The organism is Abyssisolibacter sp. ZYX002, from assembly GCF_056892235.1.
On sequence record NZ_JARMXH010000002.1, the window covers coordinates 1 to 115,343 of the forward strand.

Genomic DNA, 115,343 nt, shown 5'->3' on the forward strand with positions numbered 1-115,343 from the left:
ATTACCAATCTTTTTCTGTCATGTCCACTTTTTTTAGCCTGTCCCTCAAACTTAAAACCTTCTTGATGAATTTCCCAATGGACGTGAGCACCTTTTAATGTCCTGTATTTCCAGTATGAGCGACTATATTGCCCTGCTTAACGACTTGTCCCTTGGATAGCTTAGGTATCCTACTAAGTGAGCGAACATAACCCTTGTAGTGCTGTTTACCTCTTCTAAAACCAAATAATTACCTACACCCTTATGACTGCCACCTTGGTTTGCTTTGCAATATTTAACCTTAGCATGACTATTAAAGGTGTTCCCTCGGGGTAAGCAATATCTATACCCCTGTGTTTCTTGTTCCTGCCTGTAAGTGGATGAACTCGCATTCCAAATCGGGATATGTAAATCTGCATTTGGAAAAATCTTCTTCTCTAAATGGAAACAACATCTATTCTACCCCCTTGTTCTTTGGTTGATCTAATGCTGTACTCTTGCCATAATAATAGCCAACTATGGTCGACAGAGCAATGAAGCTTCGAGGAACTTTCTTGTCTGCGTACAAGCAATAAGCTGTAAACAGTATAAAGGCTATTCCCATACTTAAAGCTAACATCTTCCTAACGCTTATATTATTCATAATCTCCCTCCTACTTAAAAACCCCCGAGACTGCTAGAGTCACAAGGGCTGTTATTATTGTTGCTATAAGTAAATCCCACCACTTAGCAGGTTTTTCTTCTATAGCGTTCACACTTTTTTCAATACTGTTCATTTTATCATTCTGATTTTTATTTTGCTCCGTCAAGACTCGTATATTAGCGTTCATTTCTAATAATATCTCTTGATTCTTTTCCACCTTGTCCAGCCTGTGATGTGCTGATTCCGCGGATTGTTCAACTATCGTTACACGTTCGTTTAATTCCATTAAATACACCCCTTTGAATAAAAAAATAACACCTATTGAGGTTAAATATATCTCTTAAATATATTTCATATCAAAAATCCTAGTTGTCTCAAGACGAATGAAGTAAAATGCATTGAAATCTTTTAGGTAGCTCCTACTTGCATTCGCTCCTAGGAATAAGTGATTCACAAGAAATCGTAGATTTCTGTTCTCTACTCATGACTGACAATAAAATTTCAATAACGCAGTAGTTCACCATTTTAAGATCACCCTTAATTAGTTAAAACATAAACTTTTATATTCAAAAAGAGACACCTTATAAAGATGTCTCTTATCATATTTCATATCAAAATTCTTAGTTGTTTCAAAATGAGTAAAGTACAAGGCATTGGAATTTTCGCAGAAAGGAGCGTACTTTTGTACGTGACTGACTAAGAAATTTCAATAACGCAGTAATTTGCCATTTTGAATCAACACTATAATTATATAAACAATGGTGCAAACACTACTGCAACTATAGTCATAAGTTTGATTAAGATATTGATTGATGGTCCTGATGTATCTTTAAATGGATCACCTACTGTATCTCCAACTACTGCTGCTTTATGAGCATCGCTTCCTTTTCCACCGTGATTTCCTTCTTCGATGTATTTCTTAGCGTTATCCCATGCTCCACCTGCATTTGCCATGAATATAGCCATAAGTACACCTGTTACTAATGCACCTGCTAAAAGTCCACCTAATGCTGCTTTTCCTAATAATAATCCTGTAGCTATTGGAGCTATAACTGCTAGTAATCCAGGAATTATCATTTCTTTTAATGCTGCTGATGTACTAATATCAACACACTTCTTGTATTCTGGTTTAGCTTTTCCTTCCATGATTCCAGGTATTTCTCTAAACTGTCTTCTAACCTCTGCTATCATTGAGAATGCAGCTCTACCAACTGCCTTCATAGTTATTGCTGAGAATAGGAATGGTAACATACCACCTATCAATAAACCAGCTATAACTGTTGGCTCTGTTAAGTTTATATTAGTTAACTCTACTGTCTTTGTATATGTTGCAAATAATGCTAGTGCTGTTAATGCTGCTGAACCTATTGCGAAACCTTTACCTATCGCTGCTGTTGTGTTTCCAACTGCATCAAGCTTGTCAGTTATTTTTCTAACTCCGCTTGGTAATTCACACATCTCAGCTATACCACCTGCATTGTCTGCGATAGGACCGTAAGCATCAACTGCTACTGTCATACCTGCTGTTGAAAGCATACCTACTGCTGCAAGAGCTATACCGTATAATCCTGCTACTTGATAAGCTCCAATTATACCACCTGCTATTACTAATATAGGTAATGCTGTTGATTTCATACCTACTGACAATCCAGCTATTATAGTCGTAGATGAACCCATCTCAGAATCTTTAGCTATCTCTTTTACTGGACTATACTCTGTTGCAGTATAGTACTCTGTAATTTTTGCTACTATTATACCTACTGCTAAACCTATTACTATAGCATAAAATGGCTCGTTTTCCCCAAGTAGCTTTTGACTTAAGAAGTAAGCTGCTATTATCGTAATAACCGCACTCACTGCTGTTCCCATGTTTAGCGATTTTTGTGGATTAGAGTTTTCATTTGCTCTAACAAAGAATGTACCAATTATAGATGCTATAATACCTGTTGCCGCTAAAAGTAATGGGAATAATGCACCATTTATGTTTGCTTTATATGTTAATATACCTAATGTTATTGCTGATATTATTGAACCAACATATGATTCAAATAAGTCAGCACCCATACCTGCAACGTCACCAACATTATCGCCAACGTTATCTGCAATAACTGCTGGGTTTCTTGGATCGTCTTCTGGTATACCTGCTTCAACTTTACCAACTAAGTCAGCTCCAACGTCAGCTGCTTTTGTATAGATTCCTCCACCAACACGTCCAAATAACGCTATTGATGATGCTCCTAATCCAAATCCAGTGATTATTGATGGCTCTTTAAATATTAAAAATAATGAACCTACACCAATAAGTCCTAAACCAACAACACACATACCCATAACTGCTCCACCTGAAAAAGCTACAGATAATGCTTTATTCATACCTGATTCTTTAGCTGCGTTTGCTGTTCTAACATTTGCCTTAGTAGCAACTCTCATTCCGATAAATCCTGCTAATGCAGAGAAAATTGCACCCACTAAGAATGATATTGCTGTTTGCCAGCTATTGTCACCCAATGAAACTCCTAGTATAACAAATAATGCAGCTACAAATATTACAAGAGTTTTATACTCTCTAGATAAGAAAGCCATCGCTCCTTCTTGTATATATGACGATATTTCTTTCATTCTATCTGTTCCTACACTAACTTTATTTATACTAGATGCCTTAAATACAGCAAATAATAATGCTATCACACCCACACATGGTGCAATGTACTTTAATGTTTCGTAATTCAACGCTACTCCTCCTTTTGCATTTTAGAATACTTTGACCAAAGCCAAAGTTATCCTTGTTAAATTTTAACCCTATAGGTTTATTAAATTAAAAGACTTTATAATGCCTTTATATAATACTAGATAAAAAGTATTATCTATGTATCATTTAAAAAAGTCTTCATGTTGTAATTCAAGGAAGACTTTTTAAAAGCTATATTAAAAATTAAACATAACACTGCGTTACAAAATAGCTTTTGATATCTATTTTTGGAATACAATCCTTAATTAAAAACCAATCTATTAACATCCAAAACTATTTTATAGCAGTTAACGCTAATGCAGAGATTATAAATATAACTGCGCTAATAGTAGTCATTTTTCCTAATAATGATTCGTAGCTTCTTCCTTTATTTTTACCCCAAATCTTCTCTGCTCCACCAGATATACTACCTGATAAACCAGCACTCTTACCTGATTGTAATAGTACGCTCGCAATTAAAACTAAACTTGATGCAATTATTAAAATATAAAACAAGATTTCCATACTAACTAACACCTCCTAAATTGCAATTAACATACCTATTTTAACATACACATAGTACAAAATCAATTGAAATTACAATAATTTTATATCAAGTTTCTAATAAAGTTACGTAAAGTCTTGTTTGTGGCTTATTTATATAGATTGCCATTTTTCCATTTTTTATTCATTTTATCATTTAATTTCTTCTACAGCAAAATAAGAGAAGCTTACTCCCCTTATCTTGTGTGAATTTAATATAAAGAATAATGAAGGCTGTAAAATAAAACCCCACCTTGATTTCATTTAACAACCACTGAGGAACCATAGTCATTTTTACTGATGATTCCTCTAGAGACTGTTTCAAAATTATTATGAAGCAGTCTCCCAAACTTTTTATATGTTATACTAAATTAATCACAGGAAAAATAATATTTGAATCCTTCTAATTACAATATATCTATCCCTTTTTCACCGTACAACCCAGTACGCTTTCAAAGTCGATAAAATACTGTAATTTAGAAAACTCCATCATATTTATCAATGTTCCATGAATAATTCAGGTTAAATTATTTAATATTATAGAATACATCCATTCCTTTGTATTCGCTAATATCTCCTAACATATCTTCTAATCTTAATAATTGATTATATTTTGCAACTCTATCTGATCTTGAAGGTGCTCCAGTTTTTATTTGACCTGCATTTGTTGCTACTACTAGGTCTGCAATAGTTGTATCTGAAGTTTCTCCTGATCTATGAGATATAACAGCTGTAAATCCAGCTCTTTTTGCCATTTCTATAGCGTCTAGAGTCTCTGTGATAGTTCCTATTTGGTTTAACTTGATTAAGATTGAATTAGCGCTTCCAAGCTTGATACCTTTTGATAATCTCTCTGTATTTGTAACAAATAAATCATCACCAACTATTTGAATCTTGTCACCAAGCTTATCAGTCATCAATTTCCAACCATCCCAGTCATCTTCACTTAGACCATCTTCTATTGAAATTATAGGGTATTTAGCCACTAAATCAGCATAGAACTCAACCATTTCTTCTGCTGATAACTTTCTACCTTCAGCTTCTAAATTATATGTCTTTGTTTCTTCATCATATATCTCTGTAGCTGCTACGTCAAGTGCTAACTTTACTTCTTCTCCTGGCTTGTATCCAGCTTTCTTGATAGCTTCTACTATTGTAGCTAATGCTTCTTCATTTGATGTCAAGTTTGGAGCAAATCCTCCCTCATCACCTACTGCTGTATTTAAACCTTTTGATTTTAATACTGTTTTTAGATTATGGAATATTTCAGCGCCCATTCTAAGTGCTGTAGCCCAGCTATCAGCTCCAACAGGCATTACCATAAACTCTTGGATATCTACATTGTTATCAGCGTGCTTTCCACCATTTAATATGTTCATCATAGGTACAGGAAGTGTTTTAGCATTTACTCCACCTAGATATTGATATAACTCTAAACCTACAAATTCAGCAGCAGCTTTTGCAGCAGCCATTGATACTCCTAATATTGCATTTGCACCAAGTTTACCTTTATTGTGTGTTCCATCAAGCTCGATCATCAATTTGTCTATACCTACTTGATCTCTAACATCCATTCCTATAACTTCTGGTGCTATTATATCATTAACGTTGTCTACTGCATTTAAAACGCCTTTTCCTAAATATCTTTCTTTATCACCATCTCTTAACTCAACTGCTTCAAATGCTCCTGTAGAAGCACCTGATGGTACAGCAGCTCTTCCAAATGATCCGCTTTCTGTCATTACCTCTACTTCAACTGTTGGATTTCCTCTTGAATCTAGTATCTCTCTTGCATAAACGTCTGTTATTATACTCATTTTGTTTGCCTCCCTCTGTTATTTAATAATTATACTTTTACCTGTCATTTCTTCAGGTTTATCTTCATCCATCATATCTAATAATGTAGGTGCTATGTCTGCTAGTATTCCATCTTCTCTAAGCTTAACATCACCTTCACCAATTACTATACACGGTACTGGGTTTGTAGTATGTGCTGTTACTTTACTACCGTCATCATTCAACATCTTCTCTGCATTACCGTGATCTGCTGTTATTATTGTTTTACCATGTTTTGAAATAATCGTTTTAACTATTTCTCCCAAACATGTATCTACTGCCTCCACTGCTTTAACTACAGCTTCTATGTCACCTGTATGACCTACCATATCTGTATTTGCAAAATTGAGTATGATTAAATCATATTTATCTTTATTTATTTGCTCTATAAGTTTATCTTTAACTTCATATGCACTCATCTCTGGCTTTAAATCATAAGTAGCAACTTTTGGTGATGGTATCAATATTCTGTCTTCACCTTCATTAGGTTTTTCTACTCCACCATTGAAAAAGAATGTAACATGTGCATATTTTTCTGTCTCTGCAATCCTTAGTTGCTTGTAGCCTTGCTTGCTCACATACTCGCCAAGTGTGTTAATATGCTTTTGAGGTTTATAAGCAACCTCTACTCCCTTAATTGTCTTATCATACTCCGTCATGCAAACAAAGAATACATCTACTGTTTTGCTTCTCGTAAATCCTTCAAAGTCTTTATCAACAAATGCTCTTGTTATTTCTCTAGCTCTATCTGGTCTAAAATTAAAGAATATTATTGAATCTTTATCATCTACTAAACCAACTGGTTTATTATTATTGTATATAGTAGTTGGGACTACGAACTCATCAATAACACTTTCTTCATATGATTTATTGATAACTTCATCTGATGAATAGCCCACGTTACCTGTACCTATCACCATGGCTTCATAAGCCTTCTGCACTCTATCCCATCTATTATCTCTATCCATTGCATAATATCTACCTGAAATACTAGCTATAGTTCCTACTCCAATTTCCTTCATCTTTTCTTCTAAATCTTTAAGATACTCTTTAGCGCTAGATGGAGCAACATCTCTACCATCTAAGAAGCAATGTACATACACATCGTTCAGTCCCTGTTTTTTAGCTAATCTAAGAAGTGCATATAAATGTTCGCTATGACTATGGACACCTCCTGGTGATACAAGACCCATTAAATGAAGCTTACTATTGTTTTTCTTAGCGTTTTCAATAGCATCTAAGAACTCTTTTTTTGAAAAGAACTCTCCATTTTGTATTGATTTTGTGATTCTAGTTAACGCTTGGTATACAATTCTACCTGAGCCAATATTAATATGTCCAACTTCTGAGTTACCCATCTGTCCTTCTGGTAATCCTACAGAAAGTCCACTTGCACCAAGTTTTGTATGTGGATATTTCTCTAATAATTCATGATAATTTGGAGTTTTTGCTTTTTCTATTGCATTTCCGGGATAATCAGCACCTAATCCCCATCCATCAAGTATTATCAATGCTGTTAAACTTTTAGGCACTATAAACTCCTCCTTCTATCTAAAACACTGAATATTTTAGGTATATTTAAAAATTAATTAACTCTATAAAATCTTGTGATTTTAAACTTGCTCCACCAACTAATGCACCATCTATATCTAATTTGTTCATTATTTCTGTTACATTTGCAGGCTTTACACTTCCACCATATTGTATTCTAACATTTTCTGAAACATCCTCTGAATACATCTCTTTTATAGTTTCTCTTATAAATTCAGCCATTTCATTGGCATCATCACTTGAAGCTGTCTTACCAGTTCCTATAGCCCATATTGGTTCATAAGCTATTACTAATTTTTGAGCATCCTCAGCTTTTATATCTTTTAAGTCTTCTTTTATTTGCGCTTTAACTATATCCTTTTCCTTGCCAGATTCTCTCTCGTCTAATGTCTCTCCTACACAAAGTATAGGGTTAATATTATGCTTTATTGCTGATTTTATTTTATTATTTACTGTTTGATCAGTCTCATTAAAATACTGTCTTCTCTCTGAATGCCCTATAATTACGTAATCTACTCCTATTTCATTTAGCATCAGTGGTGAAATCTCTCCTGTAAATGCTCCACTTTCTTCCCAGTGCATATTTTGTGCACCTAGCTTTAGCTTTGATCCATCTATAGCTTTTTTTACTTCACTAAGACATGTTGCAGGTACACATACAACTGCTTCAACATCTGTTTTGTTAGCTTCTTCTTTTAATATGTTAACAAGCTCTAAAGCTTCTTTTATCGTTTTATTCATTTTCCAGTTTCCTGCGATAATTGGCAATCTCATAGCTTCTTTCTCCCCCTATTTATCATCTATAGCTACTATAGCAGGTAGCTCTTTACCCTCAAAGAATTCTAATGATGCTCCACCACCTGTTGATATATGAGTCATCTTATCTGCTAATCCACTATTTTCTACTGCTGCTGCACTATCTCCACCGCCTATTATTGTAACAGCGTCAGCTTCTGCTAGAGCCTTTGCTACTGCATTTGTACCATCTGCAAAGTTCTCCATCTCAAATACTCCCATAGGGCCGTTCCATATAACTGTTTTAGCATCTTTTATGATTTCACTAAACATTTTTATTGTCTTAGGTCCTATATCTAGTCCCATCATATCATCTGGTATATCATCTGACATTACAACTTTTATCTCAGTATCATTTTTGAATTCTTTAGCTGCAACAGTATCTACTGGTAATACTAAATTTACATTCTTAGCTTTTGCTTTTTCTATTAACTCTTTGGCAAACTCAACTTTATCTTGCTCTAATAGTGACGTACCAATCGAATATCCTTTCGCCACTAAGAAAGTATAAGTCATACCTCCACCTATCAATATAGAATCTGCTTTATTTAATAAGTTCTCTATTACTGATATCTTGTCTGAAACTTTTGCTCCTCCAAGTATTGCAACAAACGGTCTCTCAGGGTTTGCCATTGCTTTACCCATTATGTCAACTTCTTTTTTAACTAGAAATCCTAATGCTGACTCTAATATATTGCTTACTCCTACATTTGATGCATGAGCTCTATGTGCTGTACCAAAAGCATCGTTTACGAATAAATCTGCAAGTGATGCAAGTTCTTTTGCAAACTCTTCACCGTTTTTAGTTTCTTCTTTTCTAAATCTTGTATTTTCTAATAATACTATATCTCTTTCATGCATAGCCTCAACTGCATTTTTTGCATTTTCCCCAACTACATTATCGTCAGCTGCAAATTTAACTTCTTTTCCTAATAATTCAGATAATCTCTTTGCTACAGGCTCAAGGCTGTATTTTTTATTTGGTTCTCCTTTAGGTCTTCCTAAATGAGACATAAGTATAAGCTTTCCACCTTGCTCTATAATATATTTAATAGTTGGAAGTGCACCAAGTAGTCTAGCATCGTTAGTTATTTTTCTCTCATCATCCATTGGAACGTTGAAATCGCACCTTATAAGGACTTTTTTGCCTTTTAAATCCAAATCTTCTACTGATTTTTTATTTAACACATTACCACTCCTTTTCTGTGATCTCTGTATTTATAATATGAAATACTTAGAAGCGGGGCTGTTATATTACAGCCCCAACCTTTGTTATATTTATAATCCTTTTTTATTTATAAAGCATACTAAATCAACAACTCTGCAAGAGTAACCCCACTCATTGTCATACCAAGAAACTATTTTAGCCATATTATCTATAACCATTGTTGATAATCCATCAACGATTGAAGAACGACCATCTTTTCTGTAGTCTATAGATACTAAAGGCTCATCTGAATAACCTAATATACCCTTCATTTCGCCTTCTGCTGCTTCTCTAAATGCATTGTTTATTTCCTGTGCTGTAGCAGGCTTTTCTAATTCAAATACAACGTCTACTACTGAAACTGTAGGAGTTGGAACTCTCATAGCCATACCGTTTAATTTTCCTTTTAATTCTGGTATAACTAATGCTACTGCTTTAGCTGCACCTGTAGTCGTTGGTATAATTGATTCTGCTGCTGCTCTTGCTCTTCTTAAATCTTTTTTGTGGTTTGCATCTAGTATATTTTGATCATTTGTGTATGAATGAACTGTTGTCATAAGACCTTTTTTAACTCCAAACTTCTCAACTACTACTTTAGCAAATGGAGCTAAACAGTTTGTTGTACATGATGCATTTGAAATAATGTTGTGTTTTGCTGGATCATAGTCATTTTCGTTAACACCCATAACTATTGTAACATCTTCTTCTTTTGCAGGAGCACTTATTACAACTTTCTTAGCTCCAGCTTTTAAATGCTTGCTTGCATCTTCTCTTTTTGTAAATAATCCTGTACACTCTACTACTACGTCTATTCCTATTTCTCCCCAAGGTAAGTTTGCTGGATCGTATTCTCCATAAATTTTTATTTCTTTACCGTTGATTACTAATTTGTCTTCATCAACTTTAACTTCACCATCAAATTTACCAAAACATGAATCATATCTAAATAAATGTGCTAAATTATCAATCTTTCCAGGGTTGTTTATTGCTACTACGTTAAAATCCTCTACATTATTCTCTAATGCTGCTCTAAGCACGTTTCTACCTATTCTTCCAAAACCATTAATTGCTACCTTCATTGTAACTCCTCCTCATTTTAAATATATTATATTAAAAGCACTTTGGCTTTACTATCACTCTAAATCTCTAATATTTTTCTTGCTGTTCCCTCGTCTGTTACTATAGTCATATCTTCTCTTAGCGTTGATATAGCAATGATGGACTCAGCTTTCTTTGTTCCACATGCAACACCTATTATTGAGGGTATCTTCTTAAAATCTTCTAATCCTAATCCAAATGTATTTGACTCCATTTTTATTTCGCCATTTATATCGAAATAATATCCAAATGCTTCGGCTACTGCTTCATTTTCTTCTAAATAATTAAGTGTATCTTTATTTAGTTTTCTTCTTCTAGCCATATCATCTGCTCTACCTATTCCGAAAACTAATATGTCAATCTTTTTTGTTAGGTTGTTAAGTTCTTTTATTTCATCTATCTGTAATAATGTTTCCAGTGCTTCTTTGCCTATATTATCAGGTACATGTAATAATTTATATGCACCATTTAGCTTACCTGCCAGTTTAGCTGCTATATTGTTTGACTGTGTCTCTAAGTTTTTCCCTATGCCACCTCTGACTGGAATAACTAATAAATCTTTATCTTTTTTTGACTCTTTCATTTCTTCTGCTAGTTCTGCCATAGTCGTACCACCTGTTACACCTATGATACATTCATTGTCATGATTTCTCTCTATCAGCTTACTTAAATGATTTGCACCTGTTCTGCAGACATCTTTAAATATAAGCTCTTCTGTGTCAATATCACCAGGTGCTACTATAACATTTCTAACTCTTAGTTTTACTTTTAAAGCTTCTTCTAGTCCAGCTATATCTTTAAGATTATGTATAAAATCCTTTAACTGGTCTATAATTTTTTTTCCTTCTTCTGTTACATTCATACCCATTGATTTTATATCTATTAATCCTTGCTTTTTTAAGAGGTTGACCTCAGTTCTTACAATCCTCTCTCCCATTTCAAGATTATTTGCAAGACCTCTTCTACCTATTGGTTGATTATAGTAAATATTTCGAAGTATTTTATATCTTTTCTCAAGTAAATCTATCATTTCAGGTAATACCTTTTTTTGAAGCTTTAATATATTATCCATAAAACCGCCCCTTAATTAGCAAACTTATAAATCCATGGGTCAAAATACTTATCTACAATCCAACATATATTATTTGTATTTCTCATATAATTCATACATATGTTGTATGGTTGGTATGTTTTTTGTCCATAGGGATAAATTATGTCCCGATAGATTCAAAAAAATATTTCCTCACACCCATATTATAAGTTATAAGTTTATAAATATCAATAGTTTTTGGAATCTTTTTTGTACAAGCTGAATGTTTAAATATTATATTGTATTATAAAGCAATCAAAACTATAGTATAACTTTTTAAAAAGCTATACTACACTTCTTCATATATTATCATAGCATAATGGTAATACATCCATTTCCATTTTATCTCTTTTACTTTGATTTTATCTTTATTCTCTGTTAAAAAGTTATTTACTTTATCTTCAAATATTTTTTCACTCGCACAAATTAATTTGATTTTCATAGTTAACCCACCTTTATAGCGCAATAATCTTATATACAAAAATATGCTATATTTATATTTATATTAAAATACAATACAATTATATCATAAGTAATAAATTATACAACGTTAATTAGGTAGTAGTATTTTTTTGTACATCTTTTTATATATTGTAAAGGGTACTTATCCACTACGATAAAGTTAGTTAATAATAGTATCTTTTATTTTTATACACTCCAATTATAAGAAAAAACACTGATACAGTTATAATCACTATATATTTTGAAAGTACGTTTGAAAAAGCTTCTCCAAATCCATATTCAAATATGCTAATGTATTCTGCAAATTTTGAATCAATATACATTACAACTAATTCATATAACAGTAAAAACATAAAACTTATAGTAGTAGATTTTATAGTATATATTAGCATATAAGTTGCTGATACAAAGAAAAAGCATTGAATAAAAGTTTTCAAAAATTCTACCCAAATACTATCCCATAAGAAACTATACCCGATAAACAATATACCAACATGGATAATATACCATAGAAATAATATAAATATATCAAATATCTTTATTTTAATTTTCTTATCAAAACAGTATAATAACTCATTGCCTTGTCCTTCTATGTATTCTCTAAAAACAAATATAATCCACCATATTGAAAATAAAGGTATGAATTTCTCATTTTCTCTAAATACCATAATATAAGAATTCTCTATACCTTTATTCATGCATATAATGCCAAAATCTAGTATAGGTAAAAAAACATACAATATAGTTACAGGCACAAAATAATAGTATCTAAGATTTTTTAATGATAAGTATATTAATTTAAAATTCATAGTTTATATTCCCTTTACTAAGCACATATATCCATCTTCTACATTAGGATTTACTTTACGATATCCTTCATGCTGCACTTTCGAAAGCACTCTAGCATACCTTTGTCCATCTATTAAAAATGTTTTTTCTATATAACTGCCATTTGCTATGTTTTCTTGCTTTGCTTCGTATACTTTATCTCTTGCTACGTCTGTAATTTCTTTACTAGTTCCTGTTTTCAGTATCTTCCCATTATACATAATAGCTATTTTGTCACAACAAGCTTCTACATCTTCTACTATATGAGTTGATATTATGATACTCTTATTTTGCTTTAAGTTTATCAACATTTTTTTAAATCTTATTCGTTCTTCAGGATCAAGTCCAACAGTTGGCTCATCAAGTATTATAATTTCAGGATTACCTAGTACTGCTTGTGCAATACCAAGTCTTCTAATCATACCTCCTGATAATGTAGATACTTTTTTATTGATTTCTTCAACTAAATTGACCTTTTGTAAACTTTCTTTAATGCTAATATCCATTTTTTCTTTTTGTATTTTTTTTAAAGCACAAAAATACCTAAGATTATCATATACAGTCAATTCTTTAAACAATCCAAATTTTTGTGGTAGATATCCAATATTGTTTAAATATCTTGAATCATTGTTAATATCTATTCCATTGTATTTTATATACCCTTTTTTTATAGGATACAAATTAACCATACTTCTCATCAATGTTGTTTTCCCTGAACCGTTCGCTCCTAACAATCCATATAATTGCTTATCAAAATTTACTGAAATATTGTCTAATGCTTTCTTCTTTTTAAAAGTTTTAGTTAATCCAAGTATTTCTATCATTCTATTTGCCTCCTGCTTTTAAGTTCTCAATAAACATCAAAGAAGTACTGTTATCATTTTTATCTATTAAAAAATCATAAGTGCTTTTTAGTACAAATTCTTCTCCAAATTGTTCAATTTTCTCTAAGAATAAATTTAATACTTTTAAATCCTCATTGTTTTCCAGTTGTTTTTTTGGTGTCTTTAAAATGCTATTTTTATATAAAATATAATCAAATAGTACTGTTCTAAGCTTTACTTTCTTTATGTGCAAAGGGATATCAGCTTGCAAAAAACTATATGTTAATATTTCTTTATCCAAACCGAATACAAAAACATGATCTTTAAAGCTTACAAGTCCATTATTGAGTATTCTATAATGCATAGGATCAGGAATTTGGAAAACTTTTTTATCTGAAATATTAAGATCATTATTGTTAGTATTTTCTTTTATGTATGTACTCAATATCTCTTTTATATTTGATAAATTTGCAGTATCTAGTTTTTCTAAGATTAAACTATAATAAGTAATATCTTCTATTTTTTCTTCGTTAACAAATCCTCCTACTAAACTAATAGCTTGAGATTTTCCTTCAAATATGTTGTTTTCTTCTCTTTTTAAGTTAGAGTATATCTCCAAATCAGATTCTATTGACACTTTAAACTGAGCATCTTTATTTCTTATTATCGGTATAAATGAACCTTCACTTTTTAAATAAACTCTTTTATAGCCTTCTATTGGATAGTATGGAAAACACCCAGGAAGCAATACCCCTTGAGTATTACTATAAAAAACAGGACTATATCCACTATAACTAAACTCAACTTTTTCTAGTTTTCTACCAGTATTATTATGTATCTCTATATAATCTCCTTCACGTTTATAGCTTAATTCATTATTATCTTTATCTAATATCTTATTGATTTTATAATTTCTGTATAGTGTAAATTTATAACTTTTTAGAGGTCTTTCTTCTTCTAGTAAAATTGTTACTTTACTTGTTAATTGTTTTTTTATAATCAACTCCATCTCATAGGACGATATGTTAAAATGTGCCTTTTCACTCTTTTGAACATCTTTCAAATAATATATTTCATCAAAAGCAGTAAAATTTTTAGGATTATAATCTTTATTTACAATACAACTTGGCTCTGTAAAAGATTTTAAGTTTAATAACGAAAATAGTATCAATGCTATAGATACATACTTTATTATTTTGATTTTGCTGTTATTTAGTCTTAATAAAGCAAATGCGCTTAATACTCCTATCCAAAAAAAAGTAATATTCCATCGATGAGCTTCTAAAGCTAATCCATATAACTTATCTGCAGACCAATCCAAATTTGGAGGTAGAATATCAAATAACTCTCTAAATGGATAAATATTAAACTCAAAACCCATAAACAAAATATATGGAATAGAGTCAAATATAGGACTAATCAAAACAGTTAATAAAATCATGGTAAGATATGCACTAAATTTATTTAAATATAGTGATATAAATGTTGAAAGGCAAATCGCTAAAATGGACACTAAAAAAATATTCAAAAATATATTTGAAAATATGTGATATATATAAGGTTTATAATGCATATTATTTGTAATGCATGCTATGATGTTATATAAAACCGGAATAATCGTCATGAATACTACAAACGCTACTAATACTGTTATTTTAGATAAGTACACTTTTAATTTTCCGTTATGAAGTGCTGAAAAGCATTCGACTATATTGTTTCTTCTACTTTTTATTAGAAACTCATATGTAATGAACACAAAAAAAATAAAATAGAATATACTTAAACTTTGACTTTGTTTTAAATAATATATTACATCTTTATGTATGTCTAATTTTTCTAAAGCTTCTAACAATCGGAAGTTTACTAAAGCGAAAAAAAATAAAACTCCTATAGCTAAATACTTAATCTTTAAAAAAAGTTTCAAATTATATTTTATTAATGTAATCATTTATAGTCTCCTTTTTATTTATGGTAGTAGTTATGAGAAGAAATCTTGCAATTTCTTCTCATACTTGTTCTAATTTAGATTTTAATCATATTCTATTAACCCATAAGCTTTGCAACCTATAAATCCCCATCCCTTAGGGTTTAATTCCATTTTCCAATTAGCTTCTTCTGTTTCTCTAATTGTGCCTTTACATGTACCAGGTCTATCCATTAGTGTTTGCTTCTTCTTTTCCCATTTTTTGCCCGGCAAAGCTTTGTGGATTACTGCATATACCTTGAATAAAGATTTTGGTTCATTAATTGCAGAATAATCAACATGTGAACTAAGCCCTATAGATTTAGAAGTTTTTGATGATTGATGCTCTAAAAGAAGAACCCTTGCAGACTCTGCATAGATATTCAATGAAAAGCTGAATAAGAATACAATACACAAGCTAAAACTAATTAATAATTTGTTCTTTCTCATATACTTATTTCCTCCTAAATATAATTTTCTAAACGATGCATCAATTAGATATTATTATATTATCTTTTTTTTACATTTTTGTCAATAATATTATTTTAGTATTGATTATTCTTTCTTAAACTCATATATATAAACTGACTAAAGATGTTGATATTAGAAGAAAAATAAGCTATTTTAGTGACTATACATATAATTAACTTATACAAAAAAATTTGAGTAATATACTGTAGATTAATTTAGACAAAGAATTTAAAATATCAATGATAAAACGTACGCTAAGTACTGACTAATCTTGATTTTTTTAATGACGCAATAGTTTACCATTTTAGAGTAATCTAGCAGATTGTTATAAAATTAGTAAATTACAAGGAATAAAAAATACTGAGGATAGGAGCGTACTTCAGTACGTGACTAGTCTCAGTATTTTTTATGACGCAGTAATATGCAATATTTTTAATAACCTCCAAGTTATTCAAAAAGTTTGTAAATTACAAAAAGTAACGTCGATTTCTAAATTATCATAAAATGAGTAAAATACAAGGAATAAAAAAATCAAGGATAGGAGCGTACTTCAGTACGTGACTAGTCTCAGTATTTTTTATGACGCAGTAGTTTGCCATTTTAGGATAATTTAGGACAATCTAGTAACGACGACGTCCTGATGATGACGGTATATTAAGCTCATCCCTATACTTTGCAACCGTTCTCCTAGAGATGTTAATACCCTTTTCTTTTAATTTATTAGATATAACTTGATCGCTTAATGGTTTTTTTTGATTCTCTGTACTTATCATTTCTTTTATTATGGTTTTAATACTAGTGGATGCTATGCCACCTTCTGTATTTGTCACTCCACTTGAAAAGAAATACTTTAGCTCAAATAGTCCTTTAGGCGTTTGTATATACTTACCATTTGTAGCCCGACTTACTGTTGATTCGTGTACCCCTATATCACTTGCCACTTCTTTTAATGTCAACGGTTTTAAAGCTTTATCTCCTTTTTTAAAGAAATCTATTTGATATTTTAATATAGATTTGACAACGTTGTATATTGTCTGTCTTCTTTGCTCTATACTTTTTATAAGCCACATCGCTGAATTAAATTTGTTATTCAGATATTTAGATGTGTTTTCATCACTTGATGATAATAAGTTCTTGTAGTAATTACTAATCACCAATCTTGGAGCTGTGTTATCATTGACTATTATAACAAGTTCTCCATCTATTTCTTTTAGCGTCACATCTGGTTTTACGAATTTTACGTCATCATGTTTACTACTAAAACCTCTACCTGGCTTTGGTTCTAACGATTTAATTGTATCTAATATTTTCTGGACTTTCTTTGATGTTATAGATAATTCTTTTGATATCTTGGTAATTCTATTGTACGCTACATCTTCTAAATGATTCTCTACTACTTTATATATATATGGATCATCTATAAATTTGTACTCTAACTGTATCTTAAGGCATTCTTTAAGGCTAGAGCTTCCTACTCCTACTGGATCAAATGTCTGTATTAGCTTTACAATTTCTTTTACTTTGTCTACGTCAATGTTCAGTTGCTCGGATATTGATTCTATAGATATATTTAAATAACCATTATCATCAATACATTCTATTATAAACTCACCAATTTTTCTTTGCTCATTATTTATTTCTGATATGTCAAGTTGCGTTGTTAGATGCTCTTTTAAAGTCTCTTCTACTTTGTAAAACTTTTCAAATGTAAAATCGTTATCATCTTTTTCTCTACTTGATCCACCATCATATCTTGTGTAGCTTTGTTTTTGAGCGTATTCTTTCCAGTTAATTGAGTTATCCTGTTCATCTGAGTTTGTTTTTATATTAAAATCTAACATAGGATTTGATTCTATCTGATTTTTAACGTGTTCTACTATCTCTAGACTAGAATATTGGAGTATTTTAATAGCTTGTCTTAACTCTGGTGTCATTATTAGTTTTTGTGTTTGCTGTAATGTTAAGTCAAAGCCCAATCTCATATCTTTCACCTCTACTCCCTAATTCATGATTTATTACTAACTCAAAATCAAAGATAAGATTAATATAATAATAGTATATTATATTAACCTTATTACTTGTATTATACCAAAAAGTTATATGTGTAACAAATCAAATCCTTAATATTCGACATTTTTCACATATATTATTTATTTTTCACCTTTATCATAACTCTTTCCACTTGCTGCTGGAGCTATTGATTTTCCAACAAATCCTGCTAGCGCTAGTATAGTAGCTATATACGGAATAGCTGCTAAAAATTCATTAGATAAGAAACCTAATCCTAAAGAAGATGATTGTATTTTAAGAGCTTCTGTAAATCCAAAGAATAAACATGCAAGCATTGCTCCTACTGGATGCCACTTACCAAATATAACTGCTGCTAACGCAATAAATCCCCTACCAGCTGTCATTCCTTCTCTAAATGACCTTACTCCACCTAGTGAAATTGTAGCACCTGCAAGACCTGCTAACGCACCACTAATCAGTACACATTTATATCTAATTTTATATACATTTATACCAACTGTATCCGCTGCTCTTGGATGCTCTCCTACTGAACGTAATCTAAGTCCAAACGGTGTCTTGTACATTACATAATAAGAAACTGCAACTGCAATAAATGCTAAATAAACAAATAATGTTAATTGAGATGTTAAATCTCCTAGGAATGGTATCTTTTCAATGATAGGTATTGGTTTAGCACTTATAGCATTAGCAACTGCATCTGTTTGACCAGGTCTTCCCCATACTAACTCAATGAGATATGCTGTGAAGCTAGCTGACAGTAAGTTTATGGCTGTTCCAACTACCACTTGATTTGATTTTAAATTTATAGCAAAATATGCTAATAATAAGGCTACTATAATACCTGAAATAATTGCACCTAGAATACCTATGAAAGGCATACCTGTATATTTTGTAGCTAGTATCGAAAAAAATGCTCCATTTATCATTATACCTTCTAATGCTATATTAACAACTCCTGCTCTCTCTGAAAACATACCACCTAATGATGCAAATATTAACGGTGTGGCTAATCTTAATGTTGCAGCTATAATTCCTATGATGATTACTGTCATTTAAGCCACCTCCTTTTTTCTTTTCATGAAGAATTTTACTATTTTATCGCCAGCAATAAATAATATAATAACTGCTTGTATTATTCCTACTACTTCTTTTGGAATACCTGCAATTTGCATATGTCTTTCTCCATTTGCCAATATACCAAATAATATACCACTTGCTATTACTCCAATCGGATGTTCTTTACCTACAAGTGCAACTGCAATACCTGCTAGCCCATATCCCGGAGATTCAGCAACATTGTCTACTTTAAATGAAAGTCCTGCTACTTGTGAATATCCTGCAAGTCCTGCAAAAGCACCTGATATTGCCATTGATAATATCATGTTTTTTGATACATTTATTCCACCGTATTGAGCTGCTAAATCATTGTAGCCAACTGCACGTATCTCATATCCCATTGTTGTTTTATATAATATAAAATAAGCTATTATTCCGCATGCAATCGCAATAAATATACTTGTATTTAAGCTTGAATACCCAAATATAGGCAATATTGATTTTAATTTTGTAAGCCTTGCTGCCTCTGGTATAAGAATCGAATGAAATTTAACTTCTGTTCCTTCGATAACTGATGGGTTTAGTACTACTCTAACTAAATAATTACTCATAAAAAGTGCTATATAATTAAGCATTATGGAAGTTATAACTTCATGTACACCAAGCTTAGCCTTCAATACACCAGCTATTGATGCCCATATAGCTCCTCCTAACATTCCTCCTAACAGCGTTAAAGGTATTAGTAAAAATGGGCTTTCTATACCTCTAAATATATAACTTGCTACAACTGTAGATATTGCCCCTGCTATATACTGCCCCTCAGCGCCAATATTAAATAGATTAGTCTTAAATGCAAATGCAACAGATAAACCTGTCAATATTATTGGGGTAGATTTTAATAAAGTCTCTCCTATTTTAGGTATACTTCCTAAACTACCATTTAGTAATGCTATATAAGCGACTATAGGATTATTTCCTGTTATAATTATAAATACAGACCCTATTAAAAAACTCAATATAATCGCTATTAACGGCACTTTAAATGCCTCTAAAATATTACTTTTTTTAGTCATGATATAATCACCTCGTTCTATTTATTTCTTTCCGCCTGCCATCATAACGCCCAGTTCTTTTTCTGTTGCATCTTTAGCATTTACAATTCCTACGATATTACCATCATAAATAACTCCAATTCTATCAGCTAATGCTAATACTTCATCAAGTTCTAATGAAACTAAAAGTACTGCTTTACCTTTGTTTCTCTGCTCCACTATTCTCTTATGAACAAATTCTATAGCTCCAACATCTAGGCCTCTAGTTGGCTGTGCTGCTATCAATAAATCTGGATCTCTATATAATTCTCTTGCTATAATAACCTTTTGCTGATTACCTCCAGATAGTGATTTAGCTTTTACGTGTTGATTTGGCGTTCTAACATCAAATTCGCCAATTAATTCTACTGCATGTTTATTTATTTCATTATAATTCAATAGTCCATTTTTACTAAATGGAGCCTCATAGTGATTACCTAATATCATATTTTCAGATAGGGAAAAATCAAGCACTAAACCTCTTTTATGTCTATCTTCTGGAATATGACCAACTCCTGCTTCTATTATCTTCTTAGTTTTAGTATTGGTTATGTCTTTGTTGTTTAAGGATACATTTCCCCCTTTTGCTTTTCTAAGCCCTGTCAATACTTCCACTAACTCTGTCTGACCATTGCCGTCAACTCCAGCTATAGCAAATATTTCTCCAGCTTTAACTTCAAAACTAATACCCTTAACCTTTACTACTCCTCTTTGGTCTACTGCTGATAATTTATTAATTTCTAGAACTGTATCTCCAGTCTTCATTTCTTTTTTATCTACTACTAAATTGACCTTTCTACCTACCATTAACTCAGCAAGTTCATCACTAGTAGTTTTGTCTGTATCTACTGTATCTATAAGTTTACCTCTTCTTATGATAGTTACTTTATCACTCATTCCCATTATTTCTTTTAATTTATGAGTAATCAATATAACAGATTTGCCTTTTTGTGTTAATTTTTTTAGTATAATTGCTAACTCATCTATTTCTTGAGGTGTCAATACTGCTGTTGGCTCATCTAATATAAGTATATCCGCTCCTTTATAAAGCGCTTTTAATATCTCCACTCTCTGTTGCATACCTACTGATATGTCTTGAATCTTTGCATTTGGATCTACCGCTAGACCATATTTGTTAGATATTTCTTTAACATCTTCTATGGCTTTTTTCATATCCAGTTTGATTCCGTTTTTTCTTGTTGGCTCTGAACCTAGTATGATATTTTCTGCAATTGTAAATGGCGGAACTAACATAAAATGTTGATGAACCATCCCTATTCCATGGCTTATCGCAACTGTTGGATTCTTTATCTCAACTTTTTCACCATTAATATAGATTTCACCACTTGTCGGCTCATATAACCCATATAGTATATTCATCAATGTTGTTTTACCTGCTCCGTTTTCGCCCAGCAAAACACGAATTTCACCTTTGTTTAAAGTAAAGTTAACGTTGTCATTTGCTTTAACTCCAGGAAATTCCTTAGTTATATTTTTCATTTCTACTACTGTCTTCAGTGGAAATCCCTCCTTATCTTAATACACACAATAAGATTATACATCATATCCCTGTCATAAAGAAATTATAATTTAAACTAAATTTTTTCCTTTTTTGCAATGTCTTTGACAATTGAACTGTAATAAATATTAAGATTCCATTTTATTTCTATGAACATTGCATATATTTAAATATAATTTATAATTTCTTTATGGCAAATAATAAGGCCAGTTTATAGCTGACCTTATTATTTGATAAATTAAGTACTTTTATTATTATTTTAATAAATTTGGTATCTCTATTGAATTGAATTCCTCTTCTGTTTGAGGAACAACTTTTATAGATCCATCAAGTATAGCTTTTTTGTACTTTTCAGCTGCTTCTTTAAGGTCATCAGTTAAGTTACCAGCTTTATCACTATATCCAACACCTTCGTTCTTTAAGTTGAATATATAATCTCTACCTTCAAATTTATCATCTACAACAGCTTTTGTTATAGTTTTAGTAGCTAATCCAACTTCTTTAAGCATTGAACATAATACATTCTTTGGAGCTAAGTATGATTGATCTTGGTCAACACCTATAGCCCAGAAACCTTTTTCTTCTGCTGCTTGTATCATACCTGTACCAACTCCACCAGCTGCATGGTATACTATATCTGCTCCTCTTTGGTTTAGAGCTAATCCTAACTCTTTACCAATTGCAGTATCTGTAAATGAGTTAGCATAATCAACAAATACTTCTGCTTTAGGATTAACAGCCTTTACACCAGCTCTAAATCCATATTCAAATTTTTGTATACTAGGTATCTTAAGTCCACCTATAAAACCAATCTTGTTAGATTCAGTTTTTAGACCTGCTATAACTCCTACTAAAAATGATCCTTCATTTTCTGCAAATCTAGCAGCTGCCACATTTGTAGCTCCTTCTGGAACATGACCATCTATTATAGCGTACTTTTGATTTGGAAACTGCTTTGATGCTTGTTCCATAGCAGGATCAAGTAAACATCCTATAGCAAATATTAGATCTTGCTCCTTTTGTGCAAACGTTGTTAAATTGGGGATATAATCATCTTGAGTAGCTGACTCTATTACTGTTAATTTAATTCCATAATCCTTTTCAGCTTCTTTCAATCCTTTGTTAGCTGAATCATTGAAAGATTGATCTCCTAGTCCACCTGTATCAGTTATCATACCAACCGTTACTCCTGAACCTTTCTTGCTTGTACATCCTACTACCATTGATAAAGCTAGGATTACTACTAGCCCTAAAATTGAAAATCTTTTTAACATTAAATACCCTCCTAAACACATATCCAAGTTTTGTTAAACACTACACAACTATTATATATTTTTCTTTGTTATGGTGCAAGCTATACTTAACATGTTTATTTAAAATATTGTATTTTTTGCATCTCAATCTTAAATTTTATCTTTATTTTATATTTAAACATGTAAATTATTACTTTTTTATACTATATTATATTGTCAAAATGCTTTGTTCTTATATATTCGCACTAAAACAAAATAACTCATAGCATTAATGTTCTGTTCATACACCATGCTATGAGCTAATATATATACTATATTTTTATCTTACTGAGTAACATATCCCTCTTTTATAAGCACACTCGTAGCTTCACTTAGTTTTGACTCGTTTACCATTACAATAGGTCCTGTACAACCCATTCCACTTTCTGCATATATATTGTTTTTCCATAGCGCTGTTACTGCATCTTCTAATTCTAATATATCTATCCCAGAAATTTGACCTGTTACTACTTCTTTTGATGGCATAGCTACTTCTTCTTCATCTTTTGAAGATGCTTTCTTTTCTTTTGCAGCATTTAATATATCTTCTAGTTTTGCTTTTTTAGCCTTATTAAACTCATCTTTAGATACTTCTATAATATTACCACTGGCTACTTGAGCTGCATATGCTAGTGCATTTGCTATTACGGGTGCTCCTGAAGCTCTAGAGATAATTAATACATTTCTACTATAACCAGCTCCTACTCCTGGACCATATCCGTATCCAAACGCTTCATAACTTCCTCCAGTTGTATATGAAGAAAATATTTTCATTAATAAATTTCCAGTTAATGAATCTGTAATCATAACATCTGGTACTCCACCTAATAAGTCATTTCCTCTCATTACAAAGCCACCATCTGCTCTTATTGATTCAGTAAAATCTATATCATATCCATTGTCTCTTAATTTTAAAAGGGCTCTTTCTACTTGCCTAGCGCCGTCAACGTTCAAAATGCCCACTTTAGGATTATTGATACCTGCAGACTTAGCAGCGATTATACCATGAATACCATTTTTAACCATAGCTTCTACTCTGTGTGGAGATGATGTTCCTGTAGTTGTTGCTATAAACATCTCTTTTCCTGTAGCTGGTGTTACTACTCTACCAACTGTTGATACTCCAACTGGGAAGTTATAGTGTAATGTAACGCACCCTTTTATTTCTCCTGAGTCCAAAAGTTCTTCCATTACTTTATATTGTTCATCTTCAGTGTTTGCTTCATATATCTTTAAGCTAGTATCTGCTTTTGGTCCTATTAGAACTACTTCTATTGATGAATCTCTGTTTTGAGCTATTTCTGCTCCCTTGATTATATTTTCTACTCCGTGCTCACTGCCAAGCATCGTTACAGCTACTCTTATTTTTTGACCAAAATTTCCAGTTTCTAATGCATCTGCTATATCATTAAAAACCTTTCCTATCATATTTTTAACATTATTATTCTCCATTTGTATCACCTCTACTCTACTGTTAAATGTGATGCAAATTCTCTCATTGCCTCAGCTACCATTTTTTTAATTGTTTCTTCTGATGCTCCTTTTTCCTCACTAATCTTTCCACTATTTCTTTCTATAACTATTGATACTCCATCAAAAAGATTAGTCATTCTTCCTAAGAATAGACTTCCTTTACCTACTATCATTGCTTTGTTTACATTACCTTCTGTCATTGCATCTTTTGCAAATCCTATATAAGGAACTCCTGAAGGAATATGACCTTGTGTTGGTGCCCAACCTGGCATACCATGCTTAGTTACAAAGTTCATTAAATCTTTTCTTTCTATATCTTTTCTCTTAACTCCTAATGCACCTATCATCTTATAGTTTGATGTTGGAACATCTCCAGCTCCTGCTGGCTTTGTTATATCTGGATTTTGCATTTCTACTGAGTACTTATCTATATCTGTTATTTTCATATTTCCTTTATCTAGTGGTGCTGTTATCAGAGATGTTATTACAGCTTGTGGTGATGATCCTGTACCTACTGTATGTCTTCCAACTAAATCAGTTCTAAGCACTGGATTAACTCCATCATTTTTGCTAACAAGTACTGCAAAACCACCTAATGTATCCTCTAATATTGGCATATCCTTTTTAACATGGTCTTTACCGTTCATTCCAAGCTTAGCTGTAGCTCCTCCTGCAACTATCACTACATTTTCATATACTCCAGCTTGTACTAACGCAGCTGCTTCTATTAATGCATGAGTTGGAGCTGCACAAAAACCTCTTGTATCTGAACCTGTTGCATTCATACATCCAGCTAATTCTGCTATTGATTTAGCGAAGTTACCGCCACCTCTTTGGTTCATATCTCCACATGCTTCTTCTGAACACTCTATTACATACTGCACGTCATTTGCATCTATGTTGTTTTTCTCTAATAGATTTACCATTGCAAGATAACCTGATGCTTTAACTACTAGATTTTCATACATTACATGTGATGTTAAATTTACGTCTATATCATGTGCTCTTTTTACACATCCAACTAATTTGCCGTCATTGTATATAGCTTCTGCATGATGCTTTTCTATATGCTCTTTTATTTCTTCTAATGTTGTTTCTGTAGGTATCTTAGCTACTAATTCTTTATTTATAACTTCATGTTTTTCTATTTTTTCAGTTACATTTTTTGAAAATTCTGCTTCTAGTTCAACTAATCCAAATGCATCTGATATTTTTAATAGCCCTATAAATTCGTCTTGTGGCATTATTTCGCCAAATTTACCGTATCTAGATGCTGACTCTGCTTTTTTATCAAACCAAGGCATTTCAAAGCCTGCTAGTTCTTCTGGAGTCATGTTTCCAATATAAGTTTGGTTTGGCAAGTAGCTAACTACATCCTCAAAGCTTCTAATGTGGTTTGGTAATTGTTTTAAATAATCTGACTCTGGATTTACTATTTTTTCTGTTGTTTGTGTTGTACCATTATGAATAATCATATCTGGTGTATGAACTAGTATATAACTAGCTCCTTTTACTACTGGAAAAGTCATATTTAACACCTCCGCATATTTAAATGGGACTAGCTCAAATTTAGTACCTGAGTTAGTCCCATGAAATTAATCTTCAAATACAGTTTGCCCGTCTACTTCTGTCTCTAAAGCTTTTAGAGCTTTTTCAACTATATGTCTTCTTAGCTCTTTTTCTTCCTCTTTATCCATACTAGGGTTTCCTAATGGATGAGGAATAGCAATCGCAGGAACTATTCTGTTAGCTCCAACAGTAAGTGAAATTGGAACTACTGTACAAATGTGAACTACTGGAATTCCAGCTCTTTCTATTTCTTTTACCATCGTTGCACCGCAACGTGTACACGTACCTCACGTAGAAGTTAATATAACTGCTTCTACACCATCTGCAACTAACTCTTTTGCAAACTCAGCTGCAAATTTCTTAGAACTAGCAACTGCAGTACCGTTTCCTGTTGTTGTATAGAAATATCTATGAAGTTCACCAATTTTTCCTTCTTTTTCTAAATCTCTTAATACATCTACTGGTAATACTCTGTCTGCATCTTCATTAGCGTATGTTGGATCATATCCACCATGTGCAGTTTCATGAGTTTCACTTGTTAAATCATCAAATGAAGCTATATCATATTTACCATATTTTGATGCACTTGAAGACTCTATATGATCAGGGTTACCTTTTGGAACTATACCTCCAGATGTAACTAAAGCAACTTTAACTTTAGATATGTCTTTAACAGCTGGATTTGGATCCACTCTATCAAAATCAGGCATTGGATACTCTGTCTCGTATTTTTCACCTTTTAATTTTTTAACTAACATATCTACAGCTCTTTTTGAGCCTCTCTCTGCTGCGAAATAGTTCTTTCTGATACCTCTTGGAATATAGCCTTCTTCACTAGCAGACCCTATCTCTTCACCTTTAGCTAATTTAATTGCTAATGGAGCCATTACTTTTACTGCTTTTCTCATACCTGCTGCACTGTTTTTAGTTGATACGATATATACGCTTTTCTTAAACATATCTGCACCAGGGTTTTCAATGTACATACCTGTTAATACAGGGATATTTAATTCACTTTGAACAGCATCTGCAATTGTACCACATGCAACACCATATCTTCCTGCGTTGAATGCTGGACCTGCTATAAATAGATCTGGATTGTATTTTTTCACCATACCTATTACTTCTGCTTTCGCTTCTTCTACATTTTCGTTAAAATATGAGTCTCCACAGATTATTGTTGCAACTATTTCAGCTTCGTCTGAAAAGTTTTTATTGAATTCTAGTCCTGGGCCTACTACACCTTCTCTTACTTCTGGCTTTATGTTTGCCTTTTCCTCTCCACCTATACCGGCAAAGAACTGATTTATATAATGAACCACTCTGATTTTACTCATTTTTTACCCCCTCTCTCGGATTTTTTAGGGTATATTAACATTAGTTAATATCGTTTATTAAAATTTACAAAATTCGTCTCTTATCTCTTTCATTTCTTCGATGATTTCATCTACATCTAGAACCATTTCCATCATACCTATTTGCTCATCGTAAACATCTGCATCTACTTCGCCTTTGAATTCAGGTTCTACTGCATGATAAACTCTAAGTCCTAACTGGACTCCTGCTAATGGACCAGCAAATGTAGGGTCTCCAGCTGTAACTGTTTCAGCTGCTAATCCAGCTGCCTCAGCTTCTGCTGCACCTAGTAACACGATAACATTCTCAGCTCCGTGTTTCTCTGTAAGGTCTTTAACCCTCTTTTGATTTTCTAAATCCATTGCACCTGCAGCCGTTCAGACAAAACACTCTGTAGAAGAAAATACTACTTCTGCTTCTGTAGCTTTTAAGCATTCTTCGATTGCAGGACCTGGTATACCGTCTCTATCGCCTATGATAATAACTTTTTTACCATCATATAATCCCATAGTCAACATCCTTTCTATTTTATATTTTTTCTGTTATCTATCCTCTTGCACTAAGCTTGTTGAAACCTAATTCGTTTGTTGCTCCTGTTATAGCTTGAAGCTCTATTACAATGCTTCCATCTTCTTTTAAGCTTCCATCTGTACCTCCAGCTATAGTATCAACATACTGAGTATCTCCTATAACTACATCCATTGGTGGTAATTCTATTACTTCATTTGCATTTCCGCCTGTTACAACTGCATCAGCCTTAACATCTGCGTCTGCTAATGATTGTGAAGCTCCATCTTGACCAGCATACTCATCTGTTACTATAACAGTCTTAATACCTTTATTTTCTACCTTCTTGCAGTTCATGATTAAGTCTGTATCTGGGTTACCAAATCCCTCTTGTGAGATTACAACTCCATCTACTCCAATATACTCTGCTAATTGAGCTGTCCAGTTTGATGAACGCTCTTTATCTGCCAAATAAACATTCTCATTAGTAATAATCATACCAACAAAGTTGATATCTTTACCATGTGCATCAAATAAATCGTGTACTATTGGATTGTTTAAATGATGATATGTTGTATTCTTATCACACGCAGACACGCAGTTTCCGCTAATTATAGCTCCATCCATTATTTCTGTTGGAGATATTAATGTTGATAGTGTTTGCTTTGCATCAACTCCATATACATAAGTATCATGAAGTAAACCTTGGCTTTGTAACATTTGAACATATGCTACCTTTGGTAACTCTGGATATTTCTCTACACTTTTTAATAATGGAAGTGTTTCGTAAACTTTTACTTCGTCTGGAGTAACATTTCTTCCGGCTTCTCCTAAATATCTAGCAGCTTTTAATCCTACAAATCTTATAGCCTTTTCATGCTCATGTGCTTTTACTCCTTCTTTTGGCTCGCAAACTATTACTAAGTTGTTAAGCTTTGAGAATGGAGTATAGTCTGCTCCTGGTCCAGTCATATCAATAATTCCCTCTTGGAATCCGACAATCTTACCAGTTGTAACTACAGCCGCACCCTTTAAAACATTTGTTTTTCCAGAACCAACAGTATCAACCTTAGATAAAACTCCAGGGAAAATACCACCTTTTCCTTCAACTTTCACTCTTGGCTCAATAACATCTTTTACAGGCGTTATTCTTACACTTTCACCCGGTTTTGCTATTTGAACCTCTACTGATTTAAGGTTTTGATCTTCACTTACTTCTGCAATCAATTCCTCTTTATTAACATATAATGTTCCATTTTCAACCTTAGTGATATCACCAAATTGGATATCCTTTATAAAAATATTCCCTAACTCTAGGCGCACTATAGTTCACCTCCTCATAAATTATAAATGAATTTATTTAAACAACTTCTGGTTGTCTAAAGCTTATAAATATTTTTTAATCATTTCTTCAATGTTTGTTGCTGTTGCATCGTCTTTTGTTACTTCATCTATTTTCTCTCCATCTTTATATATTGCTATTGTTGGAAGTCCTAAAACTCTTTGTTTTATAGCTAATCTTCTAGCTTTAGTTGTATCTAATTTTGTAAATTTCATGTTGCCATCATATTTTTCTGATAATTCAACCACACTCGGCATTAATGCTTTACATGGCTCACATCCCTCGCTCCAAAAGTCTACTAGTACATAACCTTCAGCGTTTAATACTTCTTGTTCAAAATTAGTTTTATCAAGTGCTAACATTTTAATTCCCCCTATTCAAATTTATCTTCTATATATTTTTCTGCTTGTGTAGCAGCTATTGCTCCATCTGCACATGCAGTTACTACTTGTCTTAATGACTTAACTCTACAGTCTCCTGCTGCAAATACACCTTCGATGTTTGTTTTCATGTTGTCATCAGTAATAATATAACCTCTTTGGTCCATATCTACTTTATCTTTAAACAAGTTTGTTTGTGGCATAAATCCTATGAATACAAATACACCAAAAGTACCATCTTCTTCGTCAGCGTCAATTTGCTTTAACTCTCCACTTTCTCTATTCTTTACAACTATTGACTCTACTATTCCTTCTCCTTTTACTTCTACTATTTCGCTATTCCACATGAAATCAATTTTTTCGTTTTTAAATGCTTTTTCTTGTATTGATTTAGCAGCTCTTAGCGTATCTCTTCTATGAATGATTGTTACTTTTCTAGCAAACTTAGTCAAGAACATTGCCTCTTCAACTGCTGAATCTCCACCACCTACTACGAAAACTTCAAAGTCTTCAAAGAAAGCACCATCACATGTTGCACAATATGATACACCTTTTCCTGTTAACTCTTTTTCTCCTGGGCATCCTATTAATCTTGGCTTTGCTCCAGATGCTATAATTACTGCTTTTGCTCTGTATTCTTCTTTTTCACCTTTTAGTACTTTTATATCTCCATCTAACTGTATATCTGTTATTGTATCTTTAGCTTTTTTAGCTCCAAACCCTTCTGCTTGTTTAACCATTCTAGCTATTAATGATGGTCCTGATTCTTCTCCTATTGAACCTGGGTAGTTCTCAACTTCTTCTGTAGTTACTATCTGTCCACCTGCTTTTTCTTTCTCGATTATAATAGTATTCATTCTAGCTCTACCTGAGTATAATCCAGCAGCTAATCCAGCAGGTCCACTACCGATTATGGCAACATCATAAACGTTTTCCATGTGAGATCACTCCTTAAATAAATTTATTTTATGTATCATCTTAAAGCTTTTTCAATTAATCCTTTATCTATTAATTGAAAATCTTCTAGTATACTTTTTGTGTATGTTGGTCGTTTTGGATTCTTAAAAAACTTTATGGTAGTCTCTATACTCTTTTCAATAATCATTAGCGACTCCATATCAAGTTTATGTTTTTGCTTTGAAACAGCAATAGATTTGTACGGGGTTTCATTAGGCTTAACGCTACCCGAAAGAGGATGTGTTAATAGTTTGTGACCTTTATGTATCATGTCTCTAACTATTTTAAGTATCTCTAAATACTCAAGTTCTTTGTATACAACTTCAAATTGTATTAACTCTTTTTTAACTAATGGGTTATTTGTAATAACAATCATTTTACACACTTCCTATTTTGAGTATTTGTATGATAGTATTACTTTCTGCGTACAAAAAAAGCATACGACACCATACAATGCCTTATGCTCTGTTTTAAACCTGAGAGATTCTTCTTTTTTTCAAAAGAATTGCTCCTACGGTGCTTACGCTCTTCAGAGTCCTGTCAAAATACGGTCCTTTTGCCTGAGAGCTTCACATTTGAACGGCAAGCTCAATGCTTACTCCTTCGGCGACAATCTGTTCTCTCCCGTATTCGTCATCCAGATTTCATTTAATTTTTAACTTTTACAGCTTTATTATAATACACGCTCATCCTTAATTCAACATTTATTTTAAATATTTTTTTATTTTAATAATTCTAACCTTTAATTATGCTATCAAAGCTTCTATTTTGCTCATTTAGTTCTACTATTATAGTATATTAAAAATTTTAACTTTTGACACTATTTTGATATAATTGTTTTGGAGGTGCTATATATGAGTGAAACTAAGACTACTAATTATAAATTTTATAATCACAGAAAATGTGAATATTTTCCCTGTCATAAAGTAAAAGATGATAAGGAATTTAATTGCATGTTCTGCTTTTGTCCATTATATATGCTAAAGGATAAATGTGGTGGTAACTTCAAATATGTAAATGGAATCAAAGATTGTAGTGGATGCTTAATACCTCACAGTAAGAATGGATATGAATACATAATGTCCAAAATGAACGAGGTACTAGAAGCCGCTAAAATTGATGAATAGATTAAGAATAAAGGAACTCAAAATAGTCCTTTCAGACTGTAGACAAAAGCCCAATTTCTGCGTTGTTGTTAAAATTTCAGTTGCTCACTAACCTTTAAGTAAGCTCTGCTACTCAATTTTAATGCGCCTTGAAATTGAGCTCTTTTTACACTCTGTTATTTTGATGCCTTTGTCATCAATCTAAAAAGGACTCAAAAGTAGTCCTTTTTTCTTTGTTACTTAATAAAAAAGAACTGAAAATTATTCTCTTTCAGTTCTTTATAACAATCTAGTATAATGCATCTCTTATTGCTAATGCTATGTTTGATGAATGATCTGCTATTCTCTCTAAGTTACTTATTATATCTAGGAATACTATTCCTGAGCTACCTGAACACTGCTGTTTATTGAGTCTGTCTATGTGGTTAGCTCTAAGCTGTTTTTCCATTTTATCTATATCTTCTTCTGCACTGATTACTGACGCTACTATCTTCTCGTTAGGATCTTTGTATGCAAGTAATGATCTTTCAAATGAATCTTGCACTTTTGTAAACATTATGTCTATTTCCTTTAGAGCATAATCAGACATCTTTATTTTATTATCTATTCTATACTGAGCAAACTCTGCTAAATTATCTGCGTGGTCTCCTATTCTTTCTAAATCATTTACTGTGTTTAATAAAGTTGTTACTATTACATGTTGGCTATCTGTAAGTGGTGCATTTAACAGCTCTATTAAATAATTAGTTATAGATTTTTCCATCCAATTAATTTTCTTTTCTTCTTCAAATACTTTATGTGTTAGTTTTTCGTCAGATTTAAAGAATGCTTCTCTTGACAATGCTAATGTCTTTTTGACTAATTTACCCATTCTTAGAACTTCTTTTGAAGCCATTCCTACTGCTATCGGAGGTGTCTCCATTATCCTTTGATCAAGATACTTAAGACCTTGTACCTCATCATCGTCATCTTCCCCAGGAATCACCCTATTTGCTGCTCTCACTATTAGTTCAGCAAATGGGAATAATATAATCGTATTTGCTATATTAAATATTGTATGAGCGTTAGCTATCTGTCTTTCTATGTCGGTAGGGTTAAGCTTTTTTATCCAATCTTGTATTGGTAACACATATATAGCAATCATAAATATACCCGTTCCAACTATATTGAATAATAAATGCATAAACGCTGCCTTCTTGGCTGTTTTATTTGCACCTATACTTGATAGTACTGCTGTAACACAAGTACCTATGTTTTGACCAAATAATATTGGAAATGCTAAATTTAGAGTAAATAAATCAGTTGTTGATGCTACTGCAAGTAATAGTCCCAGCGATGCACTACTACTTTGTACTAATACAGTAATACCAAAACCTACTAATATGCCTAAAAATGGGTTGTTTAAGCTTTTAATAATATCAATGAATACTGGTGATTTAGCATATGGCTTCAATGCCCCTGACATCATACTCATACCTAAAAATAATACCCCAAATCCAATCAGTACTTCGGCTATTTCCTTATTCTTCTTTTTTGATGAGACTAGCCATATTGCAACACCTATAGCTATTACTAGTGGTGCTATGTCTGTTAATTTGAAAGCTATTAGCTGACCTGTTACTGTTGTACCAATATTTGCTCCCATTATTATACCTATTGCTTGTGACAATGACATCAGCCCTGCATTAACAAAGCCGACTACCATTACTGTTGTAGCACTACTACTTTGTATTAACATTGTAACTAGTACACCTACAAAAACTCCCATGAGCTTATTGTTCGTAAGTATTTCTATAAGCTTTTTAAGCTTATCTCCAGCTACCTTTTGAAGTCCCATTCCCATAAGATTCATACCATATAGAAATAATCCAAGTCCCCCAAGTACTGTAAACACTAATTTTAACATATAAGTCCTCCTAAGTATTTTCTAACATCAGATTCTATAATACAATAAATTAATAATACTTTTGTTAAATCTATGTTAAATTTCATGTGATTTTTGCAAATACTATGGTGGTATCTTTTTACAGTCTTATCTTAAGCCTTGGTAATCCGTCTGCCTTAATGCTTCATATACTATTATTGATACTGAATTTGCAAGATTTAAAGACCTTGCTGCCTCACAGTCTTTCATAGGTATCCTTATGCATTGATCTTTGTTAGAGTTTAGTATATCTTCTGGTATGCCTTTAGTTTCTTTTCCAAACACTAAAAAGGAATCCTCAGTGTATTTTACATCGGTATGTTTATGCGATGCCTTTGTAGTAGCATAAAAAAACTTGCTTTTATCATGTTGATTTAATAACTCTTCAAAAGAATCGTAATATCTGATATCTAATAACTCCCAATAATCAAGACCTGCTCTTTTTAAGTGTTTACTGTCAACAGAAAATCCTAGAGGCCTTATCAAATGTAAAACCGCTCCTGTTATTGCACATGTTCTCGCTATATTACCTGTGTTTTGAGGTATTTCTGGTTCTATTAATACTATATTTAATGACATTCTATCTCTCCTAATCTTAGTTTACCCTATTAACTCTCTTAATATTTTTGCTACTCCATCATTATCGTTAGAATCAGTCACTATATCAGCTATTGCTTTTACTTCATCTTCTCCGTTACCCATAGCTACTCCTGTGCCAGCAAACTCTATCATTGATACATCGTTAAAATTATCTCCTATTGCTATAACTTCTTCTCTTTTTATATTCATTATTTTGCAGAGTTCCTCTAGTGCCTCTCCCTTTGACACACCTTTATTCATTATGTCAAAGCTCCCTTTCCACGAACTAACCACATCTACTCCTTCTATTTGCATTATTTGCTCTTTCACATTATTTAGCTTTTGTTCATCTTCTTCTGTTACAAAGAATTTGTAAATTTTAGGTTTATGTTCTTTTACGTAAGCTTTCACATCATCAAGGCTGGTTATCTTAACCTTAAACAGTTCTTCGCATGTCGTTTTCCACTCAATGTACTTTTCATCCATTCGTTCTAACTTTTTAAGATAAAAATTGTCATTATCATAAAACCTATATAATATATCATTTTGTTCTAATATATCTATTATCTTTCCTGCGTTATAAGAATCTATATTATTGTCGTATAACACATTGTCTTTGTGATATTCACATACATATGCTCCATTACATGCTATTATAGGTGTTATCAACCCTAAAAGTTTTGCGTAGTATCTCGCTGATGTAAATATTCTCCCTGTTGATATAACAACTTGTATACCTTTTTCTGTAGCTACTTTTAGCATGTTTTTATTCTTATCTGATACAGTATGTTTACTGTTTAACAATGTTCCATCCATGTCTATCGCTATCATTTTGTAATTCATATCTTCACCTCTGTACTTTCCTATGCTTTTTTTTCAATACGTATAGTATATACAATGATATGAATTATTACAATCTTTTAAAGAAGAAGTTTTTTATCTATTTCATAATATAAATACTTATTTTTAATAGTTGACGTATTATTTTGTTTAGATTCTAACCATTTGTAATAATAATCTCTTACATACTTTATATCATCCTTGTCTATAATGCCTTTACTGTAAATTGACCTAAGATATATGTCGAGTACTTTTTCTAATGCTATTTCTTTTACTTGTAACTTGCTTTCAGCTCTAGTAAAGAACTCTGATATAGTCTCCTGCTCTTCTCTTACGGTTCCATTTCTCTCTATAATTTTGTTGATATAACTAACGTAATATTTGACTATTTCATTTGTCCCACTTATTTTAATTTTCTTTTGCTTAATCTTTCTATTATTTCTATATAGTATTAAAGCAAAGATACTAATTATTAATCCTATTAAAATAAGCACTATATATAATATTATCAATATATTTACGTTTTTATTTTTATCTTTGTTTTTTATATTTTCTAAACTAAAATTCATTTCCTCCTCTAAGTCTAACATTGCTTTCATTTTTCTTGTATTAGATTGTGATTTATAGTCCTTAGTTATCTGCTGCTTCTTGTCTTCTTTTTCTTCTTCTATATCATGGTTAATTAATTCATACGCGGGCGTAGGCTCAAAGGTTATCCACCCTCTTTCTTTTATATAAGCTTCTACCCAAGCATGTGCATTGTCACTATAAACCTCATAATATCCATCCTTCTTTGCCTGTGGCATCGAAAAACCCTCTACATATCTAGTAGGTATATCAACACTTCGTGCCAATATGACCATTGCTGATGCAAAATAAGTACAGTACCCTTTTTTAGTATCAAATAAGAAATAATCTACAAAATCTCTGTTGTATGGATTAAGTTGTGCCTCATATGTGTATTCATAAGTTCTTAAATAGTTCTCTATAGCTGTCAATTTGTCTAAATCATTGTCATAACCTGCTGTTATTTGCTCTGCTAGCTCTTTTACTCTATCCGGAACTATATTTGGTATCTGCAAACATTCCTGCTTTTGTTTATTTGTTAATTCTCGAAAATTACCTCTATATCCTAATGAATTATTCTTGACATAATAAACTTTATAATTTTCATTTTTCATTATCATTCTTTCATTAAACATCTCAAAGTTCCTATTTACATAGTTGTTACCTTCTATATGAACCTGATTACTAACAAGTGGTGCAAATATGGTTGATGTAGATATACCTACATGCTCAATTACTAGGTTGTTAACTTTCCCTTTAACTAAACCTTCTCTAAAGTATTTTAAGTTACTTCCACCTATTTGCTTAGTAAATATCGTTTTTTCTCTTTTCCAATGAAAACCTGTATAGGTATTTGAAACTCTTCCTCTTAGATATTTTCTTTCTTCTCCTCTCACTCTAAACATAAGTGTATTTGATGGAGTAATAGGTCCTCCTAGTCTGTTTTTTTCACTTTGTAACTCTGTAATAGACAAATCAAAACTCACTGAAGTACCATATCCTAGTGATTTATTATGATCATTTCTCCACTTTGCTAGCTGTGGAAATCTACTATTTATAGCTCTATCAAGCCACGGCCAGGAAATAGGTGCTATATCTTTTGGCAATATAGCTACTAAGATTGTTAATATGAGCGATGATATTATTGCATATTTAAGCCATTTGCTTTCTCTTACATATACGGTTAAGCTTTTATCCTTACTCCATGATTTGTTATATCTTTGATAAGATTTGTTTCCAATCAATATTAGCATAAAAAAACAGTACACTATATAATAGTTCAGAGCGAAATCTATATAATAAAACCAACTTATAAGAAATATTGCTGTTCCACTGAGAAGCTTAAGTATTATAGATTTATTTTTTATATATAATAAATAGCAAACATTTGTGATAACTATACTTAAGACTGCTATTAATACATAACTGTAATTCTTGTGAATTATTCCATATCCTTTTATAAACCTAATAGCCCAAGTTATAAAATCTGCTATCGTCTCTTTTACTAATTTGTATTCTTCTTTGTACTTTAATGCTAGAAATAGACCTACTGTTAGTATTATTATTAATATTAGTAGCGTAATTTTTTTATTTTTAAACATTAAATTAATTAGAATTGATATAACTACTGGTAGGATTATGACTATAGACGTATTAATCAAGGACAGTTCTAGATTTAAGAGTCTTAATATATAAAATAAAAATACATAGCTTATTCCTATATTTATTAATGATAATAATCGTGATTTCACCTTTTCACCTCAAAACCTGTGATATATTGTCATTTATGTCAATTATGTTGTGTTTAACTTTTAATTCCTTAAGTATCTCAAAGTCTTTTATATTTTTTACATATATAAACTTACCTACTAAAATAACCGCTACATTGATTTTCCTCATTTTTAACTCTGCTATTGTTTTTCTTAGGCTATCATCTATATGTGGTGTCATTATAACTATTACACCATCATTATCCTCAGAACCTTGTCCATTTTTAATCATTTCACATACGCCTACTTCACTTTTAGGCCTAATAATTGACAACACCTCTAAAAATGAACCTATTGCATTTAAATTTCTACCTGCTATATTAACTCTCTTTTCTGTATATGTTGTAAATACAGTCTCAAATCCTTTTTTAAGCATATGATAGCTTAAGCTAATTGCACATTCTGCTAATTTTTCTTCAATATCGCTTGTTTTATCTGCCTTAAATTTACTGAATTTAAAATCTAGATATATGTGTATCTTGATTTTTGAGGATGAATCAAATTTTTTAATATATAGTTCATCATTCTTTGCACTAGCTTTCCAATCAATCAATTTTACACTATCACCTGGAATATACTCTTTTAGATTTCGGAAATTTGAATAATCTTCGTAGATTTTTTTATTTGTAATAATTTTGCCGAAAGACTTTACCATGTCTATTTTGTATTCTTCTAATGGGTATATTTTAGGATAAACCTTCAATTTTATTGGATCTCTCAATGTAACTTCCTGTTTTACTAAACCAAATATATCCCCTATTTTCAGCTTTAATTCACTTAAGTCATATTGCCCTCTATGCTCTGATACTATTTCTCTGCTAATTATTGTTGTCTCAAAAGGGTTTGCTTGGTATATTTCGTTTTTACTTGCTATCCTTGATAATCTTTTAGGTATTTCGTCTGATACTATCATAAATGGGATTGGAAATATAGATGAGTTATATACATTGTAATCTATTACTACTGTATCTTCCTTGTTAATACAAGTATTGTCTATCCAAAAATTTACTATCAAATTTTTTCTGATAAAGTATGTTGATATCTTTGCATACAAATATATAGAAATTGTTAATAAAAACATAAAGTATGAAAATCTTCCCCCTACTAGTAGTGCTAATAACAAATTTATTATTGCAATACATATATACAATACTTTTTTAGTCATTGTTGCTCACCACAGGAATTTTCACTTTAAAGATTATATCTTTTATACAATCTTCTTTAGTAAGGTTCATTACTCTAGCTTCGTGTGTTAACATGATTCTATGATTTAGCACTGGTACTGCAAGTTCTTTGACGTCATCAGGCAATACATAATCTCTGTCATTTAAATAAGCAATAGCTTTAGAAGCCTTTAACAACGCTATTCCTCCTCTTGGACTTACCCCTAATCTTATATTTGTATCATTTCTAGTTTCATTTATTATATTAACTATATAGTCATATATTTTATCATCTACATGTACATCATCTACTTCATTTTGCATTTCTACAATATCTTGGCTACTTACCACCGATTGTAAATCTAATAATGGATCACTATTATGAAACTTTTCTAATATTGTAACCTCACTAAATTTATCTGGATATCCAATAGTTATCTTCATTAAAAATCTGTCTAATTGAGCTTCTGGAAGAGGAAATGTTCCTTCATATTCTATCGGATTTTGTGTTGCTAATATTATGAACGGCTCTTTCATCTCAAATATATCTCCATCTACTGTTATTTTTTTCTCTCCCATACATTCTAAAAGACTTGATTGAGTTTTTGGTGATGTTCTGTTGATTTCATCTGCTAATATAACACTACCAAATATCGGTCCTTTTACAAATCTGAATTCTTGTGTGTTTTTATCATAAATTGAAATACCTATTATATCTGATGGTAATAAATCTGGTGTGAATTGAATCCTTTTAAAATCAGATTCTATTGATCTCGCCAATGCTTTTACTAATGTTGTCTTTCCTACTCCTGGAACATCTTCTATCAACACATGACCTCGACTTAATAAGCTTATTACTACATACTTTATTACCTCTTTTTTACCTGTTATTATTTTCTCCATATTCTCCATAAGTAATTTGCCTTTGTGACAGTTCATTATACCCCTCCTATGCTTGTTTTTTAATCAAAAACTTTTAATACTTTTCCCTTCATTGTAATATTGTATAATATACTCTTTATGTTTATATTCTGCTAAATATTTATGAATCCTGTAATTTATCAGAATATTACTAATAATTAATAAGATTCTTAATTTTCTGAAATTTTCTGATGTAATGAGGTGGTTTTTGGTGAATTTTATGACTGATATTTTAGAACAATCAATTTTAAATGTATTTATACTATATTCATTATCTAAGAAAAAGCTTGTAGCTAATGATTTATATAATATAATGCAAGAAAAAGTACCCTATCTTAATTTAAATCAGAGTGTTATTTATTCACATTTGTATCAACTTGAAGCTATAAATTTAGTTGATAACACTTGGTTAATAAATCAAAAAATAAATATGCCTATGAAGCACTACCATATTACTAAGAAAGGCAATGCTACTTTACTTGCCCAAATTGGAGAGTTAAAGGACATTGTAAATTCTCTCCAGGAACTAATATAATTATAGGGATGCCTTAACAGGCATCCCTTAGATTGAGGACAAAGTCATCAAGATAGCAGACTTTAGTAAAAGTTCAATTTCAAGGCGTGTTAAAATTGAGTAGCATAGCTTACTTAGAGGTAAGTGAGCAACGGGAATTTTAACAACAACGCAGAAATTGGGCATTTGTCTACAGTCTGAGGGCTGTCTCATACGACAGCCCTATTAGGCATAATATTTATTCGTTTTTATTGCTTATATTGTTAACCACTTATACTGTGCAATATTCACATCCTGTATATCAAGTTTGCTAGCGGTATTATTGCTGAGTACGCTTATATTACACTTTCTAGTCAATGGATCCACCTTTATTTTCAAATCATCTTTATTATTTACACAAATTATAACCCAATAATTGTTATATCCAATTTTTTCTACGTTTATGCTATCTAAATCATTCCTATATCGTTTATCTACTACTATCTCTTGCCCATTAATTCTTATACGAGTCCGTTTTGCATTGTTGATTAGCAGATTGCATATCTTATTATCTTTATCAACTTTTGATTTTTTCTGTACTATCTGTCTGTTCAACATGCCAGCCAAAACATTTTTATTATCTTTTAACAAATCTGTATGGCTACTGGTCACTAGTACATATTTTCCTGTTATTGTTTTACAGCTATCACATGTCACTCTACCATCACCATATACTGTTTTTACGCTATAGATCGGCTTTCCATCTTTCCATATTTTTCCATCAGTTTCTTCTATGCATATATACTCATCTGTTTCAAATCCATATCCAATCATTTGATATATCTTTATTTTTTTTCTGTTTAGTATTTTTTTATTATCGTTTAGCTCATTGAGGAATTCATTTTGGACTGCCATATCATTTATTGGTATGAATTTTAAATCTTTATTATCATCATCTTTGAATATATAATCTCCAAAGTGTTTACATGGTAAAAGCTCCGTAGCACTCGGGAAAAAATTTTTTAATTTTCTCATTCCACCGCCTTTACTAGATTTCTTCATATACCATACAAATCCTTCCCATAAAGCCTTAAGGAAAAAATTATTATTTACTTCATCATAAGGAAGTTTACCTCCAGCACAAAAATAATATGAACTTGATGCTCCTGCATTCGGTGTACCAGCTAATATCAATTTATTTATATCGTATTTATAATCTTCACTTTGTATATACGATCTAGCCACTAAGCCACCCATACTATGAGCCACTATATCAACTTTTTTTGCTCCTGTTATTTTTTTTACATTTTCTAATGTGGGTATTAAGTATTCTCTAGCACTAACTTCATTGGAATTTCTCCAATTATAGAAACAAACAAATACTGTCTTCCCTCTTACATAACCCATCTCTTCAAAGTTTACCATAACTGGTTCATAAACATATTTTGATGGACCAAATCTCATTTTACCCGTACCCGGTATGATTTTATGCCCTATAGAACCAAAAATCCCAGGGATGAAAATCACTGGGTTTTGGGATGTCATATTCCTAATTCTTCGTCTTCTATGCACAATATCACTTCCCATAACCTTCTATATATTATTTTATGAGAAGTTTTACTACTATGACACTATTGAAGCTAAATTATCCATAGAAAATCAATAACTATACAATATTCTTCTAATTACAATGCTTCTATAAACCGCACTACCCAGCACGCCTTCAAAATTCGTTGAAATATTGTAATTTAGAAAACTACAGCATATTCATCCACGTTCCATGAATAATTCAGATTTAACTATGAATGTAAATAGTATTTTTTACCTTTACTCGTTTCTTTGATTATTATTTTGTGACCTTCTATTCTTAAGAGACTAGCTTTTTGCTCAAGTCCTCCTGCAAAACCAACTAGTTCTTTGCTATGACCAATTATTCTATGACAAGGTATTATTATTGGTATCTTGTTTTTGTTGTTTGCCATGCCAACTGCTCTACACCCTTTAGGATTGCCAATTCTTTCAGCTATATCTTTATACGAAGCAACTTTACCATATGGTATTTTTATAAGTTCATTCCAAACACTCTTTTGAAAATCTGTACCCTCTATTTTTAATGGTATATTTATTTGTGTTAACTCTCCACTAAAGTAACTATTTAAATTATTTAACAAATTATCTTTTTCTTTGGATTTCTCTATTATTTTACCTTGATATTTTTTACTGTAATCATATATAGATTCTTCATTGCTTATACATAATCTAATTAACCCTTCATCTGAAAAAGCCGCCCACATCGGGCAAAAATCTGTATTAAGTTCATATAACCTCAGCATTTTCTCCTCCACTTTCTTTATACAATTCTTTAGCCTGCATCCATTGTTCTCTTGTTAGCTTTTCTATTCTAGGAGAAGGTTTTGTAGTACCACCTATTGTTTTACTAAACCAATTTATGGACTCCCTATAGTCACCAAGTCTTTTGTTTAGCTCTCCCATTAGATATGTAAGTGTATTTTCATCCATTTTATCATATGGTATATTTTCATTTGAATACGCATCTTCGTATAAATCTCGTGCTAGTTTAATAAATCTGATTTCTTCGTCTCTTTGTTCTTTTAGTCTATGTATCCAAGCTATTCTCATACACAATCCTCCTAGCTCGAATTTCTTAAATTTTAATGTTTGTCCACAATATAGTGCTAGTTTATAACATAGTAATGCTTCATCGACTGTTCTTTCACCTGTATAATCTCTTTTGTTCCACTTTGATGTAATAAAATCTTGCATTATATTTTTCTTTGCTTTAGGAAAATAATTATATTTACTCTCTAACGCTGCATATCCACATTTTTGGCAAACTATTACATCATATAATAAAGGGTTTTCTGATTTATAATAAATCATAAAATCCGTATCTGATTTTAATACGCGTGTTCTTGATGCCTTTACTTTTGTTGTTTTAAATTCATTTTGGCATACTGGACATTTTATACTTTTCTTATATAACTCTATGTTCACTGCTATATCCCCCTTTTATGTCTTTTTTAATTATCAGGTCCTTTTCTAATTATTCCTATCATCGGCTTGTATACATCTGTATGTAGCTTAACGCTTTTTATAAACTTACCATTCTTATAATAGTTCTTATATGATACTACTTTATATCCTGGTCTAGATGTTTGATCAACAATCCTTTCTCCTGATTTAAGATTGTTGTCAATTTTAGTTTTATAATCTGGTTTTTGTGTCTTGCTAAGAACTTTTGATGTTATTTTTATATCGTAATATTTATCATTTTTATCTCCATATATTGAAGCATACACTCTATTCCCACTATTATACATCATAACATATATAGGATATTTTTTGTTATTCCTAAATTTCAAATCATATACATTAAAAACTACTGTAGCATCTCTTCCTTTTGCCACATAAGAAGATGGTAGTGAATGATTCTTCCTTTGTATTATCTCTAGGTCAGCTAACAATGCAGCATTGTAAAGTGTAGTAGATACTTGACATACTCCACCACCCATACCCAAAACATATTCACCATTTTTTAATATTTTGGCTTGTCTATATCCATTTCTACTATTTCGAGAACCTACAGTATTGTTAAAAGAAATTATCTCTCCTGGCATCAATAATCTACCATTTATTGATGTACTAGCTCTTTTAATATTATAAGTTCTGTTTATTTTCTTTGTGCTATATGACGTAGAAAAACCTGATATTTTATAGTTTATATGTGATAATAATTCCTTTGTTTTCTTAGGCTTTATTACTATCACAGGTATTTCTATGTTTTTATTTTTGGTTACCGAACTTTTAATTAATTGTTCTAACTTCTCTTTGTCTACTTTTATTCCATTTATTTCTGGGTTGATCACAAACTTCCTATTACTGTAACGTATTGATGCATTAACTGGGTTTCTGTCTATATTTTTTGATACATTTACTATATGAGTTTTTATCACCTCTATATTATCAATGAGTTTTAATGTATGTTTGTGATTAGTTTTTTTGAGCGTTCTCATAGATAAAAGTCTATCAAGATAATTACCTTCTCTTCCCAATTTATAGACCTCATCTACCACTTCTATGTAATCACAGGTATATCCTAACTGTTTATAAGTATACTCATATACCTTATCATTATATTTTAATTTTATTTTATTTGTGGCTAATAATCTATTTACTTCTTGCTCTAACAATGCTGTTGCTTCTTTTTTATTTAATCCTCCTAAGCTTATATTATTAACATATATACCTTGGCATATTTTATCATTGTTTAATTTTATATACAATCTTGATAAAATAGCTCCACATATTATAACTACTAGTAAACCCAATAATAACAATTTGTATTTCTTCATGTTATATCTCCTTATTTAGATATAAATATAATTTTAGAATTACCCATAGTTATTATTATTATGTAATGCTAACAGTTATGTATTTTTTAGTTATTTTCCCAATACGCTTTTATTTTATCACCTTCTAATAGTGTTTGATAATAATCAGCTTTTTCCCCGTTGACTGTAAGGACCAACTTCCCTTTTGGTTTTGTTAAATCAATATCTATATAATCAAAAATATCAACAAAAATCAGTTGATCTTTTGTATATTCTAGTACCATATCTTCATCATTTACTGTTACATGAAGCTTTTTATTATTTGAAAATACCTTTTTTTCTTCTTGTATTTCTTGATTTGTTTTTGATGTGTAATTATTTGTTACAAGGACATCATTTTCTTTTATAGTATTATCAAATTTTTCACCACTTTGGTAAAATAACTCTGTATCTTCATCTAATTCTACAGATTCTAATAATTCTTGCTTTGTAGAAATTATTTCTACTGTTATGTGGTCTTCTTGTTTTAATGATATGTTTTCCTCCACAACATTACCATTGACTCTTATTAACTTTACTATACTTATTTCATTACCATCTACTTTAACACTTTTGCTCATATCTATAGAATCATATAAATAAGCTCTGCCGTCGCTTCCCTGTGTTGCATCTATAATACTTACTTGATCACCAGTTTTCAAACTATAATCTAAACTTGATATCTTACCATTTACGTAAACTTTTGCTGGCTCTCCAAAGCCACCTTTTTTCATATGTAACTTGCCATCAATGTAGTATCTAAGTTCTTCTCCTCTTTTAGGTATAAGCTTTCTAGGGTTAAACCCTATTAGTATAAGTGCATCCGAAACCTTTATTTTTTTGGAATTAAATAGTTTTATATTTTCATCATTAACTTTTACTTCTAAAAAGTCTTTATTACGAGATATACTCGCTGTTACAGCTATTCCTATAGGTGTTATAAAACTCGGTCCTATTAATTCGCTACTTAATCCTTCTAACCCATCAATAATATCTGAACTCTTTACTACTACTCTCTGAGGCGGTAAATCTAACTCTTTAGCAATCATATCTGTAAGCCTTGGTATCTGACTTCCTCCACCAATTAAGAATATCGCGCTTGGTGGCTTTTGATTATATTCTATTATTTTTTCACTTATTTCTTTTGCAAGCTTTAATATAGAATCGTTTATTGTATCTAATATTTCGTTTGAAGTTAGTTCATATTCTATACCTACTGCATCTGTGAATCTTTGCATTTGCTTTTGGTTAAGCATAATTTTTAATTCTTCGGCTGTATCAAAATCAAGCAAGTATTTTCTAGCTATTTCTTCAGTTATTTCATCACCTGCTATAGAAGCCATAGCATAAGCAACAATTGCACCTTCTTTTGTAATAGCTATATCTGAAGTTCCTGCTCCAATATCTATCATTGCTAGATTTAATAGTCTCAGATTCTTTTTAATAGCTACGTTTATAGCCGCTATAGGCTCTAATGTCATATTAGTAACCTCTAATCCCAATCTACTCATAACTGTATAAAGGCTATCAACTACTGTATGTGGTAGAAATGTAGCAAGTATATCTATGCCTATTTTACTTCCTCTATGTCCCTCTAAGTTGTCTAAAAAACTGTCATCTAGATAATAATTAGCTACCGAATACCCAACACAGTAGTATTTAATATTACTATCTTTCTTTTCATCTATCTGCGCTTGCGCCATCTGTATAGCTTCCATCTCTAAGCTTTCTATTGCTCTACTGTCAATCTCCATAGTCATATCTATTTCTCTATTTAGTTTTACTTTTTTAGTCTTCAAAGCTCTACCTGCAGCTGCTATAGCAGCTTTGGTAAGTTTAATCCCTAGTTTCCTTTCAAGCTGTTCTTTTACTTCTTTGCAGACTCTTACAACTCCACTTATGTCATGAATCTGCCCATCATACATATTTCTCTTATCGTGTTCTTTTTGGTAGGATTCTATTATTCTAAATTTGCCATCATGGTAATCTCCTACTATACCTATTACACTTCTAGTTCCTATATCTAAAGAAAATATTATCTCATTTTCATTATCTATATTAGAGTACGAATTTTGATTTTCCAAATCAACCACTCCTTCGTAAAAAAAATCACACAAGCTTTAATAGTTGTCTACATATAATGACAATAATTCTACTTTTATTAACTAATTTCCTTTAATAAATTCAAAATTATATCTAAATCTATTTAGTTTGATATATAAATTTATGAGTATTTGAGTTATTAAAAGTAAATGAAGGACTTGGCAGGTAGTTTAATTCTATAATTAGAGTTCAAAAAAACTCCTTACACTAATGTTAATAGACATATCTCTTGTTTTGAACTTGCACTGAATATGTTATCTTTTTCTTGTAACATAAAAATCACACAGATTATCTCCATCCGCTATAGTTTTTGTACGTTCCAAATGTGCTCCCATTAGGTCATAAGTAATATAGTCAATTTTGCAAATGTGTTTAACTAACTCAAAACAGCCCTCTTTTTTCGCCAGTTCACATACACCACATTGTGTATACTCTGTTAAATACTCATCGTTGCTAAAAACCTTGTGAGTAAATATAAAGTCCATAGGGTGCTTAGATGATTGAGATCGCTTTGCATCTGCAAGTTTTTCTGCATGTACTTTTTCAGTAAAGAGCTTTCTTTTAGCAATAATTTTATTAAACAAAGGAGCATGTGCAGCTCGGTCAGTCAGCTGGAAAAATACATATTCATCCATCTTTTTATCAAAGGCTTTATAAATAGAAAAAAACATTGCTCCCATCAAAAGAGCATTAGTTCCAATATTATTTTTCTCTAGAGCTGGTGTGCGTGCCAATATCTCTTTATATATTTGTTTTGCTTTTTTCTTCTTTAATTTTACGTCTGCCTTGCCATAAACAGTTTCTAGATAGCTAAAAATAGATTTTTCAAACATTTTATATGTAATCCATGCCATAACATTGTATTTCATATATTTTTGATCGATTTGCATTATTAATCTTCCTTTCATTAATATTTTGTAATATAGATAGGTTTTTTGTATTCTTTTTCTTATAATATAATGCTCATTACCAAATATGTCAATTTTGTGTATGTAAATGTATTATCTTTTGAAATGATAACGTCATAATCTACTTTGTGTGGGGGTAAAGTTGTTAAAATACAAGGCATTAAAATGATAGTGGAGATGAAGCGGTTTTTAAAATGTGGCTCACTACTCGCTTTCGCTCCTAGGAGTAAGTGATTCACAAGAAATCAAGATTTCTGTTCTCTACTCATGATTAGTCAATATCATTTTAATAACGCAGTAGTTTACAATTTTAAACCCATAAAATTTATGGTGGCCAAAATGAGTAAATTACAAGGCATTAAAATTGTGGCGGATATGAGCGTACTAAAGCACGGGTTAGAATTTTTAATGGTTTATGGAGGTTAAAATTGCTAAAATACAAGGCATTAAAATGATAGTGGAGATGAAGCGTACTTAAGTACGTGAATCGTCAATATCATTTTAATAACGCAGTAGTTTACAATTTTAAACCCATAAAAAAAGAGTCCTTTCGGACCCCAACGGTAGGTTAAACGATAGGTGATATTTATTTCATCAATCGTCATTTCCTATATTACCATATGTTTTATTGTTTGTCAATTTATTTTTTTTATTCTTTCTTTTGGTGTAATTAGTGCCATTTTAGCTTTTCTTTTAATATTTTCTTAGATTTTTTAATTCTCCTGTATATAGTTTTTTTACATACATTATTCTTTGTAGCTATCTCTTCATAAGTTAATTTATATATATATTTATCTACTAAGATATCTACATTTTGTTTTGAAATGTACTTACTCATTTCTAATATCAACATATCTCCATTTACTATTTCATCAACTAAATATTTACTATCTTCATTTTTTAAAGATATTAAGGTATAATCTATCTTTTTATTCTCTTTTCTAAGATAATCTATAATATCACTGTAGATTATCCTATAACAATGCGTGCTTAATGAATAGTTTTTATTTTCTTTATAACTTTTAATAGCTTTCCATAATGCAATCTTTCCTACCTGCTCTAACTCTTCAAACTCAATATTGTTTGGTATATAGTTTAAATTTTTTATAACTTTATAGATAATTTTTTGATTTAGTTTTATTGTCTCGATCATAATTCCTCCTATATTATGAATGTATGTTATGTTGTATTTTAGGAGCGTTTCTTTTGTGATGTTACTATTATATGTTATGTTTATTTGTCGGGTAAATTTGAGAACCTTATAAACTCTCCTATTTTTGTTCATCTATGTATAATACATTCATATTATCAATCCAATTAAAAATAATCTCTTCTGCCTCATTTTTAGCTGCTTCATTATCTGAATTTACCAACTCTAATATTAAGTTATTTGCCTCGTCAATACTTAGTTTTCCATTAGATACACTTTCATATAGCCTCTCTAAAAAGCATACCAATCTCTCTTTATCAAAAGATATTGATTTTACTGTTCTTTTCATTGCCATTTCTCCCCTTTGTTTTAAATACATTAACAGTTTTAAACTTAATACTAACATAATCAATGGGTTGCTAAAAAAGCTTTAACCTGAATATTTCACCTAATTGAATAATTAAAGCATCTCTATAAACCTATTTCATAACAACCCAAAGATTAAAATAGAGTGAGACAGTAGTATAATTTATCGAACATGTGTTCGTATTTATTATACTACTTTTTATACTTATTGTCTAGTATTAATCTCTAAAATTCTCTGGATATAGTTTCTGTGCCATTTTAAGGTATCTTTTGACTACCCATCTATTTTCATCCCCCATTAATATTTGAACTTCTTCTATAGTTTTCCCTACAGAAAATAAATATGCTCTTTTAGAATGTCTCAATGTCTCAGTATTAATATTAGCTATTTTTTCCTGTGCAATGTTTTTGGCTACTTCTTCTTTTGTTTTTTGCTTTATAAGATTATTTACATAGTACTCAAATGCAGTATCCTTTATTGCTTTGAAAATTGTTGAATAACTAATTTGTTGACTTCTTGATGTTTGAAATAAATACTCAGATATTTTTAGTTCAAAATATGTTCCGCCTTTAGATTTAACCCGTTTTATTCTATTATTGTTGATCTCTTTTACTGTATTTTTCCATTCATCAATGTGCTCTAGTAACATATTTTTTACTTCATCTGAAAAATATCCTACTCTATCAAATATACCATCCTTGTGTATCTTTACAATATTATTCTCGAAATCTATATACTTTTTCTTGCAGTCTATTAATTCCTGTCTTCTCATACCTGTTTCATACATAAACAATATCAATAATCTATTTCTCATATTATCAGAAGTATATGCTATTTCCCTTATTTCGTCGTCTCTTATGGCATTGATTTCACTAACTACTTTCTTTGGTATTGGCAGTTGTCTAATATCTGGTGATTTATATTCACATTGGGATAAAAAGTTAAAATACTTTATAAGACTATTTTTAAATCTTCTTATTGAAGCTGGTGAATACTCATTTATAATCAAATATGTGAAAAATCTCTCTACATCGTTTTTAGTTAGCTGAGGTAATTTTGTATCATCCTTTATATCTTTTATGTTGTCTACAGAAAGTATAAATTTAAGGAATTTTTCGGTATTTGTCTTGTATCCACTTTTTGTATTGGAAGTGTAATCTTTATCGAGATAAGATACAAATTTATTGAATGAATTCTTAGCATAAACATTACTGTCATCTAATATTTTTTTATTTAGTTTTTCTATATCATGTCTTTTTATTAATCCTTTTTGTAGTAATATCCTAAGCGTTCTTTGATCTAATTCTCCTATACTCATTACAAAACACCTCCTTTCTTGCAAAAACTTACTCAATTTATAACTCAATATTTCTACTATATAATATCGAGTATATTTTTAATTTATATTAATTTAAACTACACTACCCTCATTATATTATTTCGAAGTAAGCAACAAAAAAATTAATTAATTTTTTATGTCTACATTTTATTATCTCTAACGATTAATAAAGTATAGTCTTCATATTAAACATAACATATTTTTGTATAAATGTGAAGCCAATTATATTGTTTGGTTAAATTTAGTGTAATTAGGAGGTGTTTATATGGGCTTAGGTAGTCAAATTCAATCTAGAGATATTAAATTTAAGAATATTAACTATTTAAATAAAGAATGCATTAAAGGTCTTATAAGATTTTATTATGGACTTGAAACTTCTACTATATATAATACAAATTTTGAGTTGGTATCTATTCTTATAGATATTAAGGATTCTATTGAAAATAGTGAACTTACATCAAAACAGAAATTAATTATTAAGCTTTATCAAGAAGGTTTTACAGAAAAACAAATAGGTAAAAAGCTTAATATCACTCAACAAGGTATTCACAAATGTATTAATAGTGTATGCTGTAAGATTTCTATGTATCTAAACAATAATTAAGATTTTGAAAGGATGTGTTTTTTGTGATTTTGAAATTAGCTGGTTCTAAAAAATTAACATTACCAAATGAGTTTGATTTAGATGAGAGGCTTAAATTTACTGAGGACATAATGAATGAAAACCCAGAGTGCTTTAAATTAACTGGTGATCTAAAATCTGATAACAATGTTTCAACTCGGCTTGATATTCTTGGAACTTACATTTTAAACTCTATGAAAGATATTAGAAAAACTGTTTTAAGTAGATACAAAGAAAAAAGAAGACCTTATCAAGAGTTAGCTTTTAGCAGTCTCTCGAAGCATCAATTTGAAAATATAAAAAAAATTTCTTAATCGTGGTTGTTTTTTATTCGAGTTATCGACATATATTTATGAAAGGATTGATATTGAATGAAATTTAAAAATATAACTGGAGCAGTTTATGCAAAATTACAAGCTGATAGCGAGTTATTAACTCTTATTGGTTTATCTAGTGATAGTAATAATTCAAACAATCAAATATTACTGGATAAATACCCATCTAATCTTAAAGATAATAATACTACGAAGTTGTTAGTTTATGAAAATCAACCAATAACAAAAGACACTATAGAGATAGTAAATCTACAGATAGATATCTATATTCATAAGTCTATTGATGAAAGAAATACAAAGCTAATATCTATACTCAACAGACTTTACTGTTTATTAGATAGTTTAGATATTGAAGGTTATCGCCTTCAATACTCAACAAGATTGCCAAATTTGCCAATCGAAAATAATGATTGGATTAAATATGGGATAGTTTTTAAAACAGATTTAGTTTAACTTCAGTCTGTTTATACTATCAAAAATAAAAATAATTAAACAAAATTTAGGAGGTATTTATTATGAAACAAATTTTATACGGTGTAGGAAAATGTGTGTTAAAGGATTTTGTAGATCCTAAACAAATTGTTGCATTATCTAAGTTAAAGGATGTAGCTATTAATTTTGCAAGTGAAGAAGAAGCTGTTACAGGTGGTGATAGCCCATATCCTATAACTTATTTTGCTAAGGACAAGTCAATAACTTTATCTGCTACTAATGCATTATTTGACTTAAAGCTTTTAAACGTTACTCAAGGTGCTACTGTTACTACAGGTGCTATTCGTATGACTGAGTTCATTGAAGCTGATGTTCCTGCTGAACTTACAATTACATTAGAAAATAGTCCTATAGCTGGAACTACTGTACTTGAAGGATTTGAGGCAGCAAATGATGAAGCTAGCTTAGCAGAAGGTAAGTATTTCGTAGATACTACTAAAAAGCAAATCAAGTTCCACTCCAGTGCTTCTGGCAAAAGTGTTAATGGTATTTACGAAAGAGAATCTGCAGCTACAGCAGAAACTATCAGTATCTTAAAAGATACTTTAGCTAAACCATTTACTTTCGTTCATAGAATACCAATCTATGATGACAATTCACAAATTATTGGACAAGGTCAATTAACTGTATACAAGTGTAAAGCTAGTGGTGCTTTTGAATACAACTTACAGCCACAAACGGCTTATGCTCCAAAGATAGAGTTAAAAGCTTTAGATCCAAAAAGAGCTGACAAGAAGCTTTGGGATTTCACTATAGAAACTGTATAGTAAAGAGGTATATATATGAAAGATGAAGCTAAAGTATTATACCAAGATCTTGACGAAATGCTAGGTAACTCTAGCTTGATAGATGTATTTACTGATGGTAAAGCACGCAATATAAAGCCTATCACTCTAAGAAATTTCAGCGATTTCATGAGTAATGTTGCTATTATAAATGCTGAAAAAATGTGGACTAATTTTATTCAGGATGAATCTGCTAAAGCTGTTACTGAGGTTCTAAAAATGTCTATTGATGAAGAAGAAGATGTACTAATGGATATAATCAATGCCGACAACTTCCCTATCATAATCAAGAAAATACTAAGTGTCAATGGTATAATGCTGAATACTAATAATGACAGTGAAGATGACGCAAAAAAAAAGGAATAAGCTTTAAAACTGGTATCACAGCAATACTCACTTATACATCTCTAGACATGAATCAGGTTAAGGATTTGACCTATATCCAGTACAGAGAAATACTAAGTGCTATCAACAAGAGACTTAGCTGGGATATACAACTTAACACTTTGAGTGTTACTGGAGAATTTAACAATGAACTTAGCCCTCTATTCTCGCAGGAAATAGAAGATAAGGTATTCAAACTATCTGATGCTATGGCTTTAAAGAATATGGCTAATGGTTAAATTCAAAACTGCATAGATGACTTTGTCATCTTCAATATTAGGGACTGTCAACAGTCCCCCAAAAGCTGTTTCAGAATAAGTAAATTACAAGGCATTGAAATTTACACGGATATGAGTAATTTAAAATGTGGCTCACTACTCGTCTTTACTCCTAGTAGTAAGTGATTCACTGGAAATCAAGATTTCTGTTCTCTACTCATGATTAGTCGTGTAATATTTCAATAACGCAGTAATTTGCCATTGTGAGACAGCTTTTTAAATTTAAATAAAGGAGGTCTAATCATTTGGATATTAAAGCAACTACTGATGATTTAAAAACTCTAAAATCTTCGTTAAGCGAAGCACAAAAAGATATTAGTAAGCTTGGGGAAAGCTTTACTAAATCTCTAGATAATATAAATAGTGGCTTAAATGATACCTCTAAAAATCTAAAGGCTATAAAAAGTGTTATAGCGGTCTATAAGGATTTTGAAAAGGAACAAACAAAATTACAACATAGCCTTAAAGCCACTAATAAGGAAATGAAAGAGTTAGCTAAAATGACTATACAGGTTGGTATAGCTACTGGTAGATCTGTAAAAGAACTTCAAGCTATTCAGGGCTTATGGGTAAAAGCAGGTATCAACAATATAGAAAAATTAAAAGAGCTTGTTAAAATCACGAGTCTCAGTCTCAATGCTGGAAACTTTAGAGATGCTGGTGAGGCTGTTGGTTTCTTAAATGATGCTATTAGAAATATGGCTAATGGTGATGTCTCTAGCGCAGGTATGATACTAGATAGCTGGTGTAACATTTCTAATAATACAGGTATATCTATGAGAACACTGGCAGAAGTAATATCTATAGCTGGTGAATCTGCTAGAAATTTAGGGATTGATTTTCATACTCTCAATGCTATTACTTCTATGGTATTTAACCAACTAGAAACTGGTAGCATACGTATATCCTATGCTCTAAAATCTCTATTTGATAGCATGGATATGAGTAATATGAGAGGTTTAGAAGTTCTAGGAGTCAATATAACTGAGTTATCGACCAATGGTGAAACCCTGCTCAGAAATTTCACTGATATCATGGATGAACTTAGTTCCAAGATGAACAATCTAAGTAACAGTGATATAAGTCTTAATATTGATAGCTCTGTTGACACCGAAGTAATGACTACCTTAATTGATGGCTGGAGCAATCTCTCTGATTTGATGACTATGTCCATGGAATCTGTAGGGGTAGCTATGGAGCAGAATTCAATGGTAATGCAAGATTTTAACATGCAAATAGAGTCTCTAAAGGTAGCTATGATGGAACTTGCTATGAGCTTTGGTGAGGAAGGGTTAGCTAAAGTCTTTAACTTTGCTAGTGGACTTGGAGAATCTATCACATCATTTAATAGTTTGGGGTCAAGCATGCAATCTGTCAGCTCATTTTCTACAGATTTAAATGACGTAATTGGAAATTTAAATAATACTTTAGGTGCAATTAATGGTTCTGGTTTAACTCAATATTTTAATACTATTGCACAACAAAGAGGCAACATAGCTGGTCTAGCTAGAGCTGAACAATTACTTGGTAATTCTGTTACATCTGGTAATTTGTCTCTTGAATCTAAAAATAGAATTCTTAGAGTTCTTAGAAATGAGCAACTAGCTAGCACTTTATCTACTAGTGAATTAACTGCATTGCAACAGGCACAAAATCTAGCTACGTCAGAAGCTTCTATGGCTTCTAGTTCATATGCTTCTTCGTTAGGATTAGCTGCCACAGGTGTTGCAGGTTTTATTGCTCTTTTACCACTATTTATTTCTCTTATATCTGCTAGTACTAAAAAATTAGAAGAAGCCCGAAAAGCATTATTAGATTCTATTAATTCAAGAGATAAAAAAATTGACGATATTCATACTAAATTTGAAAGATATAAAACACTACTCAGTCTAGAAAAAACTGTTTCATTGACAAGAGAAGAGCGAAAGGAAAAAAAATCACTTGAAGAAGATTTCGGCAAGTTTGCTCCTGAGTTTGCTAAATTTTCAGCTGATAGAAGAAATCCTTACATTGATAATGTTAATACTATTAGGAACGCAATATATTCAGAAGAAGCAGAGCAGTTAGATGAATCTACAACATACTTAAAAGCTCATAAATCTAGTAACGAGTATAACATTAAAAAAGTAAATAAACTACAAGAAGAAATTAAAAGAATAGATATCTTAGCAAATGAAGAATCTGAAGAATATTGGGCAAACGAAAGACAAGAAAGATTAAACGAGATCAATGAGCTTAAAGTGCAAATTGCCGAACATAAAAATGCTCAAACACAAAAAGATTATTATAGTAACAAAGTTTCAAAAAATAATGTAGATCAAAAAAATCATTTTGATAACTATATAAAAAATGCTAATAATAACGCTGATATCAATTCCTTCATTAATCCTAAAAGTGAACCTGAGAAAAATGTGTTCAATAGTGACTTTATGGGAAAAATAGACGAAATTCCTCCTGATATAAAGGTAATATTTCGAATGGCTGATGAATTAAAAGTTAGATTAAAAAATGATAAAAAAACTCTAAAAATAGAATTAAATAAATTAGTAAAACGTTATGAAAAATATTTAGATAAATATGAAAAACGTAAAATACTTAATATTACTGATGATAATATACCAAAATTAAAATTTAACTACAAACCACCTATTATGCCAAAGGTTGATACTCCAAAAATCAACTTCTATGAAATGCAAAAAAATATTAGGGCTTTAAAACAAGAATTAAAATCGCTAGACAAAGAAGAAAAAATGCTGAATCTAGCAAATGAAAATGATAAAACTGCCCTTTTGCCTGTATACAACAAAAAAATAAAAAACCGTCAAAACACTATTGAAGAATTAAAAATATTAAATGAGAAATATAAAAAATCACTTGGTGAAGTAAGTAAGATGATAGATGAACTCGATCCTAAATCTTATGGCTACGAAAATACTCTCAAAAATCTACAAAACACTCAGAGAAAATTAACTACCGAGATAGATAAAAACACTTTGAGTATGAAAGAAAATGAATATGCTATTGCTAAAATAAAAGACTCTATGGAAAATCAAATAGAATCTCTACTAAAGAAAAGCTACTCTATAAATAAAAAGCTAGCTAATGAAAAGCTAACTGATAAACATAAAACTGAAATAGACGATTTGACTGAAGAACAAAAAGATTACAATACTGCTATGGAAGACTCTATTAAGAACAAGCAGTTAGAGATTGATATGCTCGATAAGCAAATAAATAAGCAACAAAAGTTGAACGACTTAGCTAAGATAAGAGAAGAAATCAAAAAAGTCAAAAATGATACACGTTTTGCATATATAGACGAAACTACAGGTAAAGAAATATATACCTACGATAGACATAAAGTCAAAGAACTTGAAGAGCAAATGAGTCAAAAAGAACAAGAAATGCAAAATGATAGAATTAGAGAGAATCTACAACAAGAACTAACTAATCTTCAAGAAGAAAAGGATAGAGAAAACGAAAACTACAATGAAGATATTAGAAAAGCTGAGGAACGCCATAGAACTGAGATGGATAACTTCAATGTATATTGGCAAGAGAAACTTGATGCTGAAAATATACATCAAGAAGCTCTATATTTAATTAAAGAGTTGGGTCATGGTGATGCCCTTAAACTAGCTAAAACTTTCTTTAATGACATGGAATCAGAATATGATAAAAATGCATCTGTAGCATTAGAAGCTGGTAAAGATATCACATCTTCACTTGCTACTGGATTGTTTGATGATTTGGATAGCTTTATTAATGCATATAAAGCTAAACTGCGCACTATCACAAATCTAGATGTAGATAGCTCTAGTATTGAGACTGGATTAACAATTAACTCTACTTCAGGACCAAAAGATACACGTTCTGATAAAGAAAAATTAGTTACTGGTATGCCTCATGATGTTTTTGCTACCTATAAGGAAAACAAAAGAAAAGCTAAAATATTAAGAAACATACATGGCACTTGGAATCATCCTGAAATTCAAGATTTAAAAAATGACAATGATGATATTCGCAGGAAATATAAAATTGATGGTGATCATTTCAGTTATGATGATTTGAAAAGTTTTCACAGTGGTGGATTTGTAGGTCATTCACTTAACTCTAAGCATGAGATGGTAGCAAAATTACTAAAAGGTGAATATGTTCTACCTATAGATACCCTTGATAAACTAACCTTAGATCTTCCTCATATGACTTATCAATCATATAATCATGGGAGTCCTAGTACATCTTCTAATAGTGATATTAGACCTATTACAATACAGATAGATAAACTAACGCCAAACAATTTTGATGAATTTATGCAATCTATAGATCCTTATATTACATCATACAAATAATATCAGATTGTAGACAAAAGACCAATTTCTACAATCTGATTTAGAAAGCTTCATCATCAATCTAGAAATGGCTGTATTTTTAAAAAATCTCAATATTGAGGTTGTTTTTTTATGCTCCCATCGACATATATATATGAAAGAAGGTGATTTCGTGATACTAAAACCAACTGAACTTACTCCTAACAATAGCACTTTTTGTAAAGATGAAGATATAACTATATCTTGGAAGAACAATGGAGATATAATGACCGCTTATAGTCTTGAAGTAATAGACAACTCTACTTCTACAAAAGTGTATTCATCAGGTAAAGTAACCTCTAAGACTACTAAACACATTATTCCTGCTAATACACTTACAAATGAAAAGGAATATTACTATAAGCTAACGGTATATAATGCTGTAGGAGGTAGTGTAACTTCAGATGCAGTAGTTTTTATGACTAGTGCTAGACCAGTTGTTACTATACCTAATGATGGATATGTGAGAAATCAATATTTGACTGTAAATGCGAACTATACTCACTCATCTAATGTGCCTATAAAGTCATACAAATTCATACTATATGATGTATCTAACAAGGTATTAGAAGAGTCTAGCAGTATTATATCTAGTGTATTAACATACTCATTTAAGCACCCTTTAGCAGATGGAGCTACCTACAAAGTGAAGTGTATTGTAGTTAGTCAAAAAGATGTATCTAGCTTTAGCATGATTTCGTTAGTCGCTGATTATAACTCTATGCAGAGCTACTCTAACTTACATGCTGAAACATTTATAAATAAACCATATGTAAAACTACAATGGTCTATTACTAGGATCATAGGTAATGCTGATAAGGAGTTTGAATATATAGATGGTGAAAAAGCTAATCTCACTAATGGTTCTACAGTCAGTTTTGACTCGAATTTTACAGTGGATGAAGATTTCACTCTCAAGCTTTGGGTAGAAAATCTGAAAAATGATATAGATATCATTAAAATATGTGGTTCTAATGGAAATATGGAAATAACTTTTAGAGATAATAGGATACATGTATATAAAGATTTCAGCTCTCTCACCTATCATACTGCTTCTGATTTGATAGACGAAACCATTACTACTGATACTAAAATGTATATCTGCATAAAACAAATTAACAATAGACTAAACATTTATCGTGAGGTGATAAAATGACAAGAAAACTATCAAGTTTCCCAAAAGCTATAGATACATTCATAGAGCACTTTGATATAACTGCTAATGATGTACCTAAAGTGAAAAAGTATCAAGAATTAAAGTTAAAGACTAGTCTAACTGATTCTGAAAGAACAGAGCTTGAAAACTTGACCACTATTCTAAGAAATAAAATAATAACATCAGAAGATTGGAACAAGTTTCAAGAATCTCTTGTGAATATGCAAGTGTTTATTAAGGATGAGGTTGAGGGGTATATACAGGGTAAGCAACAAGAAATGAACATTACAGTAACTGATTTAAAATCACAAGTTGAAACAGCTAAAACTGATATAACTAATGCTGTCAATAGTTCTCAGGCTGGGGCACTTCAAAATGACTACAATGCAAAAATAGGTTCACTTAATAACTTAACAACTAGTAACAAGACAAGCACAGTTGACTCTATAAATGAGCTGAACAACATGAAGGTAAACGCTGGATTTAAAAATAGCTCATTTAAGTTTGTATCATTTGATATATTCAATGAATGGAAAGTTGCTCATGAATATGACGCTGATGGCACTACTATAAAAGCCATCTGGGAAATTCATAGAAACTACAATGATTCTGGTAAAATTATAAAAGTAGTGAAGCATGACAAATTAGTCAATCAAACAGTGGAGTTTAAACCAAATAGAGGCACTATTACTTATGATTTTGATTATGACCAAAAGATAAAAGGTAGTGAAATAAATCCACATGCTATATTTCAAACAACTAGTTCTACTTCCCTATCTTCACGATTAGAGAAGATAAATGAAATAACTCAAGAAAACTATAATAAAGTTAAGACGAAAGACGCTAAATCGTTTGACACTACTACTAATACAAGAGACTCTAGAATATATAGACAGTTTGTATTTGATTTATCTAAAGTAGGTATAAACAAGGAAAATATATCGAGTTTTGAAATAGAATATCATGGTTTTACTAAAGGTTTAGAACCTTTTAATGATGGAAGTGAAGAAAATCTACTAACAAGAAATCAAAGCTGTTTAGAGGATAAAAATATTTCAGAGTTTATTAAAGAAAGTGATGACACTATATTGTCTATAGATGAAACAAAAAAAATAGATAATGATGTCTCTATAAAAGCTTTAACGACAGGAACTATCGTTGGAGAAGGCTTCCATACATCTGTAGTCTCTTTTAGTGGTGGTCAATTAAAAGGTTGTGTTTACTTACAAGGACAAGGAACCGTTGAAGTATATCTTAAAAATACAACTACTGATAAAATTGGAGAAAAGAAAAAAGTAACATTAGATTCTAACTGGCAAAAAGTTGAACTATCACTTAGTTGCAATACAGGTGACATAACTTTATGTGTAAAAACAACACAAATATCACATATAGCAACAATATATGCAACTAGAATAATGATAAATCAATATAATAGTTCAGAATGGTTGATGGGAAAACATAAAAGAGTATCAGAAACTAATGTATCTATTTTAAAAGAAAACAATACAACACATGTTTCCGCTAAAAACATAGCCAAAAATGACTTTACTAAGCAACATTATACTATATCAACAAATGCATCATCATATCTAAACAAGCAAAATATAATAGTTCAACTTGAAAGTGCTGTCTCAGATGGGATAAATGAAGCATTCATAAAAACTGAATATATCAAGTTGAGAGTAAAAAAGAAAAATAACGACAAAATAATAACTTGGAATATTAAGGAGGTTGAATAAATGTCTTTACCTTTTATAGTTAAGGATTCACTAAAAGATGATAACAAAAGAAAGATTCTTTACCACGGTAAATTAGGTAATATTCAGAGTGATTTAGTCAAAGCACAAGATAAAGAATACAATATTGAGCAAGTTATACTTACTAATCTTTATATCCAATCTTGTAATGTAACTTTAGGTGTTTTGGAAAATGATAAAGTGTTGGGTAAGCCACTTGAGAATGATGTTGATTTTGTTGATAGTAAGCAAAATGCTCAAAGAATGAATATTGAAAAAACATCAATATATAATAACTCTCCTTCAAAATATCTTATAAAACAATATTTTGGAACTAATCAGGACAAAAATCAGATGGGAAATTTTAGATCTAGTGGTTCCGTAGGTCAAGGTAGTGATTATGTTCACATACCTTATCTTGGTTACATTACTTCTCCCGCTATTAACACTAATCAATTATTTACAAATCATAAACATAAACCTATTCATATATATATATATATATCAGATAATAACCAAAACGCTTCAAATAAGCGATTTTATGTAAAATTGCTAGACAAGAACAATAATTGGCATACACAATATTTTACTGTTGCATCTAGAACCTATGCAGCTACAATAAATAACTTGGATGAAAAATTCATACATGACAGATTTCAATTTATAGTAGGTGTTGATTCAAGTAATTATGATATTCGTATTAATACTATTTTAGTACAAACTAATACGGGTTCAAGTTATTACGAAAGTAAACCAATAGATTTAACCTATATTGGCTCATATGATACTTCTAGTGTTTCGTATGATATTTTCAAAAGTAATACTACTCATGAATATAAATTTTATACAAGTATATCACTAGATAATGGAATTACTTGGAGTGATTATGTTCACGTTAATTCTAACAATCCATTGCCACAATTAATAAAAGGGCAGTCTTTAGTAGGTGTATTATTTAAATTTAGAGTGGAATTTTATGATTACACTAATTTAGGCAGCTCTAATCAATTAAGATTATCTAATCTTAAAATAGTAATTAATTCTCAAACAATCAATAATATCGTGTTTAATGAATTATCTATAAAAAATAAGAAAACTTCTTCTATAAATATTAATATTCCTGTTTCTAAAGGATATAAATTATCAGGATACCAAACTTCGGGTGACCATTCTAAAGATATGAATATCATGGTTATTGGACAGGAATATTAAAGGTGGTGAAAGTATGAATATTATAGAATACCCTAATATAGATAATGATTTTAGATGGAATATCATATCTAAGATAAAGCTAAAAGATAATACTACTCAAATAATATTTGATAATCTACCGTATTATAAGCAATACGGTATTTTTATGTTTTCTAAAAATAAAAAATATGCTTCAAATATTTTTATGGAAATTTATATTAAAAATGTATTGCAAAATATGAATTATCAGCATGTCTATTTCAACGGAACAAATTTTATATCTACTAACTATCCTAATTATAATCGTGCATCGGTAACTGGTAGAACTAATACTTCAGGGTATTTTGGGCATATAGCCATTGAAAATAGCTCTGACATGAAAATTTGGACTTCGCAATTTTCTGGCGGTCAAGTACCACATAATTTTGCAAGTGGTAGTTTTACCACTGCTAATAATAAACCTATAGATACTATTAAGCTATCTTGTAACACAGACCACCCATTCTTACCAAACTCAGAATTCATATTAGCTGGGAGGGATTTATTTGGCAACTAAAACTATTACTACAGAAGATGGTATTTATAAAGTTATCAATGAAGGTGAATGTGAAGTAAAGATTCTGATTGAACCTAGCGAAAGCTATCTTGAGAAAGAAAAAGTAAAGCAATCAAAAGTTTTATCTCTACCTGCAAATTCTGAACTTTTGAATGCTTATGAAGCTATTGCTATGCTACATGAAACAGTGACTAGTCAGAAAAATGAATTAGATAAATTAAAGAAAGATTTAGAAAAACTAAATCAAAATTAAAGGAGGATTATTATGGTGTATGATTATATGATAAAAGTATATGCTTATCTCGTTAAATATGGAAAAAGAGAAATCACCTCTTTACCTGAGCAATATCAAGAAAAGGTCACTAATTTTTTAACTACGGAATATGAAAAAGAAAATACATTATAAAGGTGGTGATAACCATGACCACACTAATAGGACTAAACTCATATGGTGATGGCAGTGTCTTCGACCCTGCTACTGCCTCTATTTGTAATATAAACGATATAAAAATAAAAAACGCTGTTTTTGATGAGGTTGGATTGTTTGATAGTAGTGCTGATAGAGCTAATGAGAGAAGCAAATGGAGTTCTCATACTGTGTTTATAGCCAAATTCAAGGACAACTTAGAGGCTGGAAATATCTCTCTTGATGAGCATGATATCTCTGGGCTTAAAGTCAAAAGGAAGAAAAGAGCTTCAAATACCTATGTTGATCTAGCTACTGTCGATTATGTTCCTAATAGCATGATGACGTATCTAGATTATTTTGCTGGTAGTAATACTGACTATGATTATGCTGTTGTGCCTGTTAGTACTTCTGGTATTGAGGGTGTCATAAGTACTACTCCTACTAAACCTATGTTTGATGGTTGGTGGCTAATAGACTGTGATGACCCATATAACAATCACTTTCATTTTTACTACAACTTAAAAGATGTAAATATATCAACACATCAAGATAGAACTGTGTTAAATACATTTTCAAAATATCCAAAGGTTTATTATGGGCAAAAATATGCCAAGCATGGTAGTTTATCTGGACTACTAATGCCTGATGATGGCAATGTAGTTACTCAGCTAAGAAAACTTGAAGATATGATTAATAAACATAAGCCTTTACTTCTAAAAGACAGTATGGGAAGGTGTTTTTATGTTGATGTATCTGCTCCTAGTATGGTAGCTATGCAGATACCTAACGACATATCTTCTATAAGTATTAACTGGGTGGAGGTAAGTGAATATCATGATTAACGCTAGTGAAAGCTTTAAGAAAGCTCTGCTCAAACCAATATCTGAGGTTTTTGTCAAACTTGAACTTCTAGATAGTGATGAAAATGTAATTGATATATTTACCGAAGAAGTGAACAGTGATTCTATAGGTGATATATCTATTGATAGCAGTAGAGATATACGCCGAATGTTCACTCTCACTCTTGACAATAAAGATGGTAGATTTACTTGGAATGAAAATGGCCTAATCTGGATAGATAACAAGAGAATAAAACTATATGTTGGTTTAAAAACTCCCCTCGGTATCGAATACATACCACAGGGAGTTTTTGTTATAACCCAGCCTCAAGCAACTCATAAACCTAACGCGAACTCTGTAACTATCAATGGGCAGGACAAATGGTACCTACTCACTGGTAACTTCGGACGATTTACTCACGAGACTACTATAAAAAAAGGTACAAACATAAAAGAAGCCATAAAGATTGTTGCTGAAAATGCGGGTATCAAAAAAATGATTCTTGATAATACAGATATAACTGTTCCCTATGACTTGACATTTCAGATTGGCCAAAACAGAGGAAAAGCTATAAAAGACTTAGCTAGTAAAGCATTTGCAGATGGACTGTATTTTTATGATGTGTATTTTGATGTAAATGGATACTTGATATTCACTAAACACAAAGACCCTCTACTACAGGCTCCTTGCTGGACTTATAAAATTGACGAAAACACTCTATATGCTGGGAGCATAAGAAAACTTGATGATACTCACCTATTTAATCATATTTTAGTTTTAGGAGGATCTTCACGTACTGCTGAGTTTAAGACTGAACTAGTTATTGATGAAACTGTGACTAAGTGGAAAGACCATCCTTACTCTATACAAAAAATTGGTGATAGATTCTGTGCATGGAACAATGCAAACCCTGATAGTATGATTGATACTCAGTCACAATGTGATGCAAGAGCTAAGTTCGAGCTTAAAAAGAAACTACAGTTTTGTGAAAAGGTGACTTTGAACATAGCACCAAATTACCTACATCAAGTAAATGATGTAGTTGAGATTATAGATGATAAAAATGGCTGTCAAGGCAGTTATCAGCTCACTAGGTTTTCTATCCCTCTAAAACCTAAGATAGTGTCGGCTACTGCAAATAAAATAAGAAAGGGCTTGGTGATATGAAACAAAACGAATTTATAAACAAAATACAAGATATCATATCTAATTTCCTTGATAAAAGAGGTTTTTATGTTCATGAGTTTCATTTGGGAAAGGTCGCCGGCGTAAACAGTGATGGCACTCTTGATGTGTATATAGACGCTAGTAGCACCATAACTCCCTCTGTACCAGCTAACCCTGATGTAAAATTCGTTGTTAATGACCATATATGGGTTCACTTTGTCAACAAGAATCCAAATAACCTCTTTGTTCCATACAAAAGGCATGTTATTTAAATAGGTTAAATTAAAGGTGGTAATATTTAATGAAAGAAATGATGCTTGAAATAATTGACTGTGGGAGTAATATATTTAAACTCTGCTTTAGTAAAAGCATCTGGCTACTAGGGAGTATATTGGGGATTATATTATCTGAGATAGGATATCCCAAAGAGGTTTTAGTCTTTATTGTAACTCTTATAGTTATTGATTTACTCAGCAAGCAGTATTCAATTATTATAAAGAACTACGGTAAATTTACAATATCACTCTTTTATAAGGGTTGGAAGGACAAGCACTTGACTAGTAGGGCTTTAAAAAACGGTATATGCGTAAAGGTATTTCTATATCTTCCTGTACTATACACTGCTCACAAATGCTCTATACTATTTGAGGTTGTCTATGGTAAAACCATATCTAATATTCTATATACTGTCTTAGTTTTAGTTGAGCTAACTAGTATATTAGAGAATTGTATTGATTCAGGTTTTACAAATCTAAGACCTATACTAAAGTTTCTAAAGCACAAACAAGATAATATTGTAAGCGATAATAATAAAGATGATTAAATGAGGTGTAAAAATGGTTGAAGCTATAAATTGGAATATTGTAATTGCTATAGCGACTGTATTTATGGTAGTTATATTTACCAAATATATATCTAAGTATTTAAAGAAAAAGGATCTTGACCTGTATAGAGAGATCAAACTAGGTTTACTTATATTTGGTTATACATTTAAGGATAATCAAATAAAAAAAATTGCTGATTTGACGTATGAAGTAGTAAGTAATCTGCAATCGTTAGCTAGTGTTACCGAAGAAATTGACGAAGCTATTAAACAAGTCTCTAAGAGACTACTTGATGAGTTTGACATTAATATTGAGCCTGAGGCTTTGGATATGATTGTGCAAATTGCTTATACTTTGCTTCCTGAGGATAATAAGTAGTTTTTTTATTTATTCTGGGTAACGCGTTGGAGTAATATCTAGTTATGCTTTGTGAGTGTGGATCGTTGCTTTATGCATAGAAGCGTTAAATAACATTTACTTAACCCTGCGAGAGTAGTGTTTCTTAACTGTATTAGAGATGTAGCAATACTACTTCCAATGTCGTTTACATCAAATATCATTTAGCTTCTAATAGTTTATTGGTTACTCACTCTTTAGGGTAGGCGTTGTAGTGCGTTGAGAAATACACATTGTAAAAAATAGTTTACTGGTGATGGGAAATCAAAGATAATCTTACTGGCTCAGACAAGAGGGCATTTAAAAAAATTTATATAAAAGCGTTGAATAAATACCCTCTCAAATTCGCCGATAAGAAATATCTTTTGATTTCCTAGTTACTTTATTGGTTGAAATATTATAGGGTAATCAATTTGAGTCAAAAGACCTTAAATTATAACTACAAAAATTACCAACAAAGTAATTAAGCCAGAACTAGGGTCATCCTTTGCAGTGTGACTCGTTACTTTTTGTTAAAAACATTAAATAATCTAAAAGCCTATCGTATTCTCTATTTGTTCATAAAGACTCGATAGGCTTTTTTACAATTTTACATTCACTTTCCATTTAAATATTCACAATAATTCTTTACTGTACATTCCTCACAGTTAGGTTTTCTTGCCTTACATACCCTCCTACCGTGAAATATCAATAAGTGATGACTTCTTGACCATCTTTGTTTTGGTATCAGTTTCATTAACTGCTGTTCTGTATCGTTTACATTGTCACTTTTACTAAGTCCCAATCTATTTGATACTCTAAATACATGCGTATCTACTGCTATAGCTGGCACATCAAATGCATTGGATAATACTACATTAGCTGTTTTTCTACCAACACCAGGTAATTTTATTAAGTCCTCCATATTATCAGGTATCTTAGATTCGTATTCCTCTACTAAAGTCTTACATGTATTAATAATGTTTTTACTCTTATTTCTGTAAAAACCAATACTTCTTATTATATCTTCTAGCTCTCCTTTCGATATATTAATATAATCTTCAGGCACACTATATTTCTTAAACATGTCTTTAGTAACTTCATTCACACGTTTATCTGTGCTTTGAGCTGATAACATAGTAGCTATTAAAAGTTCAAAAGGATTACTATATTTAAGCTCACATTCTGCATCTGGGTATGTCTGCTCTAAGATGTCCAAAATTTCTTTTGCTCTCTTTTTGTCCATTTCATCCTCCATTTAGAGTATTTCTATGCACACATTCAGCACTTCTACTCTATTGTCTCTCTCAATATAGTTTAGTATTTTTGATATCATGCTGTTTGCATGAGTGCTATCATTTGTAACACATGCAAAACCAATTTCTGATTTGTTCCAAAGATCGTTAAATCCTACTTCTGCTATTGATACATTAAACTTTGACTGTATCCTTCCTAGGATGCTTTTTATTACGTGTCTTTTTTCCTTTAATGAGTTTGATTCAAATACCATTAATTCGACTGAACAAGAACCTATTATCACACTCATCACCTCGTCAAATCTATCTCTAAATATTATTGGTAATATCAAGAGATAATGTCCTATAATATATTTTATGATAACACATTATATAAATTCATTCAATCTTGAAATCTTTTACAATGTTTATATACAAAAAAGAATCATCATAGTCAAAATGCTATGATGATTCTTGGAATTATAATTATATTCTACTTCACTACTGGAACGTGTAATACTTGTCCTATTATTATAAGGTGAGGATTCTTTAACTCATTCATTTTAGCTAAGTTTTCCCAAGTAGTATTATGTTTCTTTGCTATTCTCCAAAGAACATCTCCTTTTACAACAGTGTAGTTCACTGTTTTTGGTAACTGTACTACTGGTGCTGGAGGAGTTTCTTTAACTTCTTCCTTAACTTCCTCTTTTACCTCTTCTTTAGGTATGATTGTTATTCTACCTTCTACCTTTGGTGCTACTTCTTTTATTTTTTGCATATATTCTATTAATGCTTCATCTAAAGCATTGTACTCAGCTACTACTGGTTCATCTCCAAACATTGAGAACCCATCTCCACCTGCTGCCATAAAATCATTTGTTGCAACTAGGTATGTCTTTTCTAGTTCTAATGCTTTTCCATTAACCATTACATTTGTTACTCTGTTTCCTGCTGGCTTGTTTGTATCTATCTTGTAAGTCATACCTGATACATGTGTAAATGCTCCCTTTGGTTCTGGCGCTGAATCTGTACCATGTTCAAGAGCTGCTAATATTTGCTTTCCTGTTAAGTTCTTTGTAACTATAAAGTTCCCAAATGGTAGTACTGTGATAACTTCTTCTTTAGTAATCTTACCAACATTGATTGATGCTCTTATTCCACCACCATTTGTGATAGCTATTTGTGCACCTGTCGCATCTAACATAGCATCTGTGATAAGATTTCCTAAGTTAGTCTCACCTGTTCTTACTTGTGCTCTTTCTCCATCTAAAACAACTTTTGTCTCTCCAACTATTTCATTTAATACATCTTTTTGTCCGTTTTTAATTTCTTCCACAAGCTTAACTATTTCTTCGTCTTGTTTTGTTTCTTTTGCAGCATCTTTTGATATTAATTCTGCTTTTTTTGATAATAGCTTTTTACCATCAAACTTAAGAATTACTTTACCTAAGTTTTTGTCATACTCTCCTGTACTTACTATTAGTGTGTTTTTAACTATTTTTCCTTCTTCTAATGTTGTATGGCTATGTCCATCAATTATTATATCTATTCCATCTACTTCTTTAGCTATTTTTTCACTTGTTACTTTACTACTTTCATCTAGCCCTATATGAGCTAATGCAATTATTACATCTACATTTTCTTTCTTCAACTTTTCCACCATGTTTTTTGACTCTTTTACCGTATCTACAAACTTTAAGCCTTTAACATTTTTTGGATGAGTCATATATGCAGTCTCTGGCGTTGCTAAACCAAATATTCCAAATTTCACTCCATTAACCTCTTTGATAGTATATGGCTTAAGTAATAAACTATCATCTTCTTTTTTTACGTTAGCCGCTAATATTGGAAAGTTTGTTATTTTGTCTAACTCTACTAATCTCTCTTGTCCATAATCAAAATCATGGTTACCTGCTGCCATTGCATCGTACTTAATCATGTTCATTATTTTTGCAATACTCTCACCTTTAACTAATGTAGCTATAGTTTGTCCGTGGAAAGTATCTCCCGCATCTAGTACTAACATATTAGGATCTTTTGCTCTTTGTTCCTTAATGTAAGTTGCTACTTTAGCAAATCCCATACCAGCATATTTACCTTCTTCTACTCTTGCGTGAGTATCATTAGTATGGAAAATAACTATCTCTTTGTCTGATGTTGTTGCATTTACTTCTACTCCTGCTACTTGAAAACATAGTAAAAAAACTAACATAATACTTACTAATATACCTGTTATTTTCTTCAATTTTTAAATCCTCCTTTGAAATTTACTTATTAAATAACTATTAAATATTATACCAGTTTTTTATCATGACTTCATCTCATTTTTATTTTTATGTCATGGCAATATATGGCGTATATAACTTTCATTGTATTGTTAATTTTTGAACTTGCCTATTAAAAAAGAAGACTGCTTAAGTCTAAACTCAAACAGTCTTTAAATCATTAAATTAAGTTCATTTCCTTACCTATTTCTTCAAATACTGCAACAGCTCTATCTAATTGCTCTTTTGTATGACCGGCTGTTACCATACATCTTACTCTTCCCGTTCCTTTTGGAACTGTTGGGAATACTATACCTGATACGAATACACCTTTATCCAATAATTTCTTACTAAACTCCATAGTTTGAGCTTCGTCTCCTATTATTACTGGTGTTATTGGAGTTTCACTCTTTCCTGTATTAAACCCTAACTTACCTAGCTTCTCTTTGAAGTATTTTGCATTGTCCCATAATCTATCTGTAAACTCAGTAGTTTCCATAAGCATAGTTACTGCCTGAATTATAGCTCCAACTGCTGCTGGTGGTAAAGCTGTACTAAATAATATTGGTCTTCCTCTATGATTTAACCACTCTTGACCAACTTTACTACACGCAACATAACCACCGATTACTCCTATTGCTTTTGATAATGTTCCTATACTAAAGTCAACTCTTCCGTGTAACCCAAAGTGGTCTACTGTCCCTCTACCAGACTCACCCAATACTCCTGAACCATGTGCATCATCAACATATGTTAATGCGTCATATTTTTCAGCTAATTCAACTATTTCAGGTAGCTTGGCAATATCTCCGTCCATACTGAAAACACCGTCAGTAATAATTAAAACGTTGTTATAATTGCTTCTTTTTTCTTTTAATACTCTCTCTAGGTCTTCCATGTCAGAGTGCTTGAATACAGCTCTGTCTGCTTTACTCAATCTTACTCCATCTATTATACTTGCATGGTTTAACTCATCTGATATTATTAAATCACCTTTTTTTGTAATTGCTTGTATTGTTCCTGCATTACAATTAAATCCTGATTGGAATACCATTACAGCTTCTTCTCTTTTAAACTTAGCTAATATTTCTTCTAGTTGTTCGTGTATATCCATATTACCAACAATTGTTCTTACTGCACCAGCACCAACCCCGTATTTCTCGACAGCCTCTATAGCTGCTTTCTTTAGTCTAGGATGATTTGCAAACCCTAAGTAGTTATTTGAAGAAAGATTGATTACTTTCTTTCCATTTAATATGATTTCAGCTTCATTAGCACCTTCTAGTACTGGAAGCTTTCTGTATACTCCTTGGTCTTTTAGCGTGTTGATTTCTTCTTTTAAAAAATTTAATTCATGTACATTTGACATAATTAAATCCCCCTCATACTTTATTGTATATTTGCCTATATATATAATATCTCTTTGTATTTAAATAGTAAAGTAATAATAGAATTATTAACAAAATTTAACCTGATATTTGACTATAAATTATTGTGATATATCACCTAAGTAAAAGTTTTAGAATTTCTTCTCTAACAGATTCATCATTTTCAAATCTTAAATGTTCTCTCAATAGCTCTCTTCCTTGTAAATCATCTGTTTTTAGTATTGAATATGCTGTATACTTTCTTATCGTCGGACTTGGGTCATTTAGCGTTTCTTTTAATATGTCTAAACTCTTCTTACCCCCAATGTTTCCTAACGCAATTACACTATTTCTTCTTAGTACATTTCTGCCTCTCCAAGAACCTGACATTTCACTGTATTTTTGGTTAAACTCTTGTTTACTCATAGTTATTATTTCTTTTAAATCTATGAACCCCAACGTCTTCTTTGGTATGAATTCATCATGCTCTGATATAACTGCATGCAAATTATACGGGCAAGCTTCCTGACAAATGTCACAGCCATATATGCTTATGCCCATTTTATCCCTTAATTCGTAAGGTATATCTTTTTTAGTTTGAGTCAAATAGGAAATACACTTATTTGCATCAAATTCATATCCTCCGTTTAACGCTCCTGTAGGGCAGGCTAACACGCATTTGTTACATTCTCCACATTTACTATGGTTAGTTATATCTTTTACTCCTAGGTCTATGTCTGTTATCAAATATCCTATGAAAATAAATGATCCATATTTATCATTGATAACAGAACAGTTTTTGCCGTACCATCCTATATCCGATCTTACTGCTACCTCTCTATCAATCAACTCTGATGTATCAACTACAATCTTATAATTATAATCTACTAGCTCTTTTAGTTTACTTGCAAGTTGTTTTAACTTGGCTTTTAGTACATTGTGATAGTCAATCCCCCATGATGTTTTTGATAGTTTTCCACTAAGCTCTAGGGGTTTTGGCTTACTCTTTACATTATAAGATATCCCTATAGTTATAAATGACTTAGCGTTATCTAAATGCATTTTAGGATTACATCTCTTTTCTATATCCAATGATTCTAAATCACATGAATAATTTTTATCTCTTCTATGCTTTAATACTTCTTTTACATCATCAAAAGGCTTTGTACTCCCAAAGCCTATTATATCAATATTTAGTTCTTGTGCTATATTAGTTATATAGTCTTTAATATTCAAATCTTATCAATCCTTATATACTGATTTTAGTAGCTCAATTTCTTTTTTGTGTCCTTCTTCATCAGTTGGTGTTTCCAAATTAAATGGTAGATGTCTAAGCTTTGGATGATTTATGATATTTGTTATAGTTTCTAATCCTATTGTTCCTTCACCTATAAGTTCATGTCTGTCTTTAAAAGAAGCAAATTCTGTTTTACTATCGTTCAAGTGAACAGCTTTTACTCTATCTAACCCTATGATGCTATCTATTTTATTTAACACACCATCTAAATCATTTACTATATCATAACCACTAGAATACATATGACAAGTGTCAATACATACACCTAAGTTTTTGTTATATTTTACTCCATCTATAATCTGCTTTAACTCTTCAAAACTTCTACCTATTTCTGTTCCTTTACCCGACATTCCTTCTAGTAATATTGTAATATTATTATCACTTGTTATAACATCATTAAGTGCATCAACTATGAATTCTATCCCCTTTGTAGATCCTTGTTTTAAATGGCTTCCTGGATGGAATATATAGTAAGACTCAGGTAGATGACTAATTCTCACCAAATCATCTTTTAGTACATTTTTAGCAAATTGTCTGATATCCTCTTTATCTGAGCTCAAGTTCATTGTGTAAGGTGCGTGGGCAAATAGTACCCCAAAATTGTATTCTTTTACTAATTGTTTTATCTTATCTATATCTTCAAAATTAAGTGCTTTTGCTTTTCCTCCTCTTGGATTTCTAGTAAAAAACTGAAAGGAGTTTGCATTTATTTCTACGGCTTGAAGACCAGCTTTATAATATCCTTTTGATATGGATAGGTGACAACCTATTGTAAGCATGTAATCATCCTTTCTATATTTATAGTTGTTATTATTATACCACATAAAACCTTTAAGATTACATTATACTTAAAATATACATAGAACGTTGTAATACAATGAAAACCAATTTATTTAATCCTCTATTAAAAAAAATACTCTACTATACAGCTTTTGCTTACTAAATATGTTATAATGAAAAAAGTATATAAACAAAAATGAAAGGGATTATTATGTTAGGATTTGAAAAAAAATTATTAAAGAATTTTGATTTTATACTGTTTCTAGATGTTATATTGCTAAATGTATGTGGTTTTTTTGTAATCTATCTTGCAACTTTGGAATCAAGCTCTGGGTACATGACGTATCTAAAACCGCAAGGTATGGCTTTTTTGCTTGGTATTGCAGGTATTGTGTTTTTGTGTATGCTAAATTATGAACTGTTTAGAAAGCTATACATGCCTATATATGTTATTTGTAATATTTTACTCTTAGCTGTTATTATATTTGGTGTTGGTGATAAAACTTGGGGTGCTAGAAGCTGGCTAATTATAGGACCTGTAAGATTCCAACCATCTGAGATTGCTAAGGTAGGTATTATAATATCTCTTGCAGAGTTTATAGATAGAAATAAAGAAAACATAAATGATTTCAAGGTTTTATTTAAAGTGATAGCATTTGCAGGATTGCCTATCTTCCTAGTTTTACAACAACCTGATGCTGGTACTGCGATTGTTTTTATTTTTTATACCATTATAATGTTATTTATTGTTGGTGTAAATTTCAAATACTTTATATACTCCTTTATATTGGGATTAATAAGTTTACCTTTAATATGGTTTTTTAAGTTGAAGCCATATCAAAAAGACAGAGTATATGTGTTTTTATATCCTGAGCTTTACCCTAATGGTGCTGGATATCAAGTTTATCACTCTAAGATAGCTCTAGGCTCTGGTCAAATGTTTGGTAGATTTATTACCAATGAAGCTAGTTTTGTAAAAAGTGGCTATCTACCAGCAAAACAAACAGATTTTATATATTCTGTTGCTGGTGAAGCCTTTGGATTTGTTGGTGGATGTGTAATACTTCTGTTGTTCTTTATTTTAATATACAGGTTGATTAAGAATGCACGAGAGGCCAAGGATATGTTCGCATCTTTGACTATTATAGGCATTACATCACTATTCTTGTTTCACATTATAGAGAACATAGGAATGACTATGGGACTAACCCCTGTTACTGGTATACCTCTTCCATTTATAAGCTCTGGAGGTACGTTCCTTCTTTCTAATATGATTTGTATTGGACTTGTTCTATCTATAACCATGAGGAAAAAACAGATAAACTTTTAGCAGTTTTGTTGGAGATTTGATATTTTTTAGTTTACGAATACAACTTAGAATAATTATAATGAATTGAAATCGGGCCATGCTTTGTGAGGAGTGTGGCTCGTTGGTTTTTGTATAGAATCTTATCACTTTACATTCCTATTAGTTTCCTTGAGAAGCTATATCCTTTTATGTATTGCACTAGCTTATTTATTGATATATGTGATAAAACTTATACTAAAAATACATGAGGTATTTTTAGTTCATCTCCTATTAAGATTTCTACATCATTGTTTTGCATACTATTCTCACTTTTTTACAAGCATTGAATTATATGTAAATTTATGGTATTATAATAATGCTAATCATATTTTTGTAATGTAAAAAATAAAAATTGACACAATCAGTTTTTAATTGTGAAAAAAGTTTTTTAGGAGGTAATATGAAAAAGTTTAGTAAATTAATGTTATTAGCAATGATTATGTTATTATCTTTTCTAACTGCATTTGCAGATGGGAAAGAACCAAGTCCATGGGCTAAGAAATACGTTGAGAATAGTATTAGTGCTGGATATGTACCTGAACACTTACAATCAAAATACCAAGATCCCATAACTAGAGAAGAATTCACTGAATTAGTTATTACAGCTATATTAGCAGAAGTAAATGAACAAAATTCTAAGAAAGAAAATTTTATCAAATCTAAATGGAAATTCGAAGAATTAACAGTGGATAATTTTTTACAAAATGTATTAATAGACAAACAATTCTCTGATACTAATAGTAAGTATGTTAGAATGGCTAATGCTTTAGGAATTATAAATGGTATTAGTGACAATATATTCTCACCTAATGATTTAATTACGAGAGAACAGGCTGCTGTAATGTTTATGAATTATGGACAACTAGAAGCTAATCCATCTAGAAAGTATGCACAAAATTCTTTTAAAGATTTAAACACAGTAAGTGACTGGGCGCAGTTAGGCGTGGAATTAGCATTGGGTTCTTCATTCTTTAGTGGTACAAAATCTCCAGTTTTAGACGATGACAATAATGTTATAGAAAAGGGAATATTTAATCCTAAAGGAAATTTAACTAGAGAACAGGCTATAATAGTAGTGTATAGAATGGCTAAAAAAAATTTATTTTCTAAAATAAATATAAAAGGTTATTTAACAATTACAATGGATCAATTAATGCATGGTATATCTATTAAAGATAACACCATAAGTCTATTGAACACTGGGTATGATAATGATTATTCTGAAGGTATGATGACAATAAGGACATGCCCTGAATTAAATCTACTTATAGGAGAATATAATTCTGTCATGTTTGAAGGATTATTATTTAAACCTTTCGGATTACCTAGTCCAGCCATTGGCAGCGTTTATCATACTAAATTATTAAATGGTGAAAAAGAAACTTTTGATTTTGATGTAATAACTATTAATCACAACAGTAACAAAAATATCATAGTAACTGTTATAAGGAATGACAATGATGGATTTTTTACGAAAGAAGATAATAGTCTAAGATATACTGTATTAGATTATTCTAAAATATTAGTATTAGAAAATTAGGAAACACATAAATAGAGTCAGTCAAGTAATTGGTGTAAACTAACTAAAATGAGTAACAATTTTAAGATGAGAGGGGGGATTAAATTCTCCCCTCTTCTAAAATATCTATTTTTCTCTTAATGTCCACAATTAGGATGTCTGTTTATGTTAGCGCTAGAACTACTAGTAACAAAAATTTCCTCCCACCAATTTGCTTTTAATTTATAGTACAGTTTATTTTGCATACGATTATATTTCTTGAAATATTCTTCTTTAGTATCAAAGTGCCTATAACCTACAGATTCTAATGATTTGCTAGAGTTTATATTTCCTTCCCACACATCTGCATATAATACATCCACTTTTAATTCATTGAATACATAATTATATATCAGTTTGCGTGCTTCTTTCATGTAACCTTTTCGCCAATAGTTTGAATGTAGTCTTTGTGAATCTCCTGCAACTTGTCCTTCTTCTGTTTTTTCTGGATAACTTATTCTCATCATTCCTATAACCTGATTTGTCTTTATATCTTCTATCATCCATAGAATAAAATATTTGGTATAGAGATTCAACAACTCTTTTATCTCTTCATAATCTGTTGGGACATTGTTACCTACCCATAAGTGCATTTTTTCATCTTGCGAGACTTCATACCATGCTTTATAATCTTCTGTTAAGTCTATAGGTCTTAACCTAACTTTCTGTCCAGTTAATATAGGTATAGTATATTTCATGTAAGCACCTCCACTTTAGGTAATTTAAGTAATTAATTATACCATAGAAGTTTAATACTCTACAATAATTGTTAACAGATAAAAAGAAGGCTTATAATCCTCCTAGCCCTCGTTCTCGTCTCAACTCATCAATTGACTTTGACGTGACATCTTCTTCATTTAAATCTAGCATCTCTATAGCCCTATTTAAATCTTTTTTATCTTTAACTTCTAACTCTAAATATGTCTCTGGATATGTCTCTTCATCCCATGTATCTATCTCAAAAAGTATCCCATCTTTTTCATAAGAGATTCTCTCTTTTGTCCCACAATGTACTTGGTTTACATTTATTAAGTTAAGTATCTCTTTTAATGATTCTTTGTCGTCAAATTTCGTTTCTAGTTCTGTATTAACTCTCAGCTCATCATTTGATACATTTCTCTTGAGTGTTAATATACACTCAGTTTCATTTGTATTTAAATTTGTCTTTTCTCTAATCCTGAGATAACCGTTAAGGCTGTTTTTGATGTATCTATCTTTAGTATCAAATACTGTATTTTCTTGAAACTCGTGTTTTACTTGTTTAGCCCCTATTTTTTCAAGTTTGTCCATTATATCTTGTTTGTCTATATTTAATACTTTAACTTCTAACTCATTATGCACTGTAGTTCCTCCTTTGTATGCTATAATATCTTTTTCATCTTAAAGTCTATATAATCACTTGAAACGCATTTAAACTCTATTCCCTCTATTAGTCCTTCTATTACATATTTGTGTCCCTCTGAGTGCAAATGACCATATAAGCATATATCAACATTATATTCCTTCATTATTTCAACAAACTCATTAACTGAACCATCGGTATTGAATGGTGGATAATGTATCATCGCTATTTTTGCTTTTACCTCGTTATCTCCTATAGATTCTAAAGACATTCTTAGTCTATGAAGTTCTCTATTGTATATCTTTATATCCTTTTGCTTGAATTCATCGCTATCTTTGCTAAGCCATCCTCTAGTTCCAACTATAGCAACATCTTTATATATATAGCTATTGTTATGGATAAAGCTGACAGATTTTAGATTTAATCCTTTTAGTTTGTTTCTAGTTTCCCACCAATAATCATGATTACCTTTTATGACTGCTTTTTTTCCCGGAAGCTTATCTATTACTTCTAAGTCATTATACGCCTCTTTAAGCTTTAACGCCCATGATATATCTCCTGGTATTAAAACCAAATCTTCTTCTGTAACTATCTCCTGCCAATAGCTTATTATTTTTTTATCGTGATCTTTCCAATTTTCTCCGAATATACTCATTGGCTTTTTGTTTGTAAAATCAAAATGTGTATCACCTATAGCATATATTGACATAGTATCTCTCCTAATCCTTATTCCTCTTGCTAAGTTAAAGTTTAACTTTAACTTTAACCTAAAATTGTGTATTTTCTCAGTTTTATAAAACTTAATGTTCAACATTAATATAATTATACTTTAACCCCATTTTATCAAAATATGCTTTTTCTCTATTATGGCATGTAAACAATATTATCTGTTTTCTATGGCTTATTTTGTGAATGATGTCTAAAATATTGTAAAGTCTTTCGTCATCATACTGAACAAAACTATCATCTAGGAAAACTGGAGTATCTTTTTTTTCACTTAATAAATCTATCATTCCTAATCTTACCGCAATATAGAACTGATCAATTGTTCCTCCACTCAAATCCTCTATGTCAACTATCTTACTGCTATGTTCATCGACTACTTTAACTTCTAAGTTTTCTGTAACCTTAACCTCTTTGTATTTCCCGTCAGTTATGTTGCTAATCATGTCACTTGTCATTTTATTTAGCGACGGCATAAATTCATTGTGTATATTTTTTGATATGTTTTCTATTGAGTTTTTAGTCAATTTTATTGCATTGATATCATGACATAATTTGTTCATTTTTCTTCTCTTTAGTGTTAACTTCTCTCTTATATCAATAAATTGATTGTTATCCTCTTTGTGTTTGATTTTATCATTTATTATTATTTGACTACTTCTTAGATTATTTATTATATCATCTTTTTTACTTATTTCATCTTCAATTTCATCTCTGTTATATTTATTTATAAATTGCTCAATTTCTTCTATATTAATTTCTACTTCTTTTATATCATCTATTGCCTTATCTCCAATCAGTTGTTTTAATAATATCTTTTGATTTGATACCTCTTCTTCTAGCTTTATAAGTCTGTTTTTGGCTTCATATGCTTTACAGTATTCATCAATATTGTTAGTATTATTTCTATTTAGTACAAACTCTATATTTTCGTATTCTTTTAAAAGCTTTTCTTTTAGAGATGACACTCTAGAATACTCTACGTCAATTTGCTCTTTGAGTATTTTTGTTATCTCTACTTTTACTGCATCGCTATAATCATCTTCGTTGCTACTATTTGATAATTTACTTCTCTTAAAATCTAGTATAGCAGTGATTATAAATAAGACCGCTGTAACCATAAATAAAGCTGACGCACTTATCCAACAATATACTATACCTTTTGCATATGCTAAATATATAGATAAAATAGCCAATAATGCTGATATAAACATTGCATAGCTAATTTTACTCCCTTTTTGTCCTTTTTTCGGTTTGCTTATTTTGTTATTCTTTAAAACTTTGCTTATGCCATTATTCAGTTCATTAAGCTTGTCTAAGCTTTTATTATATTTTTTTCTGGCTTCGCTTAAATTTTCTTTAATATATTGCACATTGTCATCTAATCTTATTAAAACATCTTTATCTTCTAATGAAATACTACTAAATTTTTGTAGTTTATCTATATCCTTTTCTTTATCTTCTATGCTTTTAATTAGTGTTAATGCTTCTAGTTGCATTCTTTTATTATCTATATTTTTTAAGTCTTCTAATACGTTTACTAATTGTTGTTTTTCTGTTGTTTCTTGCTCTAATAAGCTATTGATTTCAATAAGCTGTTTTTGATACTCCTTTATGTCTTTTTCTCTCTTGCATAAATCATGTCCTAAATCTTCTAGGTGTTTTATCTCTTTTGCAAGTCTCCCAATTTGTGATTTAGATTTATTTACACTACCTATATCTTTTAACCTATCTTCCAGCTTCTTTACTACATTTACTACTGATATATCTTCATCCAAGGACTGCCCTACATTTATGAGTTTTTCTTTTATATGCTTTGAGAGGTCATTTGACACTACACTTTTAGATTGATTAATACTTATTGTATTATTGTAAACTATGTTGTTTATTCCTAGATGCATTGAACTTGGCTCATACACTCTTGTTACTTTGTTATATGTAAACTGATAGCTGATATCTTCCCCTAAATCATTGTATATTTTAACCTCATCATTACCTTTTAAAAAATTTCTCTCTACTCTATATACTCTATCGTTTACTATATACCTAAGTACACCAGCATAAGCGTTATTGTCCCAAGGCAAGTATTTATCATACTTTAATGTATAACGCTTTGTTCTAGTATTTGGATTAAAAAAACCATAAAACATACCTTCTATAAAGCTATGTATTGTAGTTTTACCTGATTCATTAACCCCATATATTATGTTTACTCCTTTGTCTAAATTTATTTTTTTATTTTTAAATTTACCAAAGGATACTAGGTTGAGTTGACTGATTATCATTTTATTTTCACCTTTTCATCAAGTAATAGCTCTAGTCCAATATTTAGTGCATCTTTAACAATTGGATTATTTAAATCTTTTCTCATCATTTCTTCTATAAATAACCCCACCATATTATGTTTATTGTTTTCACGCAACTTGACTAAGTCATAGTTATTTTTTGTCTCATCTATAAACTGTATGAACTGAGCATAATCTATAAATTCATCTTTAAAAGATGATAAATTAAGTTTCAAGAGGCTATTTTTTATGCCTGTTAGCTTCACTCTGTATATGTCTTCTTTTCCTAAATCAGATATCTCATTTTTTATTAACTCTACTATATCTAATTTATTCATATTTTCATCTATCTCAATCTCTATTATATGATATCTTCTTTTACTTATTGATGCAAATTTAGTTGTTGTCATTTGCTTTGATACTTCTGTTTTAATAACTCCATGCTCTGATGTTTCTCCGAAATCTAAAGGCTCAGGACTACCTGAGTAACACATTTTATCACTATACATAGTAGGTTTATGTATGTGACCTAGTGCTATGTACTCAAATCCATAACTTTGTAATTCATTTTTATCTAGAGGCAAATATTTTGATTCTTTATTTTCCAAATCTCCATGCAACATCAAAATATTTATTCTATCATAATTGTCTATATTGATACTTTTTAATATATCATCTTTTCTTTCTTTTGTATTCCAACTTACTGAATAAACTGCTAAATTGATATCAGGAAAATCTTTATGCTCTATGCCATTACAATTATCGAATATATAAACATTTTTTGACCAATTTACAAGTCTATAGTATGAATCTTCGTCTATAGGATCATGATTACCTGCACATATTAATACATTTGTCTTTGTAAGCTTTTTAAACTCACTATTAATCAGCTCGATATCTGACAATTCGCATGTATCTTCATCAAATAAATCTCCTGCTACTAGCAATATATCTACTTCACTTTCTTTAGCCATTTTTACTATATTTATAAATGTAGACAATATGTCTATACGTCTATTTTTACCATATTCACAGTCCGAAAAGTTTTTGAACTGTTTCCCTATATGAACATCACCTGTATGTATTATTTTTACCATTAGACCACTCCTATGTATAATGCTTTATAGAACATATATTCGATGTTATTAGTTTATTTTCCTTTATTTGCGATGCAAAAAATAAATAGCACCTTAATGCTATTCATTCTTAACTTACTCTATTTATTGACTTGTTTTAAATATTTTTTAACTATCTCACAGTCATCAAAATGAATCGTTTTACCTTCTATTTCTTGATATGTTTCATGTCCTTTTCCAGCAATTATTATCACATCGTTTGCTTTTGCCTCTGATAGTGCAAATTTTATTGCTTTTTCTCTATCTTGTATTATTATACACCCAGAATTAATATTGTCGATACCTTTTGTGATATCCCGTATTATATCTAGTGGTTTTTCATATCTTGGATTATCAGAAGTAACTATACATAAATCTGCTAATTCAGATGCTATTTTACCCATTATTGGCCTTTTAGTTTTATCCCTATTCCCACCACATCCAAATACTACTATTATTTTTTCCTTACTAAACTCTCTAGCTGTTTTTAGTACATTTTCTAGTGCATCTGGTGTATGTGCATAATCCACTATTATATTACTTCCATTTTGAGCTTTTATAGTCTCAAATCTACCTCTGACCTTCTTTATTGATGCTAACCCCTTGATTATATCATCTAACTTCATTCCTAGTCCTATACATGCCCCTGTTGCTGCTAACGCATTATATACACTAAATCTGCCAGGTGTATATATTTGGGCATTTTTTATCTCATTATTATATTCTATTTTAAATGTTGTACCATCATTATTTATTTGTATATCATAACCATATATTTGTGCTTCTTTACTTAATCCGTATGTAATATATTTCCTATCAGTTTCATTTATTATCTCTTGTGCTACCTCTTCATCTATATTTATGACCAGAAATTTACTCATTTTAAACAATTTCTTTTTACAATTTTTGTAATCCTCCATTGTTTTATGGTCATCTAAATGATCCTGTGTAAGGTTCGTAAATACTGCTATGTCAAAATCACAATCATCTACACGCCCCAGTTTTAGTCCCATAGAGGTAGCCTCAATACACACAAATTCTACATTTGCTTTAAGCATTAAATCTAACATGTTGTGTATTTCTAGTGCTTCAGGAGTTGTATGAGTAGTTCTTATTATGTCTAAAACTTCATCATCACATATATTATTTATTGTACCTATTATCCCTGTTTTTTTACCGTGATATTTTAGTAGTTCTGATATATAATACGATACTGATGTCTTTCCATTTGTTCCTGTTATACCTATCATTTTTAGATTCTTTGCCGGCTCGGCATAGAATATACTTGATATCTTTGACATTGCCCTTCGTGTATCCTTTACTTCTATAAATACTACTTTAGAGCTACCTAATGGTTTGTATTCGTTCTTTTGAACCATTATAGCTACTGCTCCGTTATTTATAGCATTTTCAATATAGTCATGACCATCATATTTGTATCCTTTGATACATATAAATAAAGTTCCTTTTTTAACTCTTCTAGAATCATAAGCTATCGATTTGATGTCTATATCTTTATCATTGATAATTTTATAATCTATATTATTGAGAATACTCCTAAGCTTCATATATAATACCTTCTTTCTAATTAAAGGTATTTGAATGTAATTTGCCTAATATACTCATATTAATATCGTCATAATCTACTGGTATTACTTTATTTTTAATCGAAGGCTTTATTTCCTCAACTTCTGCTTTTTTTATCTCATCTTTTATTTCTTCAAAATCATCCTTTACTTCTTCAAAATCATCCTTTATTTCTATTTTTTCTTTAATCTCAACTAATTCTTCTTGTATATCCTCTATGACATCTTGATTATGCTTCTCAATTTTCTCCCCTATTATTTCCAATGTTCCTTTTATGTCTTCTATACTTTCTTTGAGTTGGAAATTAGAAGGCTCTTCTTTATATTCTGCCTCTATTATTTTTGCTTCTTCTAAAGGCTGAGATATTTCTATTGTTTCAGTAGGGTCAACTATCATATTTTCTTCATTTTCTTGTTCCTCGTGTATAGGTACATGGTATATTTCTTCTTCGTCTTTTATCTCTATCTCTTGAATGTCTTCCTGTATATCTTCCTGTATGTCTTCTTGTATATCTACTTGTACATCATCTTGTGTATCCTCATATGTTTCATTATTTTCTTCATTTTCTAATCTTCTATCTAATTCTTTTTTAAGATTCTCTGCTTTACTTGCCATATCTGATACATAAGATAAAAAGTTTGATTTTTCTTCTTCCGGTTTACTCTCTTCTTGGTCATTGTTATACGTTAAATAGGTTAATAAAAAAAATAGAGCTGCTTCAATAATTTTAAAAACCTCCTTTCAAAAATATATAAATATATAGGTATCGACAAATATACAATTGTTCTATTCTATATATTATATTTTCAAAGGAGGTATTTGGTTACAATTTTTTAGTGTTTGTTTTCCTCAATTGTTACTATTTCATCTAACATCAATGCGGCTTTATATATTATATAGTTACATTTATCTGTTTCATTGTAATATATGCTCTCTTTTAAGTCTTTACACTCTATACTACTCATTTCTTTTTCGTATCTATTAAGGTATCCTGACACTATCATTCTAAATTCCTTTTTTTCATATTTATCTTTGTATAAGGAGCTGATTACCATTATTGCTGCTGTCAATGCGCCACATACACTTTCTCTTGCCATGCCTCCACCAAAACCTGCTGATAGCGCTAGTGATTTATCATCTAATCCTAGATTATACACCTCGTTAGCACCATACAATATTTTTTGAGCACAGCTGTAACCTTCATCTATTCCATATCCACTTTTTATCAATTCTTTTAGCATAATCCTTCTCCTTACTTTATTGGCATTATGAATATATTGGTATCTTTGTTTTCTATAAACTCGCACAGTTCATTAAATATTATTTCTGCTCTTTCTGGGCTATCATATTTACCTAATGTAAATCCAAAATCCTGTGGATCTACTCTTCCTTTTATTGCTTTTTTTGCCAATTCAAAGATTTTTAAATTTACTATTTTATTACCATCTTGTGTCTTTACCCATGCTCCCATATAATCATCTCCTATTTGAATATTTTAATTTCTTTCATTGGATCTATTTTAATAGTTGTCAAATACAATAATATAAATGATGCTATTATGTTAAATGATAAATTATAAATTATTATCCTTTTTACAGTTGTCAAGTGTACTAAATTAACTAAAAATATATTTGTACCTAATTGCTGGGATAATATGCCTGCCAATCCAGTAAATGGGTTCGAGTACAACAGTCTTGCTATCAGCCTAATAGTCTCCTGAGAAAATTCTTTATAAAAAACCCCTACAACTGCCACAACATATATTGTTCCTAGCGTTAAAGCTAACATCACAAAGTAGCTAGCAACAGTTGCAGTAACTGTCTTTTTAAAATAAGCTGAGGTAAACAATCCTATACTACCCAATAATACCGCTACTACTAAAAAAAATAAAAATAACAACGCTATATTCCAAATTGATAATCCACCATAGAAAAACAATACGCTTATTATTGGTATAGTAAGTACTAATAGCATTACTGTTTGAAGTAATGAAGCTGAAAGCTTTCCTAATACTATAGCCCAACTTGACATCCTTGTACATGTCATCAAATCAAATGTCTTTCTTTGTTTTTCTCCACATATGCTCCCTGAGGTTGTTGCAGGTACTATTAAGCATATTAATGCCATCATCAACACTGAAATCCCAAAGTATATATCTTTTATATATTCAGGATCAAATCCATATGAATCATATCTTGAATAAGAGGAGTACAACACAACTACTAATACACTAGATATTACAAATATATAGAATATTAACATCAAAGTTGTTCTAACACTCCTACCTTTTGTCTTTAATTCCCTCTTTAGTACTGGATTAATCATTGTTATCACCTCCTGTAAGCTTTATGAATACATCTTCTAAGTCATTCTTCATTTTAGAAAACGATACTATTTTAAAATCACTACTAATAAGATGTCTTAGTAGATTAGAAATTTGCAATTGATCACCAGTAAAGTTAACTTTTATACTATCTATATCATTTACAACATCTACTACTCCATTATAATTTTTGAGTACTTTTATCATTTCCTGTGTTTTATCTAGAAGCTTTATTTCTAGTATGTTTGTTTGACATACTTCGTTGACTATATCATCTAAACTGCCTTTATAATCAACTTTGCCAGAATCTAATATTATTATTTCATCACAAAGCTCTGATAGTTCGTGAAGTATATGTGAGCTTATCAATATTACTTTATCTTTGTGTTTTAGATTTTTCAATATTTTCTTCATCTCAATCCTAGACTTTGGATCCATTCCTGAAGCTGGTTCATCTAATATAATTACACTAGGGTCTTTCAGCAAGCATCTTGCCAAACACAGTTTTTGTTTCATTCCTCTTGAAAGTGAATCTACATATTTGTTTTTTTTATCCTTCATATTTACTAGCTCTAACAATTCATCTATCTTTTTCTTTTTATCTTTTTGTGAAATATAGTTTATATCTAGATAAAACTCCATATATTCATAGGTCTTCATATCGTTATAAACTCCAAAGAAATCTGGCATATAACCTATTTGACCTCTTGCATACTTGTATTTTTTAATGATATTTTGATTATTAAGAAATATTTTCCCTCCAGAAGGTTTTAAAAGTGTTGCTATCATTTTAAATATTGTAGTTTTCCCTGCGCCATTAGGCCCTACAAAACCATATATATTACCCTTTTTTAGTTCAATAGACAAACCATCTACTGCTTTGAAATCTCCATAAAATTTCGTGACATTTTCTAATCTAAGCATTATTTACCAACTCCTTTTATACCAAATTCAGGGATATAAAAGTTTGTTTCAACTTTTGAATGTAATTTTAGCCTTAGTCCATATATTTCGTTATAGTATTTATTGATATTCTCTTTAATCGTCAAAGTTTCTTCTGAAAGCTTATCCCATATGTTATCTTCATAATTATATATATAGTAATTAACTTTATTGTTATCCTTTGTAGTGTGTAAATCCATACTAACTTCTTCGACTTCTAGCCCTTTTATACCTCTTAATTCGAATATGCATACGCCTTTACCATAAGTATTTATATTACTATAAGTATTACTATAAGTATTTATATTACTATTAAAAACTAATGATGGTGATTCTATAATTTTGGGCTTAATCATTCCTTTAGGAAAATCTATTATTTCATCTTTTTTGATACCCAAATTTACTGGTAATATCAAAAGATTCCTGTCTATTCTTTCCTTTTTATCATCAATTTTTAAATCTCCAGCAATTTTATCAGTGTTCCATGCTATTACTTTTATATTGTCATACGGTTTATGCATTAGTGTATTTTTATACTGATTTAGTATTAGTCCTTTCACATCTTCTCCTAACATATCAGTATTTGATGAATGATATCTATTGCCTTTATAAAGCTTATCAAATCTTTTATTTAAACTAATAGACTTCCCTGGCTCTAAGTTTCCTATATCCAGATGAAAATCTCCTATAACTAAGTCACAATCATAGAGCATCATATCTGAAACATTTTTGATTAGTCCATTAACCCCTTTACTGTTAAACATTATATCTGCTTTTATTAGATTATCTATTTTTCTAGTTTCTTCTGTTCCAATATAGTTAAAATCCCATATATTACTATTTGCAAGTGTGATATTTTTCTCTTCATCTAGAAAATAGTCTATACCAACCTTCTCTTTATTTTCAAAGAACTCACTAAGTTTTATCCTATTTCTAAGTCTAAAATCCACATTATTTTCTACGCCAATCTTTACATTTTCACCTTTTATACCTGTTATACCAACTTCATTTTGAACATAAGCCTGTGTTTTATCTATTGTTAAATCTGCTATAGTAACACTGTTAAATATAGCTTTATCAAATACACTTCCTCTACTAGTTAAAAATATAGATACCGTAATAAATAAGGCTATCAATGGACTTGTAAACCATATTTTTTCTCTTTTATCGTATAGCTTTAGAGTAAAATAATTAACTGGTCCTACAATTATAATATATATCAAGAGTATAAGCATAATTTTCTTTATAGATGGTAGCTTTCTCCTTGGTATATGTCTTAATAATGTATTCATATTATTTGTATGGATTTTGCTATCCATTCTAGCGTAATTCATGTTCATTCTCAAAATATAGCTCATATATGCTTGATTTTTCAAATCTTTTATATCTTTATCTATGAATACTATTTTACCCATAGATAAATCATATACCTTTCTACCTTCTTTTAGTTTGACTGTATCTATAAGCTTACTTTTTGTATTTTCTTCAATTAATGCTACTCCGCCCTTTTTGATCCATTTTACAAGTGTTTCTTCTTTTTTTATATCTATATTGTTTATTAGGTTGTTATTTACAATTATATAATCAAAGTTATCTAGAATTCTTTTATCATCTAACTTGACATCTTTAATATTCAAAACTTTGAAATATGAATCAGCTAAATCATCTACCATAATATCGTCTATGTATTCATATTTATTGATATCATCTGTGTATACTGCTACAATTTTTTGGTTATTTATTGCTGATGTTTTTAAGCTTTTAGTTTCATACGCTAGTTCTTTTCCTTCTTCATCTATAAGTGATATATGTATTCTTTCACAACCCTTTGGAATTGTGACATTTATATACACTGTTTCTTCATCACTCAATAACTTAATATCTTTATTGAATGTCTCTGTATATGTATCATCTTCTGCATACATCTTCACAAGCTCTTTGTTATAGCTAATCTTTACTGTACCTTTTAGTCCACTATATGCATTTACATCTATCCGTATAGGTGTTGTTTCTTCTGCTCTGTATAAGCCATCAAAGCCTATATTTACATCCATCTTCACTGACGTTGTTGCTAATATGCTCGTCTTAAATAAAAATATTAATATTAATATAAACAATATTAGTCCTTTTAAGTTTATCTTTTTCATTTATACACCTCATTTCTTGTTTACTATAATGCACTGTATTTTTTCTTAAGAAGATTAATAGCTTTTATTTTTCACGTTCTCTTAATGCTATTAAGCTGACTAAATCAACTGGTTTTTCATCTAATACTAAATTCATCACTTTACTTTTGTTAAATATAGCACATATTGCTACTGCAACTGACCAGTTTAGTTTTTTACGCCCTTTCTCAATCTCTATTAAAGATTTCTTGGATAGTCCTATAATTTCACTCATCTCATCCTGTGTAAAATCGTTTTCTAATCTTATAAGCTTAATATTTCTTGATAATAAATCAATTAATTCTTCTTTTTGCATATTTAAACCTCTGTTAGTATATTGTCATAGTGTAATTTTACACTATTTTAAATTTTATATCAATAATGTTCTAAAATCTTTAAAAAAACTGTAATATAAAAATAGGGATACTCATTATTTTGAGCTAGCCCTATTTTTACTAGTTTTAATTTTACTTTTACAATATATGTTTTATATAATTGATAAGTATATTATTTCGTATTTATACAATAAAACATACTTCCACTTTCGCTATTATGGTTTCCATCATATTGTATTACGTCTATTTCACCACAAGGGTATAACTTTCCTTCGCTTAATTTAATTCCAAATTAAGATTAAACACATAACTCAAATAGTTTTTTTACTTTTGACAAACTACTTGAATCTCATTTCTTATAAATCATTTTTAAAGCTTTTGCTCCAAGCTTCCTTTTGCTTATCGTAATATTTATGCCATATACCTGTTTCATTTTTTCTATTATAGAAAATATATAATCTATCATTATGAATTACTGTAGTGATATAATTAATTTTTGTACTTTTATCTACTAGAATTTGATTTGACCATTTACTACCATCGTAGTATTTATAGTATATATTGCTTCCATCTTTACCATTATAAATTAAGTAAATGTTGTCATCATAAGTCACTGCATTTAATGCTCTGCCTGTCATCACTTTATCTAATTTAGTATTCTTTGACCATTTATTGGCATCAAAATGCTGATACCATATGTTTTCACCACCTTTTTCATCATGAAATACATATAATTTGCCTTTGTATTCACAAGAAGCAACTACATCATTATTTCTAGCTTTTGGTTTATTTTCTGAGCCAAGACTTGGTGCTGGGCTAGGTGTTGGATTTGGGTTAGGGTTAGGGTTAGGATTTGGGTTAGGGTTAGGGTTAGGATTTGGGTTAGGGTTAGGATTCGGATTTGGGCCTGGAGGTAAACTCTTTTTTATTTTATCGATGTATTTTTTTATATTATGATCATCGTGATTAAATATATTATCAATAGGCGGATTTGGTTCATCACTAGAATCATCTGTTATTAATTTTCTTAATATCCCCATTTCTTTAATTTTATAGTAATATCTTCCCACGTGAAAATATTTCCTAGCTGTGCTGACACCTGTTTCAAATCTTGGATAAAGAGTTGCTGGATCATTGTTATATACAAATCTATAATATCTTCTTCCTATTATATCTGCGTAGTTTTTAAAACTTTCATTTCCTATACGTGGTTGGCCAAAAGTATATAATCCTGTAAAATTAAGATTTCCCATATTCAAACCAGATAATAACCCAGTTGCTCCTCCTAGCCCATATCCAGTAATCCACATAGGTTTTCCATCAGTTTTTACTTTATTGATTACATCACTAAGATCTTGTCTAATATTATTTAAGGAATCAAATATTGTGCGATCAACAACTCCATCATTATGATTATCAAATCTAATCAATTCTCTTCTTGTTCTCACGTACTTTCTTAATGATGCACCTCTAAATGCAACTATGATGTAATTGTTACTTGAAATTACTATGCACGAAAGGTATCTATTATTCGAGTCATCATCATCTTGTTCAAAAATTATATCGTATTCTAAGTTCCATTTTCTCATCTGCGATGATATAACATCTTCGCCTTTATCAAATAGTTCACACACCTTAGCTAAAAGGTACGCATTGTGTAGATTAAACTCTCTATCTTGGTAACGAAAATCAAAAACATCAGAAGTATTATTATTAACTGTATCTGCTGAATAAGTTTGTGAACAAATTAAAATAATGATTATTAATAAGCATATATGCCTTATTGATTTTTTTATAACAAAACACTCCTTTTTTATTTTTTATTGAACATTTCCTAAGAAATATTTATATTTGAAATCTTTGTTCTTTATTATGTTACCTACCATTTTCTATTTGGTATAATTTATGTCATTCTGTTTTATCTCGTTCTCAAATATACTTATTCCTGTTTGTAATATGAAATATATATCAAAAGAGAGCAAAATTGTGAATGTAAACTGCTCTCTTTTATCTATTCTATGTTCTGTTATTAATCTGAGTATTTAACAATTAATTTAGGAGGAGTACTAGAGTTCCTATCATATATATATGTCCACGCTGAATGCCACGGTTGATAGAATCTAAATGTCATTTTGTTATCCACATCATTCCTTTTAACAAAATTTGCTACTACATTGGTAACATCTATTGTATCCGTAGTTGTCTTGTCATATTCTATACTACTTGCAATCATATTGTACTCATCCCAATGCTTAGCTTCATTACCATTTACTCTACTCTCTGCCCAATTGCTTGCATCTATATCTTCTCTGATTGCTATAACTGTTGGATCTCCTACTTTTATTGTATATTGTAGCTTGGCACTTATAATTTTTTTGCCTATTAATTGCTCCATACCAAACTTCATAAAAGTAGTTTTAGAGTTTTTCGAATCTGCTTTAGAGTTATAAATCTGTAGGATTGACTCTGTTCCATAATTATATTTACTATAATCTCCCCATTTTACGTAAGAATCTTGTTCTGGTTTTAACTCTAATGTCTTCTCTTCAACTTTTACGTCTTTATATAATATTTCTAATTTAGGCTTATCACTAGTATGTCTTGATTTAATTACAAACCAATCACCAGAATTTGTATAGATTCTAAATGTCATAAGATTATCTTGGTCTGTACTAGCCAAATAATTTTTTATACCATCTGTAATATCTACTTTTACATATCCATTACTTTGTATTCTAAATGATTTGACATCCTTGTTATCATCCCAATGTTTTGCAATATTCCCTGTGAGAGTGTCTTCCTGCCAATCTATAGCATCTCTATCCTCTTTAACAACTATGTCTACATTGCTCCCAACATCTGTGACATCAAATACTAAATATGCTTTAAAAATGTCCTTAGTAGGTGTTCTCAATGGTGACATATCAAATTTCATGAATACATGTCTAGCGTTAATACTAGATTTGTACATTTCTAAGTTATTACGTCTATAATCATCGTAATGGTAATTTTTACCGATATGATCGCCCCAAAGGACATATGAATCAGCTACTGGTACTATATTCTCTGTCTTATACTCACCCCATTTATTACTTGGACGTCCACCTTTAAAAGCTACTTCTTTAAAATGTAGTCCGGCTGTACCTCTAAAATAGATTATCACTTCTGATGCTTCATAATCGCCCTCAACTGGTATCTCATACCAATCACTCAATCTGTTCTGTTTGAATTCAAATCTTCCTATATCGTACTCTGTACCATCATCCTTTTTTATCTTTACTTCAAATGGTACTGTATCAGTGTATGAGAAGAAGTTCAAGTAAACTTTGCTTATTATAACATTATTATTAAACTCGACCTTGAGATATTTATCTTTTATATTCTGGCTTTCTGTACCCGTCCAAACATTTTTATCTATAAACTCTATACCTTTGTGTCCATCAATATTTGTCTCTGCACTTTTTATGTCTTGGTTAATATATATTTCATCTCTATTAAAATAGTTCCAATATAGATTTTTATTTAGAGTTTTCATAGTTTCCCAAGAAAGTCCTATATTTTCAAAATTAATTCTATTAGCTGCATCTACCACATCGACATCTCTAATACCACCTTTAGATTTGTCACCCATAAAGTAATCTAGTCCCACAAAGTTAACTACTCTATTAACTCCTGCGTCCTTCATTCTTTTATTGAATTCCTTAACTAAATCATATATCCTTCTGCCGTTGTTATTTTGTTTTGCTGCCTCATATGATCCAGCAGGAATATTGTCATCATTTATAGGATCAATTTTTAAGACTCTATATGGAGCATTTTTATATTCCTCTGCTTTCTTATCATCAAAAATAAGATGTGCTATTGAAGCTTTATAAGGTTTATCACTTCCGCCAGCTGGATTGCTAAATGATGTATTGTCTGTGTTTTTTACACTAGTTGACGGATCCCCTTTTATCTTATTGTATGTTGGCAGTATTAACACTAATCTTTTATTCTGTAAAACCATCTCTTTTAATGCTGGCCATTCTTTCATTGTCTTATCATGAAAGTCATCTCCTGGGTAAAACATATACTCATGCCTTTTATCCCAAGCAACATTATCATCTCCATAGTAGTTTATTACTTGAGATAATAATCCATTTGATTTTAGGTTGTCAATATACTTATCAATTAGATAATAGAACCTATCATCATCTGTATTTAAAGTGCCAAACACTCCATCATATAAATCACTAACTCTTATAACTGCTATTTCATTTGGATTATTGTCTAGGAAATCTTTTATGCTGTTATTTATAGTATTGATAGATGTTCGACCAAAAAAGCCTATTCTGTGATAACTCTCTACTATATTCCAATCGACTTTGATATCTCCTAATATATCTTTCCAATCCCATTTAGGTTTCTTCCCACCTGTAAATATCGATTTGAAGCCTTCCCATGCTTTTTCAAATGCATTTTTTATCAAAGACCCTATTCCTCCAGTTATAGTCTTAGTAGTGATCATACGAGGACCTAAATCTACATCTATCATCCTAATACCTCGTCCTAACTGGTCTCTAATGCTTAATTTATGGTTTTCGGTATTAATTGTACTTCCTGCTTCTACTATACCAAGTCCTAAATCATCCACTTCTTCTTTACTTAAATAATTTGAAATGTCGGCATCACCATCAGGGTCATTAGAAAATGAGTTATGTGTAGCAGGCCATAACATATCGTTAAAATGTTTATCAAGCATACCTAGTGTCAATAGAAAAGAAGTTTTGGTGATACTAGTAGTGTCTTTTCTATTAGCAAGCTCTGTGAATGCTTCATTTATTTGATCATCAGTTACGTCTATTGACTCATTAGTCTTAATATAATTTTTTATTGCATCATACCTCAGATTCCCTTTTTCATGCATTATTGCATCAATAATAACGCTCGAATCGTCATAAATAAGCTCTGCATCGAATTTATCATCAGCATAATCAACTCTGCTCCACATTAATATACTAGCAAATAATATTATCGCAATTACTGTTACTAACGTAGTTTTTTTATTCATAAGTTTTCATCTCCATTCAATGAACTTAATTTATTATTTGTAATAAATTAAAGTTTTATGAATCATCAAATTGATATTTGTTACAATTATTGTGTTGGTTTGGTGATACTATTATCTATTTTATTGCATAGTTTTCTTATATTCTTTGTTATTACATATATTTTAAATCTAAAATTTTAGCAAGTTTCTTAACAAAAAAACCTTAAAACCAGTGATTATCTGGCTTTAAGGCTATATAAATTTTCAGCTACAAAGCCAGTATGTTATCTTTTCCATCTATTTAATACTAACATCACCTGATATTGTAGTTAAGTTTACTTTATTTGTACCATTTCCTATAGTTGCTGATATGGTATTTTTACTACTATTTTTTCCTGAAACATCAGCTTCTAAAGTTCCAGATGTAGTTTTCATGTATAAATCCATGTCGGATTTTTCTGGTACTGACACTTCAATATCTCCAGATATTGAATTTGCTTTAATATCACCATTCATTTTTATCATATTTAGCTCTACATCACCTGAAACTGTTGATGCAGTGACTTTTGCTGATATCTTGTCTATTATTATGTCTCCGCTTGTATTTTTACAGCTGATATCGTCTACTTTACAATCCTTGACTTCTATATCACCTGACACTGCCTTAATACTAAAATCATTTGTAGAAATATCATTTATCTTTATGTCTCCTGATGTGCTATTAACTTTTATATTTTTATAAACACTTTTAGGAACTTCTATATCTAACTTACATTTAAAACTTCTTGATACGAATTTTCCAAATGTCTTTGACCCCTTGTGTTCTATTTCTAATACTATCTTATCATCTTCTCTTTTACATATAAGTTTTGGTTCTTTTCCTTCATTATATCCCTTAGCAGTACCATACAAGTGCGCCTGAAATTTATTACTTTTTGATGGTATTATTGTTATATTTGAAGCAACTGATTCTATAGATATGTCAGTTACACCTTCAACATCATCTATTATTTTTTTATCATCTATTTTGATTTCTTTTCCTGTGTTTTCTCCATCATCTAGATCCTTATCTTCTCCTGATACAACAACATTGCCATCTCCTACAACATAGTTGAATTGAAGTTTACTTTTTATATAATCCCATACTGATGAAAAAAATCCACCCTTTGCACAAGCAAACGTACTTGCAGTAGTTATTGAAATTACCATTACTAATATAGCTGTTATTAATATATTCTTTTTATTTGTTTTACGCATGTAGACACTCCCCTTTTTATTTTAGTTATTGTTTCAATTTTAAGTTTATTTAATTATTATTATTAAGGTGAAAAAGGATTAAGTTTGTTGTATTAAAGTGTTAGTTTAATACTATCATTTACAAATTTATTAATCAATATAGTAGCACTGAGTTTGCTCTTGCATGTCATAATTCAACTAAAGATGATTTTTCATGCTACTTTTTTTCAATAATACTCCTGTTTCTATTTTTTGTTGTTTACATAAATATTACCTGAGACACTACTCAAACTTACATCATTTCCTCCATCTCCAATTGTAATATTAGCCGATTTTTGTTTTTTAGGAATACTCAATGGGCTATATACTGATAGTTCTCCAGATGTTGTGTCCATCTTTAAATCTAAGTTTGAACCATTAGGTATTATCATAGCAATATTACCTGAGACAGTTTCCATCTTTATGCTATCTGTTATCTTATCAAACTCAACATTTAAATTTCCTGAAGTATTATCAATATTCAAGCTACCAGTTATATTAGCTAACTTCACATTTCCACTTACACAATTTGTCTGCACATCCTTATTGGTACACTCTTTGATATCTTGATCCCCAGATACTGTCTCTGCTTTAAAAATATCTGATGTTATGTTTTTGGCTTTAATATTTCCTGACACACTATTTACTGAAAATAGTTTAAAATGCTTTGTAGGTACTCGAATTTCTAATGAAGCATTGAAATATCTACTACCAGAAATATTTGAATTTTTATGTTTAATCTCAATTCTTATATCATTATCATTTTTATTTATTATAAGCTTAGGTTCTTCTCCTTTAACATATCCCTTAGCAGTTCCTTTAAAGTGGATTGATATACTATCTGATGTTGAAGATAAAATATTTATATTTGAGGATACTGTATCTATATCAATATTATTGATATCTTTTAAATCCTTAATCTTCTCTAATGTATCTATATTAATAGTTTGTGGAACCATTTTACTTTCTTCTTTTTTGACTTCATCTTTCTTATTCATAAATCCAATGCTAAAGCCTTTTTTGAAGTAATCTAGTCCTCCTTCTTTAACCATCAATACTCCTGCTATTGTAAACGCACAAATCATAACTACTATAACTATTTTTATATTAAATTTTTTGTTCTTAAAATTCATAATTTACTCTCCTTTTGCATTAAGCCACTTCTCTATTTTTATTATGGAAGTACTATATAATTTTATTAATTTAATTGTATTTATTACTTGCTCTGTTCCCAGTATTTGTTCTTTTTCATCTGTAGACTCTATGCCCAAAGATCTCTTAAGACTGTACTCTAACCAACCCAATTTTCCAGAGAAACAGGCTGTTAATACTGTCTTCCAATCCATCTTAGGTATATCTATTCTCTTTTTATATGCTTTTATGCAGGATAAAAACTTGCTTTCATCAACAATTTTATTCTCATCTTCAGCCCAATAAATAGCCGTTTCTATCAGTTCATGCATAGGATTTATGTAGTTCGATGACTCCCAGTCGATGATTATTGGATTATCATTATTCCACATTACATTTTTAGGATCTAAATCTCTATGACTTATTATCATTTGCTTAGAAAGCAATCTTACTGATGCTTTAGCTTGTTTGTCCCATTCATAAAGTCTGTTCATTATTTCTCTATATTCATCAATCCACATTGCTTTTTTGCCCTTGTTCAAATAGTATTCCCAATCGATTAAAGGTTCATTTTGTAATATATCATTTTTTATATTTAGCTCTGAAAAATCTATGCTATGTAGTTTGGCTAATATGTCTCCAATTTTACGGCAATGCTCTGTATTGATTTCATCAACTTTCAAACTTCTTCCATCTATTAAGTCAAATATTAAATAATGTTGGTTTTCTACGTTTTGAATAATATCATTATTGAATCTTTTAGCTGTTATAGTCGATAATCCATTCTTTAATGCTATAGCAGATATTCTCTCGGCATTTAATGTATGTCTTTTAGCTGTTGGTCTTAACATAATCTGAGGATTTAATGCCTTTATAGCATATCTTCCTCTTGTTGTATTTACTTCATACATTCTATGCAACAGTCCACCTGTTATAGCTTTAGGACTTTCTATAATCTCACCTAGTTCTAATACAGCACATAATGTGTCAAACTGTACATTATATTTACCTTCGTTCATGATGTTCCCCCTTAGTGTTTTTCATTTAGTTATAGAACTCAATGATATTAAATAATATCTTGAAAACTTCGAACTATACTTAATGATTTAAACTAATAGTTTTTATAAACCTTCTTTACAACAAACCTTCACTTATACTTTGATATACAAAGCACTTTTATATTATAGCAAAAATCTATAATTAAGCTCTACCTAAAAATTATGGTTATATCTACTTATATTACCAATTAAAAGTACAATGCTTTGCATTTAATTTATAGGTTAGCTCAATTTCTTTTATAACATAAAAACTTATAGTTACATTAAGTATTTATAATTAATTTTCCTTATAATTTTATACTCATAATCATTCATTTCCTGTGATTATCTTTAAATTTAGTTTTAAATACTTTAATGATACTCTATAGAATAATTTTATTAATGAATATGAACCTACTGATATCAGATACCCTAAGCATGCAAGCCCTATACATAAAAATATATTAATTGCTGGTGTGTTTTGAATATACAAATCACTATAATATTGTGGCATAAACACACTTATTATCAATACTAATATACTAATTATCACTATTGCTACTCCACATAGTAATACTCCAAATACTGCAATAACTATTCCTAAAAAAGGCATAATGAATATAATATTAAAAAATCCAAGACCTATACACGCCATCACAGCTTTGAATAAATTACGTGTTGTAGATTTCTCTTGCGCATTCTGTATCATGTATGTTGCTTTTAATTGCTTTGCTAATTGCTTTGGATTTCCTAGAGAGTTCGCTATCTCAACTTCGCTACGTCCTTTATTAGCTCCTACCTCAAAATACTCCTCATAATCAAATAGTATATCTTTAACTTCTTCGCTGGAAAGTCCCTTTAGATTGTATTTTAGCGAATTTAAAAATTCTCTCTTATTCATTTATAACACCACCTTCTAATATACCATTAACATTGCTAACAAATAACTGCCACTCCTTTGTTAGCTCATTTTTCATCTCCTCTCCTGTATCAGTTAGTCTATAGTACTTTCGAGGAGGACCTTCAGTCGACTCTTTTAAATAAGTAGTCACATATCCATCTTTTTTGAGTCTTCTAAGCAGTGGATATATTGTTCCCTCGGATATGGTTATGTTGTTTGATATCACATCAACTAGCTCATAGCCATAACACTCTTTTTTACTGAGTATGGACAATACGCACAGCTCCAAAACTCCTTTTTTAAATTGTATGTTCAAAATATACACCTCTAATCAATTATATGTGTTAGATATATGATAACACACAGTACCTTTTTATGCAAGGTACTGTTTTATGTTTTGTGGTGAATTTTGTATATCAGGTCAATATTGCTCTTAAATAACAACTATATCTCTTAGGTTCTTTTGATCTTATAAAACACCTTGCGATTATCTTCATATAGTAGATTAGCCTAAACTATAAAAGCTACCCAGAAATTAACTAGGTAGCTTTTATAGATATTTATCGTTTATGTAGCTCTTGTCATCATCTATTCCTATCTTACATATATACGTTGTATAATGGATACTTTTGTCTTGTTTCACCAACAGAATCACCTTCGTGATTAGGACCACACATACACATCGGCCCATGACATACTGGCGTACACATCACTCCGTTTTTGGTAAGTATTGATATTTTAACATTTTTAATTAGTTTTTTCATGTTATCCCCCTCTTATAAATTTTATATTACACTAATAAGATTATTGAATCATTATCTTTGTTCCATATTTTGTACTCGCCCATATTCTCTTCTTCTTAATTCAGAAGTAAGAAACTTATCTTACCACATCATCTCCAACAATTATATGTCTTTTGTAATTATCTAATTTATTATATTGTTATATTATTTATTGAATAAAAAAACTACCCAGTTCAATTATCTTAACTAGGTAACTTTTCATCAATTTCTAATAAACAAAATCATGTGGATATTGCTCTTTTATGTTGATTAATCTATCATTTAAGTCTACATTACATGAACAAAGTGGAATACCACAATTAGATAATACTCCATTTTTAGTTATTGTTGATATCTGAACTTTTCTAATTAGTCTTTTAATATAAATCCCCCCTTGTATTATTTTATATTACACTAATAAGATTATTGAATAATGCTTATTGTTCCATATCTTATATCTTTTATATCCTATTCCTCTTAACACATGCAAGGCACTTACCTTACCACATCCCCTCCAACAATCATGTTTCTTTTATGATACCCAATCTTTATAGTGTTATATTTTTATTTAATAAAAAAACTACCCAGTCAATTATCTTGACTAAGTAGCTTTTTCATCAATTTCTAATAAACATAATCATATGGATATTCATTTCTTCTGTTGCTCTCAGCATCATCTAAGTCTACATGACATAAACAATGTGGAATATGACAAATTGGTAATACTCCATTTTTGGTTAGTGTTGATATTTGAACTTTTTTGATTAGTTTTTTCATACTAACACCCCTTTTATTTTATCTTACATTCATATGATTATCAAATTTTCCTTTTTGTTCCAAATGCATATATAAAAAACTGCTTATCTCAAGCAGTTTCAGGCTGTATACAAAAGCCCAATTTCTGAGTTATTGTTAAAATTTCTGTTGCTCACTTACCTTTTAAGTAATCTCTGCTACTCAATTTTAACATGCCCCTTTAGTTTTCATATATTCGTCATATCCTCTTCTTCTTAACTCACAGGCAGGACATTTACCACACCCATCTCCTATAATTCCATTATAGCATGTCAATGTTTCGTTTTTTACTATATCCAATACTCCTAAATCGTCAGCTAGTTTCCATGTTTCTTTTTTGTCTATCCACATCAAAGGTGTATGGATAACAAAATCATAATCCATTGCTAAATTGAGCGTAACATTCGTAGACTTGATAAATATATCTCTACAGTCTGGATATCCACTATAATCACTTTGAGATACTCCTGTTATAATGTGATTTATTTTATTTACTTTAGCATAAATCGCACCAAATGTTAGAAACAATAGGTTTCTACCTTCTACAAATGAATTCGGTACTCCTTCACTCGATTTTTCATCAACTTCTATATCACTTCTTGTCAATGAATTTGGCGCTAATTGGTTTAACAGTTCCATATCTAATATGGTGTGCTTTACTCCATGCTTTTGACAGATTTTCTTTGCACACTCAAGCTCTAAACTGTGTCTTTGTTTATAATCAAAAGATATAGCTTCTACTACGTCAAATTCTTTCTTTGCCCAAAATAGACACGTTGTACTATCTTGTCCACCACTGAATATTACTACGCATTTTTTCATATGCTCACCTCTATTTTAATTTTTAGTTAATTCGAAAAATCTATCAGCATAGCTATTGTCATGCTTGAACTTTCCTCTAAACGTGGTTGAGACCGTTTTTGCTCCTGGCTTTTTTATTCCCCTAGCTGTCATACAACCATGTTCTGCTCTTATTATTACTGCTACATCTTCTGTACCTACAATCTTTTTAAGAATATATGCTATATCAGAGCCTATCCTCTCTTGCAGTTGTAATCTCTTTGATACCATATCTGCTATACGACATATCTTACTAAGACCTATTACTTTATCTTTTGGTATATATGCTATGGAAATCTTCATATTGTATATAAATGTCAAATGGTGTTCACAATAACTGAATGTCTCTATATCTTTAACTACCACCATATCATTTTCATAGTTATTTATAAAATCTTCTTCGTCAAAAGTTTTATTAAAAATATCAGCTATTTCATCATTTGTATAATTGATACCTTCAAAGACCTCTTCATACATTTTTGCAACTCTTTTAGGTGTATCTATTAGTCCTTGCCTATCAGGATTTTCACCTATTGCTTCTATTATTCCTCTTATGTGCATTTCTATCTTTTTTTTATCTATTGCCATTATTACACACCTCTTTCATCTGGTGACCATATGATTTTGTGTAGCTGTAATTGTAAATTAGTATTATTAAGCTTATTATCTATCATAAACTGCACTATTTCCTTTAGTTCTACGCTATTAAATACTGTACTAAAGTAAACATTCGTCTTACTTTGCAAATCGTATTTATTTAGTAATTCAAGCACTTTACTCAAATCTTTTTTATCACCAATTACAAATTTTATAACATCGTTTTTAGTCAAGTACTTTAAGTTGTCAATATTCATAGCTTGCTCCATACCACTACTTTCTAATTTATAGTCCATAGTGTATGATATATTCTTTCTTTTGATACTTTTAAAATCAGCTAGTAATACACTTCCGTTTGTCTCTATTTCTATGTGCAAACTCTCATCCTCAGATAACAACTCTAAAAGTTCTTTTATGTTTGCTTGTACTAGAGGTTCTCCTCCTGTTATTGTAATATTTCTAACTCCTGTCTGTTTTATATACTCGTAAATTTGTTCTTTGCTTAATTGGTCAGTGTAGGAGTTTTCATCCTTAGCCCATGCCGTATCACAATATGAACAGTTAAGATTACACCCTGCAAATCTTATAAATACGGCTAGCTGTCCACACAATCTTCCTTCTCCATTTATGCTAGTAAATTTTTCAGCTATTTTATACACAATTTGCACCTCTATTCATAATATAATGCACAGTTATTTGGAGTTTCATACACAATCACCTTTTCTACATCATAACCACGACTTTCAACAGCTTTGTAGAAAAATTCGCTAAAACACTCTGCTGTTGGTCTAAAATCTACTTCTAAAATTCTAAAACCTTCATCAAGTAAACACTCTTTTGTTTTTGGCTTTAGGCTGTCTTTTTCTATTATTAAACTATGATCATAGAAATCTAATACTTCTTTAACATCTCTTTTTAGATCACCAAAGTCTACAATCATACCTCTTTTTTCTCCATCTCTATTAAGTGTTTCACTTTTTATAAACACTTCTACGTTCCATCTATGACCATGAATATTTGCACACTTCCCATAATAATCTTTTAAAAAATGTGCACTATCAAAGCTGTGCTGAATTTTTAATCCATACATATCTATCTCTCCCTTAGAAATTTATGAGCATAATAACAACATCCTATTGCTCCATTAAACTGATTTTCTTTTAAAACTACAACTTCTTTGAAATCTTTTTTTAAATACTCTACAAGAGCTTTATTCTTTGAAGCTCCACCCGCCATTATTAAAATAGAGTTGTTTAAATTTGAAAGCATGGGCAATATTCTCTTATACAGCGAGTAATTTACTCCTGCACATAATCTGTCCATACCAATGCCTTCTGCTATCTTCCCAATCAATTCTGACTCTGAAAAAACTGCACAAGTTGAGTTAAGATTTACTGGATCTTTATAATACTCTCCCATATCATCTAACTCTATCTCTAACACATTTGCCATATTCTCTAGATATCTACCACATGAAGCTGCACATTTGTCATTTAATTGTAAGTCGGTTATTATCCCTTTTTCAACCTTTACAGCCTTTACATCCTGTCCACCTACATCAAGCAACGTAAAATCTTTGATACTCGTTTGATACAAAGCTCCATACACATGGGCTTTAACTTCATTAATTGCTTTAAATTCTTTTAAATTAGTATTGTTTCTTCCATAGCCTGTTGATACAGCTTTGTCTACATCCAAGCATCCAAGTTTATTTAAATCAACTACTATTTTACCGTCTCTATAACCACAATAGTTCTTGTAAAACGAAACAGTGCTTATTTTCTCTTTGGAAACAATCTCTAAGTCTTTCATCGCAACTATCTTTACTTCTCTACTGCCTAAATCTATTCCTAAACACTTCATCAATACACCCCTTTTCTATCTAGGAGCATGTCTGTAAACGCCTCTAATCTGAGTTTTGTTCTAGCATCTAACTCGTTGAGTTTGTCACCTTCTATATTTAAAACTGGTACATCTAACTCTTTGTTTATAACTATATGCTCTATTGCCTTATGACAAAAGCTTTGGGTATAATGTATGACTGCATCTATTTTTCTATGTGTAATTTGCTTTTTGATCTCTTCTAACCTAAACATCACATCATAAGGATAGGTATAATCATAATATTGTTCATATATATTTTTAGCTTTGTGGTGCCTTGGAAAAGCAAACTCTCTTTGCACCTCATTATAAACTACTCTTGCGTCTAATGTTTCTAAAAAACCATATATATCCGCTGTCATTGGTGGCACCCCTATATATGCTAATCTCAAATTTTGCTTTAGAGGTTTTCTATTTTCTATTTCTTCTCTTTTCTTTATGATATCTTTTTTAAATTCTAAGATATCACCATTAAAATCACTTAAGCTGATTTGATACAAATGATTTTCAAAGCCTGTTGCTTTATTATCTATATATGTTAGTTTATCTATATCAATTGCTAAATCTCTTATTTCGCCTAGTTCTTTACGTATTTCTTCTATCTTTTTTGAATTTTCCCCAAATAGTTTGGTGAAGTTATCTATCTCGTTTTTGACTAGACTTAATCTTCTATCTGTCGGATATGAGAATGGATATATTTTTATTCCCTTATTTTTAAGAACCTCTACCAGTGATTTGGTATTGGAACAATCTCCACCTATTACTCCTACTATTTCTTTAATCCCTTTTTCTATACAAACTCCATATATCCCCTTTATCCAAGCACAAAGACTTTTAGGAAACCCATCTTTCTCTGCAATATCTATATAATGATGATAATCATCTGAAGTAATAAATTCATTATTTAAATCAATAACTTTGTAATCTTCAGCTAATAATACTTCTATAGGTACAGTAGTTGTAATCCCTATTTTTTTCATAATACTTCCTCCTTTGTAACCTCTGTATATTATTTTGCACAAAAAAAGGGCATAATAGCCCGTAAATTTATCCTTACATCAAAAATAATACAATAAAATATATTATATATTGCAGATATAAGTAACGGCCTAGTTTTGTTTCACGACAGGAGGTTTACGAACTGTCTATTCTGTTTTACAGTAATGTAGTATATCATATTTAACTCATGTATTCAAGTTAAATAAAATGATAAGAGACCATCTAAAATGATGGTCTCTTAGGTTGATGACAAAGTCATCAAGATAGCAGACTATAGTAAAAGTTCAATTTCAAGGCGTGTTAAAATTGAGTAGCACAGCTTACTTAGAGGTAAGTGAGCAACGGAAATTTTAACATGGTCGCAGAAATTGGACCATCTAAAACGATGGTCTCTTACTGTCTATAATTTTGCTATCTTTATTACTAAACTTTGTTCTTGTAACTTTTACATATGTCTTGGTGGCAACCTATAATTTATAAACTCAAATTTATTGTCACAAAAACACATTGCACAATAGCTTGCAGTTAAGGAATTGTTTTGCCTATTAGTTCTTTTATTTAGTTTTTTCATTAATATCATCCTCCTTTTTTTAAATTTATAGTTATATTATACCATTATTTTGCAATATTTTAAACATTATATTTTATATATTATACACATTTAGATGATTCCAAAAAAGAAGGTCCTCATCACCTATTCTTAGTTTGATGAGACACCTTCTATTTTCAGCTAACTAGGGTACTTAGGTACTACGTCACTATCTTTTCTAGCTGACTTCATAACACACATGCACCAAACGCACAAATCATTAAATAATGGATTAGAATAATAAGTGTTCTTTTTAAAGAGTTTACTCAATATTTCACATCCTTTTTAATTTAATCTACCAATCAAATTTCGCATCACGTATACCCGCCTCTGAATCATCTACGTGAACTATTCTACAATAACAAGGACAACCATTCATTACTAATGTTTCTACATTTTTATGGTATTTTTTAGTTAATCTTTTCATATCTCACCTCCTTATTGTATTTATAATAATTTAATAAAATTTTGGTGGAAATAAACTGCTCTTTGAATCATGATAATTCAAACAATAACAAGCTAAGCAATAACTTGCACATAGAGAACTTTTTTGTCTGTAAGCTCTTTTACATAGTTTTTTCATACACCTTCATCTCCTTTTTATATTTTAGTTAAATTATACCATTTTAGTCTTATGAATACAATTTTTAGGAAATATAAAATCACTGGATACTATATGCCCAGTGATTAACTATTATTTATTTAATTTATTAACTAAATCAAGCTCATACCTTCTTGTTCTAACTCTTTTTCTCTCAACATTAATGCATCTAGTACTGTTTGTATATGTTCGTTTAAATCTACACCCAATTCCTCTGCTGATCTTTTTATTTGCTCTCTATCAACTGCTCTTGCAAATGCTTTGTCTTTCAATTTCTTCTTGATGGATTTTATTTTTAATCCCTCAAATTTGGTTGGCCTAACTAATACACATGCTATTATAAAGCTTGATAATTCATCTACTGCATATAATGTCTTTGCTAATTTTGTTTCTCTTGGTGTATTTGTATCATCAGAGTGCCCTTTTACTGCCATTATGAATTCGTCATCATATCCTAATTCTTTTAATATTTCTATCCCTATTAATGGATGTTCTTTTGGATGTTTTTCAAAGTCAATATCATGCAATAGGCCACAAGCCCCCCATCGCTCAACATCTTCTCCAAATTTTTTTGCATATCCTCTCATTGAAGCTTCTACTGCTAAGCTATGCTTCATTAGGCTATCTGCACTCACATATTTGCGTAGTTGATTCATAGCCGATTCTCTCATGAATATTCCTCCTAAACAATTTAGATTACTTTATTATAACACATAAATATAATAACATGTACATTTTAACTTCACACTAAATATACTATAGTATAGCAACAGTTTTTGAAAGGAAGTTGATTTTATGCCTCATAATATTGAAGCTATTAAATATCAAACTGCTTGCCTTATGAATAAATATCTTGCTAACTTGCATGTTTTGAATTTAAAAATTAGAAATTATCATTGGAATGTTGTTGGTCGAAATTTCTTTGATTTTCATAAAAAGCTTGATGAATTATATGAAACTTTAGGTGAAGAAATAGATCTCTATGCTGAGCGAATATTAATGCTTGGTTATAAACCTGTTGCATCTCTTAGAAATGCACTTGTTATGAGCTGTATTAGAGAAGCAAATAGTGTCAACCATAGCGCTCCATGCATAGCAAGAGATCTAATCTGTGATTTTGAAATGTTAAATGAGCAAGTACGCCATATCGCAAAAATAGCTGGAGAAATAAATGACGAATATACAACTACACTTATAGGTGATTCAATGGGATTCTATGAAAAAAATATATGGATGTTTAGAGCTTATCTAACATCCTAAACTTAAGGAACTGTCTAAATAGACAGTTCCTTAGGTTGATGACAAAGTCATCTAAATAGCAGACTGTAGTAAAAGTTCAATATCAAGGCGTGTTAAAATTGAGTAGCAGAGCTTACTTAGAGGTAAGTGAGCAACGGAAATTTTAGCTACAACGCAGAAATTGGGCTTTTTTCTACAGTCTGAGGAACTGTCTAAATAGACAGTTCTTTAAGTTTATAGAGATAAGTATATAGTAAAAATTTTAACAACACAGATTGGATTTTTTTCTGCAGTCGAACAGACTGTAGTAAAAATACAAGTTCAAGGCGTATCAAAATTGAGTGGCGGAACTTATTTTAGAGATAAGTGAGCAACAGAAATTTTTATAACAACGCAGAAATTGGATTTTTTTCTGCAGTCGAACAGACTGTAGTAAAGATACAAGTTCAAGGCGTATCAAAATTGAGTGGCGGAGCTTATTTTAGAGATAAGTGAGCAACGGAAATTTTTATAACAACGCAGAAATTGGATTTTTTTCTGCAGTCTGGGTCTCAATAAACAATCTCAATTCATATAATATCTTAAACCTTCTAATACATAATAAAACTTAAACTTTAGGAGGAGAACATGAATAAGGCTTTAGAAGTTATAAATTTATCTATGTCATATCAAACTTTAGAAGATGAAATATATGTACTTAAAAACATAAATTTTGATGTTTTTGAAGGGGAAGTTGTAGTTATTGTTGGTCCTAGTGGTTGTGGTAAATCAACGCTTTTATCACTAATATCTGGACTACTATCACCATCTTTTGGCAATATCCAAATGCACAAAAAGGTAGGATATATGTTTCAGAAAGATTATCTATTTGAATGGAGGACCATCTTAAAAAATACGTTAATTGGGCTGGAAATACAACACAAAGTAACTGATGAAAATATTAGCTATGCAAAAAAGCTCCTTTTTACGTATGGTCTTGGTGATTTTATAAACTGCTTTCCTAGTCAACTGTCAGGTGGTATGCGACAACGTGTGGCATTGATTAGAACTCTAGTAACACGACCTGATTTTCTACTATTGGATGAACCTTTCTCAGCGCTTGACTATCAAACTAGGTTAGCTATTGCTGATGAAATAGGCATTATTCTTAAAAAAGAAAATAAAACAGCTCTTATGGTCACTCATGATATCTCTGAAGCTGTTAGTTTAGCAGATAGAATAATTGTTCTAAGTAATAGACCTGCTAGTATTAAGGATATTGTAACAATTAACTTGACTTGTCCTAATGACATAAGAACACCTCTTAATAGTAGAGAAGCTCCAGAGTTTAAATATTATTTCAATAAAATATGGAAGGAGCTAGATGTTCATGTCAGATAATAAACAATACTCTAAAGAACACATTGATTTTGTCAAAAAGCACAATAGAAGAAAAAAAATAATACTTTTTACACAATTGATTATACTCATAGCTATCATCGCTTATTGGCAATTAGCTGCTTCATTTGGTATAATGGATACATTTATGACTAGTTACCCCTCTGCTATTATAAAGCTTATGATACGATTATTTAATCAAGGGTCACTAATTAATCATATATGTATATCTTTATTAGAAAATATAGCAGGTTTTACTATTGGTACAATTTTAGGTATTTTGATTGCTATAGGTCTATGGACTTCGTCTTTTGCGTCAAAGGTCTTAGATCCATACCTTGTTGTTTTTAACAGTTTACCTAAAACCGCTCTAGCACCTATTATTATACTGTGGGTTGGAGCTGGTTATACTGGTATAATTGTAACTGCAATTTCTATTTCTATTATTGTTACAATAATGAATGTATATAATGCATTTATACAAGTGGATGAAAATATCATTAAAATGCTCTATACTTTTGGTGCTTCTAAGTACCAAGTATTTAAGTTAGCTGTATTTCCATCAAGTATACCTTCTATTATAAACTGTCTTAAGATAAACATTGGACTTTCTTGGGTTGGTGTAATAGTAGGTGAATTCCTTGTTTCTAAGGGTGGTATAGGTTATCTAATTGTTTATGGAAGTCAAGTTTTTAAGATGGATCTAGTTATGCTAAGTGTTATTATTCTTGCTATTTTAGCTTCTCTTATGTATAAATTTGTTTCAATTATTGAAAAAAGGTTTATAACAAAAAAATAATCTAATTAAAAAAATGACCTATTTAAATGGTCATTTTTTAATAGGGGCCATATTGTATCACATGTCTTCATACAGCCCCTTCTATAATGCAGGAGATTTAATGGACTAATAAATTATTAATTGCAATAAATATCGGATAACTCATGGTTTATCCTTTCTGCCACTATACTCGGATCTTTTAGTTTTATATTTTCAACTTCATACTTAACCTTACTCTGATTATATGGAATTTCAATATAAAATGTTGTTCCTACGTTTACCTCACTTTCTACACTAATTTTTCCGTTGTGTATATCAATAAATGATTTTACTAGTGTAAGACCTATTCCACTACCAGCGATACTTTCCCTTCCAGTTTTATTGAATCTAGTAAATCTCTCAAATATATGATTTAGCTTTTCTTTTGGTATCCCTGAACCTGTATCCTTAACCATTATTTTTATACTTTCTTCTGTACATTCTAAACTAACTGTTATCATGTCACCTGATTTACAATTTTTGATTGCATTTGAAAGTAGATTTAATATGGTTCTCTCTATCTTTTCTACGTCTACTGATACTATTTTCTCTTCAACATTTGTATCAAATACTATCTCTATACCTTTGTTCTCAACAAATTCTACTACTGATGTTACTAAATCTTCTACAAGCATTACTATATCTATACTTTCAAGGTTAAGATTTAGATATCCTGTATCACTTTTAACTAAATCTGTTAAATTATTAATCAACCTCAATAATCTAAAGCAGTTTTGGTTCATTATAGACAAATATCTTTTAATTTTTTCTTCATCACATACACATGTATCTTCATAGAATTTACGTAATAATTGCACCACTCCAAGTATAATATTAAGTGGAGTTTTGAAATCATGTGATAAATTTGAAAATAGCTCTTCCTTTAATTTGTAGTCCCTTATTATCTGAGATACTAAATCAGCATTCTTCTCTATTATTACTTTCATTTTTTCTTGTGCTTCGACGTATTTAGTTATATCTCTAATAATCACCACTGTCTTAGCATTAGAAATATCATCTACAAATGTTGAATAAGCAATTTCTACATTTCTTTGTTGTCCATCGTCACATGTTAACAGCACTTCTATATAATTGCTCTCTTTCTTTTCCTTTAAATCTCTTAATTTATCATGATAATCAGGTTGTATAAATGAAAGTAAATTTCTACTTAATATTTCTTCTCTGTTGTTTGATTTTAGCATTTTAACTCCAGCTGGATTCACATATGTTATTACACCATTTTCTGTAGCAAATATAGCATCTGGTAATATTTCAAAGAATATCCTATACATTTCTTCGCTCTTTTTGATATCTAACTCTATATTTTTTATATTTGTTATATCTTTTGAACGTATTATAGCAACCTTTTTGCCATTTATATGAGCATTATCTTTCTTTAAAATCACATGCCTAGTATTACCCTTACCACATAAAAATGAATGTGTTACTTCTTCATTTTCTTTACTGGACTCTAATTTTCTTACTAAATCTTTATTTAAACATACCTCATAAGGTGTCTTGCTAGTTAATTCTTCACTTGTGCAATTGAGCATTTTTGTCAAATCTTCATTCGCATATAGATGTTTGCCAAATGTTCCGTCTTTGTTTATTTCTATTATTGTGTAGTTATTGCTGATTTTATCTATTATCTTTTTAATATTTTTTTCGCTATCTAAAAGTAACCTCTCATCTTCATCTATAGTGATATACGCATATCCATAAAGAAATTGTGATTCTATAGTATTATCTCTTTTTAGTGAGCCTTTTACTCTAGATTGCTTCCAACTATTTCCGTAACCCTTTATTCTTATATCTATTTCAAAGTATTCATCAACAAACTTTAGATTATTTTCAATTAAATCGGTAATTATATATCTATCATCAGGGTGAACTAAAAATAATAAGTCATTTAATGTTTCTACATATCCAATCTGTGAATCTGCAAAATAATCAGCATGTCTATAAAATATCTTGATTTTTTGTTGTCCTAAATCGAGTATCCATATATAGTTTGCATTATTATTTAGAACATGAATAAAATCCTTTTCAAAGTTAGTCCTAAATGACTCTATAGATGTTAGCCCAACAAATATATAAGCCATTGCTACTACTATAATATTAATTATTAAATTAGACTTAGGAATTGAGAAGTACATAAAGACTAGTATTGTTAATAATGGCACCATAAATTTAACTGTGTTTTGAAATGTTTCAAATAAATTAATGCTAAAAAAAGAATGTGTAGAACTCTTTTTAAAATCATTAAATATTTCCATAATTCTCATTTTAATAATCTCCCTATTATATTTTATAATTGTAGTTAATAATATATTTCTCTACATACCATTATTTCCCTTTATTTTTATTGTTTTTTTCTATTATTGTTAAAAAATATAATGTTTTTACATTAGTTTTATAAGAAAAAAATTATTGACTAAACTAATCGTTCTGTCAATAATTTTTGTTTTATCTTATTATCAATGTATTAAAATGATGCTTTATTTTGTCTTTTATACTAAGTAACTCTTTGTCTTTGTAAGGATTTAGTTTTTCTTTTCCTATTAAAACACTTTCACTATCTCTAAAATTTTGCAACACATATTTTTTAGCACCTCTAATATGTTCTGCTATGTCTATAATATCTTTTTCACTGAGTAGCTCTCTACAAACAGTGGTTCTAAATTCGTAATCTACCTCAGAGTTCTTTATTATTTCTATGCTATTTATTATATCTTCTATTTTTATATTTTTGTTGGCTATTGTTTCATATTTGTGTATTGGTGCTTTCACATCCATTGCAATATAATCTAAACACTTCTTTGACAATATCTTTTTTATTAACTCTGGATTTGTACCATTTGTGTCTATCTTTGTTAAAAAACCTAACTGTTTTACCTTTTTTAAAAAGTCTAATACCTCAGGATATAGCGTTATTTCTCCTCCTGATAAACAAACTGCATCAATATACTTCTTTCTACTATTTAAATAATCAAATACGTATCTCTCATCATATTCTATATCCCAATCGCCTAAAAGCTCTGAGTTATGACAATAATCACATCTAAAATTACATCCCTTAACAAAGAATACTGTAGATATTGCATCAGGATAATCTATAAATGAACTCTTTATGTGTCCACTAAAAATCATACTATGCCAGTGCTCTTTCTTTTTCTCTTTTATTTAAACTAACTTTAGCATCAAATTCAACTCTGTCGATAAATTCTTCTTTCTTGCCTTTGTTCCATGATTGAACTGGTCTATGGAAACCAACTACTCGTGTCCATACTTCTGTATTCTTGCCACATTTTGGACATATCGATTGATTACCACTTAGATATCCATGCTCATTACAAATACTATATGTCGGTGTTATCGTCAAATACGGAATACGACTATTTTCAAAGCATCTTTGTATTAATAGCTTAACTGTCTGTTTACTACTGATTTCTTCTCCCATAAAACCATGAAACACTGTTCCTCCTGTATAAAGTGTCTGAAGATTTTCTTGTAGTTCTATCGCTTCAAAGATATCTTTTGTATGTCCTACTGGCAATTGAGTTGAGTTTGTATAATAAGGCTCTTTATCTCCTTGTGTAATGATTTTTGGATACATTCTCTTATCCATTCTAGCAAATCTATAAGCCGCTCCTTCTGCTGGAGAAGCCTCTAAATTCCAAAGACTGCCTGTTTCTTCTTGGAATATTTGAATGACTCTATTCATAAATTTCATTATTTCAATCGCAAACTCTTGCCCTTCCTCGGATGTTATATCTTCATCTAATAGGTTCAAACATGCTTCATTCATACCATTTAGACCTATTGTACTAAAGTGGTTTTTGTAATATCCGCCTTGTGAATCTTTAACTCCTTGTAAGTAAAACCTTGAGTATGGATATAATCCTGAATCCATGTATTTTTCTAGTGTAACTCGTTTCAATTCACAAATCTGCTTTGCTTTCTCCATCAAATTTCTTACTCTACGTTTAAATTCTTCTATAGAGTTGGAAAGGTAGCCTATTCTACCCATATTTAGCGTTACAACATTAATTGACCCTGTGAGAGGATTAGCTCCAAATAACCCTCCTCCTCTTCTTCTTAACTCTCTATTATCTAAACGAAGCCTACAACACATGCTTCTTACATCTTCTGGATCTAACTCGCTATTTACAAAATTGGCAAAATACGGTGTCCCAAACTTTCTAGTCATCTCCATAATATGGTTTGATATTTCGGAATCCCAAGGAAAATCTTTAGTGATGTTTATTGTAGGTATTGGGAAACTAAAGCTTCTACCTGCACCATCACCTTCCATCATTACTTGACAAAATGCTTTATTAAACATATCCATTTGTTCCCCGAAATCCCCATATACCTTATCCATTTTCTTTCCGCCTATTGTAACTGGTTGCTTCTTAAGCATAGGATGACATACAATATCTAACGTTACATTTGTAAATGGCGTCTGAAATCCAACTCTAGTTGGTACATTTAAATTATATATAAAGCTTTCTACTGATTTTTTTACATCCTCGTAGCTTAAATTATCATAATATATAAATGGAGCTACATATGTATCTAATGAACTTACTGCTTGTGCTCCTGCCGATTCTCCTTGTAGGGTATAAAGCCAATTTACTATTTGCCCTAAAAATGCTCTTAGATGCTTTGGTGGCTTGGATTGTAGTTTGCCTTTAGCTCCTTTAAATCCGTTGTTTAATATTGATTCTAAATCCCATCCACAACAATAAGGTGCTAGTAATCCTAAGTCATGTATATGAAGATCTCCATTAATATGAGCATCTCTTAATTCTTTTGTATAAATTTTGTTTAACCAATATTTCTGAGTAATCGAATCAACTATATGATTGTTTAATCCTTGTAAGCTAAACCCCATATTCGCATTTTCGTTTATTCTCCAATCATCATATGATACATACTCATCAATCATAATTTCTGCATCCATAAATAAGTTCTTGTTTTCTCTTATTTCGTCATGTTTTCTTCTATATATTATATAAGCTTTAGCAGTTTTAGCATGCCCTTCTTCTATTAGTACCTTTTCTACTATATCTTGTATATCTTCAACTGATGGTACTCCTACTCCAAATGCTTCGTCAAGTATATTTTTCACCATATCAGTTAATCTTTTAGCTTCTTCTTTATCGTTTCCACCAACTGATTTTGCTGCTGAAAAAATTGCATTTCTAATCTTATCTAAGTTAAAGTCTACAATATCACCATTTCTTTTCTGGACTCTTGTTATCATTCATACAACCCCTTTATATTGTGGTTTTCCTTCGCAAAATACATATATATTGTATAGCACCCCTTTTATTTTGTAAATAAGCAATATTTTTTGCACCGTGCAAATATTTGATTACATTAATTATTTTACTTGTTATAGATGCCCTTTGACGACTCATTGTATAATTATGGTAAACTAATTTTTGATTCCAAAGGACTATTTTATTCGATTTTTTTTTGTAAATTAATGTATTTATGCTGAAAAATTTTTATCTAATTAATAATGAGGATGTTATATTAAGTATTATAAAATTATATTATAATAAGTGGTGTTTTTTTAAATATGTTAACCGTATCAATAAATTACTATATTGTGTTATTTAAATATTTACATTTTCTTAACATTTTAGCAAATATAAAAAAGATTGCATATGAATTAATGCAATCTTTTTTCATAAATTATGTTTACAATCTAATACATAAATCCTCCGAAAGGATTATGATATCCACCAAACATATTAGGTCTTCTTCTATACAACAATTCTCCAATCAGTATGATAGATATTATATCTTTAAGTAATTTTTTTCTTCCATAATATGGGCGGTTCTGAGCATATTTTGTTCTTACTACACTCCTTTGTTCTCTAAGGTCTTTATTAATCTCAGGGTACTCTCTAATGACTTCATTATATATTTCATCTATCATAACCTCTACCAAGTCTTCTTCTGGCATCTGATTTAACATATCATATGATGATGAATATCTCATAATACACTGTACTACATTTGGATGTATTCTATAGTATATCTCAGGATATTGCATATTGTAATCCACTTATCACACCTCACTTATAAAATATTTATACAATATCATTCTATGTAAAATATTCGATTGTGTGATATGTGATTACTGAAGTATATGTTTTTACTTAAGCTATCTCGTCTGGTATATATCCTTTAAATTGTAGATTGTATAAGTTCTCATACAATCCTTTGTTTTGTACTAGTTCTTCATGGTTACCAGATTCTACAATACCTTCATTAGTTATTACAACTATCTCATCCGCATTTTTTATTGTAGATAATCTATGTGCTATCACTAGCGTTGTTCTTCCTTTTGCTAGCTTTTCTAATGCATTTTGAATCTTAATCTCTGTTTCATTGTCTAATGCCGAAGTGGCTTCATCCAATATTAATATAGGTGGATTCTTTAAAAATACTCTGGCTATAGATATTCTTTGTTTCTGTCCTCCTGATAGCCTTATACCTTTTTCTCCTATATACGTATCATAGCCATTTGGCAATGAACTAATATAATCATGTATATCTGCTTTCTTAGCAGCTTCTAATATTTCATCATCTGTTGCATATGGTTTTCCATATAGTATATTTTCTCTTATCGTGCCTGAAAACAAAAACACATCTTGTTGTACTAGTCCAATATTACTTCTTAAAACCTTTAAGTCGATATCTTTTATATCCACTCCATCTAAGCTAATTTTACCTTCACTAACATCATAAAATCTAGGTATAAGATGACACATTGTAGATTTTCCACCACCCGACGGCCCTACTAACGCTAAAGTTTTTCCACTCTTTATATCAAGGTTTATATTAGCTAATATTGATTCATTGTCATTATAGGAAAATTTAATATTTTCAAATTTGATATCACCTTTAACATTTTCTAACACCACCGGATTATCAGAGTTCTTTATTTCTGGTTTCAAATTTATAACCTCATAAAATCTTTCAAATCCTGCCATCCCTGCTTCATATTGCTGTGTGAACTGTGTCAACTTCTTA

The 115,343-nt window shown here is 30.5% G+C and carries 111 protein-coding genes and 1 riboswitch (1 of these 112 running past the window's edge); of the genes, 25 read left to right on the plus strand and 86 right to left on the minus strand.

Annotation, left to right across the window (positions count from 1 at the left end):
* Positions 1-433: 433 nt before the first annotated feature.
* From P3X86_RS05975 to P3X86_RS06110, 28 genes are all read right to left on the minus strand, one after another.
* Complete coding sequence (locus tag P3X86_RS05975; RefSeq protein WP_483291746.1) at positions 434-622, minus strand: hypothetical protein; 189 nt, start codon at positions 620-622, stop codon at positions 434-436.
* Positions 623-632: 10 nt separating this feature from the next.
* The gene (locus P3X86_RS05980; RefSeq protein ID WP_483291747.1) at positions 633-908 is read right to left on the minus strand and encodes a hypothetical protein; all 276 of its coding nucleotides are present in this window, start codon (positions 906-908) and stop codon (positions 633-635) included.
* A 461-nt stretch (positions 909-1,369) separates the two neighbouring features.
* Positions 1,370-3,352: a sodium-translocating pyrophosphatase gene (locus tag P3X86_RS05985; RefSeq protein ID WP_483291748.1), complete on the minus strand. Its 1,983-nt coding sequence runs from the start codon at positions 3,350-3,352 to the stop codon at positions 1,370-1,372.
* Positions 3,353-3,644: 292 nt separating this feature from the next.
* Positions 3,645-3,875, minus strand: coding sequence for a preprotein translocase subunit SecG (gene secG / locus P3X86_RS05990; protein ID WP_483291749.1), 231 nt, complete (start codon positions 3,873-3,875; stop codon positions 3,645-3,647).
* Positions 3,876-4,420: 545 nt separating this feature from the next.
* Positions 4,421-5,710, minus strand: coding sequence for a phosphopyruvate hydratase (eno, locus tag P3X86_RS05995; protein ID WP_483291750.1), 1,290 nt, complete (start codon positions 5,708-5,710; stop codon positions 4,421-4,423).
* A gap of 18 nt (positions 5,711-5,728) precedes the next feature.
* Positions 5,729-7,261 (minus strand): 2,3-bisphosphoglycerate-independent phosphoglycerate mutase, encoded by a 1,533-nt coding sequence (gene gpmI, locus P3X86_RS06000; RefSeq protein ID WP_483291751.1) that lies wholly within the window; start codon positions 7,259-7,261, stop codon positions 5,729-5,731.
* A gap of 46 nt (positions 7,262-7,307) precedes the next feature.
* Positions 7,308-8,054, minus strand: a complete 747-nt coding sequence (gene tpiA / locus P3X86_RS06005) for a triose-phosphate isomerase (RefSeq protein ID WP_483291752.1) — start codon at positions 8,052-8,054, stop codon at positions 7,308-7,310.
* A gap of 15 nt (positions 8,055-8,069) precedes the next feature.
* Complete coding sequence (locus tag P3X86_RS06010; protein ID WP_483291753.1) at positions 8,070-9,263, minus strand: phosphoglycerate kinase; 1,194 nt, start codon at positions 9,261-9,263, stop codon at positions 8,070-8,072.
* 90 nt (positions 9,264-9,353) lie between these two features.
* Entirely contained in the window at positions 9,354-10,361 is a 1,008-nt protein-coding gene (gene gap / locus P3X86_RS06015) for a type I glyceraldehyde-3-phosphate dehydrogenase (protein ID WP_483291754.1), read from the minus strand.
* A gap of 59 nt (positions 10,362-10,420) precedes the next feature.
* On the minus strand, positions 10,421-11,452 hold the full coding sequence (locus P3X86_RS06020) for a sugar-binding transcriptional regulator (RefSeq protein ID WP_483291755.1): 1,032 nt from the start codon (positions 11,450-11,452) through the stop codon (positions 10,421-10,423).
* 307 nt (positions 11,453-11,759) lie between these two features.
* Positions 11,760-11,912, minus strand: coding sequence for a hypothetical protein (locus P3X86_RS06025; protein WP_483291756.1), 153 nt, complete (start codon positions 11,910-11,912; stop codon positions 11,760-11,762).
* A gap of 184 nt (positions 11,913-12,096) precedes the next feature.
* Positions 12,097-12,741: an ABC transporter permease gene (locus tag P3X86_RS06030; RefSeq protein WP_483291757.1), complete on the minus strand. Its 645-nt coding sequence runs from the start codon at positions 12,739-12,741 to the stop codon at positions 12,097-12,099.
* Positions 12,742-12,744: 3 nt separating this feature from the next.
* Positions 12,745-13,584, minus strand: coding sequence for an ATP-binding cassette domain-containing protein (locus P3X86_RS06035; RefSeq protein ID WP_483291758.1), 840 nt, complete (start codon positions 13,582-13,584; stop codon positions 12,745-12,747).
* Position 13,585: 1 nt separating this feature from the next.
* A complete protein-coding gene (locus tag P3X86_RS06040) occupies positions 13,586-15,532 on the minus strand; it encodes an ABC-2 family transporter permease (protein ID WP_483291759.1) in 1,947 nt (648 codons plus the stop codon).
* An 81-nt stretch (positions 15,533-15,613) separates the two neighbouring features.
* On the minus strand, positions 15,614-15,997 hold the full coding sequence (locus P3X86_RS06045; RefSeq protein ID WP_483291760.1) for a hypothetical protein: 384 nt from the start codon (positions 15,995-15,997) through the stop codon (positions 15,614-15,616).
* Positions 15,998-16,638: 641 nt separating this feature from the next.
* Positions 16,639-18,000: an RNA polymerase factor sigma-54 gene (rpoN, locus tag P3X86_RS06050; protein WP_483292534.1), complete on the minus strand. Its 1,362-nt coding sequence runs from the start codon at positions 17,998-18,000 to the stop codon at positions 16,639-16,641.
* Between the two features lie 168 nt (positions 18,001-18,168).
* Positions 18,169-19,101, minus strand: coding sequence for an ABC transporter permease (locus P3X86_RS06055; RefSeq protein ID WP_483291761.1), 933 nt, complete (start codon positions 19,099-19,101; stop codon positions 18,169-18,171).
* A complete protein-coding gene (locus tag P3X86_RS06060) occupies positions 19,102-20,178 on the minus strand; it encodes an ABC transporter permease (RefSeq protein ID WP_483291762.1) in 1,077 nt (358 codons plus the stop codon).
* A gap of 21 nt (positions 20,179-20,199) precedes the next feature.
* Positions 20,200-21,714, minus strand: coding sequence for an ABC transporter ATP-binding protein (locus P3X86_RS06065; RefSeq protein WP_483292535.1), 1,515 nt, complete (start codon positions 21,712-21,714; stop codon positions 20,200-20,202).
* 255 nt (positions 21,715-21,969) lie between these two features.
* Entirely contained in the window at positions 21,970-22,989 is a 1,020-nt protein-coding gene (locus P3X86_RS06070) for a BMP family lipoprotein (RefSeq protein WP_483291763.1), read from the minus strand.
* A 303-nt stretch (positions 22,990-23,292) separates the two neighbouring features.
* Positions 23,293-24,459 (minus strand): glycine/sarcosine/betaine reductase complex component C subunit alpha, encoded by a 1,167-nt coding sequence (gene grdD / locus P3X86_RS06075; RefSeq protein WP_483291764.1) that lies wholly within the window; start codon positions 24,457-24,459, stop codon positions 23,293-23,295.
* An 11-nt stretch (positions 24,460-24,470) separates the two neighbouring features.
* Positions 24,471-26,009, minus strand: coding sequence for a glycine/sarcosine/betaine reductase complex component C subunit beta (gene grdC, locus P3X86_RS06080; RefSeq protein WP_483291765.1), 1,539 nt, complete (start codon positions 26,007-26,009; stop codon positions 24,471-24,473).
* Positions 26,010-26,075: 66 nt separating this feature from the next.
* On the minus strand, positions 26,076-27,386 hold the full coding sequence (gene grdB, locus P3X86_RS06085) for a glycine reductase complex selenoprotein B (RefSeq protein WP_483291766.1): 1,311 nt from the start codon (positions 27,384-27,386) through the stop codon (positions 26,076-26,078).
* A 57-nt stretch (positions 27,387-27,443) separates the two neighbouring features.
* Positions 27,444-27,914 (minus strand): glycine/sarcosine/betaine reductase complex selenoprotein A, encoded by a 471-nt coding sequence (gene grdA / locus P3X86_RS06090; protein WP_483291767.1) that lies wholly within the window; start codon positions 27,912-27,914, stop codon positions 27,444-27,446.
* A 37-nt stretch (positions 27,915-27,951) separates the two neighbouring features.
* Positions 27,952-29,235, minus strand: coding sequence for a glycine/sarcosine/betaine reductase component B subunit (locus tag P3X86_RS06095; protein ID WP_483291768.1), 1,284 nt, complete (start codon positions 29,233-29,235; stop codon positions 27,952-27,954).
* Positions 29,236-29,298: 63 nt separating this feature from the next.
* Positions 29,299-29,616 carry a thioredoxin TrxA gene (gene trxA / locus P3X86_RS06100; protein WP_483291769.1) on the minus strand — a complete coding sequence of 106 codons (318 nt, stop codon included), beginning with the start codon at positions 29,614-29,616 and terminating at the stop codon, positions 29,299-29,301.
* A gap of 11 nt (positions 29,617-29,627) precedes the next feature.
* The gene (gene trxB, locus P3X86_RS06105; protein WP_483291770.1) at positions 29,628-30,572 is read right to left on the minus strand and encodes a thioredoxin-disulfide reductase; all 945 of its coding nucleotides are present in this window, start codon (positions 30,570-30,572) and stop codon (positions 29,628-29,630) included.
* Between the two features lie 35 nt (positions 30,573-30,607).
* Positions 30,608-30,967 carry a GrdX family protein gene (locus P3X86_RS06110; protein WP_483291771.1) on the minus strand — a complete coding sequence of 120 codons (360 nt, stop codon included), beginning with the start codon at positions 30,965-30,967 and terminating at the stop codon, positions 30,608-30,610.
* A 162-nt stretch (positions 30,968-31,129) separates the two neighbouring features.
* A riboswitch (glycine riboswitch) is annotated at positions 31,130-31,228 on the minus strand.
* Between the two features lie 217 nt (positions 31,229-31,445).
* Here P3X86_RS06110 and P3X86_RS06115 point away from each other — a divergent pair.
* A complete protein-coding gene (locus P3X86_RS06115) occupies positions 31,446-31,718 on the plus strand; it encodes a cysteine-rich small domain-containing protein (RefSeq protein WP_483291772.1) in 273 nt (90 codons plus the stop codon).
* Positions 31,719-31,986: 268 nt separating this feature from the next.
* Here the strand turns inward: P3X86_RS06115 and P3X86_RS06120 are convergent, their stop codons facing one another.
* The 6 genes from P3X86_RS06120 to P3X86_RS06145 form a co-directional block, all read right to left on the minus strand.
* The gene (locus P3X86_RS06120) at positions 31,987-33,603 is read right to left on the minus strand and encodes a Na/Pi cotransporter family protein (RefSeq protein ID WP_483291773.1); all 1,617 of its coding nucleotides are present in this window, start codon (positions 33,601-33,603) and stop codon (positions 31,987-31,989) included.
* A gap of 126 nt (positions 33,604-33,729) precedes the next feature.
* On the minus strand, positions 33,730-34,200 hold the full coding sequence (gene trmL / locus P3X86_RS06125; protein ID WP_483291774.1) for a tRNA (uridine(34)/cytosine(34)/5-carboxymethylaminomethyluridine(34)-2'-O)-methyltransferase TrmL: 471 nt from the start codon (positions 34,198-34,200) through the stop codon (positions 33,730-33,732).
* A gap of 21 nt (positions 34,201-34,221) precedes the next feature.
* Positions 34,222-35,043, minus strand: a complete 822-nt coding sequence (locus tag P3X86_RS06130) for a Cof-type HAD-IIB family hydrolase (protein ID WP_483291775.1) — start codon at positions 35,041-35,043, stop codon at positions 34,222-34,224.
* 77 nt (positions 35,044-35,120) lie between these two features.
* On the minus strand, positions 35,121-37,358 hold the full coding sequence (locus tag P3X86_RS06135) for a transglutaminase-like domain-containing protein (RefSeq protein WP_483291776.1): 2,238 nt from the start codon (positions 37,356-37,358) through the stop codon (positions 35,121-35,123).
* A gap of 4 nt (positions 37,359-37,362) precedes the next feature.
* Positions 37,363-38,541, minus strand: a complete 1,179-nt coding sequence (locus P3X86_RS06140) for a DUF58 domain-containing protein (protein WP_483291777.1) — start codon at positions 38,539-38,541, stop codon at positions 37,363-37,365.
* Complete coding sequence (locus P3X86_RS06145) at positions 38,534-39,478, minus strand: AAA family ATPase (RefSeq protein ID WP_483291778.1); 945 nt, start codon at positions 39,476-39,478, stop codon at positions 38,534-38,536. Before P3X86_RS06145 ends, P3X86_RS06140 begins: the two co-directional genes overlap by 8 nt.
* A 193-nt stretch (positions 39,479-39,671) precedes the next feature.
* Between P3X86_RS06145 and P3X86_RS06150 the strand changes: the two genes are divergently transcribed.
* Positions 39,672-39,995, plus strand: a complete 324-nt coding sequence (locus P3X86_RS06150) for a helix-turn-helix transcriptional regulator (RefSeq protein ID WP_483291779.1) — start codon at positions 39,672-39,674, stop codon at positions 39,993-39,995.
* 234 nt (positions 39,996-40,229) lie between these two features.
* Here the strand turns inward: P3X86_RS06150 and P3X86_RS06155 are convergent, their stop codons facing one another.
* From P3X86_RS06155 to P3X86_RS06195, 9 genes are all read right to left on the minus strand, one after another.
* Positions 40,230-41,525, minus strand: coding sequence for a lipase family alpha/beta hydrolase (locus tag P3X86_RS06155; protein ID WP_483291780.1), 1,296 nt, complete (start codon positions 41,523-41,525; stop codon positions 40,230-40,232).
* Between the two features lie 227 nt (positions 41,526-41,752).
* Positions 41,753-42,286 (minus strand): methylated-DNA--[protein]-cysteine S-methyltransferase, encoded by a 534-nt coding sequence (locus P3X86_RS06160; RefSeq protein WP_483291781.1) that lies wholly within the window; start codon positions 42,284-42,286, stop codon positions 41,753-41,755.
* Entirely contained in the window at positions 42,270-42,968 is a 699-nt protein-coding gene (locus P3X86_RS06165) for a DUF2225 domain-containing protein (protein ID WP_483291782.1), read from the minus strand. Before P3X86_RS06165 ends, P3X86_RS06160 begins: the two co-directional genes overlap by 17 nt.
* Before the next feature lie 26 nt (positions 42,969-42,994).
* The gene (locus tag P3X86_RS06170; protein ID WP_483291783.1) at positions 42,995-44,326 is read right to left on the minus strand and encodes a VanW family protein; all 1,332 of its coding nucleotides are present in this window, start codon (positions 44,324-44,326) and stop codon (positions 42,995-42,997) included.
* Between the two features lie 86 nt (positions 44,327-44,412).
* A complete protein-coding gene (locus P3X86_RS06175; protein ID WP_483291784.1) occupies positions 44,413-46,428 on the minus strand; it encodes a cell division FtsA domain-containing protein in 2,016 nt (671 codons plus the stop codon).
* 273 nt (positions 46,429-46,701) lie between these two features.
* Positions 46,702-47,337, minus strand: a complete 636-nt coding sequence (locus P3X86_RS06180) for an L-2-amino-thiazoline-4-carboxylic acid hydrolase (RefSeq protein ID WP_483291785.1) — start codon at positions 47,335-47,337, stop codon at positions 46,702-46,704.
* Between the two features lie 688 nt (positions 47,338-48,025).
* Positions 48,026-48,508 carry a sigma-70 family RNA polymerase sigma factor gene (locus P3X86_RS06185; protein WP_483291786.1) on the minus strand — a complete coding sequence of 161 codons (483 nt, stop codon included), beginning with the start codon at positions 48,506-48,508 and terminating at the stop codon, positions 48,026-48,028.
* A gap of 118 nt (positions 48,509-48,626) precedes the next feature.
* Positions 48,627-48,854, minus strand: coding sequence for a hypothetical protein (locus tag P3X86_RS06190; RefSeq protein WP_483291787.1), 228 nt, complete (start codon positions 48,852-48,854; stop codon positions 48,627-48,629).
* A 235-nt stretch (positions 48,855-49,089) separates the two neighbouring features.
* Positions 49,090-50,190, minus strand: a complete 1,101-nt coding sequence (locus P3X86_RS06195; RefSeq protein WP_483291788.1) for a tyrosine-type recombinase/integrase — start codon at positions 50,188-50,190, stop codon at positions 49,090-49,092.
* A gap of 286 nt (positions 50,191-50,476) precedes the next feature.
* Between P3X86_RS06195 and P3X86_RS06200 the strand changes: the two genes are divergently transcribed.
* The 18 genes from P3X86_RS06200 to P3X86_RS06285 all read left to right on the plus strand — a co-directional run bounded on the left by P3X86_RS06200 (position 50,477) and on the right by P3X86_RS06285 (position 65,737).
* The gene (locus tag P3X86_RS06200) at positions 50,477-50,815 is read left to right on the plus strand and encodes a helix-turn-helix transcriptional regulator (protein WP_483291789.1); all 339 of its coding nucleotides are present in this window, start codon (positions 50,477-50,479) and stop codon (positions 50,813-50,815) included.
* A 23-nt stretch (positions 50,816-50,838) separates the two neighbouring features.
* A complete protein-coding gene (locus P3X86_RS06205) occupies positions 50,839-51,147 on the plus strand; it encodes a hypothetical protein (protein WP_483291790.1) in 309 nt (102 codons plus the stop codon).
* A 57-nt stretch (positions 51,148-51,204) separates the two neighbouring features.
* Positions 51,205-51,621, plus strand: coding sequence for a hypothetical protein (locus P3X86_RS06210; protein WP_483291791.1), 417 nt, complete (start codon positions 51,205-51,207; stop codon positions 51,619-51,621).
* Positions 51,622-51,683: 62 nt separating this feature from the next.
* The gene (locus P3X86_RS06215) at positions 51,684-52,427 is read left to right on the plus strand and encodes a hypothetical protein (RefSeq protein WP_483291792.1); all 744 of its coding nucleotides are present in this window, start codon (positions 51,684-51,686) and stop codon (positions 52,425-52,427) included.
* A 15-nt stretch (positions 52,428-52,442) separates the two neighbouring features.
* Positions 52,443-52,811 carry a hypothetical protein gene (locus tag P3X86_RS06220; protein ID WP_483291793.1) on the plus strand — a complete coding sequence of 123 codons (369 nt, stop codon included), beginning with the start codon at positions 52,443-52,445 and terminating at the stop codon, positions 52,809-52,811.
* A 65-nt stretch (positions 52,812-52,876) separates the two neighbouring features.
* Positions 52,877-53,068: a hypothetical protein gene (locus P3X86_RS06225; protein WP_483291794.1), complete on the plus strand. Its 192-nt coding sequence runs from the start codon at positions 52,877-52,879 to the stop codon at positions 53,066-53,068.
* Positions 53,069-53,352: 284 nt separating this feature from the next.
* Positions 53,353-57,459 (plus strand): phage tail tape measure protein, encoded by a 4,107-nt coding sequence (locus P3X86_RS06230; RefSeq protein WP_483291795.1) that lies wholly within the window; start codon positions 53,353-53,355, stop codon positions 57,457-57,459.
* A 151-nt stretch (positions 57,460-57,610) separates the two neighbouring features.
* Positions 57,611-58,633 carry a hypothetical protein gene (locus P3X86_RS06235; protein WP_483291796.1) on the plus strand — a complete coding sequence of 341 codons (1,023 nt, stop codon included), beginning with the start codon at positions 57,611-57,613 and terminating at the stop codon, positions 58,631-58,633.
* Positions 58,630-60,375 (plus strand): hypothetical protein, encoded by a 1,746-nt coding sequence (locus tag P3X86_RS06240; RefSeq protein ID WP_483291797.1) that lies wholly within the window; start codon positions 58,630-58,632, stop codon positions 60,373-60,375. The genes P3X86_RS06235 and P3X86_RS06240 overlap by 4 nt, the downstream gene beginning before the upstream one ends.
* A complete protein-coding gene (locus P3X86_RS06245) occupies positions 60,376-61,584 on the plus strand; it encodes a hypothetical protein (protein WP_483291798.1) in 1,209 nt (402 codons plus the stop codon).
* 13 nt (positions 61,585-61,597) lie between these two features.
* Complete coding sequence (locus P3X86_RS06250) at positions 61,598-62,119, plus strand: hypothetical protein (protein WP_483291799.1); 522 nt, start codon at positions 61,598-61,600, stop codon at positions 62,117-62,119.
* Entirely contained in the window at positions 62,109-62,372 is a 264-nt protein-coding gene (locus P3X86_RS06255) for a hypothetical protein (RefSeq protein ID WP_483291800.1), read from the plus strand. The genes P3X86_RS06250 and P3X86_RS06255 overlap by 11 nt, the downstream gene beginning before the upstream one ends.
* Before the next feature lie 12 nt (positions 62,373-62,384).
* On the plus strand, positions 62,385-62,525 hold the full coding sequence (locus tag P3X86_RS06260; protein WP_483291801.1) for a CD1375 family protein: 141 nt from the start codon (positions 62,385-62,387) through the stop codon (positions 62,523-62,525).
* 14 nt (positions 62,526-62,539) lie between these two features.
* Positions 62,540-63,370 (plus strand): hypothetical protein, encoded by an 831-nt coding sequence (locus P3X86_RS06265; RefSeq protein WP_483291802.1) that lies wholly within the window; start codon positions 62,540-62,542, stop codon positions 63,368-63,370.
* Entirely contained in the window at positions 63,354-64,535 is a 1,182-nt protein-coding gene (locus P3X86_RS06270; protein ID WP_483291803.1) for a hypothetical protein, read from the plus strand. The genes P3X86_RS06265 and P3X86_RS06270 overlap by 17 nt, the downstream gene beginning before the upstream one ends.
* Positions 64,532-64,807 carry a hypothetical protein gene (locus P3X86_RS06275; RefSeq protein ID WP_483291804.1) on the plus strand — a complete coding sequence of 92 codons (276 nt, stop codon included), beginning with the start codon at positions 64,532-64,534 and terminating at the stop codon, positions 64,805-64,807. The genes P3X86_RS06270 and P3X86_RS06275 overlap by 4 nt, the downstream gene beginning before the upstream one ends.
* A 29-nt stretch (positions 64,808-64,836) precedes the next feature.
* Positions 64,837-65,358: a phage holin family protein gene (locus tag P3X86_RS06280; protein WP_483291805.1), complete on the plus strand. Its 522-nt coding sequence runs from the start codon at positions 64,837-64,839 to the stop codon at positions 65,356-65,358.
* 13 nt (positions 65,359-65,371) lie between these two features.
* Entirely contained in the window at positions 65,372-65,737 is a 366-nt protein-coding gene (locus P3X86_RS06285) for a hypothetical protein (RefSeq protein ID WP_483291806.1), read from the plus strand.
* A 613-nt stretch (positions 65,738-66,350) separates the two neighbouring features.
* On the opposite strand, the gene nth is transcribed toward P3X86_RS06285, so the two are convergent.
* The 6 genes from nth to P3X86_RS06315 form a co-directional block, all read right to left on the minus strand.
* Positions 66,351-66,980 (minus strand): endonuclease III, encoded by a 630-nt coding sequence (gene nth / locus P3X86_RS06290; RefSeq protein WP_483291807.1) that lies wholly within the window; start codon positions 66,978-66,980, stop codon positions 66,351-66,353.
* Positions 66,981-66,992: 12 nt separating this feature from the next.
* Positions 66,993-67,322, minus strand: coding sequence for a DUF503 domain-containing protein (locus P3X86_RS06295; RefSeq protein ID WP_483291808.1), 330 nt, complete (start codon positions 67,320-67,322; stop codon positions 66,993-66,995).
* A 140-nt stretch (positions 67,323-67,462) separates the two neighbouring features.
* On the minus strand, positions 67,463-69,214 hold the full coding sequence (locus tag P3X86_RS06300; RefSeq protein WP_483291809.1) for a 5'-nucleotidase C-terminal domain-containing protein: 1,752 nt from the start codon (positions 69,212-69,214) through the stop codon (positions 67,463-67,465).
* Between the two features lie 200 nt (positions 69,215-69,414).
* On the minus strand, positions 69,415-70,602 hold the full coding sequence (locus tag P3X86_RS06305) for a glycine C-acetyltransferase (RefSeq protein ID WP_483291810.1): 1,188 nt from the start codon (positions 70,600-70,602) through the stop codon (positions 69,415-69,417).
* A gap of 133 nt (positions 70,603-70,735) precedes the next feature.
* Complete coding sequence (gene queG, locus P3X86_RS06310) at positions 70,736-71,836, minus strand: tRNA epoxyqueuosine(34) reductase QueG (protein ID WP_483291811.1); 1,101 nt, start codon at positions 71,834-71,836, stop codon at positions 70,736-70,738.
* A 6-nt stretch (positions 71,837-71,842) separates the two neighbouring features.
* Entirely contained in the window at positions 71,843-72,676 is an 834-nt protein-coding gene (locus P3X86_RS06315) for a deoxyribonuclease IV (RefSeq protein WP_483291812.1), read from the minus strand.
* Positions 72,677-72,888: 212 nt separating this feature from the next.
* Between P3X86_RS06315 and rodA the strand changes: the two genes are divergently transcribed.
* Positions 72,889-74,007, plus strand: coding sequence for a rod shape-determining protein RodA (gene rodA, locus P3X86_RS06320; protein ID WP_483291813.1), 1,119 nt, complete (start codon positions 72,889-72,891; stop codon positions 74,005-74,007).
* 418 nt (positions 74,008-74,425) lie between these two features.
* Positions 74,426-75,565, plus strand: coding sequence for an S-layer homology domain-containing protein (locus P3X86_RS06325; RefSeq protein ID WP_483291814.1), 1,140 nt, complete (start codon positions 74,426-74,428; stop codon positions 75,563-75,565).
* Positions 75,566-75,681: 116 nt separating this feature from the next.
* On the opposite strand, the gene P3X86_RS06330 is transcribed toward P3X86_RS06325, so the two are convergent.
* The 32 genes from P3X86_RS06330 to P3X86_RS06485 all read right to left on the minus strand — a co-directional run bounded on the left by P3X86_RS06330 (position 75,682) and on the right by P3X86_RS06485 (position 105,528).
* Positions 75,682-76,281, minus strand: coding sequence for a GNAT family N-acetyltransferase (locus P3X86_RS06330; RefSeq protein ID WP_483291815.1), 600 nt, complete (start codon positions 76,279-76,281; stop codon positions 75,682-75,684).
* Between the two features lie 91 nt (positions 76,282-76,372).
* On the minus strand, positions 76,373-76,924 hold the full coding sequence (locus P3X86_RS06335; protein ID WP_483291816.1) for a class IV adenylate cyclase: 552 nt from the start codon (positions 76,922-76,924) through the stop codon (positions 76,373-76,375).
* A 20-nt stretch (positions 76,925-76,944) separates the two neighbouring features.
* Positions 76,945-77,634: a metallophosphoesterase gene (locus tag P3X86_RS06340; protein WP_483291817.1), complete on the minus strand. Its 690-nt coding sequence runs from the start codon at positions 77,632-77,634 to the stop codon at positions 76,945-76,947.
* Positions 77,635-77,725: 91 nt separating this feature from the next.
* A complete protein-coding gene (locus P3X86_RS06345; RefSeq protein WP_483291818.1) occupies positions 77,726-79,933 on the minus strand; it encodes an ATP-binding protein in 2,208 nt (735 codons plus the stop codon).
* Positions 79,930-81,030 carry a metallophosphoesterase family protein gene (locus P3X86_RS06350; protein WP_483291819.1) on the minus strand — a complete coding sequence of 367 codons (1,101 nt, stop codon included), beginning with the start codon at positions 81,028-81,030 and terminating at the stop codon, positions 79,930-79,932. The genes P3X86_RS06345 and P3X86_RS06350 overlap by 4 nt, the downstream gene beginning before the upstream one ends.
* 119 nt (positions 81,031-81,149) lie before the next feature.
* Positions 81,150-82,616: a UDP-N-acetylmuramoyl-L-alanyl-D-glutamate--2,6-diaminopimelate ligase gene (locus tag P3X86_RS06355; RefSeq protein WP_483291820.1), complete on the minus strand. Its 1,467-nt coding sequence runs from the start codon at positions 82,614-82,616 to the stop codon at positions 81,150-81,152.
* A gap of 16 nt (positions 82,617-82,632) precedes the next feature.
* Positions 82,633-83,250: a hypothetical protein gene (locus tag P3X86_RS06360; protein WP_483291821.1), complete on the minus strand. Its 618-nt coding sequence runs from the start codon at positions 83,248-83,250 to the stop codon at positions 82,633-82,635.
* Positions 83,251-83,468: 218 nt separating this feature from the next.
* Entirely contained in the window at positions 83,469-83,876 is a 408-nt protein-coding gene (locus P3X86_RS06365) for a C-GCAxxG-C-C family protein (protein WP_483291822.1), read from the minus strand.
* An 11-nt stretch (positions 83,877-83,887) separates the two neighbouring features.
* On the minus strand, positions 83,888-84,106 hold the full coding sequence (locus tag P3X86_RS06370; RefSeq protein ID WP_483291823.1) for a hypothetical protein: 219 nt from the start codon (positions 84,104-84,106) through the stop codon (positions 83,888-83,890).
* Between the two features lie 11 nt (positions 84,107-84,117).
* On the minus strand, positions 84,118-84,960 hold the full coding sequence (locus P3X86_RS06375) for an ABC transporter permease (protein ID WP_483291824.1): 843 nt from the start codon (positions 84,958-84,960) through the stop codon (positions 84,118-84,120).
* Entirely contained in the window at positions 84,953-85,882 is a 930-nt protein-coding gene (locus tag P3X86_RS06380) for an ABC transporter ATP-binding protein (RefSeq protein WP_483291825.1), read from the minus strand. The genes P3X86_RS06375 and P3X86_RS06380 overlap by 8 nt, the downstream gene beginning before the upstream one ends.
* A complete protein-coding gene (locus P3X86_RS06385) occupies positions 85,882-88,047 on the minus strand; it encodes a hypothetical protein (RefSeq protein WP_483291826.1) in 2,166 nt (721 codons plus the stop codon). The genes P3X86_RS06380 and P3X86_RS06385 overlap by 1 nt, the downstream gene beginning before the upstream one ends.
* Before the next feature lie 64 nt (positions 88,048-88,111).
* Positions 88,112-88,381: a helix-turn-helix transcriptional regulator gene (locus P3X86_RS06390; RefSeq protein ID WP_483291827.1), complete on the minus strand. Its 270-nt coding sequence runs from the start codon at positions 88,379-88,381 to the stop codon at positions 88,112-88,114.
* Between the two features lie 375 nt (positions 88,382-88,756).
* The gene (locus tag P3X86_RS06395) at positions 88,757-90,034 is read right to left on the minus strand and encodes a lipase family protein (RefSeq protein WP_483291828.1); all 1,278 of its coding nucleotides are present in this window, start codon (positions 90,032-90,034) and stop codon (positions 88,757-88,759) included.
* Between the two features lie 395 nt (positions 90,035-90,429).
* Entirely contained in the window at positions 90,430-93,450 is a 3,021-nt protein-coding gene (locus P3X86_RS06400; RefSeq protein ID WP_483291829.1) for a CBM96 family carbohydrate-binding protein, read from the minus strand.
* 276 nt (positions 93,451-93,726) lie between these two features.
* Positions 93,727-94,686: a DUF4097 family beta strand repeat-containing protein gene (locus P3X86_RS06405; protein ID WP_483291830.1), complete on the minus strand. Its 960-nt coding sequence runs from the start codon at positions 94,684-94,686 to the stop codon at positions 93,727-93,729.
* Positions 94,687-94,910: 224 nt separating this feature from the next.
* Positions 94,911-95,837 (minus strand): DUF4097 family beta strand repeat-containing protein, encoded by a 927-nt coding sequence (locus P3X86_RS06410; RefSeq protein ID WP_483291831.1) that lies wholly within the window; start codon positions 95,835-95,837, stop codon positions 94,911-94,913.
* 3 nt (positions 95,838-95,840) lie between these two features.
* A complete protein-coding gene (locus tag P3X86_RS06415; protein ID WP_483291832.1) occupies positions 95,841-96,854 on the minus strand; it encodes a phosphotransferase in 1,014 nt (337 codons plus the stop codon).
* Positions 96,855-97,200: 346 nt separating this feature from the next.
* Entirely contained in the window at positions 97,201-97,773 is a 573-nt protein-coding gene (locus tag P3X86_RS06420) for an HAAS signaling domain-containing protein (protein WP_483291833.1), read from the minus strand.
* Entirely contained in the window at positions 97,766-98,089 is a 324-nt protein-coding gene (locus P3X86_RS06425) for a PadR family transcriptional regulator (protein ID WP_483291834.1), read from the minus strand. The genes P3X86_RS06420 and P3X86_RS06425 overlap by 8 nt, the downstream gene beginning before the upstream one ends.
* 283 nt (positions 98,090-98,372) lie before the next feature.
* Positions 98,373-98,537, minus strand: a complete 165-nt coding sequence (locus P3X86_RS06430; protein WP_483291835.1) for a hypothetical protein — start codon at positions 98,535-98,537, stop codon at positions 98,373-98,375.
* Between the two features lie 642 nt (positions 98,538-99,179).
* Positions 99,180-99,332, minus strand: a complete 153-nt coding sequence (locus P3X86_RS06435; protein ID WP_483291836.1) for a hypothetical protein — start codon at positions 99,330-99,332, stop codon at positions 99,180-99,182.
* Positions 99,333-99,518: 186 nt separating this feature from the next.
* Entirely contained in the window at positions 99,519-100,172 is a 654-nt protein-coding gene (gene queC, locus P3X86_RS06440; RefSeq protein ID WP_483291837.1) for a 7-cyano-7-deazaguanine synthase QueC, read from the minus strand.
* Between the two features lie 15 nt (positions 100,173-100,187).
* Positions 100,188-100,778, minus strand: a complete 591-nt coding sequence (folE, locus tag P3X86_RS06445) for a GTP cyclohydrolase I FolE (RefSeq protein ID WP_483291838.1) — start codon at positions 100,776-100,778, stop codon at positions 100,188-100,190.
* A gap of 2 nt (positions 100,779-100,780) precedes the next feature.
* Positions 100,781-101,449, minus strand: a complete 669-nt coding sequence (queE, locus tag P3X86_RS06450; RefSeq protein WP_483292536.1) for a putative 7-carboxy-7-deazaguanine synthase QueE — start codon at positions 101,447-101,449, stop codon at positions 100,781-100,783.
* 8 nt (positions 101,450-101,457) lie between these two features.
* Positions 101,458-101,877, minus strand: a complete 420-nt coding sequence (queD, locus tag P3X86_RS06455; protein ID WP_483291839.1) for a 6-carboxytetrahydropterin synthase QueD — start codon at positions 101,875-101,877, stop codon at positions 101,458-101,460.
* Positions 101,878-101,879: 2 nt separating this feature from the next.
* Positions 101,880-102,650 (minus strand): acyl-CoA dehydratase activase, encoded by a 771-nt coding sequence (locus P3X86_RS06460; protein ID WP_483291840.1) that lies wholly within the window; start codon positions 102,648-102,650, stop codon positions 101,880-101,882.
* Positions 102,650-103,648, minus strand: coding sequence for a 2-hydroxyacyl-CoA dehydratase family protein (locus P3X86_RS06465; RefSeq protein WP_483291841.1), 999 nt, complete (start codon positions 103,646-103,648; stop codon positions 102,650-102,652). The genes P3X86_RS06460 and P3X86_RS06465 overlap by 1 nt, the downstream gene beginning before the upstream one ends.
* Positions 103,649-104,112: 464 nt before the next feature.
* Positions 104,113-104,238 (minus strand): hypothetical protein, encoded by a 126-nt coding sequence (locus P3X86_RS06470; protein ID WP_483291842.1) that lies wholly within the window; start codon positions 104,236-104,238, stop codon positions 104,113-104,115.
* A gap of 159 nt (positions 104,239-104,397) precedes the next feature.
* Positions 104,398-104,526: a hypothetical protein gene (locus tag P3X86_RS06475; protein ID WP_483291843.1), complete on the minus strand. Its 129-nt coding sequence runs from the start codon at positions 104,524-104,526 to the stop codon at positions 104,398-104,400.
* Between the two features lie 25 nt (positions 104,527-104,551).
* Entirely contained in the window at positions 104,552-104,683 is a 132-nt protein-coding gene (locus P3X86_RS06480) for a hypothetical protein (protein ID WP_483291844.1), read from the minus strand.
* Between the two features lie 287 nt (positions 104,684-104,970).
* Positions 104,971-105,528 carry an HD domain-containing protein gene (locus tag P3X86_RS06485; protein ID WP_483291845.1) on the minus strand — a complete coding sequence of 186 codons (558 nt, stop codon included), beginning with the start codon at positions 105,526-105,528 and terminating at the stop codon, positions 104,971-104,973.
* A 124-nt stretch (positions 105,529-105,652) separates the two neighbouring features.
* Here P3X86_RS06485 and P3X86_RS06490 point away from each other — a divergent pair, with 124 nt between their 5' ends.
* The 3 genes from P3X86_RS06490 (at position 105,653) to P3X86_RS06500 (ending at position 108,272) form a co-directional block, all read left to right on the plus strand.
* Positions 105,653-106,117: a Dps family protein gene (locus tag P3X86_RS06490; protein WP_483291846.1), complete on the plus strand. Its 465-nt coding sequence runs from the start codon at positions 105,653-105,655 to the stop codon at positions 106,115-106,117.
* 606 nt (positions 106,118-106,723) lie between these two features.
* Positions 106,724-107,476: an ABC transporter ATP-binding protein gene (locus tag P3X86_RS06495; protein WP_483291847.1), complete on the plus strand. Its 753-nt coding sequence runs from the start codon at positions 106,724-106,726 to the stop codon at positions 107,474-107,476.
* Complete coding sequence (locus P3X86_RS06500; RefSeq protein WP_483291848.1) at positions 107,466-108,272, plus strand: ABC transporter permease; 807 nt, start codon at positions 107,466-107,468, stop codon at positions 108,270-108,272. Before P3X86_RS06495 ends, P3X86_RS06500 begins: the two co-directional genes overlap by 11 nt.
* 116 nt (positions 108,273-108,388) lie before the next feature.
* On the opposite strand, the gene P3X86_RS06505 is transcribed toward P3X86_RS06500, so the two are convergent.
* The 5 genes from P3X86_RS06505 to P3X86_RS06525 form a co-directional block, all read right to left on the minus strand.
* Positions 108,389-110,575 (minus strand): sensor histidine kinase, encoded by a 2,187-nt coding sequence (locus tag P3X86_RS06505; RefSeq protein WP_483291849.1) that lies wholly within the window; start codon positions 110,573-110,575, stop codon positions 108,389-108,391.
* A gap of 181 nt (positions 110,576-110,756) precedes the next feature.
* The gene (locus tag P3X86_RS06510; RefSeq protein WP_483291850.1) at positions 110,757-111,440 is read right to left on the minus strand and encodes an anaerobic ribonucleoside-triphosphate reductase activating protein; all 684 of its coding nucleotides are present in this window, start codon (positions 111,438-111,440) and stop codon (positions 110,757-110,759) included.
* Between the two features lies 1 nt (position 111,441).
* Positions 111,442-113,559 (minus strand): ribonucleoside triphosphate reductase, encoded by a 2,118-nt coding sequence (locus P3X86_RS06515; RefSeq protein WP_483291851.1) that lies wholly within the window; start codon positions 113,557-113,559, stop codon positions 111,442-111,444.
* Between the two features lie 450 nt (positions 113,560-114,009).
* The gene (locus P3X86_RS06520; RefSeq protein WP_483291852.1) at positions 114,010-114,372 is read right to left on the minus strand and encodes a hypothetical protein; all 363 of its coding nucleotides are present in this window, start codon (positions 114,370-114,372) and stop codon (positions 114,010-114,012) included.
* A 94-nt stretch (positions 114,373-114,466) separates the two neighbouring features.
* Positions 114,467-115,343, minus strand: partial view of an ABC transporter ATP-binding protein gene (locus P3X86_RS06525; RefSeq protein ID WP_483291853.1) — the 3' portion only. The gene runs 860 nt beyond the window's last position; only the last 877 of its 1,737 coding nucleotides appear in the window; its start codon lies off the right edge, out of view — the gene reads right to left on this strand; the stop codon is at positions 114,467-114,469.

Bases quoted from the DNA above. Each gene is read 5' to 3' on its own strand.
- P3X86_RS06025 (WP_483291756.1), bottom strand. From the start codon at position 11,912: ATGAAAATCAAATTAATTTGTGCGAGTGAAAAAATATTTGAAGATAAA.
- queD (WP_483291839.1), bottom strand. From the start codon at position 101,877: ATGTATGGATTAAAAATTCAGCACAGCTTTGATAGTGCACATTTTTTA.
- P3X86_RS06245 (WP_483291798.1), top strand. From the start codon at position 60,376: ATGTCTTTACCTTTTATAGTTAAGGATTCACTAAAAGATGATAACAAA.
- P3X86_RS06460 (WP_483291840.1), bottom strand. From the start codon at position 102,650: ATGAAGTGTTTAGGAATAGATTTAGGCAGTAGAGAAGTAAAGATAGTT.
- tpiA (WP_483291752.1), bottom strand. From the start codon at position 8,054: ATGAGATTGCCAATTATCGCAGGAAACTGGAAAATGAATAAAACGATA.
- P3X86_RS06305 (WP_483291810.1), bottom strand. From the start codon at position 70,602: ATGTCAAATGTACATGAATTAAATTTTTTAAAAGAAGAAATCAACACG.
- grdC (WP_483291765.1), bottom strand. From the start codon at position 26,009: ATGACTTTTCCAGTAGTAAAAGGAGCTAGTTATATACTAGTTCATACA.
- P3X86_RS06055 (WP_483291761.1), bottom strand. From the start codon at position 19,101: ATGACAGTAATCATCATAGGAATTATAGCTGCAACATTAAGATTAGCC.
- P3X86_RS06330 (WP_483291815.1), bottom strand. From the start codon at position 76,281: ATGAAATATACTATACCTATATTAACTGGACAGAAAGTTAGGTTAAGA.
- P3X86_RS06180 (WP_483291785.1), bottom strand. From the start codon at position 47,337: ATGCAAATCGATCAAAAATATATGAAATACAATGTTATGGCATGGATT.
- secG (WP_483291749.1), bottom strand. From the start codon at position 3,875: ATGGAAATCTTGTTTTATATTTTAATAATTGCATCAAGTTTAGTTTTA.
- P3X86_RS06360 (WP_483291821.1), bottom strand. From the start codon at position 83,250: ATGGCAAGTAAAGCAGAGAATCTTAAAAAAGAATTAGATAGAAGATTA.
- grdD (WP_483291764.1), bottom strand. From the start codon at position 24,459: ATGGAGAATAATAATGTTAAAAATATGATAGGAAAGGTTTTTAATGAT.
- P3X86_RS06485 (WP_483291845.1), bottom strand. From the start codon at position 105,528: ATGAGAGAATCGGCTATGAATCAACTACGCAAATATGTGAGTGCAGAT.
- P3X86_RS06340 (WP_483291817.1), bottom strand. From the start codon at position 77,634: ATGTCAATATATGCTATAGGTGATACACATTTTGATTTTACAAACAAA.
- P3X86_RS06070 (WP_483291763.1), bottom strand. From the start codon at position 22,989: ATGTTAAAAAGATTTTCAATTTTAGGGCTAGTAGTAATCCTAGCTTTA.
- P3X86_RS06355 (WP_483291820.1), bottom strand. From the start codon at position 82,616: ATGAAGCTTAGGAGTATTCTCAATAATATAGATTATAAAATTATCAAT.
- P3X86_RS06240 (WP_483291797.1), top strand. From the start codon at position 58,630: ATGACAAGAAAACTATCAAGTTTCCCAAAAGCTATAGATACATTCATA.
- P3X86_RS06500 (WP_483291848.1), top strand. From the start codon at position 107,466: ATGTCAGATAATAAACAATACTCTAAAGAACACATTGATTTTGTCAAA.
- P3X86_RS06265 (WP_483291802.1), top strand. From the start codon at position 62,540: ATGACCACACTAATAGGACTAAACTCATATGGTGATGGCAGTGTCTTC.
- P3X86_RS06260 (WP_483291801.1), top strand. From the start codon at position 62,385: ATGGTGTATGATTATATGATAAAAGTATATGCTTATCTCGTTAAATAT.
- P3X86_RS06505 (WP_483291849.1), bottom strand. From the start codon at position 110,575: ATGAGAATTATGGAAATATTTAATGATTTTAAAAAGAGTTCTACACAT.
- P3X86_RS06495 (WP_483291847.1), top strand. From the start codon at position 106,724: ATGAATAAGGCTTTAGAAGTTATAAATTTATCTATGTCATATCAAACT.
- P3X86_RS06195 (WP_483291788.1), bottom strand. From the start codon at position 50,190: ATGAGTATAGGAGAATTAGATCAAAGAACGCTTAGGATATTACTACAA.
- P3X86_RS06410 (WP_483291831.1), bottom strand. From the start codon at position 95,837: ATGAATTTTAAGAACAAAAAATTTAATATAAAAATAGTTATAGTAGTT.
- P3X86_RS06215 (WP_483291792.1), top strand. From the start codon at position 51,684: ATGAAACAAATTTTATACGGTGTAGGAAAATGTGTGTTAAAGGATTTT.
- P3X86_RS06110 (WP_483291771.1), bottom strand. From the start codon at position 30,967: ATGATTGTTATTACAAATAACCCATTAGTTAAAAAAGAGTTAATACAA.
- P3X86_RS06380 (WP_483291825.1), bottom strand. From the start codon at position 85,882: ATGCTTAGATTAGAAAATGTCACGAAATTTTATGGAGATTTCAAAGCA.
- P3X86_RS06405 (WP_483291830.1), bottom strand. From the start codon at position 94,686: ATGCGTAAAACAAATAAAAAGAATATATTAATAACAGCTATATTAGTA.
- P3X86_RS06220 (WP_483291793.1), top strand. From the start codon at position 52,443: ATGAAAGATGAAGCTAAAGTATTATACCAAGATCTTGACGAAATGCTA.
- P3X86_RS06140 (WP_483291777.1), bottom strand. From the start codon at position 38,541: ATGACTAAAAAAGTATTGTATATATGTATTGCAATAATAAATTTGTTA.
- P3X86_RS06385 (WP_483291826.1), bottom strand. From the start codon at position 88,047: ATGAAAAAGATAAACTTAAAAGGACTAATATTGTTTATATTAATATTA.
- P3X86_RS06465 (WP_483291841.1), bottom strand. From the start codon at position 103,648: ATGAAAAAAATAGGGATTACAACTACTGTACCTATAGAAGTATTATTA.
- P3X86_RS06035 (WP_483291758.1), bottom strand. From the start codon at position 13,584: ATGATAGAAATACTTGGATTAACTAAAACTTTTAAAAAGAAGAAAGCA.
- queC (WP_483291837.1), bottom strand. From the start codon at position 100,172: ATGAAAAAATGCGTAGTAATATTCAGTGGTGGACAAGATAGTACAACG.
- P3X86_RS06315 (WP_483291812.1), bottom strand. From the start codon at position 72,676: ATGCTTACAATAGGTTGTCACCTATCCATATCAAAAGGATATTATAAA.
- P3X86_RS06190 (WP_483291787.1), bottom strand. From the start codon at position 48,854: ATGAAAAGAACAGTAAAATCAATATCTTTTGATAAAGAGAGATTGGTA.
- folE (WP_483291838.1), bottom strand. From the start codon at position 100,778: ATGGCAATAGATAAAAAAAAGATAGAAATGCACATAAGAGGAATAATA.
- P3X86_RS06430 (WP_483291835.1), bottom strand. From the start codon at position 98,537: ATGAAAAAACTAATTAAAAATGTTAAAATATCAATACTTACCAAAAAC.
- P3X86_RS06350 (WP_483291819.1), bottom strand. From the start codon at position 81,030: ATGGTAAAAATAATACATACAGGTGATGTTCATATAGGGAAACAGTTC.
- trxA (WP_483291769.1), bottom strand. From the start codon at position 29,616: ATGTTAGCACTTGATAAAACTAATTTTGAACAAGAAGTATTAAACGCT.
- P3X86_RS06210 (WP_483291791.1), top strand. From the start codon at position 51,205: ATGAAATTTAAAAATATAACTGGAGCAGTTTATGCAAAATTACAAGCT.
- eno (WP_483291750.1), bottom strand. From the start codon at position 5,710: ATGAGTATAATAACAGACGTTTATGCAAGAGAGATACTAGATTCAAGA.
- P3X86_RS06490 (WP_483291846.1), top strand. From the start codon at position 105,653: ATGCCTCATAATATTGAAGCTATTAAATATCAAACTGCTTGCCTTATG.
- P3X86_RS06515 (WP_483291851.1), bottom strand. From the start codon at position 113,559: ATGATAACAAGAGTCCAGAAAAGAAATGGTGATATTGTAGACTTTAAC.
- P3X86_RS06040 (WP_483291759.1), bottom strand. From the start codon at position 15,532: ATGATTACATTAATAAAATATAATTTGAAACTTTTTTTAAAGATTAAG.
- P3X86_RS06275 (WP_483291804.1), top strand. From the start codon at position 64,532: ATGAAACAAAACGAATTTATAAACAAAATACAAGATATCATATCTAAT.
- P3X86_RS06325 (WP_483291814.1), top strand. From the start codon at position 74,426: ATGAAAAAGTTTAGTAAATTAATGTTATTAGCAATGATTATGTTATTA.
- P3X86_RS06160 (WP_483291781.1), bottom strand. From the start codon at position 42,286: ATGCTGAGGTTATATGAACTTAATACAGATTTTTGCCCGATGTGGGCG.
- P3X86_RS06120 (WP_483291773.1), bottom strand. From the start codon at position 33,603: ATGTTAAAATTAGTGTTTACAGTACTTGGGGGACTTGGATTATTTCTA.
- P3X86_RS06045 (WP_483291760.1), bottom strand. From the start codon at position 15,997: ATGAGAAAGAACAAATTATTAATTAGTTTTAGCTTGTGTATTGTATTC.
- P3X86_RS06375 (WP_483291824.1), bottom strand. From the start codon at position 84,960: ATGATTAATCCAGTACTAAAGAGGGAATTAAAGACAAAAGGTAGGAGT.
- P3X86_RS05975 (WP_483291746.1), bottom strand. From the start codon at position 622: ATGAATAATATAAGCGTTAGGAAGATGTTAGCTTTAAGTATGGGAATA.
- P3X86_RS06400 (WP_483291829.1), bottom strand. From the start codon at position 93,450: ATGAATAAAAAAACTACGTTAGTAACAGTAATTGCGATAATATTATTT.
- P3X86_RS06420 (WP_483291833.1), bottom strand. From the start codon at position 97,773: ATGAATAAGAGAGAATTTTTAAATTCGCTAAAATACAATCTAAAGGGA.
- P3X86_RS06510 (WP_483291850.1), bottom strand. From the start codon at position 111,440: ATGATTTTTAGTGGACACATAAAGAGTTCATTTATAGATTATCCTGAT.
- P3X86_RS06200 (WP_483291789.1), top strand. From the start codon at position 50,477: ATGGGCTTAGGTAGTCAAATTCAATCTAGAGATATTAAATTTAAGAAT.
- P3X86_RS06415 (WP_483291832.1), bottom strand. From the start codon at position 96,854: ATGAACGAAGGTAAATATAATGTACAGTTTGACACATTATGTGCTGTA.
- P3X86_RS06365 (WP_483291822.1), bottom strand. From the start codon at position 83,876: ATGCTAAAAGAATTGATAAAAAGTGGATATGGAATAGATGAAGGTTAC.
- trxB (WP_483291770.1), bottom strand. From the start codon at position 30,572: ATGGAAAACGTTTATGATGTTGCCATAATCGGTAGTGGACCTGCTGGA.
- P3X86_RS06345 (WP_483291818.1), bottom strand. From the start codon at position 79,933: ATGATAATCAGTCAACTCAACCTAGTATCCTTTGGTAAATTTAAAAAT.
- rpoN (WP_483292534.1), bottom strand. From the start codon at position 18,000: ATGAGATTGGGCTTTGACTTAACATTACAGCAAACACAAAAACTAATA.
- P3X86_RS05980 (WP_483291747.1), bottom strand. From the start codon at position 908: ATGGAATTAAACGAACGTGTAACGATAGTTGAACAATCCGCGGAATCA.
- P3X86_RS06170 (WP_483291783.1), bottom strand. From the start codon at position 44,326: ATGAAGAAATACAAATTGTTATTATTGGGTTTACTAGTAGTTATAATA.
- P3X86_RS06115 (WP_483291772.1), top strand. From the start codon at position 31,446: ATGAGTGAAACTAAGACTACTAATTATAAATTTTATAATCACAGAAAA.
- P3X86_RS06280 (WP_483291805.1), top strand. From the start codon at position 64,837: ATGAAAGAAATGATGCTTGAAATAATTGACTGTGGGAGTAATATATTT.
- P3X86_RS06470 (WP_483291842.1), bottom strand. From the start codon at position 104,238: ATGAAAAAACTAAATAAAAGAACTAATAGGCAAAACAATTCCTTAACT.
- P3X86_RS06185 (WP_483291786.1), bottom strand. From the start codon at position 48,508: ATGATCGAGACAATAAAACTAAATCAAAAAATTATCTATAAAGTTATA.
- rodA (WP_483291813.1), top strand. From the start codon at position 72,889: ATGTTAGGATTTGAAAAAAAATTATTAAAGAATTTTGATTTTATACTG.
- P3X86_RS06020 (WP_483291755.1), bottom strand. From the start codon at position 11,452: ATGGATAATATATTAAAGCTTCAAAAAAAGGTATTACCTGAAATGATA.
- P3X86_RS06250 (WP_483291799.1), top strand. From the start codon at position 61,598: ATGAATATTATAGAATACCCTAATATAGATAATGATTTTAGATGGAAT.
- nth (WP_483291807.1), bottom strand. From the start codon at position 66,980: ATGGACAAAAAGAGAGCAAAAGAAATTTTGGACATCTTAGAGCAGACA.
- P3X86_RS06390 (WP_483291827.1), bottom strand. From the start codon at position 88,381: ATGCAAAAAGAAGAATTAATTGATTTATTATCAAGAAATATTAAGCTT.
- P3X86_RS06030 (WP_483291757.1), bottom strand. From the start codon at position 12,741: ATGAATTTTAAATTAATATACTTATCATTAAAAAATCTTAGATACTAT.
- P3X86_RS06480 (WP_483291844.1), bottom strand. From the start codon at position 104,683: ATGAAAAGATTAACTAAAAAATACCATAAAAATGTAGAAACATTAGTA.
- P3X86_RS06130 (WP_483291775.1), bottom strand. From the start codon at position 35,043: ATGAATTACAAAATGATAGCGATAGACATGGATGGAACATTGTTAAAC.
- P3X86_RS06435 (WP_483291836.1), bottom strand. From the start codon at position 99,332: ATGAAAAAACTAATCAAAAAAGTTCAAATATCAACACTAACCAAAAAT.
- P3X86_RS06370 (WP_483291823.1), bottom strand. From the start codon at position 84,106: ATGGGAGCATGGGTAAAGACACAAGATGGTAATAAAATAGTAAATTTA.
- P3X86_RS06145 (WP_483291778.1), bottom strand. From the start codon at position 39,478: ATGAACTGTCACAAAGGCAAATTACTTATGGAGAATATGGAGAAAATA.
- gap (WP_483291754.1), bottom strand. From the start codon at position 10,361: ATGAAGGTAGCAATTAATGGTTTTGGAAGAATAGGTAGAAACGTGCTT.
- P3X86_RS06060 (WP_483291762.1), bottom strand. From the start codon at position 20,178: ATGACTAAAAAAAGTAATATTTTAGAGGCATTTAAAGTGCCGTTAATA.
- trmL (WP_483291774.1), bottom strand. From the start codon at position 34,200: ATGTCATTAAATATAGTATTAATAGAACCAGAAATACCTCAAAACACA.
- P3X86_RS06285 (WP_483291806.1), top strand. From the start codon at position 65,372: ATGGTTGAAGCTATAAATTGGAATATTGTAATTGCTATAGCGACTGTA.